The organism is Lelliottia wanjuensis, from assembly GCF_030238365.1.
Lineage (GTDB): Bacteria > Pseudomonadota > Gammaproteobacteria > Enterobacterales > Enterobacteriaceae > Enterobacter > Enterobacter wanjuensis.
This window is the reverse complement of record NZ_JASSOT010000063.1, coordinates 1-114,239: the sequence shown is the minus strand read 5'-3', so window position 1 is coordinate 114,239 and position 114,239 is coordinate 1. Positions and strand designations below refer to the sequence as shown.

The window sequence follows — 114,239 nt, the reverse complement described above, 5'->3', positions numbered from 1 at the left end:
GATGGTAAAGGGGAAATGGCCTGAGGTCTGGCTCAGGATCATGGTGTCCTGAGTGAACGCCAGCGAGTCGGTGACATTCTGCCCGTAGCGCAGGAATTTGTTCCCGACGTTCAGGCTGACGTCGGTGATCAGCGGGCGCTGCGGCTCGAGCATCATTTTGGTGATCAGATCGATATTCACAATCTGCATCACGCCATCTTCCCCGCTGTCGGAAACCGGATACCACTGGATCAAAATCGGGCTGCCTTTGAGCAGCGATTTGTCCGTCGACAGAACCAACTGCGGCTGGCTGGAGGGCAGATCGGGCTGCACCTGACGAATGGGAACATCGCGATCGCCAAATATGCTGGAGCAGTAAAGAATACCGTCTTTAATCAGGGCGATAGAACGCACGGTTTGCAGGGTTGCGGCCCTTTTACGCAGCGTCAGATGGGCGTCAGGGCAGGGCGCGCCGACCAGGGCTTGTAAGGTTTCCCGGCCCGCCTGCAGCGGCAGCAGGATCTTATCCAGCGCATTCACCGAGTGGCTGACAAAGGTGTGAATACGTTCCTGATTTAAATTGCGCTGTGAAATAAACCGAATGCCGAGAGTCAGAAAGAGCGTAATAAAAGCCACCAGCACACAGACCATAATGCGGTTTCGGCGATAGCTTTTAATGATCCTTTGCGCATTCTGCATGAAAGGGGGCTCGATAAGCCGCCAGCACAGGAGCCAGGGCAACACAGAAAGTGTAGTGGGGAAATGTTACGGTGACGAGAAAGCGAATAAATATCGCCCATCCGTTGCAGATGGGCGAGAGAGAATAATCAATGGCGTGCTTAGTCGCACTGCACCTTAATTGCCAGACCGCCGCGTGAAGTTTCACGGTATTTGGCGTTCATGTCTTTACCGGTTTCGTACATGGTTTCGATGACCTTATCCAGCGACACACGCGGTTCGCTGGTGCGGCGCATCGCCATGCGTGAGGCGTTGATCGCTTTTACCGAGGCGATCGCGTTACGCTCGATGCACGGCACCTGCACCTGGCCCGCAACCGGGTCACAGGTCAGACCGAGGTTATGCTCCATGCCGATTTCCGCGGCCACGCATACCTGCTCAGGGCTCGCGCCCAGCAGTTCAGACAGACCCGCTGCCGCCATGGAGCAGGCAACGCCCACTTCACCCTGACAGCCCACTTCGGCACCGGAAATAGAGGCATTCATTTTATACAATGCGCCCACCGCACCGGATGCGAGGAAGTAGCGGATGTAGATATCCGGTGTCACCGGCTCGATAAAGTGATCGTAATAGGCCAGCACCGCAGGAACGATACCGCATGCGCCGTTGGTCGGAGCGGTGACCACGCGGCCACCGGCGGCGTTTTCTTCGTTCACCGCCAGCGCAAACATATTCACCCAGTCAACCACGTTCATCGGGTCGTTGGAGAACTTATCGGTGGTGACCAGCATACGGCGCAGGGCAGAGGCACGACGCGGTACGCGCAGTGGCCCAGGCAGCACGCCTTCGGTGTTGATCCCGCGATCGATACAGGCCTGCATGGTCTGCCACACGTTGCCAAAATAGTCTTCGATCTCTTTTTTGCTGTGCAGCGCCAGTTCGTTCTGCATCACCATGCCGGAGAGGGACAGGCCGGTCTGTTTGCAGTAATCCAGCATCTCTTGCGCGGATTTAAACGGGTAAGGGACGTTCACGTCACCCGCCGTATCTTTGCCAAAATGCTCTTCGTCGACGATAAAACCACCGCCGATGGAGTAGTAGGTTTTGCTGTAGATGACTTTGTCGCCGTTGAAGGCGTGGATCTGCATGCCGTTTTCATGCAGCGACAGGTTGTCGCTACGGAAACGCATGCCGTCGTCGTGGGGGAAATCCACTTCATGCTTGCCGTTAGCCAGTAGCAGACGACCGCGTGTTTCAGTGTCGCGGATAAACGCCGGAATGGCGTCAATATCCACTGTGTCCGGCATGTTACCTGCCAGACCCATAATAATGGCGATATCGGTGTGGTGGCCCTTACCCGTTAAAGAGAGCGAACCGTAAACATCAACGGCCACGCGGGTAGTGCTTTCCAGTAATCCTTTTTCGACCAGATCATCGACGAACTGTTTACCGGCCTTCATTGGGCCTACAGTGTGGGAAGAAGACGGGCCAATCCCCACTTTGAACATGTCGAATATACTAATCACTTTCTCACTCCTGACAGGGTTACCGGGGTTCCAGTAACGATGTTATAACTGCGCATAGTGTAAGAGGGAACCACCAGGTCGGCTGAACTATTCACATGAATTAAACTAATGAATAACCCCTGATTTACTAATGATGCGACGTCACTCGCAAAGGCGCAGAAAAAATCGGAATGTAAAGTATAGTCAAGGTTTCAGGCCGATTTGCAGCGCCAGCTCACGGATAATGCCCGCCGTCATGCCCCAGACAAAATAATGCTGATACCACGACAACCACACCCGGTGATCGTGTCCACGACGTTGAATATCCAGCGGATGATAACGACTGAGACGCAGGGCTTCCGCCAGCGGCATTTCAAACACCGCCGCCACTTCATCTTCGCTGGCGTGATAGTGCAGATTAGGCGGGATAATCCCCACCACCGGTGTCACCTGAAAACCGGTCACGCTGTCCACCGGCGGTAGCACGCCAATCACTTCAACGGCTTCCGGCGGGATCGCCACCTCTTCCTGAGCTTCGCGCAGCGCGGCGGCAATCAGTGAGGCGTCAGACGCATCCACCGCCCCGCCGGGAAACGCCACCTGACCGGCGTGCTTACGCAGATGCGACGAGCGCTTGGTGAGTAACAATCCTGGCTGTTCGCGGCGCACCACCGGAATCAGCACCGCCGCCTGGCGGCTGTTCAGCGCGTCGCGGTTTACCTGCGGGCGCAAAAGCTGAAAGCGCGACAGAAAATCATCCAGGGTCAGATCGTGGGTATCCAAACGTTAATTCTCCAGTTGATGCAGGATGCGATTCACTTTATCAAAGGTTTCCTGATATTCCGCGGCGCACTGGCTGTCGGCCACAATCCCGCCGCCCGCCGAGCAGTATAGCTGCCCGTCGCAGGCCGTCAGGGTGCGGATGGTAATGCTGGTATCCATCGTGCCGCACAGGCTCAGATAGCCGATGCTGCCGCACCAGGCGTTACGGCGATGCGGCTCAAGCTCATCGATAATCTGCATGGCGCGCACTTTCGGTGCGCCGGTGATCGACCCGCCAGGAAACGCGGCGCGCAGCAGATCGCAGGCCGAACGGTTGGGAGGAAGTTTTGCCGTAATGGTGCTGACCAGATGATGCACCGCCGGGAACGGCTCCACGACAAACAACTCAGGCACGCGCACGCTGCCAGGCTCTGCCACGCGGCCAATATCGTTACGCATCAGATCGACAATCATCAGATTCTCGGCGCGATCTTTCGGTGACGCGGCGAGTTTCTCCGCCTGTTGCTTATCCGCTTCAGGCTCCGCCAGGCGCGGCAGGGTGCCTTTAATGGGCCGGGTCTGAATGGTGCCGTCTGCAAGATGGATAAAGCGCTCCGGCGACAAACTCAGCACTGCGCCTTGTTCCAGACGTAAAAAGGCGCTGAACGGCGCACGGTTGCTGGCATTAAGACGCGTAAACGCCTGCCACTCGTCACCCGTGTAACTCGCCTGAAAACGCTGGGCGAGGTTCACCTGATAACAATCCCCGCTGTGCAGATACGCCTGCACCTGCCGGAATTTATCGGCGTACGCGTCGGCGCTCATGTTGGATCGCCAGGCGGAAGTTAAGGTAAAATGAGAGAGTGAAACGGGCTGTTGCGCCTCTAACCACGCCAGCCGCGCGTGGGCGTCGGTGTGGCTGAGCAGGGAAACGGTTTTCTTGTGGTGATCGACAATCACCGCCCAGTCGTACAGCCCCACGGCCATATCCGGCAGGGAAATATCCTCTTCTGCATGGTTGGGCAAAGCTTCAAATCGACGGCCTAAATCGTAGCCAAACAGCCCCAGCGCGCCGCCCTGGAAGGGCAGATCCGCATTCGCTGTGGCGGTGAAAGGCAGGGCGCTCAGTTCGCGTTCCAGCAGTGACAGCGGATCATCGTCGCAGACACGTTCAGCGTCTGACGAAATACGCGTGGTGTCGCCGTGCGTCAGAAGCGTGGTGAGCGGGTCGGCGACCAGAATATCAAAGCGGCTATAGGGATGATCCGCGAGCCCCGAGTGCAACAGCATCGCCCACGGGAGATGGCTTACGCGCGAAAACCAGAATTCGGCGGCGTCTTGACGCCAGGGTAATGAAATGACAGTAGGGGGTAACGGGTTCATGTGTGGCATACTACCGGGCTGCGTGAATGTATTAGCGCAGATAATTTAGCAGGAGTTGATCATGTTTGCAGGTTTACCTTCCCTCAGTCACGAACAGCAGCAAAAAGCGGTCGAGCGAATTCAGGAGCTGATGTCCAATGGGATGAGCAGCGGCGAAGCGATTACCACCGTCGCCCAGGAAATTCGCGCCACCCATACCGGCGATCGGATCGTGGCGCGTTTCGAGGATGACGAAGAAGACGAGTAATCGTCTTACACCGCCGCGATTATCTTGATTTCAACTTTATACTGCGGCTTCATCAGCGTGGCCTGTACCGTACAGCGTACAGGCGCGTGACCCGCGACGACCCAGGCATCCCAGGCTTTATTCATCGCCGCGAAATCGTCTTTATTCGCCAGGAAAATGGTCGCATCCAGAATGCGGGATTTATCGCTGCCCTGTTTTTCCAGAATCGCGTCAATTTGCGCCAGCGTGTTGGCCGTTTGCTCGAACGCATCGGCGTCCAGGTTTTCCGGTACACCGGTGTAATAGAGCGTCTGGTTGTGAATCACCACGTCAGACCAGCGGGCTTCGGCATCAATGCGCACAATTGTCATAAACCTTTCCTCATAAATGGCTTCAGGCCGCAAGACTGCCATAATGTTCCGTCAACGTCTATTTCGACTGGCACAGGAGAGGGCGGGCTGACATAATCCCTGTGCAAAAATACAGTGAGAGAGCAACGTGGCAGACGATTTTTCAGCAGACGGTCAGTTAGCGCAGGCGATTCCCGGTTTTAAACCGCGCGAGCCGCAACGACACATGGCAGAAGCGGTCACCCGCGCCATCAAAAATACCCAGTCGCTGGTGGTCGAGGCGGGAACCGGGACGGGCAAAACTTACGCCTATCTCGCCCCTGCGCTGCGCGCGAAGAAGAAAGTGATCATCTCGACCGGCTCGAAAGCGTTGCAGGATCAGCTCTACAGCCGCGATCTGCCGACGGTGGCAAAAGCCCTGAAATACAAAGGCCGACTGGCGCTCCTGAAAGGGCGCTCGAACTATCTCTGTCTGGAGCGCCTCGAACAGCAGGCGCTGGCCGGGGGCGATCTGCCGGTCAACACCCTGAGCGATGTGATCATTCTCCGCGCCTGGGCTAACCAGACCACTGACGGGGATATCAGCACCTGCGCCAGCGTCGCCGAAGATTCCCCGGCGTGGCCACTCGTGACCAGCACCAACGACAACTGCCTCGGCAGCGACTGCCCGCTGTATAAAGATTGTTTTGTCGTCAAAGCGCGCAAAACGGCGATGGACGCCGACGTGGTGGTGGTGAACCACCATCTGTTCCTGGCCGATATGGTGGTCAAAGACGGCGGGTTCGGCGAACTGATCCCGGAGGCCGAAGTGATGATCTTCGATGAAGCCCATCAGCTACCGGATATCGCCAGCCAGTATTTTGGTCAGTCGCTCTCCAGCCGCCAGCTTCAGGATCTTGCCAAAGATTTCACTATCGCCTATCGCACCGAACTGCGCGACACCCAACAGCTGCAAAAATGCGCCGATCGCCTGGCGCAAAGCGCGCAGGATTTCCGTATGCAGCTGGGCGAGCCCGGCTATCGCGGAAACCTGCGCGAGCTGTTAGTCGACAGCAACATCCAGCGCGCGCTGCTCTTGCTCGATGATGCGCTGGAGCTGTGCTACGACGTCGCCAAACTGTCGCTCGGGCGCAGCGCACTGCTCGACGCCGCCTTTGAGCGCGCCACGCTCTACCGCTCACGTCTGAAACGCCTGAAAGAGATCAACCAGCCCGGCTTTAGCTACTGGTATGAATGCACCGCGCGCCAGTTCACCCTCGCGCTGACGCCGCTGACCGTCGCCGATAAATTCAAAGAGGTGATGGCGCAGAAACCGGGGAGCTGGATCTTTACCTCCGCGACGCTCTCCGTGAATGACGATCTGCACCACTTCACCGAGCGCCTCGGGATTGAGGAATCGGATTCACTCCTGCTGCCAAGCCCGTTCGATTACGAAACCCAGGCGCTGCTCTGCGTGCCGCGTAATTTACCCCTGCCGAACCAGCCGGGCGCGGCGAAACAGCTGGCGGCGATGCTCAAACCGATGATCGAGGCCAACAATGGCCGCTGCTTTATGCTCTGCACCTCCCACGCCATGATGCGCGACCTCGCCGAGCAGTTCCGCGCCACCATGACCTTACCCGTGCTGTTGCAGGGCGAAACCAGCAAAGGCCAGCTGCTTCAGCAGTTTGTCACCGCCGGAAACGCGCTGCTGGTAGCGACCAGCAGCTTCTGGGAAGGGGTGGACGTGCGAGGGGATGCGCTGTCATTAGTCATCATCGACAAACTGCCGTTTACCTCGCCGGACGATCCACTCCTGAAAGCGCGGATGGAAGACTGCCGTCTGCGCGGGGGCGATCCCTTTGATGACGTCCAGTTGCCGGATGCGGTTATTACCCTGAAACAGGGCGTCGGGCGTCTCATCCGTGATACGGACGACCGCGGCGTACTGGTTATCTGCGATAACCGCCTGGTGATGCGCCCGTACGGCGCGACATTCCTTGCCAGCCTGCCGCCCGCACCGCGTACGCGGGACATTAATCGCGCGGTGCGTTTCCTGGCGAACCCAACGGCGGAGTAATTTCCGCCGGGGTGTGCTAAGATGCGCGCCATTTTGTGACTGACTATTGCGAGAGCGCGAGACCCATGCGAATTCTGGCTATTGATACCGCTACAGAGGCCTGCTCGGCAGCCCTGTGGGATAACGGTTCCCTCTTTGCCCATTTTGAAGAGTGCCCCCGGGAACATACCCAACGTATTCTGCCGCTGGTGAAAGAGATCCTTCACCAGGGCAACTCCACCTTAACTGAACTCGACGCGCTGGCGTTTGGCCGTGGGCCAGGCAGCTTCACCGGCGTGCGTATCGGGATTGGTATCGCTCAGGGCCTGGCGCTGGGAGCCGATCTGCCGATGATCGGCGTCTCGACGCTGGCGACCATGGCGCAGGGCGCATGGCGCATGACCGGCGCCACACGCGTCCTCGCCGCGATCGACGCCCGCATGGGCGAAGTCTACTGGGCGGAATATACCCGCGATGAGCAGGGCGTCTGGCACGGAGAAGAGACCGAGTCGGTGCTCAAACCTGAGGCCGTTGCTGAACGGTTGAAACACCTTACGGACGAGTGGGCTACAGTCGGTACAGGCTGGCCAGCGTGGCCGGATCTGGCAAAAGACAGCGGTCTCACGTTAGTCGATGGTCAGGTGTTACTTCCGCACGCCGAAGACATGCTGCCGATCGCCTGTCAGCTGCTGGCGGCCGGAAAAACCGTGGCCGTTGAACACGCTGAGCCAGTTTATTTACGAAATGAAGTGGCCTGGAAGAAACTTCCGGGCAGGGCGTGAATCTCAGTAATAAGCACTGAGAAAAGGGAGTCGCATCATGGCGGTTCAAACTAAGGCTGTACGCCTCTTCATAGCGGGCGCTATCGCTGTGGCATTAAGCGGATGTGTCACCGTTCCTGACGCGATCAAAGGGAGCAGTCCAACGCCGCAGCAGGATCTGGTGCGGGTGATGAATGCCCCTGAACTGTACGTCGGTCAGGAAGCGCGCTTCGGCGGTAAAGTGGTGGATATCCAGAACCAGCAGGGTAAAACTCGCCTCGAAATTGCGACGGTACCGCTGGACAGCGGCGCACGACCGACTCTCGGCGAACCGTCGCGCGGGCGCATTTACGCTGACGTGAACGGTTTCCTCGACCCGGTGGATTTCCGCGGTCAGCTGGTGACGGTCGTTGGGCCGATTACCGGTGCGGTGCAGGGCAAAATCGGCAACACGCCGTATAAATTCATGACCATGCAGGCGAACGGCTACAAACGCTGGCACCTCACTCAGCAGGTCATGCTGCCACCGCAGCCAATGGACCCGTGGATGTGGGGACCACACCCATACCGCTATGGCGGCTACGGTGGATGGGGCTGGTACAACCCGGGCCCGGCGCAGGTGCAGACCATCGTTACCGAGTAAGTTACTGTTATATTTAGATAAGAGACAGCGGCTCAGCCGCTGTCTCTGTTTTTTACGGACGAAACACAAAAAAAAGAGTGACGCGCTTCGCAACCTTAAATCCGAACAATTAATAAACTGGTACGCTGAGTTAATATAATGTTAACGAACTGTTTATTATCGGGGTTGTGATGACGACGAACACTCATTTCAGAGGTGATGCATTGAAAAAGGTTTGGCTTAACCGTTATCCCGCAGATGTGCCTGCGGAGATCAATCCTGACCGTTATCAATCCCTGGTTGAATTATTTGAGCACTCGGTTTCGCGCTATGCGGATCAGCCTGCGTTTGTGAACATGGGCGAAGTGATGACCTTCCGCAAACTGGAAGAGCGCAGCCGGGCGTTTGCGGCCTATTTGCAGGAAGGGTTGGGGCTGAAGAAGGGCGACCGCGTCGCGCTGATGATGCCTAACCTGCTTCAGTATCCGGTGGCGCTGTTCGGTATTCTGCGAGCGGGGATGATTGTGGTGAACGTCAACCCGCTCTATACCCCGCGCGAGCTGGAACACCAGCTGAATGATAGCGGTGCGGCGGCGATCGTGATCGTCTCCAACTTTGCCCATACCCTCGAAAAAGTGGTCGATAAGACTCAGGTTCGCCACGTGATCCTGACCCGTATGGGCGATCAGCTTTCGACGGCCAAAGGCACGCTGGTTAACTTTGTCGTCAAATACGTGAAGCGTCTGGTGCCGAAATACCATCTGCCGGATGCCATCTCCTTCCGTCGGGCGCTGCACAGCGGGTATCGCATGCAGTACGTGAAACCGGAAGTGGTGTCAGAGGATCTGGCCTTCCTGCAGTACACCGGCGGCACCACCGGCGTCGCCAAAGGGGCGATGCTGACCCACCGCAACATGCTGGCGAACCTCGAACAGGTGAATGCCACCTACGGCCCGCTGCTGCATCGCGGCAAAGAGCTGGTCGTCACAGCGCTGCCGCTGTATCACATCTTTGCCCTGACCATGAACTGCCTGCTGTTTATCGAGCTGGGCGGACAGAATTTACTCATCACCAACCCGCGCGATATTCCGGGGCTGGTGAAAGAGCTGGCGAAATACCCGTTCACCGCGATGACTGGCGTCAATACGCTGTTCAACGCGCTGCTGAATAACAAAGAGTTCCAGCAGCTCGACTTCTCCACGCTGCACCTCTCTGCGGGCGGCGGGATGCCGGTTCAGCAGGCGGTGGCCGACCGCTGGGTGAAGCTTACCGGGCAGTATCTGCTGGAAGGCTACGGCCTGACGGAGTGCGCGCCGCTGGTCAGCGTGAATCCGCACGACATCGATTATCACAGCGGCAGCATCGGTCTGCCGGTACCGTCGACGGAAGCCAAACTGGTCGACGACGAAGGCAACGAAGTGCCGCACGGCGAGCCGGGTGAATTATGCGTGAAAGGGCCGCAGGTGATGCTCGGCTACTGGCAGCGCCCGGATGCGACGGATGAGATCATCAAAGATGGCTGGCTCTATACGGGCGACATCGCGGTGATGGACGATGAAGGCTTCCTGCGCATTGTCGATCGCAAGAAAGACATGATTCTGGTCTCCGGTTTTAACGTCTATCCAAACGAAATCGAAGACGTGGTGATGCAGCACGAAGGGGTGCAGGAAGTGGCCGCCGTCGGCGTGCCGTCCGGTAGCAGCGGCGAAGCGGTGAAGATCTTTGTGGTCAAAAAAGACGCCTCGCTGAGCGAAGACGAACTGATCGCCTTCTGCCGCCGTCAGCTCACCGGCTACAAAGTGCCGAAGCTGGTGGAGTTCCGCACCGAGCTGCCGAAATCGAACGTCGGGAAGATATTACGACGAGAATTACGTGACGAAGCCCGCGCCAAAGTGGACAATAAAGCCTAAGCTTCGAGTGAGTCGCCATCACACGCCGGTTAGCCGGCGTTTTTTATGGGCGCAAACCAGAGAGAAACCGTTTTGAATTACCAGATGATCACCACCAACGACGAGCTGGCAACGCTGTGCGACGTCACCCGCGACTTTCCCGCCATTGCTCTGGATACCGAGTTTGTTCGTACGCGAACCTACTATCCTCAGTTGGGTTTGATCCAGATGTACGACGGCAAAAAGGTCTCGCTGATTGACCCTCTGGGCATCACGGACTGGACGCCGATGCGCGATCTGCTGCTCGACACGGCGGTCACCAAATATCTGCACGCGGGCAGTGAAGATCTGGAAGTGTTCATGAACACCTTTGGCGTGATGCCAGAGCCGCTGATTGATACGCAAATCCTGGCTGCTTTCTCCGGTCGTCCGCTCTCCTGGGGCTTTGCCGCGATGGTGGAAGAGTACACCGGGATTGCGCTGGATAAGAGCGAATCGCGCACCGACTGGCTGGCCCGTCCGTTGACCGAACGCCAGCTCGACTACGCCGCCGCCGACGTGTTTTATCTCCTGCCAATCTGCGGCCAGCTGATGAAAGCGTGCGAAGAGGCCGGCTGGCTGGACGCGGCGCTGAATGAATGTCGCATGACTCAGCAGCGTCGTCAGGAAGTGCTCGACCCGAAAGACGCCTGGCGCGATATCACCAACGCCTGGCAGCTGCGCACCCGTCAGCTTGCCTGCCTGCAGCTGCTGGCCGACTGGCGTCTGCGCAAAGCGCGCGAGCGCGATCTGGCGGTGAACTTTGTAGTGCGTGAAGAGCACCTGTGGGCCGTGGCGCGCTACATGCCGGGCAGCATGGGCGAGCTGGACAGTATTGGTTTGTCCGGGAGTGAGATCCGCTTCCACGGCAAAACCCTGCTGGCGCTGGTCGCCAAAGCGCAAGAGCTGCCGGAAGACCAACTGCCTGAGCCGCTCCTGAACCTGATGGATATGCCGGGGTATCGCAAAGCCTTTAAAGATATCAAAGCGCTGGTGCTGGAAGTGGGCACAGAAAACAAGGTGAGTCCGGAACTGCTGGCGTCACGCCGTCAGATCAATCAGCTGCTGAACTGGCACTGGAAGTTAAAACCAAACAATGGCCTGCCGGAACTGATCGCGGGCTGGCGCGGGGAACTGATGGGCGAACGTCTGAAAACCCTGCTGGAAAGCTATCCGCAGTAAAAATAGCGTGAGTATGTCGGTTTTGTAGCCCCGGTAAGCGAAGCGCCACCGGGGATTTGCCGGGAGGCGCTGCGCTTACCCGGCCTACAACCGACATGTTTTAATGCTACGGACGCGACTCTTCCGCTTCCGGCAGCGTCACGTTCAGCTCCAGAATCGAAATATCTCCGTCCTTCTGCTCAAGCTGCACGGTGACCATCTCCGGGTCGATCTGCACGTACTTACAAATCACTTCCAGGATGTCTTTGCGCAGCTGCGGCAAATAGTGAGGTTCAGCATCGCTGCGGCGACGCTCCGCAACGATAATTTGCAGTCGCTCTTTCGCGATGTTGGCGGTGCTTTTTTTCCGCGAGAGAAAAAAGTCCAGTAATGCCATAACTTATCCTCCGAACAGGCGTTTGAGGAAACCTTTCTTCTCTTCTTCAATGAAGCGGAAAGGACGATCTTCTCCCAGCAGACGGTCAACGGTATCAGCGTAGGCTTTACCCGCGTCTGCCATCGTATCAAGGATCACCGGCTCACCCTGGTTAGAGGCGCGCAGCACAGACTGATCTTCCGGAATCACGCCGACCAGTTTGATGCGCAGGATCTCCAGCACATCTTCCATGCTCAGCATGTCACCTTTGTTGACGCGGCCCGGATTGTAGCGGGTCAGCAGCAGGTGCTCTTTAATCGGGTCCTGGCCATTTTCTGCACGACGAGATTTCGACGCCAGAATGCCCAGAATACGGTCGGAGTCACGCACGGACGACACTTCGGGGTTGGTGGTGATGATGGCTTCGTCAGCGAAGTACAGCGCCATCAGCGCGCCCGTTTCGATACCAGCAGGGGAGTCGCAGACCACAAAGTCGAACTCCATCTTCTTCAGCTCGTCGAGCACTTTCTCCACGCCTTCACGGGTCAGCGCATCTTTGTCGCGCGTCTGAGAGGCCGGGAGAATAAAGAGGTTTTCCGTGCGCTTATCTTTGATAAGCGCCTGGTTTAAGGTCGCATCACCCTGGATGACGTTAACGAAGTCATACACCACGCGACGCTCGCAGCCCATGATCAGGTCGAGGTTACGCAGGCCGATATCGAAATCGATAACAACTGTCTTCTTTCCCTTCTGGGCCAAACCAGTAGCGATGGCCGCGCTGGAGGTGGTCTTGCCAACGCCTCCTTTACCCGAAGTCACAACAATAATGCGTGCCATAGAAATTCCTTGTTAAAAAGGGATCAATTCAACGGTTGAACAGTCAAAGCGTTCTCTGCCAGACGCAGTCGTGCCGCTTTGCCATAAAATTCGGCTGGGATCTTGTCACTCAGCCAATATTCTCCTGCGATGGAAACCAGTTCCGCCGTCAGGTTAGTACAGAAAATTTGCGCATCCCGATCGCCACTGGCACCTGCCAGCGCGCGTCCCCGCATCATACCGTAGACGTGAATGTTGCCATCGGCAATCAGCTCAGCGCCAGCGCTGACGTGGCTTGTCACAATCAGATCACAGTTTGGTGCATAAATGCGCTGACCGGAACGAACCGGCACATCAATCATTCGCGTTTTTGTGATAGCGGTAACATTTTGCGCGGGCGGTGGGGGAGTCGGAGCGGCTTTTGGCACAGAACGCGCCGATTTTTCTTTGCCTTCAGTGAGAAGGGGCAGACCGGCGCGCTCGATTTCATCTTTCAGTCGGGCATCTTTACAGCCGCTGATACCGACAATTCGCAGCCCGGTCGAGGCAACCGCCTGCTGCAGATGCTGCCAGTTCACAGGCGCGTCCAGACCGCTGACGTTCACCACCACGGGGGCGTGTTTCAGAAAAGCGGGTGCCTGCGCGATTTTGTCTTCTAACGCCTGACGAATAACCTCGGGTTTTGCATCATGCAAATGAACCACTGATAAGGTGAAGCTACTGCCTTTAAGCTCGATGGGCGTGTTTGACATCCTGGCCTTACTCAATTTGCTGTTAATCGCAGCACATTCGTTGCGATATTCCGAAGAGTATCAGGCATGTTATAGTCACTGTTATATTGAGGCAAGCAACCACCGATAATTCAGAGTAAAAACATGTTTTGTGTGATCTACAGAAGTACTAAACGCGACCAGACTTATCTTTATGTCGAGAAAAAAGACGATTTTTCCCGCGTGCCGGAAGAATTAATGAAAGGCTTCGGTGCCCCGCAGCTGGCGATGCTGCTGCCGCTGGATGGTCGTAAAAAACTGGTGAATGCCGATCTGGAAAAAGTGAAAACCGCGCTGAAAGAACAGGGCTATTATTTACAGCTGCCGCCACCTCCTGAGAATTTATTAAAACAGCATCTCGCGGGTGACGGAAAAAAATAACCCCGGCCAACTCCGTGGGTGACATATCAACCGTTTAGGGGACGAGCATGTATCAACATCACAACTGGCAAGGCGCATTACTGGATTATCCCGTGAGCAAAGTGGTCTGCGTCGGCAGCAACTATGCGAAGCACATTCAGGAAATGGGCAGTGCCGTGCCAGAAGAGCCTGTGTTGTTTATCAAGCCGGAAACGGCGCTCTGCGATATCCGCCAGCCGCTGGCGCTACCGCAAGGGCTGGGGTCGGTTCACCACGAAGTCGAACTGGCGGTGCTGATTGGCGGCACGCTGCGTCAGGCCTCCGAAGAGCACGTGCAGAAAGCGATTGCGGGCTACGGCGTTGCATTGGATCTGACCTTACGCGACGTGCAGGGCAAAATGAAGAAGGCGGGGCAGCCGTGGGAAAAAGCCAAAGGCTTTGATAATTCCTGCCCGATCTCCGGTTTTATCCCGGCCGCCGAATTCCATTCCGACCCGCAAAACACTCCCCTGAGCCTGAAAATTAACGGTGACGTGCGTCAGCAGGGCAACACTTTAGACATGATCCACAAGATCCTGCCGCTGATTGCCTACATGAGCCGCTACTTCACCCTCAAACCGGGCGATGTGATCCTCACCGGCACGCCGGAAGGCGTCGGCCCGCTGACCAGCGGCGACGAACTGGAGATTGGGTTTAACGGGCAATCCGTTAAGACTCGCGTGCTGTAAAACCCCCTTGCCGCCGTTATTCGGCGGCAAAACTTGCATCCACGTGCCAGACTGGTTATAAGGTGCGCTTTCTTTTGACGTGTGGACATCCCTATGAGCGAAACCCCTTTCTGGCAAAGCAAGACTCTCGACGAAATGACCGACGTGGAGTGGGAATCGCTGTGTGACGGCTGCGGGCAGTGCTGCCTGCACAAGCTGATGGACGAAGACACGGACGAAATCTACTTCACCAACGTTGCCTGCAAGCAGCTGAATATCAAAACCTGTCAGTGCCGTAACTACGAGCGCCGTTTCGAGTACGAGCCGGATTGCATCAAGCTGACCCGCGACAATCTCCCGACCTTTGAATGGCTGCCGCACACCTGCGCGTATCGTCTGCTGGCGGAAGGGAAAGGATTGCCGGACTGGCACCCGCTGCTGACGGGCTCAAAAGCGGCGATGCACGGCGAGCGTATCTCGGTGAGACATATTGCGGTGAAAGAGTCTGAAGTGCAGGACTGGGAAGACCATATTCTCAACCATCCTAAACGTGCATAAATAAAAAACCCGCCGAGGCGGGTTTTTTGTTGGGGGTTGGGCGGTGTGTACGGTGCGGCCTGTTGCCCTCACCCCGGCCCTCTCCCACGGGAGAGGGAGAAAACACTTATCTTCCAAACAAATCGCGTTTTTTCGGTTTGAACGGCTGGGCAATCAGCACCAGCAGCGCTATCACGAAGTAGGCGACGAAAATACCGACCAGCCACTGCGGCATCTCCAGCGTCAGAAATTCCCACTGACGAACAGAGCAGTCACCGGAGGCAACAAACACCTGCGGCAGCCATTTGTCCAGCGGCAGCCAGCTCGGGAAGCGGGCGGCAAAATCGCAGGTCATAAATGGCGACGGATGCAGCTGCATCATAGTGTGCTGCCAGGCCAGCTCAATGCCTTTCCAGGCACTGTACAACCAAATGGCGATCCCGGCATAACGCAGTGGGGATTTCGGCGCAATTGCCCCGACCAGACCCGCACCCATGATGCCGAACAGCGCACAACGTTCGTAAATACACAACACACAAGGTTTCAGCAACATCACATGCTGGAACCACAGCGCTACCATTTCCAGCGCAAAGGCGGTCAGGGCCATCAACAACCACGCTCCGCGACCGCGAGAGCACTGGTTCAAAAATCGCAACATAATCATTTCCCTGGAACAGGCTTAGAAAGCGCAGTGTAAACCAAAACGCTTTAAGCGCCAGATCCACCTGGCAAAATAAAACGTAATTGGATGTTTATAATGCAGAAAGTCAAACCGGGCAGCGAACTGCCCGAATTCAGGGACTTAATGCGCGGCCAGTATACCTATATGCAACAACCATTGCGTATAAGGAATGAGGGTAAATTTGACGCACAGCAAACCGACCAGCGTTAATACCAGCGTATACGGCAGCGCCATCCACACCATCCGCCCGTAAGAGAGACGAATCAGCGGGGCCAGCGCCGAGGTCAGCAGGAACAGGAACGCCGCCTGGCCGTTCGGTGTCGCCACCGACGGCAGATTGGTGCCGGTATTGATCGCCACCGCCAGCAGCTCAAACTGATTAATGCTGATAACGCCATGCTCCAGCGCGGATTTGGCTTCGTTGATATACACCGACCCGACAAACACGTTATCAGAAATGGATGAGAGCAGGCCGTTAAACAGATAAAACAGCGACAGCTGCGAGTCTGGAGACGCCCGCAGAACAAAGTCGATAATCGGCGAAAACAGCTGCTGATCGACAATCACCGCCACAATGGCAAAAAACACCGCCAGCAGGGCGGTAAAGGGCAGTGCCTCGGTAAAAGCTTTGCCGATGGCATGTTCATCGGTCACGCCGGTAAACGAGGTGGCGAGAATAATCACCGACAGGCCAATCAGCCCGACCTCCGCCAGGTGAAACGCCAGGGCGATGATCAGCCACACGCCGATGACACCCTGCGCTATCAGGGCCAGCTTCTCCTGACGCGTGCGCTGGCGACGGCTTTTCAGATCAAACTCGTGCAGCACGTCGCGCACCGGCCCCGGCAGCTGTGCGCCATACCCGAAGCTTTTGGTTTTTTCCAGCAGCACGCAGGTGACTAAACCGCAGAAAAAGACCGGAACACTCACCGGCGCGATGCGCAGGAAGAACTCTGTAAAGTTCCAGCCCGCCGCTTTGGCGATAATCAGATTTTGCGGCTCGCCGACCATGGTCATCACGCCGCCGAGCGCGGTACCGACGCCCGCGTGCATCATCAGGCTGCGCAAGAATGCGCGGAATTGTTCCAGCACCTCGCGCTTCGGCGTTTCAATCTGGCTGTCATCCTGCAGATCGCTCTCGGGTTTAGACGACACCACGCGATGATAAATGGCGTAAAAACCGACCGCGACGCTGATCACGACCGCCACCACCGTCAGCGCATCGAGGAATGCGGAGAGAAACGCGGCGGCGAGACAGAAGGAGAGGGAGAGCACGGTTTTGGACCGAATGCTCAGCAATAACCGCGTGAAGATGAACAGCAGCAGCTGTTTCATAAAGTAGATCCCGGCGACCATAAAGATCAGCAGCAGGAGCACTTCGAGGTTGGTGGCCAGCTCGTGTTTGACGCGCTCGGCGCTGGTCATCCCGATGAACACCGCTTCAATCGCCAGCAGCCCGCCGGGGAGCAGCGGGTAGCATTTCAGCGCCATCGCCAGAGCGAAGATAAACTCCGCCACCAGCAGCCATCCGGCGGTAAATGGCGAAAAGATAAACACCAGCGGGTTGAGGATCAGAAAAGTGAGTAACGTGAGCTTGTACCAGTCGGGAGACTGGCCTAAAAAATTGCGCCACAGGGCGCGTCCATAAGACATTTCCACCAGAGAGTTCCTTCCTCGCCAAAGTTAAGCAAAACATTATTATACGCACAATTTGCATGAATAACGGTCACGCAGCGGGGACGGGTATTTAACAGAAATGAAACGGCGATCCCTTTTTTCCCGCGTCGCTGCGCTACCTGCGCCTGTCAGCCTCTGGTATGATGAGTGAATTAGCTAAAGCTGTGTAATGGAAATCTCACTATGGTCATAAAGGCGCAAAGCCCGGCGGGTTTCGCTGAAGAGTACATCATTGAAAGCATCTGGAATAACCGTTTCGCCCCTGGAACGATCCTTCCCGCTGAACGTGAACTTTCTGAACTGATTGGCGTAACACGTACCACTTTACGCGAAGTTCTTCAGCGTCTGGCACGTGATGGCTGGTTGACGATTCAACACGGCAAACCGACCAAAGTGAATAACTTCTGGGAAACGTCGGGTCTGAATATTCTTGAAACGCTCGCCCGTCTCGATCATGAGAGCGTTCCGCAGCTGATCGATAATCTGCTGTCGGTGCGCACCAACATTTCCACCATCTTTATCCGCACCGCATTCCGTCAGCACCCTGATAAGGCGCTGGAAGTGCTGGCAACCGCCTCTGCGGTTGACGATCACGCAGATGCCTTCGCGACGCTGGATTACAACATTTTCCGCGGTCTGGCGTTTGCCTCGGGCAACCCGATTTACGGGCTGATCCTCAACGGCATGAAAGGGCTCTATACCCGCATTGGTCGTCATTACTTCGCCAATCCGGAAGCGCGCAGCCTGGCGCTCGGTTTCTACCACAAGCTGAGTGAGCTCTGCACCGAAGGTCTGCACGATCAGGTTTACGAAACGGTGCGCCGTTACGGCCACGACAGTGGCGAGATCTGGCACCGGATGCAGAAGAATCTGCCGGGCGATTTGGCGATTCACGGTCATTGAAAATAAAAAACCTCTCTTTCGAGAGGTTTTTTTTGCCCGACGACGATGCATTTTGTAGGCCGGGTAAGGCGTCAGCCGCCACCCGGCAAACAGGCCGCAGAGAGTCAACCCGGCACCCATCACAACGTGTTAGCCCGCGCCGGACACCGCTCCAGCAACTCCACGCTACCGTCCTCGTTCTGCTGCTCCATCAGCACGTCAAACCCCCACAGGCGATGAACATGCTTGAGCACCTCTTTACGTCCTTTATCCAGCGGCGCGCGGTTGTGCGGAATATAGCGCAGCGTCAGCGAGCGATCGCCGCGTAAATCCACGTTCCACACCTGAATATTCGGCTCCAGATTGCTCAGATTGTACTGAGAAGAGAGACGCGAGCGGATCTCACGATACCCCTCTTCGTTATGAATCGCCGAAATCTCCAGGTAGTTATTCCGGTCGTCGTCCAGCACCGTGAAGAAGCGGAAATCACGCATGATTTTCGGCGACATAAACTGGCTGATAAAGCTCTCGTCCTTAAAGTCGCGCATCGCGAAATGCAGCGTCTCCAGCCAGTCGGACCCGGCAATGTCCGGGAACCAGTATTTATCCTCTTCCGTCGGCGACTGACAGATGCGTTTGATATCCTGGAACATCGCAAAGCCGAGGGCATACGGGTTAATCCCACTGTACCACGGGCTGTTGTACGGCGGCTGGAACACCACGTTAGTGTGGCTGTGCAAAAACTCGAGCATAAACCGCTCGGTCACTTTGCCTTCGTCATACAGGTGATTGAGGATGGTGTAGTGCCAGAACGTCGCCCAGCCCTCGTTCATCACCTGGGTCTGTTTTTGCGGATAAAAATACTGGCTCACCTTACGCACGATACGCAAGATTTCCCGCTGCCAGGGTTCAAGCAGCGGCGCATTTTTTTCCATAAAGTAGAGTAAGTTCTCCTGCGGCTCAGACGGATAACGCCGCGCTTCGGCGATCGTCTTCTCCTCTTCGCGTTTCGGCAGGGTACGCCACAGCATATTCACCTGGCTTTGCAGATACTCTTCGCGACTTTTCTGCCGCGCTTTCTCCTCCTGCAGGGAGATTTTTTGCGGACGTTTGTAGCGGTCAACGCCGTAATTCATCAGCGCGTGACAGGAGTCGAGCAGTTTCTCCACCTCATCCACGCCGTAACGCTCTTCGCATTCGGTAATGTATTTCCGCGCGAAGATCAGGTAATCGACAATCGAGCTGGCATCGGTCCAGCTGCGGAACAGATAGTTATTTTTAAAGAACGAGTTGTGCCCGTAACAGGCGTGCGCCATCACCAGCGCCTGCATGGTAATGGTGTTCTCTTCCATCAGATAAGCGATACACGGGTTGGAGTTAATGACGATCTCATACGCCAGGCCCTGCTGGCCGTGCTTGTAGAGCCGCTCTGTCTCAATGAATTTCTTGCCGAACGACCAGTGCGGATAGTTGATCGGCATCCCGACGCTGGAGTAGGCGTCCATCATCTGTTCGGAGGTAATGACTTCGATCTGGTGCGGATAGGTGTCCAGCCGATACAGCTTCGCTACCCGGTCGATCTCGGCCAGATAGACATCCAGCAGCTCGAAGGTCCAGTCGGGTCCATCGCTGAGACGAGTGCTGTCCTTGGATATGGAGTCAAGTGTAGCCATTAGCGCGCCCTCGTTATTGATAGCTCTCTCTGATCTGGAGAACCTCTTTTCAAGCATAGATCAACGCATTGAAAAGCGTGCTGACACAGAAATTTTTTCTTTGCGATTTCCCGTTTTCGATCCCGCAGGAAACGGGTGTCTCGCAGAATATTCTGCTGGCTAAAAAGAGCGCGCAGGAAAAGATCCTAAATAACCGCTATCCCCGCTGGCTGGGGAAGATGTGAGATAAGTCACCATAAAAAAGTCGTATGTTGAATAATATTTTCAACTAGGTTATCAATCTGTAATTAGAAGATTGTTCTTTTGCTCATAACGGAGTGGCTATGCGAGTTGTCATACTGGGAAGTGGGGTTGTCGGCGTCACCAGCGCCTGGTATTTAAGTCAGGCAGGGCATGAGGTGACGGTCATCGATCGCGAACCGGGACCGGCACTGGAGACCAGCGCGGCTAACGCCGGGCAGATCTCCCCTGGCTATGCGGCTCCGTGGGCGGCTCCGGGCGTACCGCTGAAAGCCATCAAATGGATGTTCCAGCGCCACGCGCCGCTGGCAATCAGCCTCGACGGCACCCAGTTTCAGCTCAAATGGATGTGGCAGATGCTGCGCAACTGCGACACGCGCCATTACATGGAAAACAAAGGCCGCATGGTGCGTCTGGCGGAGTACAGCCGCGACTGCCTGAAAGAGCTACGCCACTCCACCGGAATTGAATACGAAGGACGGCAGGGCGGCACGCTCCAGCTGTTCCGCACCGCGCAGCAGTATGAAAACGCCACCCGCGATATCGCCGTGTTGCAGGATGCGGGCGTGCCGTATCAGCTGCTCGAAGCCAGTCAGCTGGCGCAGGTGGAACCGGCGCTGGCAGAAGTGGCACACAAACTGACGGGCGGGTTGCGTCTGCCGAACGACGAAACCGGCGACTGCCAGCTCTTTACCCAGCGTCTGGCGAAGATGTGCGAGCAGGCGGGCGTGACGTTCCGCTACAACACCGCTGTCGATAAGCTCCTGTACGAAAGCGAAAAAATCTACGGCGTGAAGTGCGGCGAGGAAGTGATCAAAGCCGATGCCTACGTCATGGCGTTCGGTTCCTACTCCACGGCGATGCTGAAAGGCATTCTCGATATTCCGGTCTATCCACTCAAGGGCTACTCGCTGACCATTCCGGTGAAAGAGGACAACGGTGCGCCGGTTTCAACTATCCTTGATGAAACCTACAAAATCGCCATTACCCGTTTCGATGACCGAATTCGCGTCGGCGGCATGGCGGAGATTGTCGGCTTTAACACGGAATTGCTGCAACCGCGCCGCGAAACCCTGGAGATGGTGGTGCGCGATCTGTTCCCGCGCGGGGGCTTTGTCGAGCAGGCCACGTTCTGGACCGGTTTACGTCCTATGACCCCGGACGGCACGCCGATTGTCGGCCGCACGCCGTTTAAGAACTTATGGACCAACACCGGCCACGGAACCCTGGGCTGGACCATGGCCTGCGGTTCGGGTCAGCTGCTGAGTGATTTGATCTCGGGCCGCACCCCGGCGATTCCGTTTGATGACTTAAGCGCCGCGCGCTATCAGTCCGGATTCACGCCATCTCGCCCGCAGCATCTGCATGGCGCGCATAATTAACAAGGAGCTGTCATGTCCCGTCCTATTCTGGCTCAGCTGGATCTGCAGGCGCTGAAAAACAACCTGCAGATTGTCCGCCGTGCTGCGCCGGGCTCTCGCGTCTGGTCGGTGGTGAAAGCCAACTGCTACGGCCACGGAATTGAGTCCATCTGGAGTGCGCTCAGTGCGACGGATGGTTTTGCCCTGCTGAATCTGGAAGAGGCGATCCTGCTGCGCGAGCGCGGCTGGAAAGGGCCGATCCTGCTGCTCGAAGGTTTCTTCCACGCCGATGAGCTGCCGCTGCTGGATAAGTACCGTCTGACCACCAGCGTGCACAGCAACTGGCAAATCAAAGCCCTGCAAAATGCCAAACTCCACGCGCCGCTGGACATCTATTTGAAAGTGAACAGCGGCATGAACCGTCTCGGCTTCCAGCCGGATCGTGTCCATACGGTGTGGCAACAGCTGCGGGCCCTGAAAAACGTCGGCGAGATGACGCTGATGGCGCACTTCGCCGACGCCGAAAAGCCGGACGGCATCAACGATGCGATGGTGCGTATCAACCAGGCGGCAGAAGGGCTGGAGTGCGCCCGTTCCCTGTCGAACTCCGCCGCCACGCTCTGGCACCCGGAAGCTCATTATGACTGGGTGCGGCCGGGGATTATTCTCTACGGCGCGTCGCCGTCGGGCCAGTGGCAGGACATTGCCAACAGCGGCCTGAAACCGGTGATGACCTTGCGCAGTGAAATTATCGGTATTCAGACGTTAAAAGCGGGCGACACCGTGGGGTATGGAAGCCGCTATCGCTCGACGGGCGAGCAGCGTATCGGCATCGTGGCGGGCGGCTATGCGGACGGTTATCCGCGCATCGCTCCAACGGGCACACCGGTGTGGATCGACGGAGTACGTACCGGCACCGTCGGCACGGTTTCGATGGATATGATGGCGGTGGATCTCACCCCGTGTCCGCAGGCAGGCATCGGTTCGCCGGTGGAGCTGTGGGGGAACGAGGTTAAAGTGGATGACGTGGCCGCAGCGGCGGGGACGGTGGGGTACGAGTTGTTGACCGCTTTGGCTCCGCGCGTGCCGGTTGTGACGGTGTAACTTCTTGCCGGATGGCGGCTTCGCCTTATCCGGCCTACGGTTCTGGTTTCCCCCTCTCCCTGTGGGAGAGGGCCGGGGTGAGGGCACCAGACCGCACTTTACCCGGCAATAAACCTACTCCGGCTCATCCTCCATCGGACGCACACCCACTTTCCGCACCGCGTTATCTTCTTTCTCGGCGACGGTCCAGATCATCCCGGCAAACTCCACCTGGTCACCCACGACCGGGGCCGCACCCAACAACTGCTGCACAATCTCGCCCAGCGTCTGCTGCTTATCGCGATACTCCAGCCCTTCGTCCAGGCCGTAAATCAACGCCACGTCGGCAAACTTCGCGTTGGCTTCCAGAATAAAATCGCCGAAGAAACGCTGGTCCAGCGCCACCGGCGGCGACTGGCTGAACAGTTTCCCGAGCGCTGGCAGATCCGTTTCACGCCCAATCACGCAGAGAATATCCCCCTCGCGCAGGCGGGTGCTGCCCGTCGGGTGCAGCAGGGCGTTATCGCGAAACAGCGCCGCAATCCGCGTTTCCGTCGGCATATGCAGGTCGCGAAGCGACGCGCCCACGCACCATTTATCGGCGCTCAGCTGATAAACAAACTGCTCCCACGGGTTTTCCGGATGAATATCCAGCCCGACGCGTGAAACCGGCAGCCCAACCGGCGGCACCACCACTTTGGCTTTTTTCGCCGCCCATCCGAGAGACGTCCCCTGGAACAAGAGCGATACCAGCACCACGAAGAAGGCGACGTTGAAGAACAGGCGGGAGTTATCCAGACCGGCCATCATCGGGAAGACCGCCAGAATGATCGGCACCGCCCCGCGCAGGCCCACCCAACTGATAAATATCCGCTCGCGCAGGTTAAACCCGCGGAACGGCAGCAGCCCGGCGAACACCGACAGCGGACGGGCGAAGAAGATCATCCACGCCGAAAGAATTAGCGCTGGAATCGCAATCGGCAGCAGATCCGACGGCGTCACCAGCAGTCCGAGCACCAGGAACATGCCGATTTGCGCCAGCCACGCCAGGCCGTCGAAGTTCTGCAAAATGGCGTGGCGGTTGCGGATCGGACGATTGCCCAGCAGGAAGCCGCAGAGATAAACGGCGAGAATACCGCTGCCGTCCATCGCCGTGGTGAGGGAGAAAATCAGGATCCCGCCGCTCAGGGCCAGCAGCGGATACAGCCCGGCAGGCAGGGAGATACGGTTAATCATCTGCTGCAGCAGATACCCGCCGGAAAGGCCAATCACAATCCCGAGGCCAAACTGCTGGAGAATATGCCAGGCAAACATCCAGCTCAGGCCGGTTTCGTGCGCCTGAATCATCTCGATCAGCGTGATAGTGAGAAACACCGCCATCGGATCGTTGCTGCCGGATTCAATCTCCAGCGTCGAGCCAACGCGTTCGTTCAGCCCTTTACCGCCGAGCAGAGAAAAGACCGCCGCCGCATCGGTCGAGCCGACAATGGCGCCGATCAGCAAGCCTTCCATAATATTCAGATGAAACAGCCAGGCGGCCATCATCCCGGTCAGGCCGGAAGTAATCAGAACGCCAACGGTCGCCAGCGACAGCGCCGGGCCGAGTGCCACGCGAAAGGAGCTGGCCTGGGTGCGCATCCCGCCGTCCAGCAAAATGACCGCCAGCGCGAGGTTACTCACCATGTAGGCGAAGGGATAATTATCGAATGGAATACCGCCGATGCCGTCGATACCCGCGAGCATGCCGATGGCCAGGAAGATAACAAGGATAGGTATGCCGAGACGCGAAGAAAATGAACTTAATAAAATACTGCAGGTTACTAATACTGAACCCAGAATGAAAAGACTGATTATCGCTGCGGCATCCAATGTTGTCTTACTCCCACCTCAATGTTGTGACTGTTACTAAAACCCTATCATATTAACGACAGAAACAGCGTTTTATTGAGGTGGAAATACGGCTTTTTTATGCCTTTAAGACAGGATGACCGCTCAGAGTTAACCGGCTTCCCGCCTGCGAGTGCGAAAGCGTCGCCTGAGCGCCAAGCGGCAGCGTCACCGTCTGCTGTTCATGACCAAACGCCAGCCCGCTGATGACCGGAATATCCACGCGCGTTCGCAGATAATCGATCATCGTTTCAAGCGTATAACCCGCATCGTAATCGTTCGGCGTCGCGCCGCTGAAACTGCCCAACACCACGGCGCGCTGACGGTCGAGAATACCCGCGTGCTTCAGCTGCAACAGCATACGTTCGACGCGGAACGGATGTTCGTTGATGTCTTCCAGCACCAGAATGCCGTTGTCGACTTTAGGCAGCCACGGCGTGCCGACAAGCGACACCAGCATCGCCAGATTGCCGCCCCACAGTTGTCCCTGGGTCTCACACGCCGGGCCATCGCCTTGCCACTCGACGCTAAACGTTGGGTTTTGCAGCGCGCGCCAGAAGTGCTCTTCGGTAAAGGCATTCAGCTCCGGCGCGCCGAAATTCCCCGCCAGCATCGGGCCGCTAAAGGTGATGACGTTATGCAGGGCCAGCAGCCCGAGCTGAATCACCGTGAAATCGCTGTGACCGCAAATCAGCAGCGGGTCCTGCTGCTGACGTCGGGCCAGTCCGTCCCAGTCGATCGCGTCCAGTAAGCGGCTCGCGCCGTACCCGCCGCGCACCGCCAGAATAATCTGGTTTTTCCCCTCGAGGGTGGCCAGGTCGTTGATATCAGCCACTCTTTGCTGTTCAGATCCGGCGAAACGCTGCAGGCGGCGGGGGATAATCGTCTGGTTAGCGACCCTGTGGCCGGACGCTTCCAGGCGCTGCACGCCAAGCCGGGCGGCGTCCTGGTTAATGCAGTACCCGGACGGGGCAACAAGATGAAACTGAGACATGGCAAATCCTTGCTGAATGAGAAACTAAATGCCTATATCATGCCGCCTGTATGCGGTCTGCTTCAAGGGGCGGATGCTTAACCGCGATGATCGGCTATAAGGATAGATGACGTGAAATTGAGATGGTTTGCTTTTTTGATTGTATTGCTGGCGGGCTGTAGTTCAAAACAGGATTATCAAAATCCGCCGTGGAACCCGGAAGTGCCGGTTAAACGCGCGATGCAGTGGATGCCGATCAGCGAACAGGCCGGTAAGGCATGGGGCGTCAGTCCGCGTCTGGTGACGGCGATCATTGCGGTCGAATCCGGCGGCAACCCGACGCTGGTGAGCAAATCCAATGCGGTGGGCCTGATGCAGCTGAAAGCCTCCACCGCCGGGCGCGAAGTTTACCGCTACATGGGCTGGAGCGGGCAGCCGTCCACCAGTGAGCTGAAAAACCCGGAGCGCAATATCTCCATGGGGACCGCCTATCTGAGCATTCTGGAACACGGGGTGCTGAAAGGCATCGAAGATCCGGAAGTGATGCAGTATGCGCTGGTGGTGTCGTACGTGAACGGGGCGGGGGCGTTACTGCGCACCTTCTCGTCGGATCGCAAAAAGGCCATCAGTGAGATTAACGGCATGGACAAAGACGAGTTCTTTGAGCATGTGGTGAACAATCACCCGGCACCACAGGCTCCACGCTATATCTGGAAAGTGCAGAAAGCGATGGACGCCATGTAATGCCGTAGCCGGGCAGCGAGCCGCTGTCCGGCGCGTTTCAGAGCACCTTATTCGCGCGCTCCCGTGCTTCTCGCTCCAGCGAGAAAATAATTCTCTGCAGTTCCCTTTCAGCCCCAGGCCCGACATTTAAAAAGCGAAAGCTCAGCCGCGGTGTGGTAATGGTCTCATTTTTGCTGTCCACCACCTTGCGTTCGCTGATCGCAATCAGCTGCGCGTCAAAGTAAAAACGTCCCCAGCCAGCCATATCCAGTTCAATCTGTGAAAAACGCATCCCTTCAACCAGTCCGTCCGGTCGTGGTGTGTCCATCAGTGCGCCCATCCCGCCGAGTGACAGGTCGAAGAGGCGAAAGCGGATCTCTTTTTTGTCCGGCATTTTGGCCTTACAAAAATAGGAAGGGTGCAGTGGGGCGTTAATACGAAAATACTCCCGGCGCTGGACAAACCACAGGCTGTCCGGCAGCGGAGTAATAAACGCCGGCAGATTGAGATAATCGCCTTGTTCCACATGCGGCAGGACAAATTCAACCTTCGCCCCTTTGGTTTCTGCCAGCACGGAGATGTTTTTCGCGCGCAGTACCGCCCGGTTCTCATACTCCTGGCTGCCGAGGTCAATCACCAGACGCTCCGGTGTCGCTTCCAGGATCCTGCTGATGAACTGATTTGTAGCCCAACTGATGCGCACAGGCACTTCGCCCTTGTGCAGGTCGCGTAATACACCTAATACAGCCAGCGGATTTTGCTTCAGGAACTGCTCACTGTAATTACTCACGCCGAATGGCTCCTCGATTGTCTGACGGACTGTCCCAGAAGTATCGGCAATGGTGAGCGGAACTTAATACAAACCGGTGATTTTTTTTCAAAATTGAGAGGTAATTAAGTCGGTGAGAAGAAAACGGTTTTAGCGCGGTGACCTATACTTAAGTCACTTGCGCGAAACATTTTCAGCGCATGCATTTCATCTGCAAGAGGGCATCGCAATGGGTATCATCGCCTGGATTGTCTTTGGTCTTATCGCCGGCGTTATCGCAAAATTCATTATGCCGGGACGTGATGGTGGCGGTTTCATTCTGACCTGCGTGCTGGGGGTCATCGGTGCGGTAGTCGGCGGCTGGCTGGCGACCATGTTTGGCGTCGGTGGCAGCGTCAGCGGCTTTAATCTGCACAGTTTCCTGGTGGCCGTCGTGGGCGCAATCGTCGTCCTGGCGGTTTTCCGCCTGCTCAGACGGGCATAAACAGCGAAACGGCTCTCACTGAGGGCCGTTTTTTTTGCCCCCATATTGCTTTGTTAATCGAAATGAGAATAATTGTCGTTCTTTGTATCATCTAATAATAAGACGACAATATGAACACCTCGCGTTTTGCAGTATGTGCGTTGGCAGGAGCCGTTTCACTGGCATTGCAAACCTGTGCGTTTGCGGAAGAATCCACGATAGTCGTGACCGGATCAGAGCAGGGTAGCGCGCTCCCGGAGTGGACCAACAGCGCCACCAAATCAGCGGTGGCCGAAAGTAAAACCCCGCAGGTCATCAACACCATTTCCGCCACCGAGATCGAACAGCGCCACGCGAATTCGGTCAACGAAATCCTGCGCTATGCCCCTGGCGTGTCGACGGAAGTGCGCGGCAACACCTCCTACATGAGCGAATATAAAATTCGCGGATTCACCGTCGAGCAGGAGTATTACAACGGCCTGCAGCTGCCGTACAACGTCACCGGGAACACCAAAGCGCGCATCGACCCGCTGCTGATCGAGAGCGTCGATATCCTTAAAGGCCCGGCCTCCGTGCTCTACGGCGGCGGCTCGCCGGGCGGGCTGGTCAATATTCAGGGCAAAAAACCGCAAAAAGCGGCGCAGACGGAAGTGGGCTTTAACACCGGCACGCGTAACCTGAAAGAGGGGTATCTCGACTCCACCGGGCAGATCGCCACCAGCGACTGGAACTACCGTCTTCTGGGTAAAGCGATGGAGGGCGACGATCAGCCGCACACCACCCGCACGGAAAACTATCTGGTGGCCCCGTCCGTCACCTGGCAGCCGGACAGCAAAACGCGCCTGACCCTTGACGCGCTGGCGCAAAACTCCCCGAGCCTGACGCCGTCTAACCCGCTGCCGCTCTCTTACCTGCGCTCGAAATATGCCGATCGCCGCGATTATGCGGGCGACGAGTGGAGCGGTTTCAAACAGCGCCAGTGGATGCTGGGCTACAGCTTTGAACACGAGTTCGACAGCGGCTGGGGCTTTAACCAGAAAGCGCGCTATTTCGACGTGGACACGCACCAGCGCAGCATCTACTCCACCGGGCCGGGCGCACAAGTCTATGAGCTGAACCGCTTTGCCTACACCACCGATGAAGATCTACAGAGCTTTAATATCGATAACCAGATCACCAAAACGCTTGAGCTGGGCGACTGGAAACATCATCTGCTGGCGGGGTTTGACTATCAGAAGCTGAACTCGCACTTCCACTATCGCTACGCGTCGAACACGCCGGGCATCGACATGCGCGACCCGGACTACTCGCAGGTTAACGACGGGGCGCTCGGTCTCTACACCGCGCAGAAAAACCGCCTGAGCTATCAGCAAAACGGCTACTACCTGCAGGACCAGATTGAATTCGGCGGCCTGAACCTGCTCGGCAGTCTGCGCTACGACGACTACCGTTCAGTCACTACCGATTATCTGCAAAACGGTGATAAAGCCTGGGTGTCGCAGGATCGCGTCACCAAACGTCTGGGGGCGCTGTACGCCTTCGAAAACGGCATTTCACCGTTCATCAGCTACTCCGAAGGCTTTGCGCCGGTCTCGCCGCAGGGCACGCTGACGGCGAAAGATGTGAAACCGACCACCAGCAAACAGGTGGAAGGCGGGGTGAAATACCTGCTGGAGGAGTACGCCACCACCTTTACCGCCTCGGTGTTTAACATCCGCCAGAAAAACGTGGTCACTACCGATCCGGGCTTCCTCAATTATCGCCAGACTGGCGAAGTGGAGTCGAAAGGGGCAGAGCTGTCGGCCATCAGCCGTCCAACGGATAACCTGACGCTGATTGCCAACTACGCCTACACCCACGCGATAAACACCGAAGATGAGAAGTACAAAGGCAAACGCCCGACGCAGGTGCCGGAAAACGCCTTTAATCTTTGGGGGGATTACACCTTCGACAGCACGTCGCTGAAAGGACTGAACCTCGGCGCAGGGGCGCGCTACACCGGTCCGATGGAGATCGCGCCGACCAACGATCGGGGCAAACTGGGTGGCACGACGCAGTACGACCTGGCCGCCTCGTATCAGATGGGTGAAATCATGCCGTCGCTGGCCGGGCTGACCCTGAAAGCCAGCGCGCAGAACATCACCAACAAAGAGACCTTCACCTGCTACGACGCGACCAACTGCTGGATTGGGCGGGATCGCACGGTGCAGGTGGGGGCGAGTTATAGCTTCTGAGTTTTCCCCTCGCCCTAACCCTCTCCCTGTGGGAGAGGGAACTCGCTTGCTTTTCTCCCTCTCCCCGTGGGAGAGGGCCGGGGTGAGGGCATCAGACCGCACAACTCCTACTTAGCCGCACTCTTCTCCACCGGCGCCACATCATCATTCGCCGCCGGCTGCGTCGCCGGCAAGCTGTCGCACGGTTTCTCTTTCGGGCACACCAGGTCCAGCATCTTCAGCGTCACGCCGTTGGTCCAGCCGAAGCCGTCCTGCAGCGGATACTCGCCGCCGCCTCCGCCGGTCCCGGTGGTCGACACATCATATTTCTCCACCAGTTTCTGCTCGCGATCGTAGGTGTGCTGCACGTTGGTCAGGAAGCGCCAGGTCACATCCATCGCCACTTTCTTGTGACCATAGTTCTGCAACCCTTCGGCGGCTACCCACTGCAACGGTGCCCAGCCGTTTGGCGCGTCCCACTGCTGCCCGCTGTTAATCGTGGTGGTGGTGACACCGCCCGGTTTCAACAGGCGCGAGGCGGTAGCGCTTGCCACCTTATCCGCCCGCTCTTTGGACGCCGCGTTGACATACAGCGGGAACAGGGCCGCGGCGGTCAGCTGATTGCGCACCTTATTGCTCTTCAGATCGTAATCCGCATACCAGCCCTCTTTGTCATTCCACAGATGGCTCTCAATCGCTTTTTGTCGCGCACTGGCCAGCGCTTCATAGCGGTTAGCTCGCTCTGTATCCCCTGATTCCTGAGAAGCTTTGGCGAGCAGTTTTTCCATCTTGAACAGCAGGGCGTTCAGATCCACCGGCACAATGCTGGTGGTGCGAATAGTGCCGAGTTTTTGCGGATCGTCCATCCAGCGCGAGCTAAAGTCCCAGCCGGACGCCGCGGCGGAGCGCAGGTCGCGGTAGATCTCAGTCGCCGGGCGGTTCGGGTTATTTTTGGCGGTGTTGACATCATCCAGCCAGGATTCCGGGCGCGGCGTGTCGCGATCGTCCCAGTAGCGGTTCAGAATCGATCCGTCATCCAGTTTCACCACTCGTTTGTTGGCCTGACCGGGCTGCAGCGTCTTCACGCCTTCCATCCAGTAGCTGTACTCTTTTTCCATCTGCGGCAGATAAGTTTTCAGCGCGTCCTTGTCGTGCGTCGCCAGCAGTTCGACCATCAGGGCGAAGAACGGCGGCTGGGAGCGGCTCAGATAATAGCTGCGGTTGCCGTTGGGGATATGACCGAAGTTGTCCAGCTCATAGCCGAAGTTCGCCACCATATCGCTGATTTTGTCCCAGTGATCGCTCTCCGCCAGCCCCAGCATGGTGAAGTAACTGTCCCAGTAATAGACCTCGCGGAAACGCCCGCCCGGTACCACGTAAGGTTTCGGCAGCGGCAGCAGGGAATCCCATTTGTCAGCCTTATCGGTGGTACGCGTCAGCACTGGCCACAGCCCGTCAATATGCTCGCGCAGGCTCTGTCCGGCAGGGGGAACGTACTTCTCGCCTTCGCCCGGCAGGGTGAAATTCACCTCCACGAAGTGGCGCAGGTCAAAACCGCGCTGCTGATGCTGCATACGATAATCCGCCAGAATCATCAGCGGATCGCTTTTCGGTACCGCATCAGCGAAGGTTTTTTGATCGGGGAACAGTTTGGCGCTTTGCACGTCGCTAAACAGGGGGCCGAGCAAAATATCTGGCGACTGTTTTTGCCCAGAAGGTAACTCATCAGCAACGCTCAGTGCAGCGACGCTCAGCAGCGCGCACCCTAATGCCACGCGCAGCGCAAGCGGTGCGGGACGGCGCATCTCGGTTCTCGTCATCGGTCTTCTCCTTTTTATTCGCGAGCAGCGTCGCCGCTGCCGTCAATCACCTGAAAACCTTAGACGAATCTGACGGGTTTCGCGTGTCGAACCTCCCATTTTTCACAGTTCCAGACTCTTTACCCGTATCAGGATAAACGGATATTTAACGTTAATAGATTTACTTGGTTTATTAATTTTAAATATTTATAGGCGCCGTAATTATATTTTTTATTTTTCGTTATGGGTTGCTGTAATTATAAGTGTGATCTCGCGCGTGCTCCGTTATTGAATTTCTCACTAAAGGCTTCTTCACGATCACATAAATAAAAAATCATAATCAACAGGTGAAAAAACGTAATGGAACCCGCCGCCCTGATTAGGCGAAATACCGAAGCTGTTCAGGAATGTCATAATAATTTATCAGGAAGGGATCCATGAGAATAAAACTTATTGTTTTGGCCGTCGGCGCGCTCTGTTCCGCTGGGATCAATGCCGCACAGAATTCCCCCGATCTGGAAGAAAAACTCGCGCAGCTGGAAGCGCGTCTGGAAAAAGCCGAAAGCCGGGCAGAAAAGGCCGAGGCGCAAATTGAGCAATTAGAGAAAAACCAAACCGTGGCGGCAAAAAATCAGCCGACCGTGGCGGTGCAGTCCGCCGAGCCGGTGAGCGCCGCCGCATTACCCAAACTCACGCTCTCGGGCTATGGGGATATTAAATTTTATGGCGACGTCGAATTTAATATGGATGCCGCCAGCCGAAGTGGCGCATTAACCTCGATTAAAACCAGTGCTAACAAGGACTGGGCATCGGGAAATAATGAACGCTGGGATATTAACGGCCGTCTGCTGTTAGGGTTTGATGGATATCGCCGAATGGAGGACGGTAATTTCGCCGGATTCTCCGTCCAGCCGCTGGCGGATCTGACGGGTAAAATGAATCTCGATGATGCGGTGTTCTTCTTCGGCAACGAAAATAACTGGAAGATTAAAGTCGGCCGCTTCGAAGCCTACGATATGTTCCCGCTGAACCAGGACACCTTTATTGAGTACTCCGGGAATACCGCCAACGATCTCTACAGCGACGGCTACGGTTATATCTACATGATGAAAGAGGGCCGAGGCCGTAGCGACAGCGGCGGCAATTTCCTGATGAGTAAAACCCTCGATAACTGGTATTTTGAGGTCAACACCCTGCTGGAAAACGGCAGCACGCTGTTCGTCGATAAGCAGTATCACGGCGTCGATCTCGATAACGACAAAAACGTCGCGTACGTGCGTCCGGTGATTTCATGGCAGAGCGGGCGCTTCTCCACGGCGGTGGCGATGGAGAGCAACCTCGTCAACAACGCCTACGGCTATCGCGATGCGTCCGGGCAGTGGGTCGATCAGTCCGATCGTACCGGGTATGGCCTGACGATGACCTGGAACGGGCAAAAAACCGATCCGGAAGAGGGCGTGGTGGTGAATCTTAACACCGCCTACATGGACGCCACGGATGAAACCGACTTCACCGCCGGGACTAACGCCCTGTGGCATAACTTCGAGCTGGGCTACATCTACGCCCACAACCAGGTGGATAAATTCAACTCTGCGAATGTCTTCGACAACTGCGACAACGACTGCTGGATAACCGATCCGGGCGACTACGATATCCACACCATTCACGCGTCGTATCTCATCCCGAACGTGATGAAAATGAAGAACTTTAATATCTATCTCGGGGCCTACGCCTCCTGGGTGCAAGCGCATCCGAACGACGGCGACGGGAATAACGACGACCGCTACGGTGGCCGCGTGCGCTTTAAATATTATTTCTGACGCCTCGCCGGTCAGACCTCTTCCGGGGTCTGGCTGGTCTCCCGCAGCGTGCCCGGCGCATGGCCGACAATACGCTTAAACGCCCGGCTAAAGGCCGCCAGCGATCCATATCCCAGCCGCAGCGCCACCGTCTCAATCGCCTGATGCTCATGTCGAATATACTGAATCGCCAGGCGCATTCTCAGTTCACTCAGATACTTAGCGGGCGTGGTGCCGGTGGCTGATAAGAACCGCTCGGCGAACACGGAACGCGAAGTTCCGGCCTCTTTCGCCAGCTCCGCCACGCTCCAGTTGACGCCCGGCTGCTGATGCATGGCGTAAATTGCGCGGCTCAGACGCGGGTCGCGCAGCACCTGTACCCAGCCCGTGGCTTTTCCGCAGCCGGCTTCCACCCAACCGCGGACGATCAGCGCCGCTACCACGTCGGCGAGGCGCGCCAGGATCCCGGCGAAACCGACCTGGCGGGTCATGGATTCCCGCTCCATCGCCGCCAGCAGCGGGTGGATCTCCGGCCAGGTCGACATCAGACGGCTGACCATCATCACTTCCGGCATCGCTTTGATCAGCGGCTGCATCCCGCCGAGTTCAAAATCCATGCATCCGCTGAATATGACCGTGTGTGCGCTTTCCGGGCAGGGCTCGCAGGTGATGGCGCACACGGAGTTGCAAATCGGCTCACTGGGGAAGGCCGACACCGGCGTGACGCAGGCGTTTTCGTCCGACAGCAGGGCGTGGGCATTGCCGTTGGGGATGAACAGCGCATCGCCGCTGCTGAGGTTAAACACCGCGCCGCTCTCCATGCGCAGCACCGCCGAACCGTGGCTGACGAAATGAAACTGCGCCTTGCCGGGCGCCTGGCTGAACGCCACGCCAAAAGGGGCGCTGGCCTCAATCCGGCGATATTTCACTCCGGAGAGGCGCATTCCACGTAAAAGCTCACTGATTAAATCGGGCGACTGAACGGTCATCGGCACAACTCCGGACGAATTATCAATAAGTGGAGATTATATGTCATAGATCGTCCACGGGGAACACTCTATGCTTTTGCGATGTTTGTCACATTTTTCTAACTGGAGAGCAACAGATGAATTCAAGTATCGCGGCAAGCGAGGCCATAGCGCCCGCCAGACCCGCCTGGCGCGCGGTCTATTCACTGGGACTGGGGGTGTTTGGCCTGATCACGGCGGAGTTTTTACCCGCCAGTTTGTTAACGCCGATGGCCGCAAGCCTCGGCGTCAGCGAAGGGATGGCCGGGCAGGCGGTGACCGCGACGGCGCTGGTGGCGCTGGTGACCGGGCTGCTCATCACCCCGGCCACCAAAAGTATCGACCGCCGCTGGGTGCTGATGTTTTTCTCGGTGCTGCAGATTATCTCCAGCCTGCTGGTGGCCTTCGCGCCGAATTTGCAGGTGCTGCTGATGGGCCGCCTGCTGCTGGGCGTCGCCATCGGTGGGTTCTGGGCGATGTCGACGGCCACGGCGATGCGTCTGGTGCCTGCGCAGCACGTGCCGAAAGCGCTAGCGATCATCTTCTCCAGCGTGTCGATTGCGACTGTTGTGGCCGCACCGCTCGGCAGCTATCTCGGCAGCCTGATCGGCTGGCGCAACGTCTTTATCCTCTGCATTTTGCCGAGCATGCTGGCGCTGCTCTGGCAGCTGTGGGTGCTTCCGTCGATGAAACCGGAAAGTAGCGGCAGTCTCGGGACATTGCTGCGTGTGCTGCGCCGTCCGGGGATGATCGGCGGCCTGCTGGCGACGGTGCTGATTTTTAGCGGCCACTTTGCCTTCTTCACCTATCTGCGACCGTTCCTCGAAACCGTCGGGCAGGCGAGCGTGGAGAGCATTTCGCTGATCCTGCTCGGCTTTGGCCTCGCTAACTTTGTCGGCACCTCGATCGCCGGGCACCTGCTGGCACGAAACTTACGCCTGACCCTGGCGCTGGTTCCTTTCGTGATGGGCGTGCTGGCGCTGACCATGGTGGCGTTCGGTCATCTGGCGATGCTCGACGGATTGCTGGTCGCGATGTGGGGCTTCGCCTTCGGCCTGGTGCCGGTGGGCTGGTCAACCTGGCTTGCGACCACCGTGCCAGACGAAGCTGAAAGTGCGGGTGGCCTGCTGGTGGCATCGATTCAATTTGCGATTGGCGCGGGTGCCGCAGGCGGCGGGGCAGTGTTCGACCTCAACGGTGCAAGCGGCGTGTTCGCCGGAAGCGGCTTGCTGCTGGTCTCCGCGATGGTGATTGTGCTGATGGGGGTACGCGTCAAAGCGCAATAGTGTGGTTCATGGATTTTGCGATTTCGTAGGTCGGGTAAGGCGAAGCCGCCACCCGACATGTTGGTTGGCACCCGAGCCTGAATTCGCCCGGTGGCGCTGCGCTTACCGGGCCTACAAAATCAAAACGTAGGTCGGGTAAGGCGCAGCCGCCACCCGACATGTTGATTGGCACCCAGGCCTGAATTCGCCCGGTGGCGCTTCGCTTACCGGGCCTACAAAATCAAAATGTAGGTCGCGTAAGGCGCAGCCGCCACCCGACATGTTGATTGGCACCCAGGCCTGAATTCGCCCGGTGGCGCTGCGCTTACCGGGCCTACAAAATCAAAACGTAGGCCGGGTAAGGCGAAGCCGCCACCCGACATGTTGGCTGGCACCCGAGCCTGAATTCGCCCGGTGGCGCTGCGCTTACCGGGCCTACAAAATCAAAACGTAGGCCGGGTAAGGCACAGCCGCCACCCGGCTTTTCTGTTTACACCCCTTTCTCATCCATCAGCACCGCCAAATCCACCAGGCGGTTCGAGAAGCCCCACTCGTTGTCATACCATGCGAGGATCTTCACCATATTCCCGCCAATCACCAGCGTAGAAAGCCCGTCGATAATTGATGAGCGCGGATCGCCCTGATAATCGCTCGAGACCAACGGTTCATCGCTGTACCCCAGAATGCCTTTCAGAGGCCCAGAAGACGCCGCTTCACGAAACGCGTTATTCACCTCTTCAACCGTCACCTCCCGGCTCAGGGTCACCGTCAGATCGACAATCGATACCACCGGCACCGGGACGCGCAATGAATACCCGGTCAGACGCCCGTCGAGCTCTGGGATCACCTTCCCGAGCGCTTTTGCCGCGCCGCTGGAGTAAGGGACAATCGACAGCGCCGCCGCGCGCGCACCGCGCAGATCTTTCTCAGGCTGGTCGTGCAGCGCCTGGCTGTTGGTATAGGCGTGAGTGGTGTTCATCAGGCCATGCTCGATGCCGAAGTGCTGATGCAGCACCTGCGCCGCCGGGGCCAGACCGTTGGTCGTGCAGCTCCCGTTACTCACCACAAAATGCTGCGCCGGATCGTACAGCTGATGGTTCACGCCCATCACCACCGTCAAATCGTCGTTCTTACCCGGCGCGGAGATGATGACCCGTTTCGCACCGCCGCTGGTGATATGCACCGCTGCTTTCTCGCGGTCGGTGAAGAAACCGGTGGCCTCAATCACCACATCCACGTCGACGCTGCGCCACGCAATATTCGCCGGGTCGCGCTCGCTGAAGACCGTAATCCGTTTGCCATCCACCTGCAGATGATTCTCGGCAGCCTCTACGGGCACCGGCAGCGTCCCGAGCAGGGAGTCGTATTTCAGCAGATGAGCGAGGGTTTTACTGTCCGTCAGATCGTTAATCGCCACGATCTCAATGTCCGGATTGCCGAGGGCAGTGCGCAGGAAGTTGCGTCCAATTCTGCCGAAACCATTAATACCGACCTTAACCATGATGCACTCCTTAACTGTGGTGTCTGGAGTCACTGTAGGCGTCAGGCCGGTTGGCGTAAATGACAAAAAAGGATCACATTACGCCATTTTGCGGCAGTGGAAGCGCTGGCGATACTCGCCGGGAGTGAGGTGGAGCTGTTTCTCAAACACGCGCCTGAGGTTGATGCTGGTGCCAAACCCGCTCTGCTCCGCGATGCGCTCCAGCGGTTCGCTGGTCTGCTCCAGCAGCTGACGGGCCGCGGCGAGGCGGGCTTCCATCACGTAACGCGCCGGGGACGCCCCGGTTTCGCGCGTAAAGACGCGGGTGAAATTGCGTGGACTCATCGCCGCCTGTTCCGCCAGTTTTTCGACGCAAAGATCGTCCGTGAGATGGTTCAAAATCCAGGTCTGGAGTTCGCCGATCGGCCCGGAACTGCTGGACTGGTGCAGGTTGTAGCGGCTGAACTGCAGCTGCCCGCCGGGGCGGCGCAGGTACATGACCAGATCCTGGGCCACGTCGCGCGCCAGGCTAAAACCGTAATCCTCTTCGACCAGCGCCAGCGTCAGATCAAACCCCGAGCTCACGCCGCCAGAGGTCCAGATCGGACCGTCCTGAATATAGAGCGGGCCGCCTTCGACTTTGATGGCAGGCCAGGTTTTTTGCATCGTCTCCAGCAGCCGCCAGTGAGTGGTGGCGCGGCGACCGTCGAGTAAACCGCTCTGCGCCAGCAGCAACGCGCCGCCGCAAATCGAGGCGATGCGCCGGGCGTGCGGGGCGGCCAGATGCAGCCAGTCCACCACCGCGGTGCTCTCCAGCTCGTTCATCCCGCGACCGGTAATGATGATGGTGTCGAGCGGTTCACGCGGATCCAGCTCCGGCAGGCGATAGTCCGCCAGCAGGTTTAATCCGGACTGGCCGTGGATCACCTGATGCGGCTGGGTGGTGGCGATAATAATGCGATAGCGAGGCTGGGCGAGGCCTTCCGGATGGAGCTGGTTGGCCTGCATCAGAATGTCTGCGATACCGGCGGCTTCGAACAACATGCCGCCGTCAGGGACGATAATCAGGATTTTCTTCATGTCCTGAAAAGTATCTTTTTTACATAATAAGTCAAGTCGAGAGTGGGGCGGCAGCTTTTTGCACAGCGGTTTTGCTCATCGGGATCAGGGCGATAATCAGCGCGCCCAGCACCAGGAATCCGGCCACCATAAAGATCCCGGCGTTGAAGTTCCCGGTGACGTCTTTCATCCAGCCCATCAGCAGCGGCCCCAGCGCCGCCCCGGTCATCCCGGTGGCGTTGATCACCGCGATCCCCACCGCGCGAGCGCGCAGAGAGATAAAGCGGTCCGGCGTGGTCCAGAAGATCACCATCGCCGCAAACGCGCCTGCCGACGCCATCACAATGCCGGTAAACTGCAGCATCGCATGGGTACTCGAGGCGGTTAACATCCAGCCTGCGGCGGCAAAGAGATACGGCAGCAGGGTGTGGATTTTGCGCTCGTTCAGGCGATCGGAGCGTTTACTCCACCAGACCATCGCCACAATCGTACACACCTGTGGAATGGCGCTCAGCAAACCGATGGTGACGTTGCTGCTGGTTTCGTTGAAGCTGCGCAGGATCAGCGGCGTCCAGACGCTCAGGGCGCTCAGCGTATTGGTGAGACAGAAATAGGCCACCGTGTAGAGAATAATAATCGGTGTGAACAGTTCGCGCGCCACGCTGCGCTGGGGCAGGGTATTCGCTTCCAGCTGGGTTTTACTGGCGGCGATTTTATCCGCTTCCAGCATCTCCGCGAGGCACGCTTTGTCATCCTCGGTCAGCCATTTGGCCTTCGACGGGCTGTCATCCAGCCAGAACCAGACCACCAGACCGAGCAGCACGGACGGGAAGCCCTCCAGCAGGAACAGCCACTGCCAGCCCTTCAGATTCAGCAGGCCGTCCATATTGAGAATGTAGCCGGAAGCCAGCGATCCGAGCGCCATCGTCACCGGCATCGCAATCATAAACAGCGCGTTGGCGCGAGCGCGGTAATGGGCCGGGAACCAGTAGGTTAAGTAGAGCAACAGGCCCGGTAAAAAGCCCGCTTCGGCGATCCCGACCAGCATGCGCAGGACGTACAAACTGTTCGGCCCGGTGGCGAACATGGTGGCGGTGGAGGCGATGCCCCACACCACCATTAGCACCGCAATCCAGCGCCGCGCGCCGACGATACTCAGCATGATGTTGCTCGGAATGCCGCAAATCACGTACATCACGTAGAACAGGGTGGTGGCGAGGCCAAACATGGTGCTGGTCAGGCCCAGATCTTTGCCCATCGTCAGACCGGCAAAGCCAATGTTGATGCGATCGAGGTAGGAAAAAACGAACAGAATAAATAAAAATACAATCAGCCGACGGAACAGCTTTTTGATCACGGCCTGCTGGCGAGGGTCCAGAGCGTCGGGCGCAGACGACGGCGGGCGCGTCTGCTCCACAGAAGAACGTTGGTTCATGAAATGCTCCACATTGCGATTATTATACCCGTCATACTTCAAGCTGCAGGTGCGTTAGCTGCGCTCGTTCACCCCAGTCACTTACTTGAGTAAGCTCCTGGGGATTCACTCCCTTGCCGCCTTCCTGCAACTTGAATTATTTAGGGTATAGAATTGTCGTACAGGTCCGCTAAACGTATAGAAAATAGCCACCGCAATCGTCAATGCAATGTGTAAAAAATGATACGTAATTGTTAATCAGCCAGCAATTTTGAATCATAATGCGATCGGGATCTCTTATACGTTTCAGCACGCTCTCAGATAGGCTTAGTCGCCGCCGGATCGCGGGGTATAATCGTTCACTCTGACGCTCTTTTTGGTAAGGAAACGCATGACAACTCTAAAAAATACCCCGGACGGCGCACCTGACGATCCCGCCTTTCATCGCGAAGCGTTTCCGTTCTACTGGATCGTGAATGTTTATGCGCGCTACACGCAAATTATGGAAATCACACTGAAAAAAGCCCAGCTGGACGTGTCTCGCTTTCGGGTGCTGATGGTCACGCACCAGTACGGTAAAGCCAGCATTTCGCAAATTTCTGAATACGCGATGGCGAAAATGCCGACCATCACCAAAATCGTCGGGCGGCTGCGCGATGACGGTCTGGTGACCACCGCCAGCAGCGAACAGGACGCGCGCGTCACCGAAGTGATGCTTACGGAGGCCGGTCTGAAAAAAGTGGAAGAAGCCTACGCCCTGACCGAAAAAGTGTTCGAAAAAGGCTTCAAAGGGATGAGTGTGTCGCAGGTCGATAAGATGAATCTTTCACTCGCCAAAGTACTGGATAACCTCAACGAACTGTGAGGTCAAATTATCCGATGACAAATTTGTGAACTCCGTAGTCTTTCTCTCTAACTCTCTGTAATTTCACTAATAAAATGCTTATGCCGCGCTGAGTTCTCAGGGCGGCATCCCTTTCCCGTTCCCGCCGTTTTGTCTTATTTTTCATCATCCTGAATCAGTAACCTTGCAGAGTTAAAGGTTAATAAAATGTTGCGTCAGCGTAAAATTAACGTGAAAGATTACTTGAATTTTCATCTAATTCTTCCATGATTGACCTAACGTTAGTCAGGACAAAAAGGCAGCAGTGACTGCCAGCCTGAATATGATTCACTTTTTCTGGTTAAGGTATCAATCATGAAGCCAGTTTATGAGAGCAATGGTTACGTTGAGCAATTCGTCCTCGGCGAGGGCGACCTGCGATTCGCGGTGAAAGACACCCTGGACGTCGCCGGGCATCAGACCCGCGCAGGCTGTCCGGCGCTGGCAGATGTCCCGGTTGCCGGGCAACACGCCAGCGTCGTATCGACGTTACTCGAAAAACGTTGCCAGCTGACGGGCAAAACTACGCTGCATGAGCTGGCGTTTGGCGTCACCGGGATTAATCCCTGGAGCGGCACGCCGGTCAACCCGCGCTATCCGGCGCTGATTCCGGGCGGCTCGTCCAGCGGCTCTGCCGCCGTGGTCGCCTCCGGTGACGTCGATTTTTCGCTGGGCACCGACACCGGCGGCTCCGTCAGAATGCCCGCCGCCTGCTGCGGAATTCTCGGATTCAAACCCGGCTTCGGCGTGCTCAGCCGTGACGGCGTGATGCCTGCCCAAAGCTCTCTCGACTGTGTCGGCGTTTTTGCGAGCGACGCCGCGGTATTACGCCAGGCGATGACCCGGCTTTCCGTATCCGTCGGCGAGCCGCTGGACGCGCTTCCGGCGATGGCGTTTATCTCCGCCGCGTCAGAAGACATCGACGCAACGCTTCTCAATTTCCTTGAACAGCAGGGCGTGACGCCGCAACAGGCGCAGCTCCCGAATCTCAATGATGCCCACCGGGCAGGCTTAACCCTCATCAGCCACGAAAACTGGCAGGCGTTCAGCCCGCTGCTGGCTGGCAATCAGGTTTCTCCAGACGTCGCCTCGCGTATCCGCGCCGGGGCGGACGTCAGCGCCGAAGCGCTCGATACCGCCGAACAGATACGCGCAACCTTCACCACGCAGGTCGACGCACTGCTAGCAAAAACCCCGCTGCTGGCGCTGGCGACGCTGCCGGAACTGCCGCCGACGCTCGAGGAAGCCGCCGATCCGCTCGGCGTGGTCAACCTCACGCGGCTGGTCAGGCCGTTCAACCTCAGCGGTCATCCGGCCATCACGCTTACTGTGGCTGAACTGCGCGGGCGTCCGGTTTCACTCCAGCTGATTGCCGCCAAAGGCCACGACGGGCTGCTGGTGCAGGCCGTCGAGTGGCTCACGGGCCGACGACAAGCGTAATTCCCGTTTTTCTTACCCGATGACTCAGTGAGTACGACTCATTGCGGCCGCGCTCGCCTTGCGCACACCGCACAACCCTTTTCGGAGGACGCCATGTCTGCCATTCCTGTTCGTGAAGAACTTGTTCCGCTTCTGAGTGATGTCGCGGCTCGCAGCCGGGAGTTTGAGCATCAACGTCATATCTCTGACGACATCATCGCCCGTTTCAGACAGGTGGGCGTCTACCGCGCGCTGGTGCCGAAAATCTACGGCGGCGACGAATGCTCCCCGGCGCAGTTTTGCGAGCTGGTGGAGCAAATCTCCACTGCCGACGGCTCCGCAGGCTGGGTGGCGAGTTTCGGCATGAGCCCGTTTTACCTCGGCGCGCTGCCGCCTGACACCCTGCAGGAGCTCTACCGCGACGGGCCGGACGTGGTCTTTGCGGGCGGGATCTTCCCGACGCAAAAAGCCACTCAGGCCGACGGCGGATACCGCGTCAGCGGACGCTGGAGCTTTGCCAGCGGCAGCATGGGTGCCTCGGTGCTGGGCGTCGGAATTTTGCCGGACGCCGATCAGGCCCTGCCGCGCATGGCGGTTCTGCCACGGGCCAGCGTGCAGATCGATCCCGTCTGGGACACGGTCGGCCTCGCCGGAACCGGCAGCCACGATCTGGTGGTCAACGATGTTTTCGTCCCTCACGAGTGGACCTTCATTCGCGGCGGGGTGCTGAATCTCGAGGGGCCGCTGTACCGCTATCCGGTGCTGTCGCTCGCGACCCAGGTGCTCTCCGTGGTGGCACTCGGCGTGGCCCGCGCGGCGCTCAACGAAATCTACGCCATCGCCCATCGTCAGCAGTCGGTGACCGGCGCGCCGCGTCTGGCCGACCGCCAGCAGGCGCAGATGCAAATTGCCCGCTGCGAAGCCGAACTGCGCTCCGCCCGCGCCTGGTTCTACGAAGCCATCGACGACGTTTGGCAGAGCCTGCTGGCCGGGGACGACGCGAGCTGCGAGCAGATTAATGCGCTCAGACTCTCGTCGACCCACGTCACCCGCGTCGCCGCCGACGTAGCGCGTCAGGCGCTGGCGCTGAACGGCATGGGCGGCGTCACGCTCTCCAGCCCGCTGCAGCGTTTTGTCCGCGACACCATGGTGATCACCCAGCACGCCTTTATGGGCGATCTCTCGTACCTCAACGCCGGTACGGTCTTTTTCGGCGGCAAACCGCTGCCCGGTTACTTGTGATTTTTTAACGTAAGGAGCAACAGATGAGCCAGTCAACAACGTTACGCGTGCTGTTTTGCATCGGGGTGAATCAGAACTTTTTCGACGCCAGCCCGGCGGAAGCCAAACAGGTGTGGGGCGCTTTCGGCGTGATGATGAAAGGGATCGAAGAGACGCCAGGCATTCGCGTCATCGGCAACATGGATGACGACCAGCTCATGGTCGGCCCGTCCACCACCGCCCCCTGGACCACCTACGTGCTGGCGGACGCCGAGAAACTGGAGAACGTCGCAGCCGTCTGCAACCTGTTCCGCACCACGCCGGTGGGCGAGGGCGGCAGCAAACTGTGGAAGTACTGCAAAATCGAAGCCCGCGTGGGCCGCGAACTGATTATCCAGGGCTAAGACCATGAACGCACAGGATGCGCTGCGCTTACAGCAGCTCGAAGACAGCCAGGCGGCGCGGGTGTGCATCAGCGATTACATGCGCCTGTGCGACCAGCTCGACAGCCCCGACACCGTGCAGGCGATTGGCGCGCTCTTTACCGCCGACGCCTGCTGGGAAGGGATCGGCGAACCCTACGCCACCCGCCTCGGCAAGCATCAGGGGCGCGAGGCGATTGTTTCGATGATGGCGAGCTACGTCCGCCGTCCCGCGCACTTTGCCCTTAACGCGCATTTCCTGTGCTCGGAAGCGCTGGGCCACACGCCGGACGGCGAACTGCGCGGGCGCTGGCTGATGCTGCAAACCTCGGAATTTACCGCCGGCGGCGCGCACCTGAACGCCGCAGAAATCTGCGTCACCTTTGTGCGCGAGGCGAACGGCATGGCGATGCGCCACTTCACCACCCGCAACCTGTTCAGCCGACCGGTGGACCGCTGGCACGCGGCGGATGAATTACCTGTCCCTGATAAAAAAGAAAACGTGCAGGAGAACCAGACATGAATTGCGATCACCTGATCACCATTAAAAACATCGATACCACGCCGCACTCTCTGCCGACATCGGCAGATATTGCCGGACTGGTACAAAGCGACCGCGTCCACACCTCGCTTTATACCTCCGACAGCCTGTTCCAGCTTGAGCTGGATCGCATCTTCAGCAAGACCTGGGTGTGGGTGGCGCACGCCAGTGAAATCCCGGACACCGGCAGCTTCAAAACCACCGAGCTGGGTACTCAGCCGGTGATCGTGGTGCGCGATCGCAAAGGCACCGTCCACACGCTGCTCAACCGCTGCCGTCACCGCGCGGCGACCGTGTGCGAACACCGCAGTGGGAAAACCAACAGCTTCGTCTGCCCGTACCACGGCTGGGGCTATGCCCTGGACGGCAGCCTGCGCGGCGTGCCGCACCCGGAAAGCTACGCGGATCAGCTGGAAAAAGGCGAACTGGGGCTGGTTTCCCTGCGCACGGAACAGTACGCGGGGATGATTTTCGCCACCTTTAACGAGCAGATTGAACCTCTGGAAGATTTCCTCGGCGCGGCGAAAAAGTGGATGGATCTGTTTATGAAGCAGGGCGCGGGCTATCCGATCAAAACCGGCCCGGCGCACCGCTTCCGCTTCCCCGGCAACTGGAAAATCCAGCTCGAAAACACCACCGATGGCTATCACTTCCCGGTGGTGCACCGCTCGTTCTTAAGCTCCGTCGATAAGCAGACCGAAGAGATGCTCAACTTCGTCGACGGCAGCGGCTACGTGGAAGATCTCGGCAACGGCCACAGCGTGATGGTGATGATCCCGGAATTAGTGGATCTCGAGGCCAATCTCGACGCCCCGATCCCCGAGCGCTTTGAAGCGCTGGCCGAGGCCCTGCGCGCCGACCACGACGAACAGCAGGTGCGTCGCATCGTGCGCGCCGTCGGCGGCTCCGGTTTTAACCTCAATATCTTCCCGAACATCGCCTGTTCGATGGCCTTCTTCCGCGTGCTCCAGCCGGTGTCGGTTAACGAAACCGAAATCCACCACGCGGTGATCACCATGGACGGCGGCCCTGAAATCGCCAACCAGGCGCGCCTGCGTCTGCACGAACACTTCCAGGGGCCGATGGGCTTCGGCACGCCGGACGACTCGGAAGCCTGGGAGCGCGTACAGCGCGGTGCCACGGCGGGCGACGACCTGTGGATCATGCTCAACCGTGGGCTGGCGGGCGAGTACCGCACCGATGACGGTCTGCGCAGCGACGTCAGCGCCGAAACCGGGATGCGCGCCGCCTACCAGCAATGGAAAAAACTGATGACGGAGAGCGAACAATGATGACGCCAGAATCTCAACTCTTTGCCGCCGTGACCCTGATTAACCTCGAGGGCGACCTGCTCGATCAGGGCGAATTCACCGCCTGGCTGGATCTGTGGCAGCACGACGGTCTGTACGTGGTGCCGATCGACCCGAACGAAACCGACTTTAAAAACACGCTCAACTACGCCTGCGACGATCACCACATGCGTGAAAAACGCGTCCACCGCCTCTACAGCGGCGAGTCGATCTCCACCACGCCGCGCGCCAGAACCCTGCGCACGCTGTCGCGTTTTCGTCTGCTGGAGGCGAACGACGGTCTGATTGTAGTGCGCGGGGCGCAGTCCCTGTGGGAACACCGCAAGGGCCACAGCCGCCATTACGCGGCGGATATTACCTGGCAGCTGCAGCGCGAGGGCGACCGCCTGCGCATCCAGCAGAAGGTGATCCGCCTGGTCAACAGCGACGATGTGCTGCACAGCATCGGCTACATCCTGTGAGGAATCGCTCATGACGCAAACCGCATTAGTGACCGGCGCAGCCGCCGGTCTGGGCAATGTCATCGCCGCGCATCTGCTGGAGCAGGGGTTCCAGGTGGTGCTGACGGACGTCGACGCCGCGCGCGCGCAGCAGGCGGCGGACGCCCTCGACCACGACAACGTGCTGGCGCTGGGGCTGGATATCCGCCAGCCGGAGGATTTTTCCCGCGCGCTGGACGCCACCGTCGCCCGTTTCGGCAGCCTGGAAGTGCTGGTGAATAACGCCGCCCTGACCCTCGCCACGCCAGTGATGGAGATTGGCGTCGACGAGTTTGACCGGGTGATCTCCACCAATCTGCGCGGCACTTTCGTTGGCTGCCAGACGCTGGGGCGCTACTTCGCCGCCCAACACTACGGTCGCATTATCAACCTCGCGTCGCTGGCCGGGCAGAACGGCGGCACGGCATCCGGCGCGCACTACGCGGCCTCGAAGGGCGGCATTTTGACCCTGACCAAAATCTTCGCCCGCGAGCTGAGCAAATCCGGCGTGACGGTCAATGCCATCGCGCCGGGTCCGATGGATTCGCCGATGGTTCACGCCCTGGTGCCGGAAGAGAAAATGGCCGGGCTGCTGCAGATGATCCCGGTCGGGAAACTCGGCGAGCCGGAGTTTATCGCCCAGGCCGTGGCATTGCTGGCTTCCCCGCAAGCGTCGTTTGTCACCGGGGCGACCTGGGACATCAACGGCGGTCTGTTCATGCGCTAAGGAGTTTTCATGCTGACTTTACAGGTGATCCGCCGCGAGCTGCAGGGCGAGGTGGTCCTGCTGACCCTGGCGCATGTGGATGGCATTCCGCTCCCGACGTTTCGCGCCGGGGCGCATATCGACCTGCATCTGAGCGCCGATCTGATTCGTCCGTACTCTCTGTGCAGCGACCCTCAGGACGCGCAGCACTACCAGCTCGGCGTGCTGAAAGACTCACGCTCAACGGGCGGATCGCTGGCTGCCCACGCCCTGCGCGAAGGGGATCAGATTCAGGTCAGCGAGCCGCGCAACCTGTTTGCGCTGGACGATGCGGCTGCCCACAGCCTGCTGATTGGCGGCGGGATTGGCATCACGCCGATGCTGGCGATGGCGGCGGAACTCCACGCCGGCGGGCGCAGTTTTTCGCTGCACTACTGTGCCCGGTCGCGCTCGCAGGCGGCGTTTATTCCGCAGCTGGAAAACGCCCCCTTTGCGGAACGGGTACACCTGCACTTTAGCGACGAACAGCGTCTGAATCTGGACGCGGTACTGTGCGACGTGCCCGACAACACTCACGTCTACACCTGCGGTCCGACGCGGCTGATGGATGCGGTGACCGATAGGGCGAAAGCCCAGGGATACCGCCAGGAGCAAATCCATCAGGAGTGTTTCAGCGCGGAAGTGCAGACCGGCGGAACGGCTTTTGAAGTGGTGGCCGCGACCAGCGGCATCAGCGTGAAAGTGCTGGAAAACCAGACCATCGTCGAGGCGCTGGCTCAGGCCGGGCTGAAGGTGAATGTGTCGTGCAAGCAGGGGATCTGCGGCAGCTGCCTGACGGACGTGCTGGAAGGCGAGCCGGATCACCGCGACCACTATCTGACCGACGAAGAGAAAGCCGACGGCGATCAGATCCTGCTCTGCTGTTCGCGGGCGAAGTGCGCCCGTCTCGTTATCGATTTGTAAGGAATGACTTATGACACTGCAAACAGAATTTCGTAATGCGATGGCGCAGCTCGGCAGCGCGGTTTCGGTGATCACCACCGACGGCCCGGCGGGGAAATTTGGCTTTACCGCCTCGGCGGTCTGTAGCGTGACCGACCAGCCGCCAACGCTGCTGGTGTGCATGAACCGCAACTCCTACGCCCATCAGCACTTCAAACAGAACGGCACCCTGTGCGTCAACGTACTCTCCGGGGAACATCAGGATCTCTCAGGTGTTTTTGCCAACGCCAGCCTGCGCTCCGAAGAGCGATTTCTGCACGACCGCTGGCAGGTGATGAGCAGCGGCGCGCCGGTGCTCAGTTCAAGTATCGCCAGCTTCGACTGCACCATCGACACCTGTCACGAAGTGGGCAGCCACAGCGTTTTCTACTGCCAGGTGCAGGCGATCCGCATCAGCGAGCAGCCGCGCGGGCTGGTCTACTTCAACCGCCGCTATCACACCGTCGGTGACGATGTGCAGGCGTAAGCCCACGACAACAAGAGGGGACGCGCGTTATGAGTAATGTCGTCACTGAAAACCGCGTGACCACCGCCGCGGGCGGCCAGGACGCGCAGCAGATGCGCAAGCTGGTGATCGCCTCGGTGCTGGGTAATGCGCTGGAGTGGTATGACTTTTTCCTGTACGGCACCGCGGCGGCGCTGGTGTTTGGCCCGCTGTTCTTCCCGGTGGGCGGCGATCCGCTCCAGGGCACGCTGCTGGCGTTTTCCGGTTTCGCCGTGGGTTTCCTTGCCCGTCCGCTGGGCGGGATTGTCTTCGGACATATCGGCGATCGCTACAGCCGCAAAATGACGCTGATCATGACCCTGACGCTGATGGGCGCCACCACTTTTGTAATTGGCCTCCTGCCGGTCTACGCGCAGATCGGCATCTGGGCGCCGCTGTCGCTGATCATTCTGCGCTTCTTACAGGGCGTGGCCTCCGGCGGGGAGTGGGGCGGCGGGGTGCTGATGCTGAGTGAAAATGCGCCCGCGTCACGTCGCGGGTACTACACCGCCTGGAGCCAGATGGGGGTGTCCGGCGGGTTTGTTCTCTCGGCCTTTGCCTTTTATCTGGTGCAAAAACTGCCGGAAGAAGACTTTATGAGCTGGGGCTGGCGCGTCCCGTTCCTGCTGAGCATCGTCATCTTTTTGGTCGGCGTCTACATCCGCAAAAACATCCGCGAGAGCAAGGCGTTTACCCAGGCCAAACCGGAAGAGGCGCACGAGAAAATCCCGCTGCTGGTGATTATTCGCGAACACCCGAAAGCGCTGCTGCAGGCGATAGCCCTGCGTCTGCCGGAGAACGGCGCGTCCTACATCTTCTTTACCTTCTCGGTGGTCTACGCCAAACACATCGGCATCAGCACCGGGGAGATCATCAGCGCCGTCACCCTGGCGATGCTGGTGGAGTTCTTCTCGATTCTGTTCTGGGGGGCGCTGTCGGATCGCATCGGCCTCAAGCCGGTCTATTACATCGGCGTGATTGGCCTGCTGGTGATGGCATTCCCGTTCTTCTGGCTGCTCGCAACCGGGACGTACGGCTGGATCATGCTGGCGATGCTGCTCGGGCTGCCGTTCTGCCACGGGGCGATGATCGGCACCCAGCCCTGCATCATGAGCGATCTCTTTCCGGTGCGGGTGCGCTACTCCGGTCTCGCGCTGGGGCACGAAGTGGGATCGATTTTCTCCGGCGGTCTGGGGCCGATGCTGGCGGTGGCGTTACTGATGGAGTTTAACGCCTCGTGGCCGGTCTCCCTTCTGCTGATGGTTTACGCCCTGCTGGCGTGGATTGCCCTGCGCAGCCTGCCCAATCACAACAAAGAGGCTCAGGAATGATTGATAAACGGATTGCCACGCTGGATGGCGCGGTGAAAGACATTTTTGACGGCGCGACGGTGATGGTTGGCGGCTTTGGCCCGGCGGGGCAGCCGTCCGATCTGCTGGATGCCCTGATCCGCCGCCGTCCGCGCGAACTCACCCTCATCAGCAATAACGCTGGCAACGGCGACTACGGTCTGGCGGCGCTGCTGAAAGCCGGATGTGTAAAGAAGGTGATCTGCTCCTTCCCACGTCAGGTGGATTCCTGGGTGTTTGACGATCTCTATCGTCGCGGCGAGGTCGAGCTGGAGCTGGTGCCGCAGGGCAATCTCGCGGCGCGCATTCAGGCGGGCGGGTCGGGATTAGGCGGTATTTTTACGCCAACCGGCTACGGCACTGAGCTTGCCGGGGGCAAAGAGACGCGCCATATCGACGGCAAAGATTACGTCTTTGAACTGCCGCTGAAAGCCGATTTCGCGCTGATCAAAGCGCTGAAAGCCGACCGCTGGGGCAACCTGGTGTACGACAAAACCGGCCGCAACTTTGGCCCAATCATGGCCGCTGCGGCGAGCTGCACCATTGCACAGGTGAGCGAGTGTGTGGCCCTCGGCGAACTGGACCCGGAAGCGGTGGTCACGCCGGGAATTTTCGTCCAGCGCATCATTCAGGTTGCTCCCACATCACTCAAGGAGATCGCGTGAACACATTGACGCATCAACAGCTTGCCGAACGCATTGCGCGCGACATCCCCGAGGGGGCCTACGTTAATCTCGGCATCGGTATGCCGACCCAGATTGCCAACTATCTCCCGGCGGACCGCGAGATTTTCCTGCACAGCGAAAACGGCATTCTCGGCATGGGGCCAGCGCCTGCGCCGGGGGAGGAAGACGCTGAGCTGATTAACGCCGGTAAACAGCCGGTGACGTTGCTGGCGGGCGGCTGCTATTTCCACCACGGCGACTCCTTCACCATGATGCGCGGCGGGCACCTGGATATCTGTGTGCTCGGGGCCTACCAGGTCTCGGCGCGGGGCGATCTCGCCAACTGGAGCACCGGCGCGCCGTCCGCCATTCCTGCCGTTGGCGGGGCGATGGACCTGGCGATCGGGGCCAAAAAAGTGTTCGTGATGACCGAACATCTGACCAAAAAGGGCGAGTGCAAAATCGTCGAGCAATGCACCTATCCCCTGACCGGGATGGCCTGCATCGACCGCATCTACAGCGATATGGCGGTGATGGATATCACCCCGCAGGGCGTGATGGTGCGCGAGCTGTTTGGCGACATCACGGCGGAGTATTTGCAGTCCGTCACGCCGGTGGCGCTGACGTTCGCGCTGCTGACCGAAGACGCGACGGCGTAAGGAGAATCTATGGAGATTGAGTATCGGCTTGATGGCCCGGAGGACGCGCCGCTGCTGGTGCTGTCGAATTCGTTAGGCACTACCTGGGAGATGTGGCAGGCGCAAATCCCAGCGCTGACGCAACATTTTCGCGTGCTGCGCTACAACACGCGCGGACACGGGCGTTCAGCCGTCGGGCAACAGCCCGTCACCCTCGAGCGACTCGGGCAGGACGTGATTGCCCGGCTGGATCATCTCGACGTGGAGCGGGCCTGTTTTTGCGGGATCTCGCTTGGCGGGATGACCGGGATGTGGCTCAACCGCCACGCGCCGGAGCGATTTCAGCGAATTGTGGTGGCCAACACCGCCGCGCGAATTGGGCAGGAGGCGGGCTGGCGTGAGCGTGCCGCGACGGTGCGCGCGCAGGGCATGAACCCGGTTGCCGAGAGCGCCGCCGACCGCTGGTTTACGCCTGCGTTTCGCCACAGTAATCCGGAGGTGGTTTATCCGCTGATTGAGCAGCTCGCCGCGACGCCCGCCGAGGGCTACGCCGCCTGCTGCGACGCGCTGGCGATGGCCGATCTGCGAGATGAACTGACGCAAATGCCGCTCCCGATGCTGGTGATTGCCGGGGAAAGTGACACTGTCACCACCTCGCGAGACGCCGAAGCTATCGTGGTCGATGCCCCCCACGCGCACTTTCTGATTTTACCCGCCTCACACCTGTCGAATGTCGCCTGCGCGGCGGCGTTTAACCAGCATGTGATCACCTTTTTAACCGCAGGAGCCGAGCATGAGCCTCACCATTGAATCCATCACCTGTTGGCTGGTGGATATCCCAACCATCCGCCCGCACAAGCTGTCGATGGCGACCATGGGCTGCCAGACCCTGACCATTGTGCGCATGGAATGCGCGCAGGGCGTGGTCGGATGGGGGGAAGCCACCACTATCGGCGGGCTGAGCTACGGGGCGGAAAGCCCGGAAGGCATTCGCTCGGCAATCGAAACCTATCTCGCGCCGCTGCTGTGCGGCCAGACGTTTAGCGGCGTCGCATCGCTCGCCGGGAAGATGAACGCCAGCGTTAAAGGCAACACCTTTGCCAAATCTGCACTCGAAACCGCGTTTCTCGACGCGCTCGGCAAACAGCTCAATGTGCCCGTCAGCAGCCTGCTCGGCGGGGCACTCACGCCACGTCTACCGGTGCTCTGGACCCTGGCGAGCGGCAACACTCATAAAGACATCGATGAGGGGAAACGCCTGCTGGCCGAGGGGCGGCATAACACCTTCAAGCTGAAAATCGGCGCGGGCGAGCTGCACAGCGATATTCGCCACGCCCTGGCGATCAAGTCGGCGCTGGGTGAGGAGGTCAGCATTCGTGTGGATGTGAATCAGGCGTGGGATCTGACCAGCGCGATCCAGGGCATGACGCGGTTACAGGCGGGCGGAATCGACCTGGTCGAGCAGCCGATCCCACTCTGGGACACGCGCGGTCTCATTACGCTGAGCCAGCGCTTTACCCTGCCAATCCTGGCGGACGAGGCGGTGGCAACCCTTCACGACGGCTATGCCCTGGCGAGCGGCGGCTTTACCGGGGCCTATGCCCTGAAAATCGCCAAAGCGGGCGGTCCGGCGCAGGCGCTGAAGCTGGCGCATACGGCACAGGCGGCAGGCGTGGCGCTGTACGGCGGGACGATGCTGGAGGGGACGCTCGGCACGGTGGCCTCTCTTCACGCCTGGTCGACGATCAACATGCAGTGGGGCACCGAGATGTTCGGCCCGCTGCTGCTGAAAGACGACATCGTGGCAAACCCTCTCGATTTCCGCGACGGCCAGGTGACCCTACCGCAGGGGCCGGGCCTGGGCGTCGAGATCGACGAAGACAAACTGCGTTATTACGCCAGAAAAGAGAGGAACTGAGCATGCTATTTAAAGTCGAGATGACGGTGAATATTCCCGCCACGCTGCCCGCAGCCCAGGCAGAAGAAATAAAAGCCAGAGAAAAAGCCTATTCGCAGCAATTACAGCGCGAAGGGAAATGGCTGCATATCTGGCGAGTGGTCGGACAATACGCCAACGTCAGTCTGTTTGAGGTGAAAGATAATCAGGAGCTGCACGAGATAATAACCGGCCTGCCGCTATTTCCGTATATGGACATCACGGTGCAGCCCTTGTGCGAACACCCGTCATCTATTTATTCCGAAAAGTCGTAACACCTAATAATAAACCTTACCCTACAAGAGGAATACGCAATGTCAGTCAATCCAACCAAACAAACCGAACTGGAAACATTACTCGCCATCAGCAGCGGATTAAATTCTGCCCAGGGTAACGAGCGTTTTAAAACGATTATGCATCAGCTCCTCGGTGACCTGTGCGCGACCATTAAAAAGTTCGATATCACCGACGAAGAGTTCTGGCTGGCGGTGAATTATCTCAACGAACTCGGCGAGCGCAAAGAGGCGGCGCTGCTGGCGGCAGGGCTCGGGCTGGAGCATTACCTCGATATGCGTGCCGACGAGAAAGAGGCGGCGACGGGCAATGACGTCGGCACGCCGCGCACCATCGAAGGGCCGCTGTACGTGGCGAACGCGCCATTGAGTGAGGGTTACGCCCGCATGGACGACGGTAGCGAGAAGGCCGAAACCATGTGGCTGCACGGGACCATCACCGATCTGCACGGCAAACCGGTGGCCGGGGCGATTGTCGATATCTGGCACGCCAACACGCTCGGCGGCTACTCGTTCTTTGATGCGTCGCAGAGCGAATACAACCTCCGCCGCCGCGTAAAAACCGGCGCGGATGGTCGCTACGCGGTGCGCAGCATCGTGCCATGCGGCTACGGCTGCCCGCCGGATGGACCAACGCAAAAACTGCTCAATGGGCTGGGGCGTCACGGCAATCGCCCGGCGCATGTGCATTTCTTTGTCTCCGCGCCGGGCTTTAAACATCTCACCACTCAGATTAACCTCAACGGCGATGAATATCTGTGGGACGATTTTGCCTTTGCCACCCGCGAAGAGCTGATCGCCGATCCAATTAAAATCACCGACAGCAAGGTATCGCAGGAGCGCGATATTAATGGCCCGCATACGGAGGTCAGTTTTGATTTCGCCTTAGTGACCAGTGCCGACAGCCACGAAGAAGAGCGCGGCAAGCGTGCGCGGGTGAAGGAATAACGCGCGAGGACATTGTCGGGTGGCGGCTTCGCCTTACCCGACCTACAAAACCACGAATGTTGACGTATTTGTAGGCCGGGTAAGCGCAGCGCCACCCGGCAATAATGCGCAATATCTGGCAAAGCATTACCATTTAAATTCTTTGTGATTTCCGACGTTATCTCACATCTTCGTGGGATAACGTCATATTACGGAAATGGCATTGAAACACATGGGTCAACGGTCGCCTCTCTATTTACACCCACAGCAACGCGATACACTTCGCCAGCTCTCCCAAAGCTGGCTCTGGCGCAGCGAATTCCCCACCTGGGGGTTAATCGTCGTCATTTACGGCGGCTGGTTTGCCACGCTGTTTTACTGGCAAACCCTTGGACGAATGCCCGCCACGCTGCTGCTGATTGGGTTTACCGCCTGGTATATGTCGCTTCAGCACGAGCTGATCCACGGGCATCCGACGCGTATCGCCTGGTTTAACCAACTGCTCGGCACGCTGCCGCTGGCGGTGTGGTACCCGTACGGGCTGTATCGCGATTCGCATCTGGCGCATCACAATCATGACCATCTGACGGTTCCGGTGGACGACCCCGAATCCTACTATTTCACCGCTGAAACCTGGGCAACATTCACCCCCTGGCAGCGCAAGCTGATTCATGCGCGCAATACCTTTCCCGGTCGGCTGATGCTGGCGCCGCTACTGGATATTGCCCAGACGCTTGCGGGCGCATACCGGGCGTTTCGCTATCTGGAGCGCAGGAGTATGGCGATGTGGCTGATTCACGGCGCGCTGCTGGTGCCGCTGTTTGCCTTGATGGAAATGGTCGGCTTTTCAGCGCTGTATTTTGTGGTCGCGGTGAGTTATCCCGCGCTGGCGCTCACGAAAGTGCGCTCGTTCCTCGAACATCAGGCGGCGGACGATCCGCACGCACGCTCGGTTATTAACGAAGCCTCCCTGGTGTGGCGGGTGCTGTTTCTCAATCTCAACTATCATGTTGTGCATCACGATCTGCCCGGCGTGCCCTGGTACGGCCTGCGGGCGATCTATCTGCGCGATAAAGCGCAGTATCAGCAGCGCAACCAGCACTTTGTGGTGCGCGGCTACGGGGAATGGCTGCGCCGCTTCTGGGCGAAAGCCGTCGATGTCACCGTCCATCCGGGTGTGAAACAACATGACTAATACCCTCGCGTTTCCGATGTATGGCGTGAACCAGGCTGACAATGAACGACTGTGGCAGGCGGTGCAGAGGCTGCTGCTCGAACGCGGTCTGGCGGTAAATCCCTGGTCAGGAGAGGATTTGCTCGCGCACTGGCAAAGCGGCGATCTGCTCCTCAGCCAGACCTGCGGATTTCCGCTGGTGACACAGCTGCCGGAGGTGCAGACGGTAGGGTGTTTTCACTACACCGCGCCCGGCTGCGAAGGGATTCTCTACCGCAGTTTTCTGGTGGCGCGTGAAGCGAATGCGGGCAAAACGCTGGCGGATTTTCGCGGTCAGCGGGCGGTGTGTAATTCTATTGATTCGCAGTCGGGGTATAACGCCCTGCGCAAGATGGTTGCCCCGCTCGCAGAGCAGGGACGGTTTTTTGCGCAAACGAGTTTCAGCGGGAGTCACAGGCAGTCGCTTAACGCGCTGGCAGAAGGGGGCGCGGATATTGCTGCTATCGACTGCGTGACCTGGGCCTTGTTGCAGCGCCATGAGCCTGAGTTAGTGGAGGGTTTGAGCGTGGTGGGGGAAACGCCGCTCGCGCCAGGGCTGCCGCTGATCACGGCGGGGGAGGCTTCGACGGTTGAGCTTCTGCGGGATGCGCTGAGCAGTTTGGTGAGTGACCCGCAATACCGGAGTGTATGCGAGGCGATGTTGATCGGCGGGTTTAGCGCGGTGTCGCGCGAGCCGTATTCTCTGTTGCTCGCGTGGCGCGATGAGGCGGCGGAGTTGGGGGTGACACGGATTTGACGTTGTGCCCAGAGTGTCGGGTGGCGGCTGCGCCTTACCCGACCTACAAAATCCAGACCAAACCCCGAATGTAGGCCGGGTAAGGCAACGCCGCCACCCGGCAACAAACCGCATCACCCCAATAAATAACTCAACCCCGAAAACGCCACCATTCCGGCGATCACCGTGGCAAACAGGCTGCGGGTGATAATCCCGGCGACCGTCGCCACGCCGGCTGCCAGCAGCGAAACGCTGATCCCCGACGGAGTTAGCGCCGGTTTGCCGACCAGCTCCGCTGTGATAATCGCCGCCATGATCGCCGAGGGAATAAAGCTCAGCCACTGCTGCAGCACGGGCGCCAGCCGAAAGCGCGAGAGCAGCAGAATCGGCACCGTGCGCATCAGCGCCGTCACCACCGCGCAGGCGATAATCGCCAGTAAAATATTTCGCTCCATCATTTCCCGCCTCTATAAAACAGGCGCAGCCCGAGGGTCGCCAGGGTTGCGGACACCGATGCTGCCACAATCACCACCACGCTCATGTCCGTATGGCTGGCGGTCAGCAGGGTAATGACCACCGCCGCGGCGATGCTGAAGGACTCCAGCGCCTTGCGGCGGCTGGCGAACCAGATCATCAGCACCAGGCCGATAAACATCGACACCAGGCTAAAGCTCAGCCCCTCCATCAACGACGGCGGCAGGGCGGAGGCCAGCCACGCGCCGACGATGCAGGCGAGGATCCAGTTAAGCCACGCGGCCATGTTCAGCCCCAGCATCCATGCAAAGGGGACGTTGCTCTGCTGGCTACCTTGCTGAACCGCTACGCCAAAGGTTTCGTCCGTCAGCAGCAGCCCGCTGACCACTTTTTGGAATGTAGTGTAGTCGCGGAAAAATACGCTCATCGCCGAGCTCATCAGCAAATAGCGCAGATTGACGAGGAAGACGCTCAGCACCACCGAGGCGATCTCCGCGCCGGTGGCCCACAGGGAATAGAACAGAAACTGGGCTGAGCCCGCGTACAGCGCGCTCGCCAGCAGGGCAGTTTGTAAAGTCGTAAACCCGGCGAGGGTACCGATGGCTCCGGCGGCAAAGCCGATGCTCCAGTAGCCGGGGATGGTCGGCAGACAGGCGGTGATCCCGGCGCGAAATTCCATGCTGACCTCGTTCCGTGGCAGCGCTTTTGTTTTCATCAACATCACATCGTCTCTTTTATATCTCGCGGATCTCTTTTGATCGCAGCGTCACCCGGACGGGCACCGATTTATAGGACGGTGTCCCGCTGTCTTTGTCAAGATAATCGAGGGGAACCAGGACGTTAGCCTCGGGATAATAGGCCCCGACCGTCCCCGCCGCGATGCTGTAGGCCACCACGGTAATGTCTTCCAGATGCTGCACGCTATCAGGCAATGCGGTGGAAATATCCACCCGGTCGCCATGCTCCAGGCCGAGCTGCGCCATGTCACCCTCGTTCATAAACAGAATATCGCGGCGGCCAAACACGCCGCGGTAGCGGTCGTCCAGGGCATAAATGGTGGTGTTGTACTGGTCGTGACTGCGAAGCGTGACCAGGCGCAGAACGTTATCACCGACGCCAGCCCGGTTTTCATCCACGCCCTCAAACACCGAGAACATCGCTTTGCCCGTTGGTGTCGGCCAGACGCGCTCGGTCGGCGGGAGCGGCATGCGAAAACCGCCGGGGACGCGGATGCGCTGGTTGTACTGCTCAAAACCGGGGATGGTTTTCTCGATCAAATCGCGGATCAGATCGTAATCCGTCACCAGGTTTTCCCAGTCGATTTTGGTGTGAGTCAGCGTGGCTTTCGCCAGCCCGGCAACAATCGCCGGTTCGGAGCGCAGCGCGGGCGAAGCGGGTTTGAGCTTGCCGGAAGAGGCATGCACCATCGACATGGAATCTTCCACGGTGATGGACTGTCGGCCGGTCTGCTGCATATCCAGCTCCGTGCGGCCCAGACAGGGGAACAGATACGTCTCTTTGGCGGTGAGCAGGTGGGTGCGGTTGAGCTTGGTCCCGACGTGGACGCTGAGATCCAGGCTGCGCATCGCCGGAAACGCGCGGGCATGATCGGGCATCGCCACCGCGAAATTGCCGCCAAGGCAGAGCATCGCCTTCGCCGAGCCGTTGATCATCGCCTCGATGGCCTGCACCGCGTCGTGGCCGTGCGCCGCAGGCGGCGTAAAGCCAAACACCTCTTCGATTTTGCCAAGAAACGCTGCGGTCGGTTTTTCGGAGATCCCGACGGTGCGGTTGCCCTGTACGTTCGAGTGGCCACGCAGGGGGCAAATCCCCGCGCCCGGCTTGCCGATATTGCCGCGCATCAGCAGCAGGTCGGCAATCAGGCGCACGTTGGAGGTGCCTTTGTTGTGCTGGGTGATGCCCATGCCGTAGGTGATGATGGTGGCGTTCGATTTGGCGTAGGCCGCGGCGACCTGATGCAAATCCTGACGCGTCAGGCCCGACTCGCGCTCAATCGATTCCCAATTGGTCGCCTGAATATCTGCCGCAAACTCTTCGAATCCCTGGGTGTGGGTGGCGATAAACGCCTGATCCAGTGCGTTTTCAAATTCCAGCAAATGTTTTGCGATGCCTTTCAGCGCGGCGGCGTCACCGCCCGCTTTGACCTGGAAATAGGTCGAGGCGATATCGGTGGAGCTGTAGGTTGCCATCTCCACCACGCTTTGCGGATCGGCAAAGCGCTCCAGGGCGCGCTCGCGCATCGGATTGAGCACGATAATCGGCACATTGCGCCGGGCCAGCTCGTGCAGCGTGCCCATCATCCGCGGGTGGTTGGTGCCGGGGTTATGCCCAATCGAAATCACCAGCTCGGTGTTATCAAAATCGTCCAGCGATACGGTGCCTTTCCCGATGCCAATCGAGCGCGGCAAACCGACGCTGGTGGCTTCGTGGCACATATTGGAACAATCAGGAAAATTATTGGTGCCGAGCTCGCGGGCGAACAGCTGGAACAGATAGGCCGCTTCGTTCGACGCGCGCCCCGAGGTGTAAAACTCAACCGCATCCAGCGGGAGTTCGCGCAGGATCTCGCCGATGCGCGCGAACGCCTGTTCCCACTCGACCGGGCGGAAGGTGTCGCTCTCCGGGTGATACACCAGCGGATGGGTCAAACGCCCGTAGCCTTCGAGTTCGAAGTCGCTTTTTGCCAGCAGGGAAGACACCGTGTTTTCAGCGAAAAAGGCCGGCGTGACGCGTTTGCTGGTTGCTTCCCAGGTGACGGCTTTGGCGCCATTTTCGCAGAACTGGAAGGTGGATTTGTGCTCTTTGTCGGGCCAGGCGCAGCCGGGGCAGTCAAATCCGTCAGGCTGGTTGGTGCGAAGCAGAGTGGCGGGGGCATAGAGGGTATCCATCTGCGTGCGAACGGCGATGGCGGTCGCTTTCAGCGCGCCCCATCCACCGGCAGGACCATCATAGTGCCTGATTCCTGGAACCGAGCGGCGTTTGTTGTTCATGTAAGCTCCGGCAATATCGATCAATGGATCAATTCTACACCGTTGGAGTTAACGAAATAACAACAAATAATCATCATTTTTGTGATAAATGTCGGCATCGCCAGGCGGCGATACCGACAGTTCAGTTAGCTGCGAATAAATGCCAGCAGATCCTGGTTAATCACATCGGCGTGCGTCGCGTGCATCCCGTGCGGGAAGCCCGGATAGATCTTGAGCGTGCTATTGCTGAGGAGCTCATCCTGAAGCAGGGCCGCATTTTTGTACGGCACCACCTGATCGTCGTCGCCATGCAAAATCAGCGTCGGCACGCTGATGGCTTTCAGATCCTCGGTCTGGTCGGTTTCTGAGAAGGCTTTGATACCCTCGTAGTGTGCCTTTGCGCTGCCGATCATCCCCTGACGCCACCAGTTCTGGATGATGCCCTGAGAGATCTCCGCGCCTTCCCGGTTAAAACCGTAGAACGGCCCCGTCGCGACATCGAGAAAGAACTGCGCGCGGTTGGCGGCCAGCGCCTGGCGGAAGCCGTCGAAAACTTCCAGCGGCGTGCCGCCCGGGTTGTCCGGTGTTTTGACCATCAGCGGCGGGACGGCGCTGATTAGCACCGCTTTCGCCACGCGCCCCTGCGGCTGACCGTATTTTGCGACGTAGCGCGCAACCTGCCCGCCACCCGTCGAGTGCCCGATATGCACCACATTTTTCAGATCCAGATGCTCAACGACGGCGGAGACGTCGGCGGCGTAGTGATCCATATCGTGCCCGTCGCTGACCTGGCTGGAACGCCCGTGCCCGCGTCGGTCCGAGGCGAGCACGCGATAACCTTGCGCCAAAAAGAACAGCAGCTGGTTATCCCAGTCATCCGCGCTGAGCGGCCAGCCGTGGTGGAAAAATATCGGCTGTGCATCTTTGGGGCCCCAGTCTTTATAGAAGATCTCAACGTTATCTTTCGTGGTGACAAATGACATGATTGAACCTCTCGGGTGGAGTGAAAGGAGAAGGGGTTGGTTGGTGAACAGGTGGAAAAGTACAGCATCCAAGTCTAGCTGAGAACGGTGCCGTTTGCCTGAATTCTCGGGTCAGGAAGTTCCCGAAAGGGTTCGTGAATATCCTTGTAAACCAGCGCGTTAAAAAGGCTTAGCTAAAATCCGGCAAGCCTAACCTGATGAAATCATAACGGTATTCCTGGCGGCATGGTAAAGGTGGTGAAATCTAACGAAGCGGAGTGGAAAAATGAAAGCCTCTATTGCGGGCGTCGTCGCGAGCCTGCCGGAGATCTGGCGTTCACGCGTGCTTGGAACCGTCGGGAACGCCAGTATTAAAGTGATCAAAATGGGCGGAGAGGGTATTCCGTCCGAGGTTCACGACGATTTCGACGAGCTGCTGCTGGTGCTCGATGGCGAACTGCCGCTGGTGGTGGCGGGCGAGCAGTTTACGCTGCAAACCGGGGAGTACTGTTTCGTGCCGAGAGGGGCGAGCCATTCGGTGCCGGAGGGGAGTTTTGGCGTCTTATTGCTGGTGGACGTGGGGCAGGGAAAATCCGCCGCCCCCTGAATCCTTCACGTCAACCCGGCCCCTCGCTGCCCGCCGCCAGCAGCGGAACGATGACGTTGCTGATGGGCACGGGAAGGCCATGTTTTTGCCCGTAGCGCTGGATCACGCCGTTACGGATGTCCCACTCCAGCGGGCGGTTGGCCTGTCGGTCGGCCAGAATGGAGGTGCCCAGATCTGCCGGGGCACGATGAAACCCGTCGACGATCTCCTGTGGCACGCTGTCGCTCAGGCTTGCGCCCTCTGCCCGCGCGACGCTCAGACATTCGTGCAGATAGGCCAGCGCCAGCTCGGTAATATCGTCCCGCGAGAACATGCCCGCCCGACGATTCGCCAGCACCATCAGCCCGGCAACGGCATTTTGCAACAGCTTGCGCCAGGCGATGGAGGTAAAATCGGCTGACAGCTCGACCGCACAGCGCGTACCGCTGAGGGCATCGGTGATGCGTGTGGCCTGCGGGATATCCGGGAGGGTCAGACGCGGTTTGGCGCGCAGCCAGACCGAGGCATCTGCTTCGCGCTGCGCCGGAAACCAGACCACCGACGGGATCACCGTGGCGCCATTGACGTAAGGTTCGAGCTGGGTTTTCTGCTCGACGCCATTTTGCAGCGCACAGACGACAGTGTTTTCATCACACAGGGCGGCAAGCCATTCGGCGCAGTCTGCCACCTGAGTCGTTTTCACCGCGACAAACACCAAATCGAACGGATGACGGACGGTCGTCGGATCGGTTAATACCGGGCCGGGCACCGTCACTTCACCGTCATCGTGACGCAAAATTAACTGCGGATGGGCGGTGCGCCCGCAGAGCAGGGGCGTTCGGCCAACTTCATGAAGTGCGGCGGCAATCGTAGTGCCGATAGCGCCGGGACCAATAAGGGCGACTGAGGGATGGTCAGACATCTTATTACCTCCTTCTTGAGTAACGAGAGTGACTTTTTAGCATACTCCTCTCGTATTATGTGGCTCTTTGGGCTGTGGTCGGCAAGGAGAAGATTGATGAATTTGCGCGTAAACAGTCCGCTTATCCCCCTTTTCCCGTTGCCATATCAAGGATTAATTTCGTCTGCCAGCGTCTGGAGTTTTGCCTTGAGCCATTTGGTTGCCCCTCGCTGACCACTGCGTTTGTGCGAATAAATTTTGACTTCAAACGGGCTTATCGCGAACGGCAATGGAAAAATCTTGATACTGGCGGCAGGAATGAGTTTCTCAGCCGCATAACGGGGGAGCGCCATCAGCAGATCGCTTTGTGCAACAATAAAGGGTGCACTCAGCATCGACGGTGTCTTGAGCGCAATCTGCCGTGTGTAGCCCATCTGCTCAAGCTGAATATCCAGTACGCCCCGCTTTTCATTCCATGGAGTGATAACGAGATGGCGCGCGGTGAGATAATCCTCCAGTGTCAGCTGGGTTCGGCGAGGGTTGCTGATGACAACATACTCATCTTCAAACCAGTTGATCTCTTCCAGTTCATGATGCTGAAGATCTTCCGGTGTACTGAACCCAAGCGCCAAATCCACTTCGCCCGCCAGCAGTTCAGTCAGCGCCGGGCTGTGCGGCAAATATCGTAACTCAAAGCGTAAGCCGGGAGCGTCATGCTGCAACTGATGCATCAGCGCAGGAAAAATGCATAACGCAGTGAAGTCCGTAATGGCGACCTGGATACAGTCCGAGCTTTCGGCAGCGATGAATTCTGGTTGGGGAGTCAATTCCTGATTGAGAAGTTTCAGGGCTGAAGCGATGGAAGGCGCGAGCTGGGTGGCATATACGCTTGGACACATCCGATAGCCTTCCCGGTAAAACAACGGGTCATTGAGAGCCGCGCGTAGCCGGGACAGGGCGTGGCTCAGCGCCGATGTGCTCATCGCCAGTTCATCTGCGGCGAGTCTAACGGAAGAGTGGCGATAGATTGCGTCAAAAATGAGCAGCAGATTCAAATCAAGGCGCCTTAGCGCTGGATGCATAATATTCATCATTGGGTGATTTCATTGCACTTAATTCTTCCGACAATACCCCCTATGCTTACCGCCATCAATATCGATAGCTTGTAAAAATGACAGGAAAACAAATGAGTATCACTCTTCGCCAGGCCCGTCCGGAAGATGCGTCTGCAATCTACGCGATGATTTATGAACTGGCAGTCTATGAGAAAGCCCCGGAAGAGGTGGTGACGACGCCAGATGAAATTCAGGAAACCCTTTTTGGCGAGGGCAGTCATACAGAAGCGTTGATCTGCGAGATTGATGGCAAAGCAGCAGGGTATGCGGTGTTCTTCACCAGCTATTCTACCTGGCTTGGCCGTAATGGCATTTATATGGAAGATCTGTATGTTTCCCCCGAATATCGCGGGAAAGGTGCGGGGAGAGCATTGCTGAAACAAATTGCGCAATATGCCGTTGAACGGCGTTGTGGACGCCTTGAATGGAGTGTTCTGGACTGGAACCAACCGGCAATTGAATTTTACCTCAGTATTGGTGCATTACCGCAAAACGAATGGGTGCGCTATCGCCTGGACGGTGAAGCGCTTTTGCGGTTCGCTGAATAGAGCAAGGGTAGGGGGGAAGATGCCCGTGGCGGGCATCTTCTGTTGGTTGGGTTGTGCTTGATGGGCTTTGTTGAAGGGCTTGCTAAGTGTGCCTGGGGGGGGCGGGGGCGGGTATGTTTGCTTTGAGCGGGAAGCGGATAATCATGTTGCATGTAAAAGGGACCGCCTAAACTAGTGCCTGTTGATCTGAATCGCCACGTGCTAAATGTTGCAAGTCGGGCCTTTTCGGTATTTAAAAATAGCCAGAGACTTGTTATGAATATCATTTATTAATACAAAAATAGTTATTATTTCTCTCGTACGTAAGTGGTTTTAACTAAGGTATCTAGCACAACTTCATTTTTTGTCACTTTGAAGTTCAATGGTTGTTTTAGTTCACTAAACAAAGGTACGCCCCCTCCAAGTAAGATGGGAAAGCGAGTAATAATCATTTGATCGATTAAATCTTCATTGAGGAAGCTTTGAATTGTTGCACCACCGTCGATGTAGAGATCATTAAATCCCTTGGCATTCAGGTCCGCGATAATATTTTTCAATTCGCCTTTGACTAAGAATACTTTTTCTTCATAGCCTCGCGGCACTTTTGTCATGGTATTGCTCAACACAAACACTGGCTTTGTATAAGGCCAATTGCAATCAAAACTCAGCACAACATCAAGAGTATTACGCCCCATCACCACCCCGTCAATTCGCTCCATTAAAGCAAAGAAGCCAGTATCGACATTATCTGGATTCGGTATCGCATAAAGCCAGTCGAGCTTCCCTTGTTTATCAGCAATATAGCCATCCAGGCTGGTTGCAATAAATACGATGTTTGCCATGAATACCCCATAAAATTAGTCGTGGTTGAGTCAAACTAAAACATAGTTTACAATGAATTCTACAATGTAGAATTAAATCGAGTTTATTGGAGTTATCAGATGGATGTCAATGAAAAAAAACGCGGGCGACCGGTAGTAAAGTTAACACAGTTAAGTGCTGATAGAATTATAGAAACAGCTAAGTGTTTGATGAAAGAGAATGGAAAAGTCCCCAGTATCCGTTCATTAGCAACGCAATTAAACGTGGATCCTATGGCGATCTATCACTACTTCAACAACAAGAATTCGTTGCTAGAAGCACTAACTACATCACTCGTGGGAGAGATCTACCTGCCTCAAGTGCATTCAGACTGGCAAAACGAGTTAAAGTACTTATGTGTCAGTTATGTCGAAATATTACGCGAGTATAACGGACTACTACAAACTATGCTGAGTATGACATCACACGGCCCAGCCCAAATATTTACTGAACGGTATAAAATCATTGTTTCTCCTTTAGCTCTACCCCAAAAAACCGAAAAAGACGGACTAGATTTACTGGCAGATTATTTGCACGGTTTCGCATTTTCCATCAGTTGTTGCCATGATGAGAAGATGATCAAAACTGAAATGATGAATGGACCTTTAGCACTAATTTGTAATGCATTGGAATCCTCCCGAACTTAACCCCTGGATATCGGATTTCACAACATGTTATATGATCTGAAATATTGACACTACAACAGCCAGCGACGAAATTAAGCTCCAACGGGCTGTTGCAAACAGATAGAAAACATCTGGTTGTTCGGGTCTAATTACCCGCTTCTGTCACCCTGATAACTCATCGAAGCAGGCTACCGAGCCTTTAAAAAGGACCAATATCATGATTACAAAAATTCGGCCTGATGTAGCAGCAGTACTGCTTGCTGTGGCATTGCCAGTATTGGCTAAAACGCCGGAGAACTTTATCTACACCAGCTCTGGTGAGCTCGAAGCAGCGTCTGCCATTATGGCTCGTAACGACATTGGCGGTGCGCAGATCGTTTACAACTGGCGTTCACTCGAACCTGAGAAAAATAAATACGACTTCTCGCAGATTGAAAAGGATCTGGCTCGTCTCAAGGGAGCCAATAAAAAACTTTTCATCCAAATCCAGGACCGATTTTTCGAACAAGATGCCCGGTATGTCCCTGATTATCTCATGAGTGAAGCCAGATATGGCGGTGGGATTTCGCCACAATTTGATAACCCAGGAGAAGGGAAGCCCATTGGAGCAGGTTGGGTGGCACAGCAATGGGATCCTGCTGTTCGTCAACGTTATCAGTTGTTGCTGGCGGCGATTGCAGAGCGTTTCGATGGTCAAGTCTATGGGGTGAATCTACCTGAAACTGCCATTGATCTTGACAAGAACAAACTACCCAAAGGATTTTCCTGCGATAACTATTTTGCAGGAGAAATGGAAAACCTGGCCTTTGCACGAAAGGTGTTCACCAAATCCCACGTGGTTCAATATGTCAATTTCTGGCCGTGCGAATGGAACAACGACCATAATTACATGGGGCGTCTGTTTGAGTTTGCCAGTGCTAATCATATTGGCGTTGGAGGTCCGGATATCGTCCCCAACCGCAAGGCGCAAATGAAGAACTCATATCCCTTCTTCAATAAATATAAAGGCAAACTGGCACTCGTTGCCATGGCAGTACAGGAACCGACCCTAACCTATAAAAATCCTAAAACGGGTAAGCCATTTAGCAAGGATGAGTTTGTCCTGTTCGCAGAAAATTATCTCGGTGCTGATATCATTTTCTGGAGCACGACATCTCCCTGGTTGGCTAAGAATTAGATACCAATCGTGAGATCGCGCTTCGGATCGTTCCCGTACAAAACATCTGTTTTTCCCGAACGCGCAAGCACGCAAGATCCCGCTGGAGATAATGGCAACAATTGAAGACGGGAACAAACCCCTGGCGTGGCTCGCAGGCCTATGCAGTCAAAACGTAACCAAAGAGAAAATCATGAGAAAAATCGTTTCGTTTGTTCATGTGTCGCTGGATGGTTTTGTCTCTTCTACCGCTGAGGGCCCGGCGGGTCTGGAGTGGATAAGCATAAGCCCCGACTTGTTTGAGTTCGTGGAGCAGCGAATTCAGCAGACTGACACTGCCTTATATGGGCGCAACACCTACCAGATGATGGAGTCGTACTGGCCTACTGCTGCCGATAAGCCTGACGCCAGCCCGCATGACCATGCACATTCGCGGTGGTATAAATCTGCCCACAAAGTGGTGCTGTCGAAAACGCTGGTGCAAAAAAATCACCCTGATACGCAAATTATCAGTAGCAATTTAAGCGACGAAATCAGCAAGCTCAAGCACAGCGCGGGCAGCGAAATCTTACTGTTTGGCAGTCCCTCAGCGACTCACGCGCTAATGGCGGAAAACCTTATCGATGAGTATTGGCTATTCGTCAATCCGATTCTGCTGGGGCAAGGCATTCCCTTGTTCAAAAACATAAAAGACAGAACCTCACTCAGGCTGGTGAAGAGTCACGTTTTCCCGTCGGGCGTGGTGTGCCTGCAATACGAGGTGAAACGAACTCTATGATGCAAGGTTCTGCCAGGGGTGCGACGAGACGATGTCTAAAACTGCCGTCCTGAAGCGTTGCGGCTCCCTTCAGACAACAAAAACGCCGTAAGCAGTTATCTGCTTACGGCGACAGGCTCGGTGATGATGTGTTCTGACAATCAGGCCGCTTTCACTGCTCTGATTTTTTTAGCATCAGCTGCATCGGATTCTGTTTTATCTGCAACAACGGCGGGATCGGGAAGCTTGCTGGTACGCAGAATATGCTGCACGGTCTCTTTCTGCTCGGCGAGATAAAGACCCAGATTTTCAGCCTGCGTCTCATCCATACCCATTTCGCTTTGCAATAGCCAGTCGGTGAACGCGTCTGCCATATCAAGCAGCTTGTCGTGAGCGTCAGCTTCTTTTTTACTGGCAAAAGTCATTTTCTCTACACCTTTTCTTACGACAACAAATTTTGTTTCAACAGCCATTATGCGCACCTCATACTGTAATTATATACAGCATATCAGTTCCGGGTTTATGTTGCAGCTAAAAAGTGCTGACATTCTGGCGAGAAGGGAGCTCATTCGAAAATCGTGCACTGATCGCATCACGCTCATAGCCCTGCGGCTGTGTCAGTATCTGGTATAACTCAGGACGGCGACCATGGATCCAGCGGCGTCCGGTGCTCATTGCAAGCAGGCTTAAATCCAGTTCAGCGCTCACCATCACATTTTCAGCCGCCCAGGTCTCATTCACAATCCTGCCATAAGGATCGAGGATCATGGCATTACCTGTTCGCACTTCGTCATCATCGGCGCCGACACCGTTGCTGAAGAGAAGAAAGACGCCGTTGTCATGTGCACGGGCAGGTAGCCAGCGCATGAGCCATTCCCGTCCGCTTGGCCCTTTGAAGGCGGCCGTAATTTCTTCCTTGCGCGTTTCCCGCTCCTCCCAGAGCGACAGCGGAACAGGCTTCATCGCGTGAGGACTGCGGGAATCAGTACCCCCGGTTTGATGCGGTGCGAGAAGAATATCGGCACCCAGCAACGCCGTAGCACGCACATTTTCGACCAGATTATTGTCCCAGCAAATCAGGATGCCGACTTTCACGCCCCAGGGCGTATCAAAAACGGTAAAGCTGTCCCCGCTGCTGATGGCCGGATGTTCAAAAGCATGGAGCTTACGATGCGTATGCATGGAGCCGTCCGGCATACAGGCCACATACGCATTGTAAAGGCGGCCATCGTCGGCTCTTTCAATCAGACCGGCACCAATAAGCATGTGATGTTTCATCGCCAGAGTGCGAATTAACGACAGGGAAGGGCTCTCAGCAATCGGCTCTGCCAGAGCGGACACCTCCGCAGCGTTGAGTTTGGGGACATGCCAGTAGCCGGTGATACACATTTCAGGGAAGGTGAGAATTTTCACCTGCTCAAGCGCCGCCTGTTCAATAAATTTCTCCATGATCAGCAGATTGTATTTTTTGTTATTCGCCTGATGCTGAAACTGTACGGTTGCCGCCTTGAGGGATGGATGTTCGTTCATGATGCGTCTCCAGTTGTCATCGAGACTGAATTACATAACGCTTTCCGATAACTGTATAATCAAAACATTTCTGATTTTAATAACTATCTGGAATGCAAAATTGAACATCCGGTTGCTTAAGGCCTTTGTGATACTGGCTGAAAAAGGAAATTATGCCGATGCGGCGCGGGCGCTGTTTATCTCGCAACCAGCCTTGACCAAACAGATTAATCTCCTCGAATCCCAGGTAAATATCGCGCTATTTTCACGAGGACGTCACGGTGCAGCCCTGACGGCTGGCGGGAGACATTTGCTGCCAGAGGCCGAGAAAGTGGTGAGGCAAACCCAGTTATTTATGCAGCATGCTGAGCGGGTGTCAAAAGGGGTCGAGGGGCATATAAGCGTAGGCTTCGGTCTCTCAAGCTTTTATCTGGCACCCCGGTGTATCGCTGACTTTCGTCGAGACTATCCGGGAGTCGAGATGTCATTGACGGATCTTCCCTCCTTCCAGCAGTACGAGCTTTTACAAAATGATGAGCTTCAGGTCGGTTTTGTCAGGGTTCCGCCCCCCGTGGCGCTTGAATACCTGCCGTTAGTTACCGATCGGCTGGTTCTGGTTGCGCCCGCAACATCGCCGACAATGCCTGCGGCTGAGTGGCTAACGAAACGTCCCCTGTTGCGCCTGCATGATGAGCGGGGGCAGGGTTTGAATAGGCAGATCGACCGTTTTCTGCACGATAACGGTCTTTTCATCTCATCGACTCAACTGACGGATGATATCCAGACTATCGTTGCGATGGTGATTGCGGGGATCGGTGTTGCCATTCTTCCCACCAGCGTTACGCATATCGCGCCGCCGGAACTGGTGATCATTCCGTTGATGGGGGAGTCAATCAGCTGGAAGGTCGGCATCGCCTGGGACGCAAGCAAGGAGGATGTCATTCGCGACAACTTTATTGCCAGTATACGAAAGGGCATTTCCGTCGATGGCGGGAAATGATCCCACGCGCGATGCACGACCGGGATTACTGGCGTAGCGGATGCGTTTCCGGGCCGCCTAAACTCCGCCGCCATGCGCCGGGCGCCTGACCATACTGACGCTTAAAGCTGCGGTTGAAGGACTGCTGAGAGTCAAAGCCCAGGGCGATCGCCACGTTTAAAATCGGTTCATCGCTGCGGGTTAAGCGCTCAACCGATTTTTGCAGCTTTTGCGCGCGAATGTACCCGGCGAGGGGATAGCCCGTATGTTCTTTGAACAGGCGCTGGAGGTGCCATTTTGAGTAGCCGGATCGCCTGGCGACGGACTCAATGTCCAGACGGCTATCCAGGTTGTTGTCGATCCAGTCGAGTAAATCATGCATAAATGCGCCAGTGTTCATCTGGTTACCCCCACACAGCTTGTCTAAAAGTATCTTTATCTGTTGCATTTAAAGGTGGCCCGTTTTTAAATGAATTGCAAGTTTTATTGTTGCATTTAAATCCTTGCGCGAAACGGGTCTTTTCTCCTTGAATCAAATAGCACATAAAGTGCAACAATTATTCTTGCACTTAGTTAAGCGCCTTCCTACAATCGCCGCAAATAATGTATTCATTATTGTTACAGTTTTGTGGCGATGAACGGCACAAATGGCCTTAAGCCAGCCCGGACAAAGGAAGTGGCGCGGCGTCTCCCGCGGCGTCTTGTCTGGCGGCTAAATTACCGGAATAAAAATAATGAGCCTGCAAAAAACCTGGGGTAACTTTCATCTGAGCGCGCTGGGGGTCATGTTGCTCGCCGTGCTGCTCGTCGGATGCGATAACAGTGTCGCGCAAAATGCTGCGCCACCTGCGCCTGCCGTCAGCGCGGCTGACGTGGTTGTGAAATCCATTAGCCAGTGGGATAGCTTTAACGGCCGGATTGAGGCGGTGGAAAGTGTTCAGTTACGTCCGCGCGTCTCCGGCTACATTGATAAAGTGAATTACACCGACGGCCAGGAGGTGAAGAAGGGCGAGGTGCTGTTCACCATTGATGACAGAACCTATCGTGCAGCGCTGGAACAGGCGCAGGCGGCGCTGGCGAGAGCCAAAACGCAGGCCAGCCTGGCGCAAAGCGAGGCTAACCGTACCAATAAACTGGTCAATACCAACGTGGTCTCCCGTGAAGAATGGGAGCAGCGTCGTTCGGCTGCCACCCAGGCACAGGCCGACATTCGCGCTGCCCAGGCGACGGTGGATGCCGCACAACTCAACCTGGATTTCACCAAAGTCACCGCGCCTATTGAGGGGCGCGCCAGCCGGGCGTTGATCACCAGCGGTAATCTGGTCACTGCGGGTGACAGCGCCAGTGTGCTCACCACACTGGTCTCGCAGAAAACGGTTTACGTCTACTTTGACGTGGATGAGTCAACCTACCTTCACTATCAAAACCTCGCCCGCAGCGGGCAGGGCGCGTCCAGTCATCACACGGCGCTTCCGGTGGAAATTGGCCTGACGGGCGAGGATGGTTATCCCCATCAGGGCAAAGTGGATTTTCTGGATAATCAGTTAACGCCGAGTACGGGCACCATCCGTATGCGTGCGCTGCTGGATAACGCGCAGCGTCAGTTTACGCCTGGGCTCTTTGCCCGTGTGCGCCTGCCGGGCAGTGCTGAATTTAAAGCCACACTGATTGACGATAAAGCGGTGCTGACCGATCAGGATCGCAAATACGTGTATATCGTGGATAAAGAGGGAAAAGCACAGCGTCGCGACATTACGCAGGGGCGTCTGGCAGACGGTTTACGCATTGTGCAGCAGGGGCTGAACCCTGGCGATAAAGTCATCGTCGAGGGTTTACAAAAAGTGTTCATGCCGGGGATGCCGGTTAACGCGAAAACCGTTGCCATGACCGCCAGCACCGCCCTTAACTGATCCCTTACCTGAGAATCCGACCCATGGACTTTTCCCGTTTTTTCATCGACAGGCCAATTTTTGCTGCCGTACTGTCGATTCTGATTTTTGTCACAGGTCTGATCGCCATCCCGCTGTTGCCGGTGAGCGAATATCCTGACGTTGTGCCGCCAAGCGTTCAGGTCCGCGCGGAGTACCCGGGCGCCAACCCGAAAGTGATTGCCGAGACCGTGGCGACGCCGCTGGAAGAAGCGATCAACGGCGTTGAAAACATGATGTACATGAAATCCGTCGCGGGCTCGGACGGCGTACTGGTGACCACCGTCACTTTCCGTCCGGGGACTGACCCCGATCAGGCGCAGGTTCAGGTGCAAAACCGGGTCGCACAGGCCGAGGCGCGTTTGCCGGAAGACGTGCGACGTTTAGGCATCACGACCCAGAAACAGTCGCCAACGCTCACGTTGGTGGTGCATCTGTTTTCGCCCAACGGTAAATACGACTCCCTGTATATGCGTAACTACGCCACGCTGAAAGTGAAGGACGAGCTGGCGCGTCTGCCCGGCGTCGGCCAGATTCAGATATTCGGCTCGGGCGAATACGCCATGCGCATCTGGCTGGACCCCAACAAAGTGGCGGCACGCGGGTTGACCGCTTCGGATGTGGTCACGGCGATGCAGGAGCAGAACGTGCAGGTTTCCGCCGGGCAGCTGGGTGCCGAACCGCTGCCGAAAGAGAGCGATTTCCTGATCTCCATTAATGCCCAGGGGCGTCTGCATACTGAAGAAGAGTTTGGCAACATTGTCCTGAAAACGACGCAGGACGGTACGGTTGTCCGCCTGCGCGACGTGGCGCGTATCGAAATGGGCTCCGGCAGCTACGCCCTACGTTCTCAGCTGAACAACAAAGACGCGGTCGGGATTGGTATCTTCCAGTCTCCGGGGGCAAACGCCATTGATTTGTCTAACGCGGTGCGCGCAAAAATGGACGAACTGTCCACGCGTTTCCCGGCTGATATGAAGTGGGCGGCACCTTACGATCCGACCGTATTTGTACGCGATTCCATTCGTGCGGTGGTACAAACGCTGCTGGAAGCGGTGGTGCTGGTGGTTCTGGTGGTGATTCTGTTCCTGCAAACCTGGCGCGCGTCGATCATTCCGTTGATCGCGGTGCCGGTCTCTGTCGTGGGGACGTTCAGCATTCTCTACCTGCTGGGCTTTTCACTTAACACCCTGAGTCTGTTCGGGCTGGTACTGGCTATCGGTATCGTGGTGGACGACGCCATCGTGGTGGTGGAAAACGTCGAGCGAAATATCGAAGAGGGCCTGACTCCCCTTGCAGCGGCGCATCAGGCGATGCGTGAGGTTTCGGGGCCGATTATTGCGATTGCGCTGGTGCTGTGCGCGGTGTTTGTGCCGATGGCATTTCTTTCGGGCGTCACCGGGCAGTTCTACAAACAGTTTGCGGTGACGATCGCGATTTCGACGGTGATTTCCGCCATCAACTCGCTGACGCTCTCTCCGGCATTGGCGGCTCTGCTGTTAAAGCCACACGGCGCAGCGAAAGATTTTCCGACCCGGCTTATCGACCGTCTGTTCGGCTGGATTTTCCGTCCGTTTAACCGCTTTTTCCAGCGCAGCTCGCACGGCTATCAGGGGCTGGTCGGCAAAACGCTCGGACGACGCGGCGCGGTATTTGCGGTTTATTTGCTGCTGCTCTGTGCGGCGGGTGTGATATTTAAAGCGGTACCCGGCGGCTTTATTCCGACGCAGGACAAGCTGTACCTGATTGGCGGCGTCAAAATGCCGGAAGGTTCGTCGCTGGCGCGCACCGATGCGGTGATCCGCAAAATGAGCGAAATCGGGATGAATACCGAAGGCGTGGACTATGCGGTGGCGTTTCCAGGGCTGAATGCGCTGCAGTTTACCAATACGCCGAATACCGGAACGGTCTTCTTTGGCCTGAAACCCTTCGATCAGCGTAAACACTCTGCGGCGGAAATTAACGCTGAGATCAACGCAAAAATCGCGCAAATTCAGGAGGGCTTCGGTTTCTCCATCCTGCCGCCACCGATTTTAGGGCTGGGTCAGGGGTCGGGCTATTCGCTGTACATTCAGGATCGTGCGGGTCTGGGGTATGGCGCGCTGCAAAACGCGGTGAACTCGATGTCGGGTGCGATTATGCAAACGCCGGGGATGCATTTCCCGATCTCGACCTACCAGGCTAACGTGCCGCAGCTGGATGTGCGGGTCGATCGTGATAAGGCGAAAGCGCAGGGCGTGTTGCTGACCGATCTTTTTGGGACGCTGCAAACCTATCTGGGCTCATCGTACGTGAATGACTTCAACCAGTTTGGGCGTACCTGGCGCGTGATGGCGCAGGCCGATGGGCAGTTCCGTGACAGCGTGGAAGATATCGCTAATTTACGCACCCGGAATAACCAGGGCGAAATGGTGCCGATCGGCAGTATGGTGAACATCACGACCACCTACGGGCCGGATCCGGTGATTCGCTACAATGGTTATCCTGCGGCGGATCTCATTGGCGATGCCGACCCTCGCGTGCTCTCGTCCACGCAGGCCATGACGCAGCTCGAAGGCATGTCGAACCAGATCCTGCCAAACGGGATGAACATTGAATGGACAGACCTGAGCTTCCAGCAGGCCACGCAGGGTAACACGGCGCTGATCGTCTTCCCGGTCGCTGTGCTGCTGGCGTTCCTGGTGCTGGCGGCGCTGTATGAAAGCTGGACGCTGCCGTTGGCGGTGATCCTGATCGTTCCGATGACGATGCTGTCCGCGCTGTTTGGCGTCTGGCTGACCGGGGGCGATAACAACGTGTTCGTACAGGTGGGGCTGGTGGTACTGATGGGGCTTGCCTGTAAAAACGCGATTCTTATCGTGGAGTTTGCCCGCGAGCTGGAAATGCAGGGCAAGGGCATTATGGAAGCCGCGCTGGAGGCCTGCCGCCTGCGTTTACGCCCGATTGTGATGACCTCCATCGCTTTTATTGCCGGGACGATACCGCTGATCCTGGGTCACGGTGCAGGTGCGGAAGTGCGCGGCGTGACCGGGATCACCGTCTTCTCCGGGATGCTGGGCGTGACGCTGTTTGGTCTGTTCCTGACACCGGTGTTCTACGTGACGCTGCGTAAATTCGTGACGCGCGGCAAAGTGGAAAGGGAAGAGTTGCCTGCGTAGGGACGTAACAGATAATCAGCCGGACTCCCGCTCCCTCAACCTTCACAGTTGTCTGCATGTGGCACCGGTGTGGGTCCCCGCTGAAATCGGCGAACCGGAGGCCGGATGACAAGGGCTGGACGCCAGGGATGGCGGCCAGAGGCGAAACGAGACAGGAAGTCGAGTCGAGCCGACCGCAGGCAGCGGGCCGGGAGGTGAGCGCAGTGCGAAGCACCGATTTCTTGACGGGGCGCGGGGATTGAAAAGGGGGCCGCGTGGCCCCCTTTTCACGTTCACAAGTTGTGAAGCGATTATATTCTGCTGAACATGAGGTGAACGGAACAACCTCAGATGCTTCACTGACCAGCATTACTTCCCAGTGAAGGCGATTTTTGTTCGCAACAGGGAAAGCGCTAAGACGTTTTTTGGTACTGGGCTAAAAGCTCGGGGAGCGGATCACATCCGCTAGTATCGGCGTTTTTAACCGCATCCAGCGCGCTTGCCACGGTATGGCGGGCTAAAACCGCTAACGACGCCTGCTCAGCTTCTTCAGAAATCGATTTAAAGTACCAGCAGGCGTTCGCGCTGACCACGCAGCGGGCAGGAACATCAGGGCGCGACGCCCACAGCTTTTTATCTTCGATAACCGACAGGTAGATGTCACGCAGGGTGATCTCTTCCGGCGGGCGGCCAAGATGAATGGAGCCGTTACGGCCAAGCGTTGAGACGATAATGCCGTCACGCGTGAGCGGAACCATCAATTTGCGGATGAAGCTCGGATTCGCTTCCAGGCCGTAGGCCAGAATGGCACTCGTCGAACGTTCACCCAATTGCTCCGCCATCGCTACGCTGAGAACCATCTGCAAAGCTGTCGGGAAGCGGTAATCTAGCATTTTTCTGTCCTGGGTTGCGGTGAATCTTGTTCTTTTTGGCACCGCAGAGGTGAATAAGCAATAAACAACAATATAACAAATACGGTAATTATTTTGAAGCAATCTGCGGCATTCGTGATCGAACATCAAATTGAGACCCCGGTCCCCTTACTGCCTGTACCCGATGGCAGTGACGACAGATTCGTTTCACAGGGCACTCGAGTTTTGTGCTTGCGCGAAAATGACTGCTTCTGGCACAGTGCGGACAGAAAGCAAGGTCATAGGGTCCGCTATGAGCGATAAGCTGACGATGCTATCTTTAACATTCTCTGAGCGTTGATAGGGTATCGGCTGATATGGATATGAAATTGTCAGGTGGATGTTTATGTGGGTTTATCCGATTCACAGCGATTAACCCGGCTTCCTCTCATTCCTGCTCCTGCGATATGTGCCAGAAGCATTCTGGCTGTCAGACCGCAGTATGGCTTGAATTCCACTCGTCAGATGTTGAATGGACGGGGGAAGGGGGCGCGCCTTCTCTCTACCGCTCATCTGCGGCTTCATCCAGAGCATTTTGCGCCAGATGTGGCAGCTCCATCGGCGCTATCGATGACAATCCGGTGATTGCTTTGCTCAGCGGTATTTTTGACCACAATGAATGTGCTCTGTTTTCGCCACACTCTCACTCATTTCAGGATATGAAACCTGAATGGTGGAGAAAAATCATGCCTGATACTGTTGTATAATTATGGAAGTCAATGCGTTCGCTTTAAAAGTGATTTGGACCACTGACCATCTTCTTAATTCATAAAAAACTAACGTCTGATATATCGTCAAAGGTTAAAAAATGAAAAAAACAACCCCAGAATATACACCTGTTGACTTGTCGCGTTGGGCAAGGAAAGAACATTTTGAGGTGTTTCAGTCGTTTGCGCAAAGTACCATTAACCAGACTGTGATGATCGATATTACCGCGCTGCTAAAATATACTAAGGAAAAAGGCTGGAAGTTTTATCCTACTATTATTTTTCTTATCTCTAAGGTCGTCAATAATCACACAGAATTCCGTATGACCATGAAGAATAATGAGCTGGTCATATGGAATGAAGTCCATCCCAGCTATACCATTTTCCATCATGAAACGGAGACTTTTTCGTCATTATGGAGTCACTACGATGGTAATATTCATCACTTCCAGAATGTTTATGCAGAAGACACTGCGCGCTACGGTAATAACCTGGCTTATTGGCCTAAAGAAGAGTCACGGGAAAATGTGTTTTTCGTATCGGGTATTCCCTGGGTCAGTTTTACCAGTTTTAATATCAACGTGGCTAATATGCAGAACTTTTTTGCTCCCATGTTCACGCTTGGAAAATACTACACGCAGGATGGCAAAGTATTATTGCCTCTCGCCGTTCAGGTTCATCATTCCGTGTGCGATGGTTTCCATCTGGCGAGACTGTTCAATGAGCTACAGGCGATGAGTGATGACATACAGCATCTTTCTGAGCCTGATTCGCCACAAATCTAAACCTATACAGAGCGGGCACGAGGAATATTTTCCGTTGAGCCGTTTCTGATTTTCTCATCTACATAAGGCTGAGGTTTACCGAACAGATAGCCTTGCACGAAATCGCAGCCCAGCGCTTTAAGGCTTTCCAGCTGCTCCTGCGTTTCAACACCTTCCGCAACGGCTTTCATATTGAGGGATTTCGCCATACCGGTAATGAGCCTGATGATATTCAGGGCGTCTTGCTGTGTCGATAATGAATACACAAAGGACTTGTCTATTTTGATTTTATCGAAGGCAAGCCTGCTGAGGCGCGACAGAGAAGAATAACCGGTCCCAAAATCATCGATAGAGATTTTCACCCCCAGCGCCCGCAGCCTGTTAAGCGTATTCATCGGCGTATTACTCTCAGTAAAGAGAGAAGATTCAGTCACTTCCAGTTCAAGACGCTCAGCGGGAAGTCCCGTTTCGTTCAGAATAGAGAGCACGACCCCGGCAAAGGCTTTGCTGCCCAACTGGACAGGAGAAACATTGACTGAAATTTTAGCCGGAATCGCCCAGGAAGCGGCTTCGCGGCAGGCCATTTCAAGCACCGATTTCCCGATCTCGTTAATCATTCCTGTTTTTTCCGCCACAGGGATAAAGCTGTCCGGCGACAGGAGGCCCTTCAGAGGATGTTTCCAGCGAATAAGGGCTTCATAGCTGTAAATTTCCTGGCTGAAAGAATCAACGATAGGCTGATAATAAACCACGAACTCTTTATTCACTATCGCCAGGGCCATATCATGCTCAAGGGTTCGGCTTTCTTGCAGTTTATCTAACATCCATTGGCGGAAGACTTTTATTTTGCCAGCGCCTTCTTTTTTGGCTTCATAAAGGGCCAGATCGGCAAATTTATAGAGATAGTCGGAGCGACGTTCAGTGTCTGAAATAACAATGCCGACACAGGTGGTAATATTGATAATCGTATTATAAATCGTGTAGGGCTGGTTGATCGCATCGCATATTTTTTGGGCTCGTGAGACGGCACTGCTCTCCGTCAGGCCACTCGAGAGAAATGCAAACTCATCTCCGCCTAAACGATAAAGCGTATCGGAAGTCAGGCCCATCGAAGTCAGACGCTGTGATATCTGGCGTAATAACATATCACCGACATCATGACCGTAGGTATCATTGACCTCTTTGAACCGATCTAAATCAAACAGCATCACGCTGACAGAATTATTGTTTTTAACTGCGAGCTCGATGGTTTCATTTAAATTTTCCCAGAAATAATGGCGGTTATTCATCTCCGTCAGAGAATCGTGGTAGACGTCATACTCCAGTTTTGCATTCTGGACCTGCAGTTTTTCTTTCGATTCCTGTAAGGCATCAGCAAGGCTTTTCACCTGAAGATGCGCCTTCAGAATATTTCTGTTCTGGAAATAGATCAGCACACCCAGTATCGCACTCATTATTATCAGCAATACCGAGGTCGCTGAGTAAATATAGTACAGGGTTTTAATCTTGAGGTTGGCGTCATTAATGGTGTTGATATCTTTGTCTAAAGCGCCGGAAGAGAGACGAGCCAGCTGTGGATCCAGAGTGTGCATGGTTAACAGGTAAGCCTGCAGCTCGGAACGATTCATTTTCTCAAGATGAACATCCAGATAATCCAGCGTCTTTTCAAGCTGGACCGCCAGTTCATGATGGGCTTTACTGCTTTCAATGTAATTGCTCAGATCGCCTTGTTTCATTAAATCACTCTGGCTGAGCATAATATCGAGACGCATGCGCACATCATCGAGCGTCATCGTCTCATCGATAGCGTAAAGACCCAGCAGGGATTCGAACCGGTAATATTGTGAAACCAGCTGTGCAGCAGACCACGACGCGGCGTAGTGCGTCAGTTTCTGTAACTCCTGTTGCCTCTCATGCACAAGGAAAGAGATATACCCTGTAGATATAAAAAGGAAACAGATGATGCCAGCCAGAATTCTGTTCATGTTGGTCTTCTGACCCCTTACTCAATATTCATTCTGCTGACCTGCCACGCTGACCTGGAATAATAAATCTGATTATTCAGCTCAGGAATGCTGTCATAGGGATAAACCACAAACAACGGACCTTTATCACGGATGCGCATATATTCTCCGTTGACTTTTAACGCCAGGATAACGTTGTATTTTTTAAAATCACTGAGCGGGATTTCCGTGGTGTAGTCATTGAGCGCAGTGACCTTAACAACAGATCCTTTCGCCCCGACATAATCCATGAGTTTTTGCAGTGGAATACCCGTGAAGGTCGTGCGGCCATCATACCAGGGGGAAGTGGTCTGGAAGCTGACCATGCCCAGTTTCTCAAGGCTTGCGAGATCAAAAACGGCTTTGCCATCTTCATTGGTATTTTCGATATGACCCGACAGCGTTAAAAGGATTTTACCGGCAGGTCTGGAAAGTTCACCCGCCCAGGCCTGTGTTGAGAGCGCAAAGCTTAACAGCATGACAATTAACCGCATTTTTGACCTCGAATATCAACCGGATGTTAAAGAATTATAATTTAGTTACTGTGCTATTTACATATCCGCCGGGGCTATTGTTAACGGAATCATTTTGCCAACATTTTAATACATTTAAATCAACAGGTTAGGAAATTTCTTTTTTTTAAAATTGAGCAGGCAAAGACGATGCCGTTATTTGATCTTCACCCAACGGCAGTACATCTGTTCAAAAAACAAGCCAACTGTTAACTCAGCGCAAATAAACACGCAGTAATTCTAAGGTTTATGGAGCAGTGAACCGGGAGGGATTTCACGCCGTCTGGTCATTTTTAGACCCACTATAAAATCCGCCATCTCAAATGGTAACGGATGTTTAAAGTTTAAAATCCATTTGGCGCGAAATTATCTACTATCCTTAGTGCGTGGAATAAATTTCCACTGTGATTTTTTCGATTTCGTTTCTTTATGTTTTTCAGCCTTTCTGTTTATCAATTGCATCACTTGGCTCACGAAGAGCCTCAATGTTGAAGGTGGTAATGTTTCCTGTTTCATCAATCAGTTCCTGGTTCCGAACGCAAAGATTAATTCAAGGACAACAGCTATGACTCACATTCACGAACAGTCCACAGTTAACACGTCGTATCCCGATACGCGTCTGCCTCTGCCTGCCGCGAGCAGCAGCGCCGTATCCTGGGGTGCCATCTTTGCCGGTGCGGCAGCAGCGGCATCCCTCTCTTTGATTTTACTGATGCTGGGCGCCGGTTTGGGGCTCACGTCCGTTTCGCCATGGGAAAGTCGCGGACTCGACGCTGGTACGGTGGGTATCGCGGCCATCGCCTGGCTGACATTCACGCAAATTGTGGCGTCGGGTATGGGTGGCTATTTGGCCGGACGACTACGCACGAAATGGGTCGATACCCACACCGACGAAGTGTACTTCCGCGATACGGCACATGGTTTTTTGGCCTGGGCGGTGGCGGCGCTGGTCTCTGCTGCGCTGTTAACGAGCACGGTCGGGGCCATTGTGGGAGGGGGCGCTAAAATCGTGGGTACCGTTGCCGGAGGGGCCGCGGCGACCACGGCGGCTGGCGCAGCGAGTATGGCGAACGGACCATCCGCAGGACCCGGTTCGTCAATGAACTATTTCGTTAACTCGCTGTTCAGGGCGAATAATCCTGCCACACCGGCAAACGGCGCAGCCGATCCCGCTTCGCCAACTGCGGCTCCTGTCGCGCCATCACATCAACCCGTTTCGCCTGCACAGTTAGGTGAAGTGACGGGTATCTTTGCCAACAGCATTACCACTGGCGCCTTACCTCAGGACGATCGTCAGTATGTCGCCCGACTGATTGCTCAAAATACGGGTATCAGCCAGCAAGAGGCTGAACAGCGGGTACAGAGCACCTATGACAAAGCCCAGGCTAAGTTAAAAGAAGCGAAGGAAAAAGCGCAGCAGGCTGCTGATGCCGCACGTAAAACCACGAGCTATCTCATGCTCTGGACATTCATTTCTCTGCTGGCGGGTGCCTTCGTAGCCAGCCTGTGTGCGACCTTCGGTGGCCGTCAACGTGATTTATAATTTCTAATTATGCGAGAGGTTTAAAATGCGCTCATTATTACTGTTCTTTTTAGGCGTCCCCATTCCCATCATTATTCTGATTGCGCTGTTTGCCCATTAATATGTGTGCTTAACGCGGCATGTTAACCCGCCATATCAGAATCGTCGTAAGTAAAACATAAATGCCCGAAAGGGCATTTATGTTTTTCCGCGCTCCTTACTTTCAAGTGCTGCCAGGATCGCGGTTTCCATTTTCTCCGGAGTGGTGATCGGTGCGAAACGCTTGAGCGGTTTGCCGTCGCGTCCGATCAGAAATTTCGTGAAGTTCCACTTGATCCGCCCACCCAGAACGCCTGGCAAGGCTTCTTTGAGATAACGGAAAACCGGGTGCGCGGCGGCGCCGTTAACGTCCACTTTCTCGAACATCGGGAAAGTCAAACCGTAGTTGATGTGGCAGGTCTGAGCGATGTCGTCGGCGCTACCAGGTTCCTGCTTACCGAACTGGTTGCAGGGGAACCCAAGAATCACCAGCCCCTGGTCGGCGTACTTCTTGTAGAGCATTTCCAGGCCTGCATATTGCGGCGTGAAGCCACACTGGCTGGCAGTATTGACCACCAGAACCAGCTTACCCGCATAGTCGGCCATAGGGATGGGCTGACCTTGCAGGCTGGTGGCAGCGAGTTGATGAAAATCCGTCATGACGAAAACCTCATAGTGGAATCTTTATAAGAAGTTCCTGAGTATAGGGTTGGGGCTTGGAGATTGCAGCTTTTGGATGGGTAGGCAGGGTGGAGGGGCCGCTATGAGCGAGAAACGGACGTTCGCAACTCCAATAACAACATGGCCAACATTGAGGTGTCTTAATCAATGTGGAGCAGGTCACTTGTTCTGCAAGTGCTGACGAGAAATGTTGATCATCTCTATGTAGTCAGTTAGCTTTCTACAAAAAAATTTTAAAAATCGGATTTGCATAATAAAAACAACAAGCTACTCTCATTATATCTATGAGACTAGAAATACCCCGGGTAATGAGAATTACATTATGGTGATTGGCTATGAAAATAATACTTATCATGCTTTGCCTGATGTTACTTGGTTGTTCTAAAATGTATATAGGGGGCATGGGGTATCCATACAATGATGACAAGGCATTAGAGAGAATAACAGAGCAATTATCAAGAAATATAGATTTTGCAATGTTAAGTCCACCTAAAAATGAGACTGACAGAGATAAATACATTACATCTCAGCTCATACTTAATGATATAAAATATTATCAAAGCATTTCAAATCTCACCAATATGCAAACCTCCATTTACACAGGATCCGAGCTTTTATCACTTTCAACCGGCCTTGCGGCTACATTATTTACACCAGTCACAACCAAAACCATTTTAGCCGCTGTAACTACAACTATAATTGGTTACAGGGGCGCTATAGACGAAAATGTCTTTCATCAAGAATCGGCTAATGTTCTGATATCTGTAATGAATTCCGAACGTAAGCGAATTTTTTTAAAAATCATGGAAAACAAAAAACAAAAAGTAAATGTATACACATTCGACTTGGCGAGGAAAGAATTAGATGAATATGCTTTAGCTGGTGATCCTGGAAGAGCGTTTACAGTGTTAGGCGAGAAAATTAAAAAAGATGATACTGATACCGACGAAAGAATTGATGCATTGGTCAACCCTAAGAAAAATGATTGTAAAACATCAACTATTAGCAAAGGAGTGTATATTACAAATTGCATTTAATTATGCTATGCCTGAAGCAATTCGTTCGAGTATTTATCCTTATCAGCACTGCTGGATCCAGTGGATAGCTATTAAGCGTTTTCTAGATAGTAGCTATCACCCTTATGTCTGCGGGGTGATGAGGACGCTTTGAATTTTTTAATCGGTTATAAATATGATATATCATATTTATTGATAACAAAACCTGAGGGTAGGAGAACTTATGAATATACCAAAGCTAGATGCAGTAATAAATACAATGGTGAATAATGGATATTCAGTTTTTGATACGCCAGAAATGGAATGGAATTTGAATATAGTAGGTATAAGATCAGCTGGAAATAGTTCAAAGAATTTTGATGATTTATTACTTGTCTTTTTTAGGCAAGGAAATGATTGGGGTTGTTATTTTTACAACATAACAACAGATCCCAGTCCATATTATTTAGAAAAACCACTTTCGGATGTTTATACAAAAGGAACGGCGATTTTGAAAGAAGGTCAATACAAAGAGGCATATGAAATAAATTTTCATCATGGCAAATATGAAGCCTTATGTCAAAATCTTGGTCCAGTAGTTGTTTATAGGGATAATAATTATGACGAATATATGAATCTTATTCCAGGAACGGAAGAGGTAGGTTATTTTAAAATAAATATCCATAAAGGCCCGGTTGATGGAGAAAGCACTACTTTGAATAAAAAATATTCAGCTGGATGTCAAGTTTTTTTAAATATTGATGATTTTAATGAGTTTATGAGTCTGTGCTTTAAATCTCGTGAAATTTTTGGGAATAAATTTACATACACTTTGATTAACGAGAATGATTTAAATTTAGGGTAGGGGAATGGATACACGAAAAGCAATTAAACATTATTCTGGAGACTGACGGTTAGCTTACTGTCCAGGGCCATATTGAACAGAGTTAAATCACGCGTTTACCTTCCAGTTCAAGCCGGATCCGGATCCTTCAGATATGAGATATCTGAAGTGGTCCTTTTTGGCCGATGATACGGTCTTTGTTCCACGGTGACGTGTTCATACTCAAATCTCCTGCAATGTGGGAGATTTGAGTATGGTTGTCCCTTATTAGCGAGAAGCGGACATCAATGCTGCCAACAGCGGCCGAGCGTAGCGAGGTCCAGCGCACGAAGTGCGCGATGCAGCTTGGTTTTGTTATGCATTTTTTCGTCCGTCAAATGGTATCAACCATTGGCTGCCGGTAACCTCTCTGAATATTGCCATAGTAAGCATTGAGTAGAACAGTTCGAACTGTTGAAGCCCGAGATATCTAAATTCATTCATTCGATTCTCAAATGCGGTTTTCAGATAACCAATCCCTTCGACATCCTTCATGGCTGAATTAATCTGCCTTGAAAAGTTAATGATTAGATTAACGTTATCTTCTGATTGGCGTGGTTCCATTGCTTCAATCATTTCAATTAGATTAAAATTTTCAATCATTTCTGGTTCACTACATGCCTGCGAGTATGTGCCTGCCTTTATGTAGGTGTTTCTGTGGTGCCCATCCAATTCTCTGGCGCGTCTAAAGTTAGTGTGATCAATGATTGAGCCAGCCCTTTTTATCTTGACCAACTCGCCAACATCTACGACAGAAGGGGCAGCGTAAAGGACTACGGCATCGTTACCAAATTTAGTTTCTATATGGGAGAGCAAGGTATGTTGCTGAGTGTACAGGTCATAGCGGAAATACTTCTGATTCCATAAGTGCCATTCAGAACCAGTTGACATCGTTATGTATTGCGGACGCTTATACTGAAATAGCAAGTTAACTTTCATGGTCGGTATGTTCTTAACCTCTCGGCCAAGATAATGCTCCATTTCATGAGCGATTTCCGTTAGGTCAACGCCTGAAAATTGCGGAGAGATCCAGAATGGATATCCCAGCTTTCTCCACAGAAACCATCCTCTAGAATGAGCAACGGAGTCCAAGCCTAAAACGCCTTCTTGCACCTGGCCAAGGGGGAAATAGATAGATGTTTTTCTATCAAGCTCATTGTTGAAGTAACTTTCGAAAGTCTTTTCTTCGTATCTCGCATCCATTCACACGTTCTCTATTATCATTTTGAATAGGCATAACGCTTATTCGGTGGACATAACCGTATTTAAACACGGTTATTTCCGCCTTTGTAAATTTAATGTGTAGTACACTACATCGATTTGTCACAATTAACAATAGGTTATAGGTACAGCCGGTTGGATTTGCATTTTCTTTAATTATGGATTAATCCGTAAATAAGCATTAGATGCAAAAATGCAGGCAGAATATGTAAACGTCCCCTCCTGCACAAAACGGATATGCACAGAAAACGCTGGATGCGAATCCGCATCGGTTATCGGTGAAACCTTGTACCTTCGCCAACGCCCACATCAACCCTTCCCCTCAACGCACCAGCAAAGCAATTAAAGCAACCAGCGCCGGAAGCGCCTGAACATAGAGGATCTTCCGGCTGGCCGTTACCGCGCCAAAAACACCCGCAATCAGTACGCAGGTCAGGAAGAACAAGGTGACCGGAACGCCGCTTTCGCCGAGCCATAATCCCCACAGCAAACCTGCCGCCAGAAAGCCGTTGTACAGGCCCTGATTGGCGGCCAGAACGCGGGTTTCACGGGCAAAATCTTCGCTCAGGTTAAACGCCTTGCGACCGGTTGGGGTATTCCATAAAAACATTTCCAGAACCAGAATATAGAGATGGATGGCGGCAACAACCGCGACGAGAATAGTGGCGAGCACAGGGGGCCTCAGGCATTGAGAAAAGGTGAGGTGGAGTATAGATAAGTTAATAAAACACCGCGAGTACTCAGTCAGAGTCCATTAATCTTCCAGCAAATACTTCCGGTATGCCCGCAGGATGTTGATTCCTTTTCTCACCAGCGAAAAGTGCGCGCTGCGGGTGCGACGGTCGAGCAGTTTCACCCTCGAAGAAACCCCAATCCTTAGCGGATACTGGCTCATCTGCATCGGATTGATGGAGATCCGCACGGGAATTTTTTGCACCTCACTGATCCATTTTTCTGCGCTGCTGAGGGCGGACAGCTCGGCGTCGGCATCCTGATCCCATCCCTCTACCTGACCGTCGAACACCACCTTGTTGCCATACATCTCCGTCAGGATCACTGCTTTCTGGCCGACGCGGACGTCAGCGATCTCTGCGGCGGTAAAGTTGGCATTAATCCACATCTGGTCGGCGGGGACGATGGTCATCAGCGTTTGCCCAGGGCTGACGTGTAAACCCGTGTGCACATTCCGGTGCGCGACATACCCGCTCACGGGGCTTCGCACCCGCGTGCGATCCAGCGCCTCAGCGGCTTTTTGCAGGGCCTCTCTGGCCTGCACTATCAGCTTTTGCTGCGAGATATCCGCCTCGCGAAGCCAGAGCAAATTCCGACGGTACTGTTGAATGGCGATATCCAGCGCCGCTTTGCTGCTGTTGACGTTTTTCAGCGCCTGTCGGAGATCCTCCTGCGAAATGGCCGCCGGGCCTATCGACTGTAACCGGCGGTTATACTCAATCAGCGCCTGCTGGTAGGTCATCTGGGCATGGAGAATCTGGGCATTATTCTGGCTGTCGGCGATGTAGCGCTCCTGGGTCTCTTTTTCCGTCTCCAGCAGGCTTTGTTCGGCTTTTTTAAACTGACGCTCTTCGTGGGCATTTTCCAGCTGCAGCAGAATATCGCCTTTACGAACTCTGTCGCTGTTGACTGGTGCGATGGCCGCCACGCGACCCCCTGTTTCTGAGAAAATAAAGACAGGATTACCGGTAATATAGGCATCGCTGGTATCTGGCATCGTGCGAAAACTAATATCTGGCCCGAAGCTGCAAATAAAATAAAAAATGATAATGAGCAGGGCGCATATCATTCGTTTTTTACTTTTTCGCTGTGGGTGTGTTTTGCCAAAACTAACGCTGGCTCCGTGTAGTTTGTCCATGCGAGAGTGTATCCAGTCCTGCTGAACAGAATGTGATAATAATATTCAGTCAGGTTAATCATCCGTGCGGATGAAATACAGGAGACACATCGGAAACTTTTGCAGGGGATATCCTACACGTGAAATCCCTGATGAATTAATTCTTTGTAAAACAATGGGTAAAAATTCTATGGGAATTTATTTTAAACCCTTCCTTAACGACTTTTCGCAAGCGCGATGTTTTTCTTCGTGCCGTGATACACTTTATTTTAATGCTAATAGAAATCGTCTTCCCGAAACGGTAGACTTCTTTGACTCGACGTCCATTCGAATCACTAAATAATAAAGGTTTGCGAAAAACATTCATCCTCCTGCGGCACGTTATAATTACGCCATCAGGGGCGGTGATGTGCGTTGTCTTGTGGGCGAAAACCGGTGAGTCAGGAACCAGAAAAATGAAGCTAATAAGGAGCTAAGATGGGTAAAACCAATAAGTTACATGCTATCGTCGTTGATGACCATCCGCTGGCTCGTATGGCGATTAAAAATCTGCTCGAAAATGAAGGCATCACCGTCGTGGCAGAAGCGGGAGACGGCGCGCAGGCGTTACAGCTTGTCGGCGAGCACAGCCCGGATCTGGTGATTGTCGACGTGGATATTCCGGTGATGAGCGGTATTGAAGTGGTGGAGAAACTGCGCAAGCAGGCGTTCAGCCGGATTATTATTGTGGTCTCTGCCAAGAACGATCTTTTTTATGGCAAACGCAGCGCCGACGCGGGAGCGAATGCCTTTATCAGTAAGAAAGAGGGCATGACCAATATTATTGCGGCGGTCCACGCGGCGCAAAATGGTTACAGTTATTTCCCGTTATCACTGCAGTCGTTCATGGGCAGTCTTTCCTCGGAACAGGAAATGTTGCAGTCGCTGTCGAGCCAGGAAATTAAAGTGATGCGCTATATTCTCAATGGCGATGACAATATGAAAATCGCGGCGGAAATGTGTATCAGCAATAAAACCGTGAGCACCTATAAAAGCCGTTTAATGGAGAAGCTGAACTGCAAATCGCTGATGGAACTTTTCTCCTTTGCGCAGCGTAACGCGATTGGCTAACACCATGATCATGCGCGCCATCGCGGGGCTTTTTTTGCTGTTTATCCTGAGTGTTCCGGCGCGTTCAGCCAGCCCTGAACCGGCGACGCTTCAGCTTGCCAGCGATAATCAGGTGTTTACCCCCGCGCTGCCCTTGGGCCATTACGATCTGCTGTGGCTGGCGGCAAAACGCTCCCTGACCATTGCGGTGTACGGGCAGGAAACGCCGCCGCTGAGTATGAATTCGACGACCGGGCGCTACCGGGGAATGAACGCGGACTACCTGCTGCTGATGGAAAACTCCCTGCAAATCCAGGTGGTGATTAAGCATTACGCCGATCTGGATCAGGCTTTAACGGCGCTCAAGGCCGGGGAGGCGGATATTATTTTGACGTCACCCGCCGGGGAGAGCGACCTGGATGCGGGTTTCTCAGCTTCACTGCCGCTGATCCGGGCTTATCCTACGCTAGTCACGCGTCAGGCAGATGTGATGAAGCCGCTTTCAAACGATAAGGACGAAGTGTCGGTGGCCATTAAGCAGGGCTACCCGTCCGAGCAGTTTATTAAAATGGTTTTTCCGAAGGCGCACATTACTTCCTATGCGGATAATTATCTGGCGCTGGCCTCGGTGGCAAATCACGAAAACGACTATTTCTTTGGGAATAACCTGACCTCCAGTTTTATTCTGGTGCGCGATTTTTATCAGTCCCTGGAAATGGTGAAGTTCTGGCGTGAACCGCAGACGGGAAATCATTTCATCGTCCCGGCCGATCAGAAACAGCTGCTCGGCATTCTCGATACCTTTATCAGCTCCCTCACAGAACAGACCCATAAACAGATCGCCCAGTCCTGGGTCGATACCGGCAATATCTCGTTTCTCAATAAGGCGATGAAACTCACGCCACGGGAAGAGCGCTGGATTGCCAAACATCCGGTGCTGCGCGTACTGATTAACCCTTACTACGCCCCGATGAGCATGGTCGACGATCATCAGGAGATCCGCGGCCTGCTGGGCGACATCCTGAATCTGATCCAGCTGCAAACGGGGCTGGTGTTCCAGCCGGTGATCGCCAACTCGAATACGGATATGGTCAACATCATGCGCAAAGGCGGCTGGGACGTGCTGCCGACGGCGACGTTCAGCGCCGAGCGCGAAGAGGAGATGTTGTTCACCCATCCGTTTATCGCCACGCCTTTTGTGCTGGTGACCCGGGCGTCGTCGGGGCCAAACGAACTGCTCGCGCCGGGCTCCAAAGTGGCGATACCGGCCTACCATCCGCTGACGGACAAACTGAAACACAAATATCCGGGCGTGGAGTGGGTGATTGCCGAGAATACCAGTACTGCGCTCAGCAAGCTGATGCTCGGTGACGTCGATGCCGTGGTCTCCACCCAGCTCGCGTCGCGCTTTATCATCGATCACTATTACCCTGGTACCATGAAATACACCCGTATTCCGGACGAACCGTCCGCGCAGATTGCGTTTGCGATCCCGCGCGACGCCTCTGAACTGCAGAGTATTTTGAACAAGGCGCTGGACGACATTCCGCCAAAAGAGATCCTCAATCTGGCCGGGAAATGGATCAAAGCGCCGGAAGTGAAAATCGGCACCTGGAATCTGTATAACCGGCCTTTTTACCTGGTGATCGGTCTGGCGATTTTACTGGTGATCACCAGCCTGCTGTGGGGCGTGTATCTCCTGCGGGCGATTGGGCGGGGCAAGGCCGCGCAGGCCGCGCTGAATTATCAGCTGACGTTCAGCCAGACCTTATCCAACTCCATTCCCGTGCCGGTCTACGTGATTACCCTCGAAGGGGAGCTCGAAAGTTACAACAGCGCGTTCAGCGAATTCTTCATTGCTGAGCGGCGCGAAGCGATGAGTTATTCCCTGTTTGACCGACGCAGCCCGCTGGCAGATGTTTTCTACACCGTACAGCCGGAGATTCAGCAGGGCCTGACTCCCGGCCATGTGATCACCCATTCTCTGACCCTCAATAATGGCGGCGAAAATCGCCAGATCCTCCACTGGCTGACGCTCTGCCTGATGCCGGAAAACCGGCCTGCGATCCTGATTTGCGGCTGGCAGGACATCACCGAATCCCGACAGCTGATGAAAGCGCTGCAGGTGGAGAAAGACAAAGCCATCGATGCGAATCAGGCCAAAAGCCAGTTCCTGGCGAGCATGAGCCATGAGATCCGCACCCCGGTCAGCGCGATCATGGGCTTCCTCGAGCTGTTGACCACCCGCAAACAGAGCGCGGAAGAGACCAAAGAGGCGATTCAGCTGGCCTACAGCACGGCGCAAACCCTGATCGCGCTGATTGGCGATGTGCTGGATATGGAGAAAATTGAGTCCGGCAATTTCACCCTGACGCCGGAATGGGTCGATCTGGAGTCGGTGATTAACGCCACGGTCGCTAATTTTGAAGGGCTGGCGCGGCAGAAAAATCTGCGCCTCACGGTCGATTGCCGTCTTGAAGACGGGAAAACGCTGTGGCTCGACCCGCAAGCGATCAAACAGGTGCTGTCGAATCTCCTGAGCAACGCCATCAAATTTACCGCCGAGGGCGGCGTGGACGTGATGGCCCACACCCAGGCGATGGGCGAGGAGCGGGTGTATCTCACGCTAAGCGTGCGGGATACGGGGGCGGGGATTAGCCACGTCGAACAGCAGCAGCTGTTTAAGCCCTTCAGCCAGACGGAGTCGGGCAAACGGCAGATCGGCTCGGGCCTGGGTCTGGTGATTTGCCGGGAAATGGTGGAGCGCATGGCGGGGCAGATCAGCATCACCAGCCAGCCGGGCATGGGCACCACCATGATGGTGACGCTGGTGACACAAACCTCTGATCATGCGCCGGATGTACCGCTGATCGCCGAACAGGAAGCGACGCTCCCCGCCTCGCTTCGAATTGTGATTGCCGAAGATAACCCGACCAACCGCCTGCTGCTGCGCCGCCAGCTGGATATTCTCGGCTATCACGTCGACGAGGCGGAAGACGGCCTTCAGGCGCTGAATCTGATCAGAAATCAGGAGTACGACCTGCTGATTACCGATCTGAACATGCCCAATATGGACGGCATCACCCTAACCCAGCGGGTGCGCGAGCTGAATCAGAATATGGTGATCTGGGGGCTGACCGCCAACGCGCAGACGGAAGAAAAAGAGCGCTGCCTGGCGGTGGGTATGAATTTGTGTCTGTTCAAACCCATCGAACTGCAGCAGCTCAAGGCAGCGCTGAGCGGGGTGAATATGGCTGAGGACGGGCCGCCGCTTGACGCGTTCATCGACATGCCAGGGCTGGAAGCGCACAGCCTTGGCGATAAGAAACTGATGTGCCAGATGCTTGAACAGGCGCGGATTGAAAACGACAAAGACGTCGCGGCGGCCGTTCAGGCGCTGGCGCAGGAAGAGTGGGATGTGCTGCAACACCATTTGCACCGCATCAACGGCACGATGCAGCTTCTGGGCGCGACGCCGTTATATGAGCTGGCCGAAACGCTGGAGAATCAGCTGGCGGCCGGGCTTCATCCGCCGGCGTTGGGAAAAGGGGTTATGCAGCTGGAGCAGCAGATTAGCGCTCTCAATGCGGCGATTGATGCTTATTCACGTTCTGTTCGCCATTAAATAAAGCATCGGATGTGATTAATGGTTGTCCCAGGACCTTTATGGCATGAGTGGAATTGTTCCGTTCACTTTCGTTCCTCTGCTTCCGGTCCATCTCTCTGCGGTGAACGTGCCAGGGTGGCTCAATCGCCACCACCCTGGCAACCCCGGCTCCCGGCAAAGAAAATCGCCGCTTCGCGGTGCCCTCAGCTTATTCCTTGCGGCTATCGGGTCGGGCGCGATCCTGCATCCATGCAGGTCGCACCCTCTCGGCGCATCCCTGCGCCTCGACCCGGCCTCCAGGAAACGCTTCGGCGATTTTCAGCCGGACTCCCGCTCCCTCCAGCTATACAGCTGTCTGCATGTGGCACCGGTGTGGGTACCCGCAGCCCCCTTGTCACGTTCACAGGTTAAGACGCCATTATATTCTGCTGAACATAAGGTGAACGGAACAACCTCAGGTGTTTAACTGGCCAGCACTATCCAATATGATGGCTTTATTTTTAAATCACGCCGTGTTAGTTTTTGAATTAGCTAATCTATTATTCAGAAACAAATAGCGTCCTACACCTGTAGTCGACGACCTTCATTAAAATAATCTCCCTCTCATAGTTAACCATTCTGTCACACTATATTATCTTTCCATCAGCCACGGCAGGCTGAGATAACTCTTTTTAACCGTAACAAACGCTATTTTAATGAAGGATTGAGTAATGAATAAAATGATCGCCCTTGCGCCCGTCGCTCTGGTTTTGGGTTTTGTGGGTCACGTTCAGGCTGCCACTCAGGCTGATGTGACTCTGCAGGGGAATATTGTTTCCACCACGTGTGAAGTCACGGCAAATAACGGTGCAGCAACGCTGAACGTGGGTTCTTTCGCCAAGACTGAATTTACCGCCGCGAAACAACAGGTGGGCGAAGAGCCACTGGTTGTGACCCTGAAAAACTGTAACGCCGACGAAGAAGGGGCACTGCAGGTCAGCGGTGTTGTGGGTTCCGACAACAACCTGTTCCTGAGCGACGTTGCCCAGACCGCGGGCTTTATGCTGAAGCAGTCTGACAACACCACTCAGGTCACCAACGACACCAGCATCCCGGTTGTGGCTGATGAAGACGGCGCGCTGAGCTACACCTTCACCGCCGGTATGGCAGTGATGGATACCGCAAACGTACTGCCAGGCGCATACAACGCACCGGTTAAAATTTCCTACGTTAGCAACTAATTGCAGCAAATCCGTCGCCCGCATTCACCCTGAGGGCGACGCGGAGAATAAAAAAGAGAGGCACTTGCGGTCTCTCTTTTCATTGAACGGGCAGAATTTATGATGAAGCGTTATCACCAGGCCGGCGTTATTTTAAGCCTGAGCCTTTTATTCCTTCAACCGGCATTCGCCAGTATCAGCATTGGTACTTCGCGCGTGATATTTTCCGGTAGCGAAAGCAGTCAAAGTGTTGACATTAATAACCGGTCACATACTCAACCTTACCTTATTAATGTCGGTATTTCAGAAAGCCTTTCAGCGAAATCATCGGACAACGTTTTTATGCCTGTCCCGGCATTATTTCGTATTGAATCCGATGCCAGTAATAAGATTCGTATAGTGAAAAAATCAAATTCACTGCCGCGCGATCGGGAGTCTGTTTTTTATCTGAATATTATGTCTATTCCGACCGGGAAAGCCGGACAGGGGAATAATGAGAATACCGTCGGCGGAACCCTGCAGGTAGCGACCGGCAATACGGTGAAGCTCTTCTATCGTCCGGATAATTTGCCGATGACGCAGAAAGAGGCGATGGGAAAACTACAGTTTTCTCGCACCGGCCAGGGCGTGAAGGTGACGAACCCGACGCCTTACTACATCTCCCTGAACAAGCTGATGATTGACGGCAAAAAAATCAAACTCGACGTCATCAAAGGCACCAGCATGGTGGCCCCGTTTGCGGCAAATACCTATCCGGTCAGCGTCGGGCAGGGGAAGGCAGAGTGGGCGGCGATTAACGATTTTGGTGGCGTGGAGGCGTTCCGTGGCGCCGTTCATTAAACCGCTTTTTGCCGGAATGACGCTGATCTTATCAGGCGCGGCGGCCAGTGCCGCCACCACCGAGATTAAAGCTAATATCGTCGACGGCAGCTGTCAGGTCTCCCTCGATAACGCCAGCATCACCTTTGATCAGAAAGATGTGACCCAGTTTGCCACCGGCACGGCGCAAATTCTGCCCCTGGGTGTGAACCTGAACTGCGTGGAAATGCAGGGTAAATCGCCGTCCCTGAGCGTGACCGGGGAATCGAGCGGGCTGACGGACACGCGCCTGTTCCGCGCCGCCAGCTCAACGGCGAAATACGCCGGTTTTATGCTGAAAAAAGGGACACTCACCAGCCTGAATGATTTCTATAACGCGGCGGATACCGTCGCGCCCGGCGACATCGTGGCGATCGCTCAGGATCAGGGCAGCTCCGTGCAGCCGTTTTCCGTCGGCCTGGTGCGCAGCGCGGGCGATCCGATGCTGACACAGGGTAACGTCAATGCCCGCATTACCTTTGCCTTTATTTTTCCTTAACGCTTTCAACCGACAAACCCGATGAAAAATTTGAACATTTTATCAGGGCATTTTATTGCCCTGAGGAGATCCCTTTGCCTGTGGCTGATGGGGATGGCGGCCAGCGCGACGGCGGCGGATGTGCAGTTCAGCGCCACCTTTCAGGCACCGACCTGCCAGGTTTCCGCCCCGGCGACGCTCGATTTCGGCGCCGTGCTCTCCTCTGACATTCGCCAGGGCCTAAGTCTGGCCGATCCGCTTGCGCTTGAGATCACCCTGACGCAATGCGCCGGGTTTATCGGTGCGGTCCAGCGCCCCGGCATCACCGTGACCGGCGCGGGTAATTCCGCCTCCGGTGATTTCCTGTTCCGCCAGGCCACCTCTCAGGCGGTGAATTACGGCGTGCGTCTGGTGACGGCGGCGGGCGTGGTGGTGGCGAACAATACATTCATTCCTGCCCCCGCAGACGCCGCGAGCTTTAACGGCGGCACCCGCACCATTCCGCTCAAAGTGGCGCTCTCCTGCGGGAATCAGTGTACCAATGCCGCCACAAAATCCGGGCTGCTGAACGCCAGCATTACCTTTGATTTCGCGTATCAGTAAGGAGCTCTCCATGAATCTTGTTTCTTTGATTGTGCGCCGGATGCTGCTGGTGGCCGCACTGCTGGTGGCCCTGACCCAGGGCGCAAACGCGGAGAACGGCGGGATCAGCATCAGCCGGACGCGCGTCATTTTTCAGTCCACGGATAACGCCCAGACGGTGAGCCTGCAAAACCACGGGAACTTGCCGTACCTGGTGCAATCGGCGGTCGTCGCCAGCCCGAATGGACGTGAGCCCGCGCCATTTCTCACCACGCCGCCGCTGTTCCGCCTGGAAGGGCACAGCAAAAACGCGGTGCGGATTTTGCGCAAAGGCGATGCCGCGCTGCCGGACGATCGTGAGTCGGTCTTTTATTTCACCGCGATTGCCGTGCCGTCGATGAGCCAGCCCAAAGCGAGCGACGACACTGCGCTGGCGGCGCGGGTTTCCGTGGGCATTCAGAACACCATCAAGCTGTTTTACCGCCCGGTAGGGCTGGCGATAGCGCAGGAAGAGGCGGCGGGGCGGTTAGGTTTTCAGCATAAGGGGGCAACCGTGCAGGTGAACAACCCGACGCCCTATTACCTGACGTTCTCGCGCCTGGCCTTTGATGAGGCCGACGTGGACGTGAGCCGCGGGATCATGATCGCACCATTTTCACATATCAGCCTTCCTGCGGCGGGAAACGTCCGCCGGGCGCAATGGACGCTGATTAATGACTATGGCGGCAACAGCCCGCTGTTCAACGCCGCTGTGAAAAGTGGAGGGGCAACATGAAACGCATTTTGCTGCTGGCCGCGCTGACGGGCGCGCTGCCCTGTTTTGCCTCCCAGGAGACTGCGTCCGGGTTTTCGCTCAACCAGTTTCGGATTGTCTATCCCGCGGCGGAAAAGAAGGGCATCACCTGGTCGATGACCAACAACACCGGGCGCGCATATCTGATGCAGTCGTGGATCCGCCCGATGGATTTCACCACCGGATTACCGGCCGCTGAAAGTGACAGCAAAGGGCCTGGCGACGCCATTCCGCTGATGGTCACGCCGCCGCTCAAGCGCCTTGACCCCGGCGAGCAGCTCACCCTGCGCATTCGACTGACAGGCATGACGCTGCCGCAGGACAGGGAATCGGTCTTTTATCTTTCGGTGAAAGGCATCCCCGCGATGCCGGAAAAAGCCAGCCAGACCGGCGGCCAGCTGGTGCTCGCGGTGGTCAACAACATGAAGATGTTTTACCGGCCTGCGGGTTTGCCCGACGAGGGCGTGAAAGGTGCCGCGAAACAGCTGCGCTTCAGCCTGCAAAACGATGCGCTGGTGGTCGATAACCCGACGCCGTTTTACATCAACTTCAGCCAGGTGACGGTGGGTGGGAAACCGCTGGAGGCCGAAGCGTTACGCAGGCTGGTACCGCCGAAAGGGCAGCAGCGTTACCCCGTATCAGCGGGCATGCGCGGAGAAGTGACGTGGCAAGTGCTGGACGAAGACAGCCAGCAAACCGCAGTGCAGCGCCAGACAGAGAATAATTCATAACACAGCAGGGAACGATTTTGAGTAAGACATTAACCTCCTGTTTCAGGATAAACGGCACGCACACTTTTCCGCGCCATTCACTGGCGCTGTTCGTGCTGATGAGCTGCCAGAGCGCGTGGGCAGAAGATTACTTTGATCCCGAGCTGCTCTCGCTGGGAACCGGCACCTCCGACGTCGATCTCTCGGCGTTTTCGCACGCGGGCGGCGTGGCGGAAGGCGATTATCTGGTCACGATTTTCGTCAACCAGCGCGAAGCCGAATCCCGCGAGCTGCAATTTAAAAAAAATACGCAGGGCAATGTCGTGCCGCAGCTGACGCCGGCGTTGCTGAAAACCCTGGGCGTCAACGTCGACCAGTTGCCTGCCCTGAAAGATCTCCCTAAAGACCAGCCAGTGGCCGACCTGAGTGCGCTGATCCCGCAATCTACGGTGAAATTTGATCTCTCGCGCCTGCGCCTGGATGTCAGCATCCCGCAGGTGGCGATGCAGCCGGGCAGGGACAGCCAGAGCGACCCGGCCCTGTGGGACGACGGGATCCCGGCGATGCTGTTTAACTACAACCTCAGCGCCGGGCGCAACGAGCAGACGGCGAACGGCGATTCGCGCGCGACCAACAACGTCTTTGCTAACGTACAGACCGGCGCGAACGTCGGCGCATGGCGTCTGCGCAGTACGCTCACGCACAGCCAAACGAATGCTGACGACGGCAACAGCAGTCACAGCACCCGTTTTTCCAGTACTTATCTGGCGCGGGATGTGCGCGACTGGCGTTCGCGCCTGCTGATGGGCGAAGCCAGCACCGGCGGCGACGTGCTGGATGGCGTGCCGTTTCGCGGGGTGCAGCTGCGTTCCGCCGAACAGATGATGCCCGCGCGTCTGCGGGGCTTTGCGCCGCAGATTAACGGCGTGGCGAACAGCAACGCGCGCGTGACCGTGCGCCAGAACGGGTACGTGGTGTACGAGACGTACGTCGCGCCCGGTCCGTTTGAAATCAAAGATCTGTATCAGGCGGGGATGTCCGGCGACCTGGATGTGGCGGTCACAGAAGCGGACGGCAGCGTCCATACCTTCGTAGTGCCCTATTCGTCGCTGCCGGTGATGCTCCGCCCGGGAGCAGTGAAATATGAGCTCACTGCCGGACGGTATGACGGCGGCACGACGCAGGGATCGCGCCAGTCCGACTTTGTGCTCGCCACGCTGATCTACGGTTTGCCGAAAAATCTCACCCTCTACGGCGGCCTGCTGACGTCGCAGAAGTACAGTGCGCTGAGCATGGGGAGCGGGGTGTCGCTCGGTGACTGGGGAGCGATGTCGGCTGACGGCACCTTTTCGAGTACTCAGTTTGACGACAAGGATCGTCAGGGCGGGGCCTCGTGGCGCGTGCGCTATTCAAAAAGCATGCTCTCCACCGGCACCTCGGTGGATCTGACGGCCCTGCGTTATTCCACTCGCAACTACTACAGTTTCGCGGAGTACAACAGCGTCGGGTATGCGCAGCGGGAGGACGTATCGCCGTGGCTGCTGAGCCGCCGTCGCAGCAGCTTCCAGACCCAGGTGACGCAGCAACTCGGCGACTGGGGCTCGGTCAGCCTGCGGGCGAACCGCGACGATTACTACGGCTCGACGAAAACCCTCACCAGCCTGGCGGCAGGGTATAACGGCAGCTATCGCGGCGTCAGCTACGGTCTGTATTACACCGTTGACCGCATGAAAGGCAACGGGGACTGGCCGGAAAACCGTCAGCTGTCGTTCAACATGACGGTTCCGTTCAGCCTGTTTACCTACTCGCCTGCGCTGCAAAACACCTGGGCCAGCAGCCAGTTCACGCACGATAACCAGGGCCGGACGCAGAATCAGGCCGGGATCGCCGGGAGCAACGCCGACGGTGCGTTCTCCTATAGCGTGATGCAGGGGTGGGGTAACCAGGATCAGGTCAGCAACAGCAATCTCAATTTGGGCTATCAGGGCAGCAAGGGCAACATTTCCGCCGGGTACGGCTATTCGTCTGACATGCGTTCGATGAACCTCAATATGAGCGGCGGCGCGGTCGTCCACTCGCAGGGTGTGACGTTGTCACGACCTCTGGGCAGCTCGGTCGCGCTGATCAGCGCCCCGGGCGCGGAAGGTGTCAGCCTGTCGAATAATGGCGGAAAAACGGACTCGCGCGGCTACGCCGTGGTGCCGTATCTCTCGGACTACAGCCGCAACAGCATCGGCCTCGACCCGAGCACGCTGCCGGATAACGTCGATTTGCCGCAAAACCAGCAGACGGTTTATCCGACCAACGGCGCGGTGGTGAAAGCCGAATTCGCCACCCGCATTGGCTATCAGGTGCTGATGACGCTGATGCGAGACGGCGGGGCGGGCGTGGTGCCGTTTGGCGCCACCGCCGTGCTGGCGCAAAGCGCCGCCGGGGAGGAGAACACCGGCATTGTGGGCGATAACGGACAGATCTACCTGACCGGTTTGCCGCAAAAAGGTGAGCTGGCGGTGACCTGGGGCAAAGGCCGGGATAAGCAGTGCCGCGTGAGCTACAACCTGCAAGGCCTTGCGCCGACCGCGCAGATGCCGGTGATTCAGATGAACGGCGACTGCCGCTAACTAATATGACATGCGCCACCGTGCAGTCGTGGCGCACAAGGAGTAAAAAATGACCCATCTTCGTTCGAACGGCCCGTGGAAACGCCGGGCAACAACCCTTTTGGGCGCAGCAGTGCTGCTCAGTGCGGCGAACTGTTCCGCGCTGGAGCTTCGCTCCGGCTATCAGGTGATCAGTGATGTGATGAATACCACCCTGCAATGGACCACCGGGGGCATCGTGCCCGGCAACAAGCCCGGCTGGTATTATTCGACCAACCTGGTGCCGTTCCTGGGCTACGGGCAGGTCGGCACGATTCTGGTTTCTGCAGCACCGCTCTCCACCGGCGAGTGCATCAACATGTATCCGATGGCGACGTACGACGGCTACCGGGGATATGAAATTGCTGCCGGGATCCTGGTGATCCCGTTCGGCACGATGTCAGGCCCGATGGTGGTCACGCCGGGGTCGATGAATCCGAGCACCAACGGCGGGACCTTTACACCGAACAGTAACCCTGGCCTGAACACTACCTCCTCGGCGTCATGGGATAAATTTGGCACCGGGAGCGGAAATTTGAGCACCCGCACCGACTGTCTGGGCGTGGGCACCACCTATACGGTCTCAACCGGCGTCGTGGAAATGAACACCGGCGGCGGCACCCAGGCGGCGATTGGGTATGGGGTGTACGTAAAACCGGGCGCGGCGAAAATGTCGACCAAAACCGTCTACGCCCAGGCATCGCGCGGATACCGCTGGAACGCCACGACCTCAACCTTTGAGCAGCGCACCTTTTCACTCACCTGGACCGGCGTGAGCTGCAACGTGAGTACCCCTTCCTCGATCTCCTTCGGGGATGTGACCCCATCGGATGTCGGGAAACCAGGCGGCATTCCCGTGAGCTCGCAGTTAGATGTTTCCTGCGTCAACCCGACGGGAACCTCACTCCCGGTCTCGTGGTCTGTGACGCCAAAATCTCAGGCGGGAGACAAAACCAGCGTGCCGCTGATGTCGGCTAACGGCGCAATTAACGGCGATGTGCGCGGCTTCCGCGGCACCACGGCGACGGCCGATGCCGGTTGCACGGATAAGAGTTCATCGGTGGCGATGGACGGTTCGAAAACCCCTTTACGCACCATTACCACGGAGACGTCCTGGTCGGATCCGCTGGTGTGGGTGTTGTGCCCGCGAGCCAGCGCAGATCCGGGACTGGCGACAGCGGCAGTGGTGATTGATTTGAACTGGTGACCGATCGCTCTAAATTCAGGAACAGAGGCGTTACCCGCGAGGGGACGCCTTTTTTATTGTGGGGACTGTGCAGCGAGGGTGAAAAAGGTCGCCATCGGAACTGGCTTCGAGAAGTAATATCCCTGGAGGTGGGTGACACCCATTGCGATCAGTTTTTCCTTCTGTGCCGCCGTTTCCACACCTTCCGCAATGGTCATGCAGTGCATATCGCGCGCGAGGGTGATAATGTTGCGCACGATAATTTCTTTGGTCTCATCGGTATCGATATCAGCGGTAAAGAGTTTATCGATCTTGATATAGCGTGGACGGAACTGCATCAGATAATGATAATTTGAATGCCCGGTGCCAAAATCATCTATCGAAATCGTCACGCCGAGGGCTTCAAGTTGCTCACAGATACCCTGAGCCATAGAGGTATTATGGACAGGTTCTCGTTCTGTAATTTCCAGCCCAATATGTAAATCAGTATGTTGAGTTTTCTGTATAAAGGCGCGGCACTCTCTCAGGATCTCATTATTCTTAAAGTCCGCGGCGGAGACGTTAAAAAACAGCGTCATGTCGTGAAAGTTAATACTATTATTCGCAATAATTTCTTCTGCCACGCGCTGAAAAGCGTACTGGGTAATACGCGTAATCAGACCATGTCGCTCAGCTAAAGGAATAAAACGCTCAGGTGAGATATTCCCCAGGTGGGGATGATGCCATCGCATCAGCACTTCGCCGCCGACTAGTTTGCCACTTTGTGCGTTGTAGATCGGCTGGACATAAGGCGTGAGCTCGTTTCTGGCTAACGCCTTGCGCAGCATCATCGGTAAAACGTCGCCGGAAGACGTCATGCTGGCAAAGGCCATAAACATCAGGGATAGTCGATTGCGAAGAAGCATGGGTAACTCAATTTATATTTGGATTAGCGTTATAAGCGATTTCCCCTTAATATTAAATAAACACTGTGCGTATTGATGTGAATTTCAGATGCGGGCTACGCGTGTAAGAAAGTACCGACATAATAATCCTCTTTTGCTGATATTAGCGTAATTATATTTATGCAAAAATAGCATCCTACTGTGGGTGAGGGCGCTATGATGAGTTTGTCGCAGGTTGTCATTTCAAATGATTGTTTTTTCACTCTCGCATTAAATACCTTAATGCCGTCGAAATTGCTGAGCGGTTCTTGTGTTATTGTTGATGTTAAATCAACGGGCCGCATGCAGGTGGAGCAATATGCCGCGCATAATAAAAAGATTTTTGCTTTTATCTGCAGCGATTTTGATTATTACGCGTTGTGTCATCTGGATAATGTGGTGTTTATCGATCGCAAAAGCGATATCAACGAAGTGCTGTTATGTCTTTCGACGAACCATTCGCACTTAAACTATCGCCTGAAAGTGAAACTGTCCAAAAATGAAGGCTATGTGCTTTCGTGTCTTCAGGAAGGGCTGGATACCCGCGAAATCGGCGAGCGTTTGGGCGTGGATATCAAGTCAGTCTATGCCAGCCGTTTGCGCCTGATGAACAAAATGCAGGTCGGGAACCGAATAGATTTGTACCAGAACATCGTGCGCCAGTGAGTCACCAAGCGATAAAAAAATCCACGCCGGGGCGTGGATTTTTAGTTTTCAGGGGGCGTTAAAACCCCTGTAGCAAGAAAGCTATTTAGACGTTGAACAGGAAGTTCATCACGTCGCCATCTTTGACGATATAGTCTTTGCCTTCCGCACGCATCTTACCGGCTTCTTTCGCGCCTTGTTCACCCTTGTAGGTGATGAAGTCTTCGAACGCGATGGTCTGCGCACGGATGAAGCCTTTTTCGAAATCGGTGTGGATTTTACCGGCGGCCTGCGGAGCGGTTGCGCCAACAGGGATGGTCCACGCGCGCACTTCTTTCACGCCAGCGGTGAAGTAAGTTTGCAGGTTCAGCAGTTCGTAGCCTGCGCGGATCACGCGGTTCAGACCCGGCTCTTCCAGGCCCAGCTCGGCCATGAACTCTTCGCGGTCGGCATCGTCGAGTTCGGCAATGTCAGACTCAACGGCAGCACAGACAGCAACAACCACAGAACCTTCGCCAGCGGCGATTTCGCGCACTTTGTCGAGGTACGGGTTGTTCTCAAAACCGTCTTCGTTGACGTTCGCGATGTACATGGTTGGCTTCAGGGTCAGGAAGCTCAGGTATTTGATCGCTGCTTTATCTTCTTCGGTCAGATCCAGCGCGCGCAGCATACCGGCGTTTTCCAGCTGTGGCAGACATTTTTCCAGCGCTGCCAGTTCCGCTTTCGCGTCTTTGTCGCCGCCTTTGGCGCGTTTCTGCACGCGGTGGATAGCGCGTTCGCAGGTGTCGAGGTCAGACAGGGCCAGCTCGGTGTTGATAACATCGATATCGTCAGCCGGATCGACTTTGTTATTCACGTGAATGATGTTGTCGTTTTCAAAACAACGCACCACGTGGCCGATAGCTTCGGTTTCACGGATGTTGGTCAGGAACTGGTTGCCCAGGCCTTCACCTTTAGATGCACCTTTCACCAGGCCCGCGATGTCCACGAATTCCATGGTCGTTGGCAGAATGCGCTGAGGTTTAACGATTTCGGCGAGCTGATCCAGACGCGGGTCAGGCATCGGCACGACGCCGGTGTTCGGCTCAATCGTACAGAACGGGAAGTTTGCTGCTTCGATACCCGCTTTGGTGAGCGCGTTAAACAGGGTGGATTTGCCCACGTTTGGCAGGCCCACGATACCGCATTTAAATCCCATCTTTAAATCACCTTAATATCTTGATATTCAACCCGTTAGCATTAACCGATTGAAGAAAAGTAAATAACTTTGCCTATTATACACGTAACCGCCGTCACGCGCGGTAAAAATGGCGTATCGCGCAGACTACTGCGCTTTAAAGGCGTGTAAACGGTTCGTCGCTTTGGTCAGACCCTCTTTCAGCCAGACCTCGGTACAGCGCGCCGCTTCGTCTACCGCGTCGTCGATGAGCTTCTGTTCGGAAGCGGGTGGTTTGCCCAGCACAAAGCCGACAACTTTGTTTTTATCGCCCGGATGGCCGATTCCCACGCGTAAACGGTGAAAGTTCGGGTTATTGCCGAGCTTGCTGATAATGTCTTTCAGACCATTATGGCCGCCGTGACCGCCGCCGAGTTTGAATTTGGCAACGCCCGGGGGTAAATCCAGCTCGTCGTGCGCGACCAGAATTTCGTCCGGATTGATGCGATAAAACGTCGCCATCGCCGCCACGGCTTTGCCGCTCAGGTTCATGAAGGTTGTTGGAACAAGCAGACGCACATCCGCTCCCGCCAGGTTGATACGCGAGGTATAGCCATAGAACTTGGGTTCTTCACGCAGGGGAGCACGTAACCGCTCGGCCAGCAGATCAACATACCAGGCTCCGGCGTTATGGCGGGTGGCCGCATATTCAGCGCCTGGGTTGGCAAGGCCGACAATCAGTTTAATCGTCACGTTTCAATTCCTAAAGGTTCCAGATTTGCCGCGTAGTTTACTGTTTGCCGCGCCGGTTGACAAAATTCTGCGTCAGGAAGCGGGGGATTTGAATAATGACGCAGTTGAACCATTAGAATTTCAAGCGGTTCAGTCGCTTATTTGTAAACTTTTGTGGCAATCGTGCTCATTATTGTGATCATTCACGCAACTCATAAAAGACCCGTTGTCTATACTTTACACACAAGGATTAGGGACATTTTCCCTGCAACCCAGGTTCCGGAGGTGGCATATGAAACGCAGAAACGCTTCACGACTCGGTAACGTGCTAATGGGATTGGGCCTGTTCGTGATGGTAGCAGGTGTGGGTTACTCTATTTTAAACCAGTTGCCGCAGCTTGACCTCCCACAATACTTCGCGCACGGCGCGGTTCTGAGCATCTTTTTAGGTGCGGTACTGTGGCTGGCGGGGGCTCGCGTGAGTGGTCATGAGCAGGTCAGCGACCGATACTGGTGGGTGCGTCATTACGATAAGCGCTGCCGTCGCGATCAGCATAAACATAGCTAACTCGGTGTTTATTGCCGGGTGGCGGCTTCGCCTTACCCGGCCTACTAAATTCACATAACGAATGTAACAACGGCTCCCTCGGGAGTAATGCCAGTCAGTTAAGCAAAATAATGAATTTAAATTCATTATTTTGCTTGCCCCAGGACCTTTATGGCTTCAGTGGAATTGTTCCGTTCACTTTTGTTCCTCTGCTTCCGGTCCATCTCTCTGCGGTGAACGTGCCAGGGTGGCTCAATCGCCACCACCCTGGCAACCCCGGCTCCCGGCCAGGAAAATCGCCGCTTCGCGGTGCCCTCAGCTTATTCCTTGCGGCTATCGGGTCGGGTGCGACCTGCATCCATGCAGGTCGCACCCTCTCGGCGCGTCCCTGCGCCTCGACCCGGCCTCCAGGAAACGCTTCGGCGATTTTCAGCCGGACTCACGTTCCCTCAACCTTTTCAGCCGTCTGCATGTGGCACCGGTGTGGGTCCCCGCTGAAATCGGCGAACCGGAGGCCAGATGACAAGGGCTGGACGCCAGGGATGGCGGCCAGAGGCGAAACGAGACAGGAAGTCGAGTCGAGCCGACCGCAGGCAGCGGGCCGGGAGGTGAGCGCAGTGCGAAGCACCGATTTCTTTGCGGGGCGCGGGGATTGCAAAGGGGGCCGCGCAGCCCCCTTTGCACGTTCACAGGTTGTGACGCGATTATATTCTGCTGAACATGAGGTGAACGGAACAACCTCAACTGCTTAACTGACCAGCATTACTCCCTCGGGAGCCGTTGTTGTATCAGAGATCCGCTAACGCCGCTTCGCGATTCGGGTAGAACGCCAGGCGGCCTGGAATCGGCTGTACGCCTGCGCGCGCCATGGTGCGCAAAGGCTGGAACTCCAGATTACTCACCCGCAGCTCGCAGCCTTCCGGCAGACGGTTCACAAAGCGCTGGAAGGCATCCAGACCGCCTGCGTCCAGCACTGGCACCGCATCCCATTTCAGCACCACAATCCGTTTTCCGGCGATTCGTGATTCCAGATCGCTGAACAGGCCTTCTGCCGCCGCGAAGAACAGCGGGCCGATGACGCGTAAAACCAGCACGTCGTCCGGGACCTCAACATTCACCGGCGCGAGGCGTGTCATCTGCGCGATACGGCGCATAAACAGCAGCGACGCCAGCACAATCCCCACGCTGATAGCGATCACCATGTCAAACAGCACCGTCAGCGACATACAGATCAGCATCACGATGATGTCGTCTTTTGGCGCGCGGCGCAGGAGGTGCACCACTTTGTGCGCCTCACTCATGTTCCACGCCACCATCAGCAGCAGGGCGGCCATCGCCGAGAGCGGTAGCCACGAGAGCAGCGGAGCGAGGGCCAGCAGGGCGAGGATCACCAGCAGGGAGTGGATCACCGCAGACACCGGCGATGTCGCCCCGGCGCGGACGTTGGCCGCGGAACGCGCAATGGCCGCCGTGGCGGTAATGCCGCCAAAGAATGGCGCGATGATATTCCCCAGCCCCTGACCGACCAGCTCGCTGTTGGCTTTGTGCTTGGTGCCGGTCATGCCGTCGAGCACCACGGCGCAGAGCAGCGATTCAATCGCGCCGAGCATTGCCATGGAAAACGCGGCAGGAAGCAGGGCGCGCAAGGAGTCCCAGCTCAGGGTGAAGTCTGAGCCGGGCAAGTTCCACGGCAGTACCAGCTGCGGCAGAAGCTGCGGAATGCCGTTGCCCTGCGAACCGTCCGCCAGAATATAGTGGAACTGGGAGCCGATGGTGGCGACGTGACCGCCAAGCAGATTCACCACCCCCATCACAGCGCAACCCAGCAGCAGCGCAGGAAGATGCCCCGGCAGGCGGATGCCCAGCCGTGGCCAGAGAATTAAAGTGCCGAGCGTCACGACACCGATCGCCGCGTCGCCGGCATTAGCCGTCGGTAGGGCCATAAACAGCGCGCCGACCTTTTGCAGATAGTGTTCAGGAACGTGCGCGAGCTGCAAACCAAGAAAATCTTTGATCTGCATGGTCCCGATGGTAATGCCGATCCCAGAGGTAAAGCCGAGCGTCACGGAGAGCGGAATGTACTCGATCAACCGGCCAAAACGCGCCAGACCGAATAGGATCAAAAATACCCCGGACATGAGCGTCGCGACCAGCAAACCCGCCAGGCCAAACTGCTGGGAGACCGGGTAGAGGATCACCACAAAGGCTGCGGTCGGGCCGGAGACGCTAAAGCGCGACCCGCCGGTCAGGGCGATGACAATCCCGGCGACTGCCGAGGTATAAAGCCCGTACTGTGGTGCTACACCGCTGCCAATCGCCAGCGCCATCGCCAGTGGAATGGCAATGATCCCGACGGTGATCCCGGCGATAACATCACGCAGAAAACGTGACGAGGTGTATTTTTCTTTCCAGCAGGCGTCGATGAGGGCGCGAAAGGGCAGAACATGTGAGGAGGTTAAATTTTTCACAATTCTCGTTATCCGTGAGCACATCATCTGTCATGTGAATGGCAGGTGAAGGAGGTATTAATCATACAAATAAAGAATAAAGACAAAAAAACCCGCCGCAGCGGGTTTTTGGGCCGTGTTCGATTAGTGTTCGAACATCGCAGAGATGGATTCTTCGTTGCTGATACGACGAATCGCTTCGGCCAGCATGCCTGACAGGGTCAGGGTACGGACGTTTGGCAGCGCTTTGATCTCATCGCTCAATGGAATGGTATCGCACACCACGACTTCGTCAATGACGGAGTTACGCAGGTTGTTGACAGCATTGCCAGAGAAAATCGGGTGAGTGGCGTAAGCAAACACACGCTTAGCACCACGTTCTTTCAGCGCTTCAGCGGCTTTGCACAGCGTGCCTCCGGTGTCGATCATGTCATCAACCAGCACGCAGTCACGGCCAGCGACGTCACCGATGATGTGCATCACCTGAGAAACGTTAGCGCGCGGACGGCGTTTGTCGATGATAGCCATGTCGGTATCATTCAGCAGTTTGGCAATCGCACGAGCACGAACCACGCCGCCGATGTCCGGAGAAACCACGATTGGGTTGTCCAGGTTCAGCTGCAGCATGTCTTCGAGCAGGATTGGGCTGCCGAATACGTTATCAACCGGGACGTCGAAGAAGCCCTGGATCTGCTCTGCGTGCAGGTCAACGGTCAGAACGCGGTCTACGCCTACGCTTGACAGGAAGTCAGCAACAACTTTAGCGGTAATCGGTACACGCGCTGAACGGACGCGACGGTCCTGGCGAGCATAGCCGAAGTAAGGAATAACAGCCGTGATACGGCCTGCGGAAGCACGGCGCAGGGCATCGACCATAACAACCAGTTCCATCAGGTTGTCGTTAGTTGGAGCACAGGTGGACTGGATGATGAAAATATCACCACCGCGTACATTTTCGTTAATTTGTACGCTGACTTCGCCGTCGCTAAAGCGACCTACAGCGGCGTCGCCGAGGGAAGTGTACAGGCGGTTGGCAATACGTTGTGCTAGTTCCGGGGTGGCGTTACCAGCAAAAAGCTTCATATCAGGCACGAGAAGAACCTCAGGCATGCGTCCAATGGTGGATAACATTCGCCACAAACTGTGCGGGCCAGGCGAACGCTATCCAGGCGGTGTATTAAAGAGCGCGATGCAACGTCTGGAACAGGGTGACGTTGTCACCGAAACTCAGTCTGCGCCAGAATGGCCTGCTGTAGCGGGGAAGTGTTCATCCCTCGCGCCACAAAACCATGCAGCCATTCCGGGGCTTGCTCTAGCACCTGACGAGCGGCGGATTCGGTGTCAAATTCAGCAAAAACACAGGATCCTGTGCCAGTCAGGCGCGACGGGGCGTATTCTAACAGCCAGGAAAGCACCGCATCAACCTCGCGAAAACGTTTTCTTGCGATAACCTCGCAATCGTTGCTGAATTCACATTTTAATAACGTTTCTATTGACCGCACGGGAGTGTCCCGTGGAAGCAATGGATCTTTGAAAATCACCGGGGTCGGAATGCTCACGCCGGGATGGGCAACCAGGTACCATTTCTCCGGCGGATTGACCGGGGTAAGGACTTCGCCAACGCCCTCGGCAAACGCCGCGTGACCGCGCACAAACACCGGCACATCGGCCCCGAGCGTCAATCCTAAAGCGGCCAGTTCATCCGGGGTTAACCCGCAGCCCCAGAGATGGTTCAGTGCCACCAGTATAGTCGCTGCATTGGAAGACCCCCCACCCAGACCGCCGCCCATCGGCAGGCGCTTCTCGATACTGATATCAGCTCCGCTTCCCGCAGGCAAACGTTCGGTGGCCGCCGCCGCGTTCATCAGCAACCGCGCGGCGCGCACGATCAGGTTATCTTCATGGGCGACGCCCTCGACGGGCGTCAGCAGGCGAATCTGTCCGTCGTGGCGCGGCTCAATCGAGATCGTGTCGCCATAATCGACAAACTGAAACAGCGTCTGCAGCAGGTGATAGCCGTCAGCGCGTTGCCCGGTGATGTACAAAAACAGGTTCAGCTTCGCCGGAGAGGGCCATTGGGTCATCATTTAACGATCCAGTTATCCATTTTGAGCTTAATACGCTGGCTGCCTTCCGTCAGTTCCATGTTGGCTGGCAATGAGGGTGTAGTCGCGCTGTCGTAGCCGCCGTATACCACTTTCCAGGTTTTGCCGTTCTGGGTGTAGTTCAGTTCGCTCAGGCGGTACTGGTCGTCGAGTTTGTAATCGGTGGCGTCGCCCGGCAGGCCGAGGATCCACTGACGCAGACTATTGAGCGGAATAGGCATGCCGGTCAGTTTGCCGATCATCTCTTCGGCGTCCGTCGCGGTGTAGTGCTGGCCTTTGTTATCGGTGATCTGCGCGGTGCCCGGCTGAGCGTTCAGCTCAAGCTCCGTGCTGCCAAGCGGGTTCAGGAGCAGCAGGCGATAGCGATCCTGGCCAGTCTGCTGCCAGAAGAAGCGGGCGTAGACTTTTTGCTGATCGGACAGATAAGCGAACGCGCCGCGCGTCTGATACTGACTTAAATTTCGCACTTCTTGCTGGTGCTGACGCCACTGCGGGGAGTCAGGACTTTTGCCGGGGCCCTTGGGCGGGGTAATCGAGCAGGCGGTGAGTACCAGTGCCGCCAGCGGTAACAAGCGAATCAATCGGGCCATAGTCGTGACAAATCCTTGAGATGCGTTGCAGTTATAACCCTTAATGCTAGCGCCGGGCGGTGGCAGCGTCTACGTTCATATTGTCTTAAATCATGAAATTAGCCTGGACGGCCTATTACTCCGAAAGGGGGCGCTCTCTTTTATTGATCTCGCGCATCCTGTATGATGCGACCTGCTAACCTTATTAACGCTGGTACTACTCCCGCTCACATGACCCTTTTAGCACTCGGTATCAACCACAAAACAGCCCCGGTTTCGCTGCGAGAACGCGTGACGTTTTCGCCGGATACGCTCGACCAGGCGCTGGATAGCCTGCTTGCCCAGCCGATGGTGCAGGGTGGTGTGGTGCTCTCTACCTGTAACCGTACCGAACTCTATTTGAGCGTTGAAGAGCAAGACAACCTGCATGAAGCCCTGATTCGCTGGTTGTGCGACTACCATAATCTGAACGAAGAAGAGCTGCGCAACAGCCTGTACTGGCATCATGATAATGATGCGGTCAGCCATCTGATGCGCGTCGCCAGCGGCCTTGATTCGCTGGTGCTTGGCGAGCCGCAGATCCTCGGGCAGGTCAAAAAGGCCTTCGCCGATTCCCAGAAAGGCCATCTGAAAGCCAGCGAGCTGGAACGCATGTTCCAGAAATCCTTCTCCGTCGCTAAGCGTGTGCGAACCGAAACCGACATTGGTGCCAGTGCGGTTTCTGTTGCCTTCGCCGCCTGTACGCTGGCGCGTCAAATCTTTGAATCGCTCTCAACGGTCACCGTGCTGCTCGTCGGCGCGGGAGAAACCATTGAGCTGGTGGCGCGTCATCTGCGCGAACATAAGGTCAAGCAGATGATCATCGCCAACCGGACCCGCGAACGCGCGCAGGTGCTGGCCGATGAAGTGGGCGCAGAAGTCATCGCCCTCAGCGACATCGATGAACGCCTGAAAGACGCGGACATCATTATCAGTTCTACCGCCAGCCCGCTGCCGATTATTGGCAAAGGGATGGTGGAGCGCGCGCTGAAATCGCGCCGCAATCAGCCAATGCTGCTGGTGGATATCGCCGTCCCGCGTGACGTCGAACCGGAAGTCGGCAAGCTGGCGAACGCCTATTTGTACAGCGTGGACGATCTGCAAAGCATCATTTCCCACAACCTCGCGCAGCGTAAAGCGGCGGCGGTGCAGGCCGAGACGATTGTCGAGCAGGAATCCAGCGAATTTATGGCCTGGCTGCGCGCGCAAAGCGCCAGCGAGACGATTCGCGAATACCGCGGTCAGGCGGAACAGGTACGTGACGATCTGACAGCCAAAGCGATGGCAGCCCTCGAGCAGGGCGGCGATCCGCAGGTTATTATGCAGGACCTGGCGTGGAAGCTGACCAACCGGTTGATCCATGCTCCAACCAAATCACTTCAACAGGCAGCCCGTGACGGGGATGATGAACGCCTGACCATTCTGCGCAACAGCCTCGGGCTGGAATAGCGCCACACACCCATTTTCTATTACAAGGTGCATTTACGCCTATGAAGCCCTCTATCGTCGCCAAACTGGAAGCGTTGCACGAGCGCCATGAAGAAGTTCAGGCCTTGCTCGGCGATGCTGCCACTATTGCTGACCAGGATCGTTTTCGCGCCCTGTCGCGCGAGTATGCGCAGTTAAGTGATGTTGCGCGCTGCTTTACGCAATGGCAGCAGGTTCAGGAAGATATTGAAACCGCGCAGATGATGCTCGACGACCCGGAAATGCGCGAAATGGCGCAGGAAGAGTTGCAGGACGCCAAAGCGCGTGCGGAAGAGATGGAGCAGGAGCTCCAGGTGCTTCTGCTGCCAAAAGATCCGGACGATGAGCGCAACGCGTTTGTCGAAGTCCGTGCGGGCACCGGCGGTGACGAAGCCGCGCTGTTTGCGGGCGATCTGTTCCGCATGTACAGCCGTTATGCGGAATCCCGCCGCTGGCGCGTCGAAATCATGAGCGCCAACGAAGGCGAGCACGGTGGTTATAAAGAAGTGATCGCCAAAATCAGCGGCGATGGCGTCTACGGTCGTCTGAAATTTGAGTCCGGCGGTCACCGCGTGCAGCGCGTTCCGGCGACGGAATCTCAGGGGCGTATTCATACCTCAGCCTGTACCGTAGCAGTCATGCCTGAGCTGCCGGAAGCCGAACTGCCGGATATCAACCCGAGCGATCTGCGCATCGATACCTTCCGCTCCTCTGGCGCGGGCGGTCAGCACGTTAACACCACCGACTCCGCGATCCGTATTACCCACTTGCCGACCGGCATTGTGGTGGAGTGTCAGGACGAACGTTCTCAGCACAAAAACAAAGCCAAAGCGCTGTCGGTGCTGGGCTCGCGTATTCGCGCCGCTGAAATCGCCAAACGCCAGCAGGCCGAAGCGTCTACGCGTCGTAACCTGCTGGGCAGCGGCGATCGCAGCGATCGTAACCGCACCTATAACTTCCCGCAGGGGCGCGTGACCGACCACCGTATCAACCTGACGATTTACCGTCTGGACGAAACGATGGAAGGCAAACTCGACTCCCTGATCGAGCCGATCGTGCAGGAATACCAGGCCGATCAGCTGGCAGCCCTGGCTGAGCAGGACTAATGGATTTTCAGGCCTGGTTACGTGCCGCCGTGAGCGAGCTTTCCGAAAGCGAAAGCCCGCGTCGCGACGCCGAAATCTTGCTGGAGCATGTCACCGGCAAAGCGCGGACCTATATTCTGGCGTTTGGCGAAACGTTGCTGACCGCCGGGCAGGAAGCGCAGCTTACCGAACTGCTGGCCCGTCGTAAAAACGGTGAGCCGGTGGCACACCTGACCGGCGAACGGGAGTTCTGGTCGCTGCCGCTGTATGTCTCCGCGGCCACGCTGATCCCGCGCCCGGACACAGAGTGTCTTGTCGAGCAGGCGCTGGCGCGTCTGCCTGAAAATGCCTGTCGCATTCTGGATTTAGGCACCGGTACCGGCGCGATTGCGCTGGCGCTGGCGAGCGAGCGTCCGGATTGCCAGGTGACGGCGGTTGACGTGATGCCGGACGCGGTCGCGCTGGCACAGCGTAACCTTGCGCGCCTGGGGTTCAGCAACGTTCAGATCCTGCAAAGCAGCTGGTTTAGCGCAATCGCCAGCCAGCAGTTTGACATGATCGTCAGCAATCCGCCGTACATTGACGAGCAAGATCCGCATCTGTCGCAGGGTGACGTGCGCTTCGAGCCGCTTACCGCGCTGGTCGCCGCTAACGAAGGGCTGGCTGACATCGAACACATTATTACTACCGCGCGCGACCATCTGGTTTCCGGCGGCTGGCTACTGCTGGAGCACGGCTGGACGCAGGGAGCCGCCGTGCGTGCGCTGTTCAGCGCGGCGGGCTACGACGCGGTTGAAACCTGTCGTGACTACGGCGGTAACGACCGCCTGACGCTCGGGAAAATGCCATGAGCGCGTTCAGCGTGTTGATTACGCTGCATATCGCCGCCGTGGTGCTGACCATCAGCTTTTTCGTGGTGCGCTACTGGTGGCGTTACAGCAATAACCCGCTGATTGACGCCCGCTGGGTGCGCATCGCGCCGCACGGCATCGACACGGTGTTGTTCCTTTCTGGCCTGGGTCTGATGTGGCTTACCGGCTATCTGCCATTTACTGATAAAGGCACATGGCTGACTGAAAAGCTGTTTGGCGTTATCATCTACATCGTTTTGGGTTTTATCGCGCTTGGACGTCGTCGTCCGCGCAGCCAGCAGGTCGGGTTTATCGCCTTCCTGCTGGGGCTGGTGGTGCTGTACATCATCATTAAACTCGCCACCACAAGAATACCGTTACTGGGGTAAGTATGAGGTCCTTAGCCGATTTCGAATTTAATAAAGTACCGCTTTGCGATGGAATGGTCCTGATCTCTGAGATGATCCGCGACGATTTCACCTCACAGTGGGTCTACGATGAGCTGGAAAATCTGGCAAGCCTGGCGCGTGAAGAGATCAGCGAAGCGCGTCCGCAGGACTGGCAGCTGGAGAAGCTTATCGAGCTGTTCTACGGCGAATGGGGCTTTTGCGACACGCGCGGCGTGTATCGTCTTTCCGATGCCCTGTGGCTGGATCAGGTTCTGAAAAACCGTCAGGGCAGCGCTGTTGCTCTGGGGGCTGTTTTGCTGTGGGTTGCTAACCGGCTGGATATTCCGCTGGTGCCGGTCATCTTCCCGACGCAGATGATTCTGCGCGCGGAGTGGCTGGACGGCGAAATGTGGCTGATCAATCCGTTTAACGGCGACACGCTGGACGAGCACACGCTGGACGTCTGGCTGAAGGGCAATATCAGCCCGGTGGCAGAGCTGTTTAACGAAGATCTCGACGAAGCGGACAACGCCGAAGTGGTGCGTAAGCTGCTGGATACGCTGAAATCCGCGCTGATGGAAGAGCGGCAGATGGAGCTGGCCCTGCGTGCGAGCGAAGTGCTGCTGCAGTTCAATCCGGAAGATCCGTATGAAATCCGCGACCGTGGCCTTATCTACGCGCAGCTGGAGTGTGAGCACGTTGCGCTGAATGATTTGAACTACTTCGTTGAGCAATGCCCGGAAGATCCGATAAGCGAAATGATTCGCGCGCAGATCAACTCAATCGCGCACAAACAAATTACACTGCATTAATCATAATTCCGATTCACACCTGAATAAGGCGATCCTATGAAACAAAAAGTGGTTAGCATTGGTGATATCAACGTGGCAAACGACCTGCCGTTCGTGCTGTTTGGTGGCATGAACGTTCTGGAATCCCGCGACCTTGCCATGCGTATCTGCGAGCACTACGTGACCGTGACCCAGAAGCTGGGCATTCCGTACGTGTTTAAAGCCTCTTTTGACAAAGCCAACCGCTCCTCTATCAACTCTTACCGTGGCCCGGGCCTGGAAGAGGGGATGAAGATTTTCCAGGAGCTGAAACAGACGTTTGGCGTGAAAGTGATCACCGACGTGCATGAAGCCTCTCAGGCGCAGCCTGTGGCTGAGGTGGTGGATGTGATTCAGCTTCCGGCCTTCCTCGCGCGTCAGACCGACCTGGTTGAAGCGATGGCGAAAACTGGCGCGGTGATCAACGTGAAGAAACCTCAGTTCGTGAGCCCTGGCCAGATGGGTAACATCGTCGATAAATTTATCGAAGGCGGCAACGACCAGATTATCCTGTGTGACCGTGGCGCGAACTTTGGTTACGACAACCTGGTGGTCGACATGCTGGGCTTCAGCGTGATGAAGAAAGTCTCTAACAACTCGCCGGTGATCTTCGACGTGACGCACGCCCTGCAGTGCCGCGACCCGTTTGGCGCCGCTTCCAGCGGTCGTCGTGGTCAGGTAACTGAGCTGGCGCGTGCCGGTATGGCAACTGGCCTGGCCGGTCTGTTCATCGAAGCGCACCCGGATCCAGCCAACGCCAAATGCGACGGCCCATCCGCACTGCCGCTGGATAAGCTCGAGCCGTTCCTGAAACAGATCAAAGCGATTGACGATCTGGTGAAGAGCTTCGACGAGCTGGATACCAGCAACTAATAAAAAAACCCGCCTCGGCGGGTTTTTTTATGCCCGGCGGCGCGGGCTTACGGGCATGATTGATTTTGTAGGCCGGGTAAGCGCAGGGTATGAACCGGAAACATGGGTAACACTTTAGACCGGATACATGGGTAACAGTTATAACTGGCATAGAAGAGGAGACTCACTATGCCCTGGACTGAGACCCGACCTATGCAACGCCTTGAATTTATC

110 protein-coding genes and 1 pseudogene (1 of these 111 running past the window's edge) are annotated in these 114,239 nt (G+C 56.0%); 67 read left to right on the top strand and 44 right to left on the bottom strand.

Going from position 1 to position 114,239, the window contains the following annotated elements; genetic code table 11:
• The 4 genes from QQF33_RS14335 to pabB all read right to left on the bottom strand — a co-directional run.
• Positions 1-678, bottom strand: the start of a protein-coding gene (locus QQF33_RS14335) for an EAL domain-containing protein (RefSeq protein ID WP_285158011.1). Its footprint begins 921 nt before the window's first position; the window shows 678 of its 1,599 coding nt (coding positions 1-678); the start codon lies at positions 676-678; the stop codon falls past the left edge of the window.
• Between the two features lie 140 nt (positions 679-818).
• Positions 819-2,183, bottom strand: coding sequence for an L-serine ammonia-lyase (gene sdaA / locus QQF33_RS14330; protein WP_282494612.1), 1,365 nt, complete (start codon positions 2,181-2,183; stop codon positions 819-821).
• A gap of 183 nt (positions 2,184-2,366) precedes the next feature.
• Complete coding sequence (locus tag QQF33_RS14325) at positions 2,367-2,945, bottom strand: CoA pyrophosphatase (RefSeq protein WP_282494611.1); 579 nt, start codon at positions 2,943-2,945, stop codon at positions 2,367-2,369.
• A gap of 3 nt (positions 2,946-2,948) precedes the next feature.
• Complete coding sequence (pabB, locus tag QQF33_RS14320) at positions 2,949-4,307, bottom strand: aminodeoxychorismate synthase component 1 (RefSeq protein WP_285158010.1); 1,359 nt, start codon at positions 4,305-4,307, stop codon at positions 2,949-2,951.
• A gap of 61 nt (positions 4,308-4,368) precedes the next feature.
• On the opposite strand from pabB, the gene QQF33_RS14315 reads away from it, so the two are divergent.
• Complete coding sequence (locus QQF33_RS14315) at positions 4,369-4,554, top strand: YoaH family protein (RefSeq protein ID WP_282494609.1); 186 nt, start codon at positions 4,369-4,371, stop codon at positions 4,552-4,554.
• Between the two features lie 5 nt (positions 4,555-4,559).
• Here the strand turns inward: QQF33_RS14315 and QQF33_RS14310 are convergent, their stop codons facing one another.
• On the bottom strand, positions 4,560-4,904 hold the full coding sequence (locus QQF33_RS14310) for a RidA family protein (protein WP_095282339.1): 345 nt from the start codon (positions 4,902-4,904) through the stop codon (positions 4,560-4,562).
• A gap of 127 nt (positions 4,905-5,031) precedes the next feature.
• On the opposite strand from QQF33_RS14310, the gene QQF33_RS14305 reads away from it, so the two are divergent.
• The 5 genes from QQF33_RS14305 to rnd all read left to right on the top strand — a co-directional run bounded on the left by QQF33_RS14305 (position 5,032) and on the right by rnd (position 11,414).
• Positions 5,032-6,942, top strand: a complete 1,911-nt coding sequence (locus tag QQF33_RS14305) for an ATP-dependent DNA helicase (protein WP_285158009.1) — start codon at positions 5,032-5,034, stop codon at positions 6,940-6,942.
• A 65-nt stretch (positions 6,943-7,007) separates the two neighbouring features.
• A complete protein-coding gene (tsaB, locus tag QQF33_RS14300; protein ID WP_285158008.1) occupies positions 7,008-7,703 on the top strand; it encodes a tRNA (adenosine(37)-N6)-threonylcarbamoyltransferase complex dimerization subunit type 1 TsaB in 696 nt (231 codons plus the stop codon).
• Positions 7,704-7,740: 37 nt separating this feature from the next.
• Positions 7,741-8,325, top strand: coding sequence for a Slp family lipoprotein (locus QQF33_RS14295; protein ID WP_282494606.1), 585 nt, complete (start codon positions 7,741-7,743; stop codon positions 8,323-8,325).
• Positions 8,326-8,528: 203 nt separating this feature from the next.
• Entirely contained in the window at positions 8,529-10,214 is a 1,686-nt protein-coding gene (gene fadD / locus QQF33_RS14290) for a long-chain-fatty-acid--CoA ligase FadD (RefSeq protein ID WP_282494605.1), read from the top strand.
• Positions 10,215-10,286: 72 nt separating this feature from the next.
• Positions 10,287-11,414: a ribonuclease D gene (rnd, locus tag QQF33_RS14285; protein WP_285149580.1), complete on the top strand. Its 1,128-nt coding sequence runs from the start codon at positions 10,287-10,289 to the stop codon at positions 11,412-11,414.
• Between the two features lie 106 nt (positions 11,415-11,520).
• Here rnd and minE read toward each other — a convergent pair whose 3' ends face one another.
• Genes minE through minC form a run of 3 tightly spaced genes read right to left on the bottom strand, consistent with a single transcriptional unit; the run spans position 11,521 to position 13,337 of the window.
• Complete coding sequence (minE, locus tag QQF33_RS14280; RefSeq protein WP_010432714.1) at positions 11,521-11,790, bottom strand: cell division topological specificity factor MinE; 270 nt, start codon at positions 11,788-11,790, stop codon at positions 11,521-11,523.
• A 3-nt stretch (positions 11,791-11,793) separates the two neighbouring features.
• Complete coding sequence (minD, locus tag QQF33_RS14275; protein WP_282494603.1) at positions 11,794-12,606, bottom strand: septum site-determining protein MinD; 813 nt, start codon at positions 12,604-12,606, stop codon at positions 11,794-11,796.
• Between the two features lie 23 nt (positions 12,607-12,629).
• Positions 12,630-13,337 carry a septum site-determining protein MinC gene (gene minC, locus QQF33_RS14270; RefSeq protein ID WP_285149563.1) on the bottom strand — a complete coding sequence of 236 codons (708 nt, stop codon included), beginning with the start codon at positions 13,335-13,337 and terminating at the stop codon, positions 12,630-12,632.
• 123 nt (positions 13,338-13,460) lie between these two features.
• On the opposite strand from minC, the gene QQF33_RS14265 reads away from it, so the two are divergent.
• The 3 genes from QQF33_RS14265 to QQF33_RS14255 all read left to right on the top strand — a co-directional run bounded on the left by QQF33_RS14265 (position 13,461) and on the right by QQF33_RS14255 (position 14,980).
• Complete coding sequence (locus tag QQF33_RS14265; RefSeq protein ID WP_282494601.1) at positions 13,461-13,736, top strand: YcgL domain-containing protein; 276 nt, start codon at positions 13,461-13,463, stop codon at positions 13,734-13,736.
• 47 nt (positions 13,737-13,783) lie between these two features.
• Complete coding sequence (locus QQF33_RS14260; protein WP_285149565.1) at positions 13,784-14,443, top strand: fumarylacetoacetate hydrolase family protein; 660 nt, start codon at positions 13,784-13,786, stop codon at positions 14,441-14,443.
• 93 nt (positions 14,444-14,536) lie between these two features.
• Positions 14,537-14,980 (top strand): YcgN family cysteine cluster protein, encoded by a 444-nt coding sequence (locus QQF33_RS14255; protein WP_095282330.1) that lies wholly within the window; start codon positions 14,537-14,539, stop codon positions 14,978-14,980.
• Between the two features lie 106 nt (positions 14,981-15,086).
• On the opposite strand, the gene dsbB is transcribed toward QQF33_RS14255, so the two are convergent.
• Positions 15,087-15,617: a disulfide bond formation protein DsbB gene (gene dsbB, locus QQF33_RS14250; RefSeq protein ID WP_095282329.1), complete on the bottom strand. Its 531-nt coding sequence runs from the start codon at positions 15,615-15,617 to the stop codon at positions 15,087-15,089.
• A gap of 144 nt (positions 15,618-15,761) precedes the next feature.
• Entirely contained in the window at positions 15,762-17,300 is a 1,539-nt protein-coding gene (gene nhaB, locus QQF33_RS14245; RefSeq protein ID WP_285149566.1) for a sodium/proton antiporter NhaB, read from the bottom strand.
• A gap of 201 nt (positions 17,301-17,501) precedes the next feature.
• On the opposite strand from nhaB, the gene fadR reads away from it, so the two are divergent.
• Positions 17,502-18,221 (top strand): fatty acid metabolism transcriptional regulator FadR, encoded by a 720-nt coding sequence (gene fadR, locus QQF33_RS14240; RefSeq protein ID WP_282494597.1) that lies wholly within the window; start codon positions 17,502-17,504, stop codon positions 18,219-18,221.
• Positions 18,222-18,340: 119 nt separating this feature from the next.
• Here the strand turns inward: fadR and QQF33_RS14235 are convergent, their stop codons facing one another.
• A complete protein-coding gene (locus QQF33_RS14235; RefSeq protein WP_285144285.1) occupies positions 18,341-19,873 on the bottom strand; it encodes a SpoVR family protein in 1,533 nt (510 codons plus the stop codon).
• A 323-nt stretch (positions 19,874-20,196) separates the two neighbouring features.
• Here QQF33_RS14235 and QQF33_RS14230 point away from each other — a divergent pair, with 323 nt between their 5' ends.
• Both QQF33_RS14230 and dadX read left to right on the top strand, forming a co-directional pair.
• Positions 20,197-21,495 (top strand): D-amino acid dehydrogenase, encoded by a 1,299-nt coding sequence (locus QQF33_RS14230; RefSeq protein WP_285144286.1) that lies wholly within the window; start codon positions 20,197-20,199, stop codon positions 21,493-21,495.
• A 12-nt stretch (positions 21,496-21,507) separates the two neighbouring features.
• On the top strand, positions 21,508-22,578 hold the full coding sequence (gene dadX / locus QQF33_RS14225; protein ID WP_285158007.1) for a catabolic alanine racemase DadX: 1,071 nt from the start codon (positions 21,508-21,510) through the stop codon (positions 22,576-22,578).
• 114 nt (positions 22,579-22,692) lie between these two features.
• On the opposite strand, the gene QQF33_RS14220 is transcribed toward dadX, so the two are convergent.
• Together QQF33_RS14220 and ldcA are read right to left on the bottom strand one after the other, a co-directional pair.
• Positions 22,693-24,426 (bottom strand): potassium/proton antiporter, encoded by a 1,734-nt coding sequence (locus tag QQF33_RS14220; protein WP_285158006.1) that lies wholly within the window; start codon positions 24,424-24,426, stop codon positions 22,693-22,695.
• Positions 24,427-24,523: 97 nt separating this feature from the next.
• Positions 24,524-25,438, bottom strand: a complete 915-nt coding sequence (gene ldcA, locus QQF33_RS14215; protein ID WP_285158005.1) for a muramoyltetrapeptide carboxypeptidase — start codon at positions 25,436-25,438, stop codon at positions 24,524-24,526.
• 111 nt (positions 25,439-25,549) lie between these two features.
• Here ldcA and emtA point away from each other — a divergent pair, with 111 nt between their 5' ends.
• Entirely contained in the window at positions 25,550-26,161 is a 612-nt protein-coding gene (emtA, locus tag QQF33_RS14210) for a membrane-bound lytic murein transglycosylase EmtA (protein WP_285158004.1), read from the top strand.
• Between the two features lie 37 nt (positions 26,162-26,198).
• Here emtA and ycgR read toward each other — a convergent pair whose 3' ends face one another.
• Entirely contained in the window at positions 26,199-26,930 is a 732-nt protein-coding gene (gene ycgR, locus QQF33_RS14205) for a flagellar brake protein YcgR (RefSeq protein ID WP_282494591.1), read from the bottom strand.
• A gap of 208 nt (positions 26,931-27,138) precedes the next feature.
• Here ycgR and QQF33_RS14200 point away from each other — a divergent pair, with 208 nt between their 5' ends.
• A complete protein-coding gene (locus QQF33_RS14200; protein ID WP_282494590.1) occupies positions 27,139-27,393 on the top strand; it encodes a GlsB/YeaQ/YmgE family stress response membrane protein in 255 nt (84 codons plus the stop codon).
• Positions 27,394-27,503: 110 nt separating this feature from the next.
• A complete protein-coding gene (locus QQF33_RS14195; protein WP_285158003.1) occupies positions 27,504-29,606 on the top strand; it encodes a TonB-dependent siderophore receptor in 2,103 nt (700 codons plus the stop codon).
• Between the two features lie 107 nt (positions 29,607-29,713).
• Here QQF33_RS14195 and QQF33_RS14190 read toward each other — a convergent pair whose 3' ends face one another.
• Positions 29,714-31,405, bottom strand: coding sequence for an alpha,alpha-trehalase (locus QQF33_RS14190; RefSeq protein ID WP_285158002.1), 1,692 nt, complete (start codon positions 31,403-31,405; stop codon positions 29,714-29,716).
• Positions 31,406-31,821: 416 nt separating this feature from the next.
• Here QQF33_RS14190 and QQF33_RS14185 point away from each other — a divergent pair, with 416 nt between their 5' ends.
• Positions 31,822-33,204 (top strand): carbohydrate porin, encoded by a 1,383-nt coding sequence (locus tag QQF33_RS14185; protein WP_285158001.1) that lies wholly within the window; start codon positions 31,822-31,824, stop codon positions 33,202-33,204.
• Between the two features lie 11 nt (positions 33,205-33,215).
• Here QQF33_RS14185 and QQF33_RS14180 read toward each other — a convergent pair whose 3' ends face one another.
• Complete coding sequence (locus QQF33_RS14180) at positions 33,216-34,172, bottom strand: AraC family transcriptional regulator (protein WP_282494585.1); 957 nt, start codon at positions 34,170-34,172, stop codon at positions 33,216-33,218.
• A 116-nt stretch (positions 34,173-34,288) separates the two neighbouring features.
• On the opposite strand from QQF33_RS14180, the gene QQF33_RS14175 reads away from it, so the two are divergent.
• The gene (locus tag QQF33_RS14175; RefSeq protein ID WP_285149018.1) at positions 34,289-35,476 is read left to right on the top strand and encodes an MFS transporter; all 1,188 of its coding nucleotides are present in this window, start codon (positions 34,289-34,291) and stop codon (positions 35,474-35,476) included.
• A gap of 469 nt (positions 35,477-35,945) precedes the next feature.
• Here the strand turns inward: QQF33_RS14175 and gap are convergent, their stop codons facing one another.
• The 3 genes from gap to hpaX all read right to left on the bottom strand — a co-directional run bounded on the left by gap (position 35,946) and on the right by hpaX (position 39,429).
• The gene (gap, locus tag QQF33_RS14170; RefSeq protein ID WP_285158000.1) at positions 35,946-36,956 is read right to left on the bottom strand and encodes a type I glyceraldehyde-3-phosphate dehydrogenase; all 1,011 of its coding nucleotides are present in this window, start codon (positions 36,954-36,956) and stop codon (positions 35,946-35,948) included.
• A gap of 78 nt (positions 36,957-37,034) precedes the next feature.
• The gene (locus tag QQF33_RS14165; RefSeq protein WP_285157999.1) at positions 37,035-38,015 is read right to left on the bottom strand and encodes a GlxA family transcriptional regulator; all 981 of its coding nucleotides are present in this window, start codon (positions 38,013-38,015) and stop codon (positions 37,035-37,037) included.
• Positions 38,016-38,046: 31 nt separating this feature from the next.
• The gene (hpaX, locus tag QQF33_RS14160) at positions 38,047-39,429 is read right to left on the bottom strand and encodes a 4-hydroxyphenylacetate permease (RefSeq protein WP_285149016.1); all 1,383 of its coding nucleotides are present in this window, start codon (positions 39,427-39,429) and stop codon (positions 38,047-38,049) included.
• A 370-nt stretch (positions 39,430-39,799) separates the two neighbouring features.
• Between hpaX and QQF33_RS14155 the strand changes: the two genes are divergently transcribed.
• The 19 genes from QQF33_RS14155 to QQF33_RS14065 all read left to right on the top strand — a co-directional run bounded on the left by QQF33_RS14155 (position 39,800) and on the right by QQF33_RS14065 (position 55,653).
• Positions 39,800-40,273 (top strand): MarR family winged helix-turn-helix transcriptional regulator, encoded by a 474-nt coding sequence (locus QQF33_RS14155; RefSeq protein ID WP_282494580.1) that lies wholly within the window; start codon positions 39,800-39,802, stop codon positions 40,271-40,273.
• Positions 40,274-40,606: 333 nt separating this feature from the next.
• On the top strand, positions 40,607-41,731 hold the full coding sequence (locus QQF33_RS14150; RefSeq protein ID WP_285157998.1) for an amidase: 1,125 nt from the start codon (positions 40,607-40,609) through the stop codon (positions 41,729-41,731).
• 93 nt (positions 41,732-41,824) lie between these two features.
• Entirely contained in the window at positions 41,825-42,952 is a 1,128-nt protein-coding gene (locus QQF33_RS14145) for an acyl-CoA dehydrogenase family protein (protein ID WP_285157997.1), read from the top strand.
• A 23-nt stretch (positions 42,953-42,975) separates the two neighbouring features.
• Positions 42,976-43,335: an IacB protein gene (locus QQF33_RS14140; protein WP_282494577.1), complete on the top strand. Its 360-nt coding sequence runs from the start codon at positions 42,976-42,978 to the stop codon at positions 43,333-43,335.
• Between the two features lie 4 nt (positions 43,336-43,339).
• Positions 43,340-43,876 carry a nuclear transport factor 2 family protein gene (locus QQF33_RS14135; protein WP_285157996.1) on the top strand — a complete coding sequence of 179 codons (537 nt, stop codon included), beginning with the start codon at positions 43,340-43,342 and terminating at the stop codon, positions 43,874-43,876.
• Positions 43,873-45,186: an aromatic ring-hydroxylating oxygenase subunit alpha gene (locus QQF33_RS14130; RefSeq protein ID WP_285149012.1), complete on the top strand. Its 1,314-nt coding sequence runs from the start codon at positions 43,873-43,875 to the stop codon at positions 45,184-45,186. The genes QQF33_RS14135 and QQF33_RS14130 overlap by 4 nt, the downstream gene beginning before the upstream one ends.
• On the top strand, positions 45,186-45,665 hold the full coding sequence (locus tag QQF33_RS14125; protein WP_350318406.1) for an aromatic-ring-hydroxylating dioxygenase subunit beta: 480 nt from the start codon (positions 45,186-45,188) through the stop codon (positions 45,663-45,665). The genes QQF33_RS14130 and QQF33_RS14125 overlap by 1 nt, the downstream gene beginning before the upstream one ends.
• 10 nt (positions 45,666-45,675) lie before the next feature.
• Positions 45,676-46,410, top strand: a complete 735-nt coding sequence (locus tag QQF33_RS14120) for an SDR family NAD(P)-dependent oxidoreductase (RefSeq protein ID WP_285149010.1) — start codon at positions 45,676-45,678, stop codon at positions 46,408-46,410.
• 9 nt (positions 46,411-46,419) lie between these two features.
• Positions 46,420-47,352, top strand: a complete 933-nt coding sequence (locus tag QQF33_RS14115; protein ID WP_285149009.1) for a PDR/VanB family oxidoreductase — start codon at positions 46,420-46,422, stop codon at positions 47,350-47,352.
• A 10-nt stretch (positions 47,353-47,362) separates the two neighbouring features.
• Complete coding sequence (locus QQF33_RS14110) at positions 47,363-47,857, top strand: flavin reductase (RefSeq protein WP_285149008.1); 495 nt, start codon at positions 47,363-47,365, stop codon at positions 47,855-47,857.
• A 92-nt stretch (positions 47,858-47,949) separates the two neighbouring features.
• The gene (locus tag QQF33_RS14105) at positions 47,950-49,206 is read left to right on the top strand and encodes an MFS transporter (protein WP_390888480.1); all 1,257 of its coding nucleotides are present in this window, start codon (positions 47,950-47,952) and stop codon (positions 49,204-49,206) included.
• On the top strand, positions 49,203-49,889 hold the full coding sequence (locus QQF33_RS14100) for a 3-oxoacid CoA-transferase subunit A (RefSeq protein ID WP_285149006.1): 687 nt from the start codon (positions 49,203-49,205) through the stop codon (positions 49,887-49,889). Before QQF33_RS14105 ends, QQF33_RS14100 begins: the two co-directional genes overlap by 4 nt.
• The gene (locus QQF33_RS14095) at positions 49,886-50,548 is read left to right on the top strand and encodes a 3-oxoacid CoA-transferase subunit B (RefSeq protein WP_285149005.1); all 663 of its coding nucleotides are present in this window, start codon (positions 49,886-49,888) and stop codon (positions 50,546-50,548) included. The genes QQF33_RS14100 and QQF33_RS14095 overlap by 4 nt, the downstream gene beginning before the upstream one ends.
• 9 nt (positions 50,549-50,557) lie before the next feature.
• Complete coding sequence (pcaD, locus tag QQF33_RS14090; RefSeq protein ID WP_285149004.1) at positions 50,558-51,337, top strand: 3-oxoadipate enol-lactonase; 780 nt, start codon at positions 50,558-50,560, stop codon at positions 51,335-51,337.
• Positions 51,321-52,445, top strand: a complete 1,125-nt coding sequence (locus QQF33_RS14085; RefSeq protein ID WP_285157995.1) for a muconate cycloisomerase family protein — start codon at positions 51,321-51,323, stop codon at positions 52,443-52,445. The genes pcaD and QQF33_RS14085 overlap by 17 nt, the downstream gene beginning before the upstream one ends.
• A 2-nt stretch (positions 52,446-52,447) precedes the next feature.
• A complete protein-coding gene (gene catC / locus QQF33_RS14080; protein ID WP_285157994.1) occupies positions 52,448-52,738 on the top strand; it encodes a muconolactone Delta-isomerase in 291 nt (96 codons plus the stop codon).
• A gap of 39 nt (positions 52,739-52,777) precedes the next feature.
• Positions 52,778-53,704 carry a catechol 1,2-dioxygenase gene (gene catA / locus QQF33_RS14075; protein WP_285157993.1) on the top strand — a complete coding sequence of 309 codons (927 nt, stop codon included), beginning with the start codon at positions 52,778-52,780 and terminating at the stop codon, positions 53,702-53,704.
• 211 nt (positions 53,705-53,915) lie between these two features.
• Positions 53,916-54,878 carry a fatty acid desaturase gene (locus QQF33_RS14070; RefSeq protein ID WP_285149025.1) on the top strand — a complete coding sequence of 321 codons (963 nt, stop codon included), beginning with the start codon at positions 53,916-53,918 and terminating at the stop codon, positions 54,876-54,878.
• Positions 54,871-55,653 (top strand): phosphate/phosphite/phosphonate ABC transporter substrate-binding protein, encoded by a 783-nt coding sequence (locus QQF33_RS14065; protein WP_285149000.1) that lies wholly within the window; start codon positions 54,871-54,873, stop codon positions 55,651-55,653. The genes QQF33_RS14070 and QQF33_RS14065 overlap by 8 nt, the downstream gene beginning before the upstream one ends.
• Before the next feature lie 113 nt (positions 55,654-55,766).
• On the opposite strand, the gene QQF33_RS14060 is transcribed toward QQF33_RS14065, so the two are convergent.
• The 4 genes from QQF33_RS14060 to QQF33_RS14045 form a co-directional block, all read right to left on the bottom strand.
• On the bottom strand, positions 55,767-56,087 hold the full coding sequence (locus QQF33_RS14060; RefSeq protein WP_285148999.1) for an AzlD domain-containing protein: 321 nt from the start codon (positions 56,085-56,087) through the stop codon (positions 55,767-55,769).
• The gene (locus tag QQF33_RS14055) at positions 56,087-56,827 is read right to left on the bottom strand and encodes an AzlC family ABC transporter permease (RefSeq protein ID WP_285157992.1); all 741 of its coding nucleotides are present in this window, start codon (positions 56,825-56,827) and stop codon (positions 56,087-56,089) included. Before QQF33_RS14055 ends, QQF33_RS14060 begins: the two co-directional genes overlap by 1 nt.
• Positions 56,828-56,840: 13 nt before the next feature.
• Positions 56,841-59,117, bottom strand: coding sequence for an FdhF/YdeP family oxidoreductase (locus tag QQF33_RS14050; RefSeq protein ID WP_285157991.1), 2,277 nt, complete (start codon positions 59,115-59,117; stop codon positions 56,841-56,843).
• Between the two features lie 125 nt (positions 59,118-59,242).
• Positions 59,243-60,079: an alpha/beta fold hydrolase gene (locus QQF33_RS14045; protein WP_285148996.1), complete on the bottom strand. Its 837-nt coding sequence runs from the start codon at positions 60,077-60,079 to the stop codon at positions 59,243-59,245.
• A gap of 265 nt (positions 60,080-60,344) precedes the next feature.
• Between QQF33_RS14045 and QQF33_RS14040 the strand changes: the two genes are divergently transcribed.
• Complete coding sequence (locus QQF33_RS14040) at positions 60,345-60,665, top strand: cupin domain-containing protein (protein WP_285157990.1); 321 nt, start codon at positions 60,345-60,347, stop codon at positions 60,663-60,665.
• Positions 60,666-60,675: 10 nt separating this feature from the next.
• Here QQF33_RS14040 and QQF33_RS14035 read toward each other — a convergent pair whose 3' ends face one another.
• Positions 60,676-61,566, bottom strand: coding sequence for an oxidoreductase (locus tag QQF33_RS14035; protein WP_285157989.1), 891 nt, complete (start codon positions 61,564-61,566; stop codon positions 60,676-60,678).
• Between the two features lie 146 nt (positions 61,567-61,712).
• Positions 61,713-62,639, bottom strand: coding sequence for a LysR family transcriptional regulator (locus QQF33_RS14030; RefSeq protein ID WP_285157988.1), 927 nt, complete (start codon positions 62,637-62,639; stop codon positions 61,713-61,715).
• Positions 62,640-62,731: 92 nt separating this feature from the next.
• On the opposite strand from QQF33_RS14030, the gene QQF33_RS14025 reads away from it, so the two are divergent.
• Positions 62,732-63,208, top strand: coding sequence for a GNAT family N-acetyltransferase (locus QQF33_RS14025; RefSeq protein ID WP_285148992.1), 477 nt, complete (start codon positions 62,732-62,734; stop codon positions 63,206-63,208).
• Between the two features lie 287 nt (positions 63,209-63,495).
• On the opposite strand, the gene QQF33_RS14020 is transcribed toward QQF33_RS14025, so the two are convergent.
• Positions 63,496-64,029, bottom strand: a complete 534-nt coding sequence (locus tag QQF33_RS14020; RefSeq protein WP_285144327.1) for a dihydrofolate reductase family protein — start codon at positions 64,027-64,029, stop codon at positions 63,496-63,498.
• A gap of 99 nt (positions 64,030-64,128) precedes the next feature.
• On the opposite strand from QQF33_RS14020, the gene QQF33_RS14015 reads away from it, so the two are divergent.
• The 3 genes from QQF33_RS14015 to QQF33_RS14005 all read left to right on the top strand — a co-directional run bounded on the left by QQF33_RS14015 (position 64,129) and on the right by QQF33_RS14005 (position 66,608).
• Positions 64,129-64,695, top strand: a complete 567-nt coding sequence (locus QQF33_RS14015) for a TetR/AcrR family transcriptional regulator (RefSeq protein WP_285157987.1) — start codon at positions 64,129-64,131, stop codon at positions 64,693-64,695.
• A 196-nt stretch (positions 64,696-64,891) separates the two neighbouring features.
• Positions 64,892-65,851 carry a hypothetical protein gene (locus tag QQF33_RS14010; RefSeq protein WP_285157986.1) on the top strand — a complete coding sequence of 320 codons (960 nt, stop codon included), beginning with the start codon at positions 64,892-64,894 and terminating at the stop codon, positions 65,849-65,851.
• Positions 65,852-65,942: 91 nt separating this feature from the next.
• Positions 65,943-66,608 carry a dihydrofolate reductase family protein gene (locus QQF33_RS14005; protein WP_285157985.1) on the top strand — a complete coding sequence of 222 codons (666 nt, stop codon included), beginning with the start codon at positions 65,943-65,945 and terminating at the stop codon, positions 66,606-66,608.
• 140 nt (positions 66,609-66,748) lie between these two features.
• Here the strand turns inward: QQF33_RS14005 and QQF33_RS14000 are convergent, their stop codons facing one another.
• Positions 66,749-67,060, bottom strand: coding sequence for a YebG family protein (locus QQF33_RS14000; RefSeq protein WP_282494553.1), 312 nt, complete (start codon positions 67,058-67,060; stop codon positions 66,749-66,751).
• Positions 67,061-67,118: 58 nt separating this feature from the next.
• Positions 67,119-68,117 carry a nitrilase family protein gene (locus QQF33_RS13995; RefSeq protein WP_282494552.1) on the bottom strand — a complete coding sequence of 333 codons (999 nt, stop codon included), beginning with the start codon at positions 68,115-68,117 and terminating at the stop codon, positions 67,119-67,121.
• Positions 68,118-68,217: 100 nt separating this feature from the next.
• On the opposite strand from QQF33_RS13995, the gene QQF33_RS13990 reads away from it, so the two are divergent.
• The gene (locus QQF33_RS13990) at positions 68,218-69,096 is read left to right on the top strand and encodes a LysR family transcriptional regulator (protein ID WP_285158146.1); all 879 of its coding nucleotides are present in this window, start codon (positions 68,218-68,220) and stop codon (positions 69,094-69,096) included.
• Positions 69,097-69,121: 25 nt separating this feature from the next.
• Here the strand turns inward: QQF33_RS13990 and QQF33_RS13985 are convergent, their stop codons facing one another.
• Positions 69,122-69,475 carry a helix-turn-helix domain-containing protein gene (locus QQF33_RS13985; RefSeq protein WP_285148986.1) on the bottom strand — a complete coding sequence of 118 codons (354 nt, stop codon included), beginning with the start codon at positions 69,473-69,475 and terminating at the stop codon, positions 69,122-69,124.
• 334 nt (positions 69,476-69,809) lie between these two features.
• Here QQF33_RS13985 and QQF33_RS13980 point away from each other — a divergent pair, with 334 nt between their 5' ends.
• Together QQF33_RS13980 and oqxB are read left to right on the top strand one after the other, a co-directional pair.
• The gene (locus QQF33_RS13980; protein WP_285157984.1) at positions 69,810-70,985 is read left to right on the top strand and encodes an efflux RND transporter periplasmic adaptor subunit; all 1,176 of its coding nucleotides are present in this window, start codon (positions 69,810-69,812) and stop codon (positions 70,983-70,985) included.
• A 23-nt stretch (positions 70,986-71,008) separates the two neighbouring features.
• Positions 71,009-74,161, top strand: a complete 3,153-nt coding sequence (oqxB, locus tag QQF33_RS13975) for a multidrug efflux RND transporter permease subunit OqxB (RefSeq protein WP_285157983.1) — start codon at positions 71,009-71,011, stop codon at positions 74,159-74,161.
• Between the two features lie 392 nt (positions 74,162-74,553).
• Here the strand turns inward: oqxB and QQF33_RS13970 are convergent, their stop codons facing one another.
• Positions 74,554-75,033: an RrF2 family transcriptional regulator gene (locus QQF33_RS13970; protein ID WP_282494549.1), complete on the bottom strand. Its 480-nt coding sequence runs from the start codon at positions 75,031-75,033 to the stop codon at positions 74,554-74,556.
• 335 nt (positions 75,034-75,368) lie between these two features.
• On the opposite strand from QQF33_RS13970, the gene QQF33_RS13965 reads away from it, so the two are divergent.
• On the top strand, positions 75,369-75,758 hold the full coding sequence (locus QQF33_RS13965) for a GFA family protein (RefSeq protein WP_285144335.1): 390 nt from the start codon (positions 75,369-75,371) through the stop codon (positions 75,756-75,758).
• Positions 75,759-75,859: 101 nt separating this feature from the next.
• A complete protein-coding gene (catA, locus tag QQF33_RS13960) occupies positions 75,860-76,543 on the top strand; it encodes a type A chloramphenicol O-acetyltransferase (RefSeq protein ID WP_285148983.1) in 684 nt (227 codons plus the stop codon).
• A gap of 2 nt (positions 76,544-76,545) precedes the next feature.
• On the opposite strand, the gene QQF33_RS13955 is transcribed toward catA (QQF33_RS13960), so the two are convergent.
• Together QQF33_RS13955 and QQF33_RS13950 are read right to left on the bottom strand one after the other, a co-directional pair.
• Positions 76,546-78,507 carry a putative bifunctional diguanylate cyclase/phosphodiesterase gene (locus QQF33_RS13955; protein WP_282494546.1) on the bottom strand — a complete coding sequence of 654 codons (1,962 nt, stop codon included), beginning with the start codon at positions 78,505-78,507 and terminating at the stop codon, positions 76,546-76,548.
• Between the two features lie 17 nt (positions 78,508-78,524).
• Complete coding sequence (locus QQF33_RS13950; protein ID WP_285144338.1) at positions 78,525-79,019, bottom strand: molybdopterin-dependent oxidoreductase; 495 nt, start codon at positions 79,017-79,019, stop codon at positions 78,525-78,527.
• Between the two features lie 583 nt (positions 79,020-79,602).
• On the opposite strand from QQF33_RS13950, the gene QQF33_RS13945 reads away from it, so the two are divergent.
• Positions 79,603-80,580 carry a hypothetical protein gene (locus QQF33_RS13945; RefSeq protein WP_285148982.1) on the top strand — a complete coding sequence of 326 codons (978 nt, stop codon included), beginning with the start codon at positions 79,603-79,605 and terminating at the stop codon, positions 80,578-80,580.
• A 177-nt stretch (positions 80,581-80,757) separates the two neighbouring features.
• Here QQF33_RS13945 and QQF33_RS13940 read toward each other — a convergent pair whose 3' ends face one another.
• Positions 80,758-81,258 carry a glutathione peroxidase gene (locus QQF33_RS13940; RefSeq protein ID WP_285148981.1) on the bottom strand — a complete coding sequence of 167 codons (501 nt, stop codon included), beginning with the start codon at positions 81,256-81,258 and terminating at the stop codon, positions 80,758-80,760.
• A gap of 356 nt (positions 81,259-81,614) precedes the next feature.
• Here QQF33_RS13940 and QQF33_RS13935 point away from each other — a divergent pair, with 356 nt between their 5' ends.
• Together QQF33_RS13935 and QQF33_RS13930 are read left to right on the top strand one after the other, a co-directional pair.
• The gene (locus QQF33_RS13935; protein ID WP_285148980.1) at positions 81,615-82,316 is read left to right on the top strand and encodes a hypothetical protein; all 702 of its coding nucleotides are present in this window, start codon (positions 81,615-81,617) and stop codon (positions 82,314-82,316) included.
• Positions 82,317-82,518: 202 nt separating this feature from the next.
• The gene (locus tag QQF33_RS13930) at positions 82,519-83,139 is read left to right on the top strand and encodes a hypothetical protein (protein ID WP_285148979.1); all 621 of its coding nucleotides are present in this window, start codon (positions 82,519-82,521) and stop codon (positions 83,137-83,139) included.
• A gap of 50 nt (positions 83,140-83,189) precedes the next feature.
• Here QQF33_RS13930 and QQF33_RS13925 read toward each other — a convergent pair.
• The 4 genes and pseudogenes from QQF33_RS13925 to QQF33_RS13910 all read right to left on the bottom strand — a co-directional run.
• A pseudogene (locus tag QQF33_RS13925) lies at positions 83,190-83,338 on the bottom strand (integrase); the annotation flags it as partial.
• Positions 83,339-83,472: 134 nt separating this feature from the next.
• Positions 83,473-84,360 carry a hypothetical protein gene (locus QQF33_RS13920; RefSeq protein WP_285148978.1) on the bottom strand — a complete coding sequence of 296 codons (888 nt, stop codon included), beginning with the start codon at positions 84,358-84,360 and terminating at the stop codon, positions 83,473-83,475.
• Positions 84,361-84,700: 340 nt separating this feature from the next.
• Entirely contained in the window at positions 84,701-85,051 is a 351-nt protein-coding gene (locus QQF33_RS13915; protein WP_285148977.1) for a DUF1304 domain-containing protein, read from the bottom strand.
• 81 nt (positions 85,052-85,132) lie between these two features.
• Positions 85,133-86,038 (bottom strand): efflux RND transporter periplasmic adaptor subunit, encoded by a 906-nt coding sequence (locus tag QQF33_RS13910; RefSeq protein ID WP_350318390.1) that lies wholly within the window; start codon positions 86,036-86,038, stop codon positions 85,133-85,135.
• A 666-nt stretch (positions 86,039-86,704) separates the two neighbouring features.
• On the opposite strand from QQF33_RS13910, the gene evgA reads away from it, so the two are divergent.
• The 10 genes from evgA (at position 86,705) to QQF33_RS13860 (ending at position 99,389) form a co-directional block, all read left to right on the top strand.
• Positions 86,705-87,337 (top strand): acid-sensing system DNA-binding response regulator EvgA, encoded by a 633-nt coding sequence (evgA, locus tag QQF33_RS13905; protein ID WP_282494537.1) that lies wholly within the window; start codon positions 86,705-86,707, stop codon positions 87,335-87,337.
• Positions 87,312-90,941, top strand: a complete 3,630-nt coding sequence (locus QQF33_RS13900; protein ID WP_285148975.1) for a response regulator — start codon at positions 87,312-87,314, stop codon at positions 90,939-90,941. Before evgA ends, QQF33_RS13900 begins: the two co-directional genes overlap by 26 nt.
• A 692-nt stretch (positions 90,942-91,633) precedes the next feature.
• Positions 91,634-92,143, top strand: coding sequence for a fimbrial protein (locus QQF33_RS13895; protein WP_285144348.1), 510 nt, complete (start codon positions 91,634-91,636; stop codon positions 92,141-92,143).
• A 99-nt stretch (positions 92,144-92,242) separates the two neighbouring features.
• Entirely contained in the window at positions 92,243-92,962 is a 720-nt protein-coding gene (locus QQF33_RS13890; protein ID WP_285148974.1) for a fimbrial biogenesis chaperone, read from the top strand.
• On the top strand, positions 92,946-93,479 hold the full coding sequence (locus QQF33_RS13885; protein WP_285148973.1) for a fimbrial protein: 534 nt from the start codon (positions 92,946-92,948) through the stop codon (positions 93,477-93,479). Before QQF33_RS13890 ends, QQF33_RS13885 begins: the two co-directional genes overlap by 17 nt.
• A gap of 21 nt (positions 93,480-93,500) precedes the next feature.
• On the top strand, positions 93,501-94,061 hold the full coding sequence (locus QQF33_RS13880; protein ID WP_285148972.1) for a fimbrial protein: 561 nt from the start codon (positions 93,501-93,503) through the stop codon (positions 94,059-94,061).
• A gap of 10 nt (positions 94,062-94,071) precedes the next feature.
• Positions 94,072-94,815, top strand: coding sequence for a fimbrial biogenesis chaperone (locus tag QQF33_RS13875; RefSeq protein ID WP_285148971.1), 744 nt, complete (start codon positions 94,072-94,074; stop codon positions 94,813-94,815).
• Positions 94,812-95,564 (top strand): fimbrial biogenesis chaperone, encoded by a 753-nt coding sequence (locus QQF33_RS13870; RefSeq protein WP_285148970.1) that lies wholly within the window; start codon positions 94,812-94,814, stop codon positions 95,562-95,564. Before QQF33_RS13875 ends, QQF33_RS13870 begins: the two co-directional genes overlap by 4 nt.
• Before the next feature lie 98 nt (positions 95,565-95,662).
• Complete coding sequence (locus QQF33_RS13865) at positions 95,663-98,164, top strand: fimbria/pilus outer membrane usher protein (protein ID WP_455583681.1); 2,502 nt, start codon at positions 95,663-95,665, stop codon at positions 98,162-98,164.
• 49 nt (positions 98,165-98,213) lie between these two features.
• Positions 98,214-99,389, top strand: coding sequence for a hypothetical protein (locus QQF33_RS13860; protein ID WP_285157981.1), 1,176 nt, complete (start codon positions 98,214-98,216; stop codon positions 99,387-99,389).
• A gap of 53 nt (positions 99,390-99,442) precedes the next feature.
• Here the strand turns inward: QQF33_RS13860 and QQF33_RS13855 are convergent, their stop codons facing one another.
• Positions 99,443-100,273, bottom strand: coding sequence for an EAL domain-containing protein (locus QQF33_RS13855; protein WP_285157980.1), 831 nt, complete (start codon positions 100,271-100,273; stop codon positions 99,443-99,445).
• A 261-nt stretch (positions 100,274-100,534) separates the two neighbouring features.
• On the opposite strand from QQF33_RS13855, the gene QQF33_RS13850 reads away from it, so the two are divergent.
• On the top strand, positions 100,535-100,957 hold the full coding sequence (locus QQF33_RS13850; RefSeq protein ID WP_285157979.1) for a helix-turn-helix domain-containing protein: 423 nt from the start codon (positions 100,535-100,537) through the stop codon (positions 100,955-100,957).
• Positions 100,958-101,042: 85 nt separating this feature from the next.
• Here the strand turns inward: QQF33_RS13850 and ychF are convergent, their stop codons facing one another.
• Positions 101,043-102,134 (bottom strand): redox-regulated ATPase YchF, encoded by a 1,092-nt coding sequence (ychF, locus tag QQF33_RS13845; protein ID WP_100779904.1) that lies wholly within the window; start codon positions 102,132-102,134, stop codon positions 101,043-101,045.
• Between the two features lie 126 nt (positions 102,135-102,260).
• On the bottom strand, positions 102,261-102,845 hold the full coding sequence (gene pth / locus QQF33_RS13840; RefSeq protein WP_100779905.1) for an aminoacyl-tRNA hydrolase: 585 nt from the start codon (positions 102,843-102,845) through the stop codon (positions 102,261-102,263).
• 271 nt (positions 102,846-103,116) lie between these two features.
• On the opposite strand from pth, the gene ychH reads away from it, so the two are divergent.
• Positions 103,117-103,392 carry a stress-induced protein YchH gene (gene ychH / locus QQF33_RS13835; RefSeq protein WP_095282282.1) on the top strand — a complete coding sequence of 92 codons (276 nt, stop codon included), beginning with the start codon at positions 103,117-103,119 and terminating at the stop codon, positions 103,390-103,392.
• 767 nt (positions 103,393-104,159) lie between these two features.
• Here the strand turns inward: ychH and dauA are convergent.
• The 4 genes from dauA to lolB all read right to left on the bottom strand — a co-directional run bounded on the left by dauA (position 104,160) and on the right by lolB (position 108,513).
• Positions 104,160-105,839, bottom strand: coding sequence for a C4-dicarboxylic acid transporter DauA (gene dauA, locus QQF33_RS13830; RefSeq protein WP_282494526.1), 1,680 nt, complete (start codon positions 105,837-105,839; stop codon positions 104,160-104,162).
• A 123-nt stretch (positions 105,840-105,962) separates the two neighbouring features.
• Positions 105,963-106,910, bottom strand: a complete 948-nt coding sequence (prs, locus tag QQF33_RS13825) for a ribose-phosphate diphosphokinase (RefSeq protein ID WP_003856663.1) — start codon at positions 106,908-106,910, stop codon at positions 105,963-105,965.
• Positions 106,911-107,035: 125 nt separating this feature from the next.
• On the bottom strand, positions 107,036-107,905 hold the full coding sequence (gene ispE / locus QQF33_RS13820; RefSeq protein WP_285148954.1) for a 4-(cytidine 5'-diphospho)-2-C-methyl-D-erythritol kinase: 870 nt from the start codon (positions 107,903-107,905) through the stop codon (positions 107,036-107,038).
• On the bottom strand, positions 107,902-108,513 hold the full coding sequence (gene lolB, locus QQF33_RS13815) for a lipoprotein insertase outer membrane protein LolB (protein WP_285148953.1): 612 nt from the start codon (positions 108,511-108,513) through the stop codon (positions 107,902-107,904). Before lolB ends, ispE begins: the two co-directional genes overlap by 4 nt.
• A 210-nt stretch (positions 108,514-108,723) precedes the next feature.
• Between lolB and hemA the strand changes: the two genes are divergently transcribed.
• Genes hemA through kdsA form a run of 6 tightly spaced genes read left to right on the top strand, consistent with a single transcriptional unit; the run spans position 108,724 to position 114,026 of the window.
• On the top strand, positions 108,724-109,980 hold the full coding sequence (gene hemA, locus QQF33_RS13810) for a glutamyl-tRNA reductase (protein ID WP_107703423.1): 1,257 nt from the start codon (positions 108,724-108,726) through the stop codon (positions 109,978-109,980).
• A 41-nt stretch (positions 109,981-110,021) separates the two neighbouring features.
• Positions 110,022-111,104, top strand: a complete 1,083-nt coding sequence (gene prfA, locus QQF33_RS13805; protein WP_285148952.1) for a peptide chain release factor 1 — start codon at positions 110,022-110,024, stop codon at positions 111,102-111,104.
• On the top strand, positions 111,104-111,934 hold the full coding sequence (gene prmC / locus QQF33_RS13800; protein ID WP_285148951.1) for a peptide chain release factor N(5)-glutamine methyltransferase: 831 nt from the start codon (positions 111,104-111,106) through the stop codon (positions 111,932-111,934). The genes prfA and prmC overlap by 1 nt, the downstream gene beginning before the upstream one ends.
• Positions 111,931-112,323, top strand: a complete 393-nt coding sequence (gene sirB2, locus QQF33_RS13795) for an invasion regulator SirB2 (RefSeq protein ID WP_285148950.1) — start codon at positions 111,931-111,933, stop codon at positions 112,321-112,323. The genes prmC and sirB2 overlap by 4 nt, the downstream gene beginning before the upstream one ends.
• Before the next feature lie 2 nt (positions 112,324-112,325).
• On the top strand, positions 112,326-113,135 hold the full coding sequence (sirB1, locus tag QQF33_RS13790) for an invasion regulator SirB1 (protein WP_282494520.1): 810 nt from the start codon (positions 112,326-112,328) through the stop codon (positions 113,133-113,135).
• A gap of 36 nt (positions 113,136-113,171) precedes the next feature.
• The gene (gene kdsA / locus QQF33_RS13785; RefSeq protein WP_095282273.1) at positions 113,172-114,026 is read left to right on the top strand and encodes a 3-deoxy-8-phosphooctulonate synthase; all 855 of its coding nucleotides are present in this window, start codon (positions 113,172-113,174) and stop codon (positions 114,024-114,026) included.
• Positions 114,027-114,239: the final 213 nt, after the last annotated feature.

Bases quoted from the DNA above. Each gene is read 5' to 3' on its own strand.
- prfA (WP_285148952.1), top strand. From the start codon at position 110,022: ATGAAGCCCTCTATCGTCGCCAAACTGGAAGCGTTGCACGAGCGCCAT.
- tsaB (WP_285158008.1), top strand. From the start codon at position 7,008: ATGCGAATTCTGGCTATTGATACCGCTACAGAGGCCTGCTCGGCAGCC.
- dsbB (WP_095282329.1), bottom strand. From the start codon at position 15,617: ATGTTGCGATTTTTGAACCAGTGCTCTCGCGGTCGCGGAGCGTGGTTG.
- catC (WP_285157994.1), top strand. From the start codon at position 52,448: ATGCTATTTAAAGTCGAGATGACGGTGAATATTCCCGCCACGCTGCCC.
- QQF33_RS14050 (WP_285157991.1), bottom strand. From the start codon at position 59,117: ATGAACAACAAACGCCGCTCGGTTCCAGGAATCAGGCACTATGATGGT.
- QQF33_RS13965 (WP_285144335.1), top strand. From the start codon at position 75,369: ATGGATATGAAATTGTCAGGTGGATGTTTATGTGGGTTTATCCGATTC.
- QQF33_RS14100 (WP_285149006.1), top strand. From the start codon at position 49,203: ATGATTGATAAACGGATTGCCACGCTGGATGGCGCGGTGAAAGACATT.
- QQF33_RS13880 (WP_285148972.1), top strand. From the start codon at position 93,501: ATGAAAAATTTGAACATTTTATCAGGGCATTTTATTGCCCTGAGGAGA.
- pcaD (WP_285149004.1), top strand. From the start codon at position 50,558: ATGGAGATTGAGTATCGGCTTGATGGCCCGGAGGACGCGCCGCTGCTG.
- kdsA (WP_095282273.1), top strand. From the start codon at position 113,172: ATGAAACAAAAAGTGGTTAGCATTGGTGATATCAACGTGGCAAACGAC.
- QQF33_RS14060 (WP_285148999.1), bottom strand. From the start codon at position 56,087: ATGGAGCGAAATATTTTACTGGCGATTATCGCCTGCGCGGTGGTGACG.
- ychF (WP_100779904.1), bottom strand. From the start codon at position 102,134: ATGGGATTTAAATGCGGTATCGTGGGCCTGCCAAACGTGGGCAAATCC.
- QQF33_RS14260 (WP_285149565.1), top strand. From the start codon at position 13,784: ATGTATCAACATCACAACTGGCAAGGCGCATTACTGGATTATCCCGTG.
- QQF33_RS13895 (WP_285144348.1), top strand. From the start codon at position 91,634: ATGAATAAAATGATCGCCCTTGCGCCCGTCGCTCTGGTTTTGGGTTTT.
- ychH (WP_095282282.1), top strand. From the start codon at position 103,117: ATGAAACGCAGAAACGCTTCACGACTCGGTAACGTGCTAATGGGATTG.
- prmC (WP_285148951.1), top strand. From the start codon at position 111,104: ATGGATTTTCAGGCCTGGTTACGTGCCGCCGTGAGCGAGCTTTCCGAA.
- fadR (WP_282494597.1), top strand. From the start codon at position 17,502: ATGGTCATAAAGGCGCAAAGCCCGGCGGGTTTCGCTGAAGAGTACATC.
- QQF33_RS14015 (WP_285157987.1), top strand. From the start codon at position 64,129: ATGGATGTCAATGAAAAAAAACGCGGGCGACCGGTAGTAAAGTTAACA.
- QQF33_RS14235 (WP_285144285.1), bottom strand. From the start codon at position 19,873: ATGGCTACACTTGACTCCATATCCAAGGACAGCACTCGTCTCAGCGAT.
- dadX (WP_285158007.1), top strand. From the start codon at position 21,508: ATGTCCCGTCCTATTCTGGCTCAGCTGGATCTGCAGGCGCTGAAAAAC.
- QQF33_RS13950 (WP_285144338.1), bottom strand. From the start codon at position 79,019: ATGCGGTTAATTGTCATGCTGTTAAGCTTTGCGCTCTCAACACAGGCC.
- QQF33_RS14000 (WP_282494553.1), bottom strand. From the start codon at position 67,060: ATGGCTGTTGAAACAAAATTTGTTGTCGTAAGAAAAGGTGTAGAGAAA.
- evgA (WP_282494537.1), top strand. From the start codon at position 86,705: ATGGGTAAAACCAATAAGTTACATGCTATCGTCGTTGATGACCATCCG.
- catA (WP_285148983.1), top strand. From the start codon at position 75,860: ATGAAAAAAACAACCCCAGAATATACACCTGTTGACTTGTCGCGTTGG.
- QQF33_RS14310 (WP_095282339.1), bottom strand. From the start codon at position 4,904: ATGACAATTGTGCGCATTGATGCCGAAGCCCGCTGGTCTGACGTGGTG.
- QQF33_RS13890 (WP_285148974.1), top strand. From the start codon at position 92,243: ATGATGAAGCGTTATCACCAGGCCGGCGTTATTTTAAGCCTGAGCCTT.
- QQF33_RS13945 (WP_285148982.1), top strand. From the start codon at position 79,603: ATGACTCACATTCACGAACAGTCCACAGTTAACACGTCGTATCCCGAT.
- gap (WP_285158000.1), bottom strand. From the start codon at position 36,956: ATGGTTAAGGTCGGTATTAATGGTTTCGGCAGAATTGGACGCAACTTC.
- QQF33_RS14255 (WP_095282330.1), top strand. From the start codon at position 14,537: ATGAGCGAAACCCCTTTCTGGCAAAGCAAGACTCTCGACGAAATGACC.
- QQF33_RS13930 (WP_285148979.1), top strand. From the start codon at position 82,519: ATGAATATACCAAAGCTAGATGCAGTAATAAATACAATGGTGAATAAT.
- QQF33_RS14020 (WP_285144327.1), bottom strand. From the start codon at position 64,029: ATGGCAAACATCGTATTTATTGCAACCAGCCTGGATGGCTATATTGCT.
- QQF33_RS14005 (WP_285157985.1), top strand. From the start codon at position 65,943: ATGGCAACAATTGAAGACGGGAACAAACCCCTGGCGTGGCTCGCAGGC.
- minD (WP_282494603.1), bottom strand. From the start codon at position 12,606: ATGGCACGCATTATTGTTGTGACTTCGGGTAAAGGAGGCGTTGGCAAG.
- sirB2 (WP_285148950.1), top strand. From the start codon at position 111,931: ATGAGCGCGTTCAGCGTGTTGATTACGCTGCATATCGCCGCCGTGGTG.
- QQF33_RS14315 (WP_282494609.1), top strand. From the start codon at position 4,369: ATGTTTGCAGGTTTACCTTCCCTCAGTCACGAACAGCAGCAAAAAGCG.
- QQF33_RS13935 (WP_285148980.1), top strand. From the start codon at position 81,615: ATGAAAATAATACTTATCATGCTTTGCCTGATGTTACTTGGTTGTTCT.
- QQF33_RS14025 (WP_285148992.1), top strand. From the start codon at position 62,732: ATGAGTATCACTCTTCGCCAGGCCCGTCCGGAAGATGCGTCTGCAATC.
- QQF33_RS14130 (WP_285149012.1), top strand. From the start codon at position 43,873: ATGAATTGCGATCACCTGATCACCATTAAAAACATCGATACCACGCCG.
- QQF33_RS14135 (WP_285157996.1), top strand. From the start codon at position 43,340: ATGAACGCACAGGATGCGCTGCGCTTACAGCAGCTCGAAGACAGCCAG.
- QQF33_RS14030 (WP_285157988.1), bottom strand. From the start codon at position 62,639: ATGATGAATATTATGCATCCAGCGCTAAGGCGCCTTGATTTGAATCTG.
- QQF33_RS14055 (WP_285157992.1), bottom strand. From the start codon at position 56,827: ATGTTGATGAAAACAAAAGCGCTGCCACGGAACGAGGTCAGCATGGAA.
- QQF33_RS14265 (WP_282494601.1), top strand. From the start codon at position 13,461: ATGTTTTGTGTGATCTACAGAAGTACTAAACGCGACCAGACTTATCTT.
- QQF33_RS13955 (WP_282494546.1), bottom strand. From the start codon at position 78,507: ATGAACAGAATTCTGGCTGGCATCATCTGTTTCCTTTTTATATCTACA.
- QQF33_RS13985 (WP_285148986.1), bottom strand. From the start codon at position 69,475: ATGAACACTGGCGCATTTATGCATGATTTACTCGACTGGATCGACAAC.
- hemA (WP_107703423.1), top strand. From the start codon at position 108,724: ATGACCCTTTTAGCACTCGGTATCAACCACAAAACAGCCCCGGTTTCG.
- QQF33_RS14065 (WP_285149000.1), top strand. From the start codon at position 54,871: ATGACTAATACCCTCGCGTTTCCGATGTATGGCGTGAACCAGGCTGAC.
- QQF33_RS14140 (WP_282494577.1), top strand. From the start codon at position 42,976: ATGAGCCAGTCAACAACGTTACGCGTGCTGTTTTGCATCGGGGTGAAT.
- QQF33_RS14115 (WP_285149009.1), top strand. From the start codon at position 46,420: ATGCTGACTTTACAGGTGATCCGCCGCGAGCTGCAGGGCGAGGTGGTC.
- sirB1 (WP_282494520.1), top strand. From the start codon at position 112,326: ATGAGGTCCTTAGCCGATTTCGAATTTAATAAAGTACCGCTTTGCGAT.
- QQF33_RS14120 (WP_285149010.1), top strand. From the start codon at position 45,676: ATGACGCAAACCGCATTAGTGACCGGCGCAGCCGCCGGTCTGGGCAAT.
- QQF33_RS14165 (WP_285157999.1), bottom strand. From the start codon at position 38,015: ATGAAGAAAATCCTGATTATCGTCCCTGACGGCGGCATGTTGTTCGAA.
- QQF33_RS14145 (WP_285157997.1), top strand. From the start codon at position 41,825: ATGTCTGCCATTCCTGTTCGTGAAGAACTTGTTCCGCTTCTGAGTGAT.
- QQF33_RS13850 (WP_285157979.1), top strand. From the start codon at position 100,535: ATGCCGTCGAAATTGCTGAGCGGTTCTTGTGTTATTGTTGATGTTAAA.
- QQF33_RS13875 (WP_285148971.1), top strand. From the start codon at position 94,072: ATGAATCTTGTTTCTTTGATTGTGCGCCGGATGCTGCTGGTGGCCGCA.
- QQF33_RS13855 (WP_285157980.1), bottom strand. From the start codon at position 100,273: ATGCTTCTTCGCAATCGACTATCCCTGATGTTTATGGCCTTTGCCAGC.
- QQF33_RS13860 (WP_285157981.1), top strand. From the start codon at position 98,214: ATGACCCATCTTCGTTCGAACGGCCCGTGGAAACGCCGGGCAACAACC.
- QQF33_RS14105 (WP_390888480.1), top strand. From the start codon at position 47,950: ATGCGCAAGCTGGTGATCGCCTCGGTGCTGGGTAATGCGCTGGAGTGG.
- QQF33_RS14180 (WP_282494585.1), bottom strand. From the start codon at position 34,172: ATGACCGTTCAGTCGCCCGATTTAATCAGTGAGCTTTTACGTGGAATG.
- ispE (WP_285148954.1), bottom strand. From the start codon at position 107,905: ATGATGACCCAATGGCCCTCTCCGGCGAAGCTGAACCTGTTTTTGTAC.
- hpaX (WP_285149016.1), bottom strand. From the start codon at position 39,429: ATGAACCAACGTTCTTCTGTGGAGCAGACGCGCCCGCCGTCGTCTGCG.
- QQF33_RS14085 (WP_285157995.1), top strand. From the start codon at position 51,321: ATGAGCCTCACCATTGAATCCATCACCTGTTGGCTGGTGGATATCCCA.
- QQF33_RS14230 (WP_285144286.1), top strand. From the start codon at position 20,197: ATGCGAGTTGTCATACTGGGAAGTGGGGTTGTCGGCGTCACCAGCGCC.
- minC (WP_285149563.1), bottom strand. From the start codon at position 13,337: ATGTCAAACACGCCCATCGAGCTTAAAGGCAGTAGCTTCACCTTATCA.
- QQF33_RS14070 (WP_285149025.1), top strand. From the start codon at position 53,916: ATGGGTCAACGGTCGCCTCTCTATTTACACCCACAGCAACGCGATACA.
- ldcA (WP_285158005.1), bottom strand. From the start codon at position 25,438: ATGTCTCAGTTTCATCTTGTTGCCCCGTCCGGGTACTGCATTAACCAG.
- QQF33_RS13970 (WP_282494549.1), bottom strand. From the start codon at position 75,033: ATGCTAGATTACCGCTTCCCGACAGCTTTGCAGATGGTTCTCAGCGTA.
- QQF33_RS14125 (WP_350318406.1), top strand. From the start codon at position 45,186: ATGACGCCAGAATCTCAACTCTTTGCCGCCGTGACCCTGATTAACCTC.
- QQF33_RS14045 (WP_285148996.1), bottom strand. From the start codon at position 60,079: ATGTCATTTGTCACCACGAAAGATAACGTTGAGATCTTCTATAAAGAC.
- catA (WP_285157993.1), top strand. From the start codon at position 52,778: ATGTCAGTCAATCCAACCAAACAAACCGAACTGGAAACATTACTCGCC.
- QQF33_RS14190 (WP_285158002.1), bottom strand. From the start codon at position 31,405: ATGACGAGAACCGAGATGCGCCGTCCCGCACCGCTTGCGCTGCGCGTG.
- QQF33_RS14185 (WP_285158001.1), top strand. From the start codon at position 31,822: ATGAGAATAAAACTTATTGTTTTGGCCGTCGGCGCGCTCTGTTCCGCT.
- QQF33_RS14295 (WP_282494606.1), top strand. From the start codon at position 7,741: ATGGCGGTTCAAACTAAGGCTGTACGCCTCTTCATAGCGGGCGCTATC.
- QQF33_RS13980 (WP_285157984.1), top strand. From the start codon at position 69,810: ATGAGCCTGCAAAAAACCTGGGGTAACTTTCATCTGAGCGCGCTGGGG.
- QQF33_RS13920 (WP_285148978.1), bottom strand. From the start codon at position 84,360: ATGGATGCGAGATACGAAGAAAAGACTTTCGAAAGTTACTTCAACAAT.
- QQF33_RS14150 (WP_285157998.1), top strand. From the start codon at position 40,607: ATGAAGCCAGTTTATGAGAGCAATGGTTACGTTGAGCAATTCGTCCTC.
- QQF33_RS14110 (WP_285149008.1), top strand. From the start codon at position 47,363: ATGACACTGCAAACAGAATTTCGTAATGCGATGGCGCAGCTCGGCAGC.
- pabB (WP_285158010.1), bottom strand. From the start codon at position 4,307: ATGAACCCGTTACCCCCTACTGTCATTTCATTACCCTGGCGTCAAGAC.
- QQF33_RS14040 (WP_285157990.1), top strand. From the start codon at position 60,345: ATGAAAGCCTCTATTGCGGGCGTCGTCGCGAGCCTGCCGGAGATCTGG.
- oqxB (WP_285157983.1), top strand. From the start codon at position 71,009: ATGGACTTTTCCCGTTTTTTCATCGACAGGCCAATTTTTGCTGCCGTA.
- QQF33_RS14195 (WP_285158003.1), top strand. From the start codon at position 27,504: ATGAACACCTCGCGTTTTGCAGTATGTGCGTTGGCAGGAGCCGTTTCA.
- QQF33_RS14010 (WP_285157986.1), top strand. From the start codon at position 64,892: ATGATTACAAAAATTCGGCCTGATGTAGCAGCAGTACTGCTTGCTGTG.
- QQF33_RS13940 (WP_285148981.1), bottom strand. From the start codon at position 81,258: ATGACGGATTTTCATCAACTCGCTGCCACCAGCCTGCAAGGTCAGCCC.
- QQF33_RS13870 (WP_285148970.1), top strand. From the start codon at position 94,812: ATGAAACGCATTTTGCTGCTGGCCGCGCTGACGGGCGCGCTGCCCTGT.
- QQF33_RS14035 (WP_285157989.1), bottom strand. From the start codon at position 61,566: ATGTCTGACCATCCCTCAGTCGCCCTTATTGGTCCCGGCGCTATCGGC.
- QQF33_RS14200 (WP_282494590.1), top strand. From the start codon at position 27,139: ATGGGTATCATCGCCTGGATTGTCTTTGGTCTTATCGCCGGCGTTATC.
- QQF33_RS14155 (WP_282494580.1), top strand. From the start codon at position 39,800: ATGACAACTCTAAAAAATACCCCGGACGGCGCACCTGACGATCCCGCC.
- minE (WP_010432714.1), bottom strand. From the start codon at position 11,790: ATGGCATTACTGGACTTTTTTCTCTCGCGGAAAAAAAGCACCGCCAAC.
- QQF33_RS13995 (WP_282494552.1), bottom strand. From the start codon at position 68,117: ATGAACGAACATCCATCCCTCAAGGCGGCAACCGTACAGTTTCAGCAT.
- QQF33_RS13865 (WP_455583681.1), top strand. From the start codon at position 95,663: ATGAGCTGCCAGAGCGCGTGGGCAGAAGATTACTTTGATCCCGAGCTG.
- lolB (WP_285148953.1), bottom strand. From the start codon at position 108,513: ATGGCCCGATTGATTCGCTTGTTACCGCTGGCGGCACTGGTACTCACC.
- QQF33_RS14175 (WP_285149018.1), top strand. From the start codon at position 34,289: ATGAATTCAAGTATCGCGGCAAGCGAGGCCATAGCGCCCGCCAGACCC.